This is a genomic window from Streptomyces sp. NPDC102360 (assembly GCF_044766085.1).
GTDB lineage: Bacteria > Actinomycetota > Actinomycetes > Streptomycetales > Streptomycetaceae > Streptomyces.
The window spans coordinates 57,672-173,014 of sequence record NZ_JBIWLG010000005.1; the positions used below are offsets into that span (position 1 = coordinate 57,672).

A 115,343-nucleotide genomic window follows, 5' to 3' on the forward strand; every position below is an offset into this window, starting at 1 on the left:
GCTCCTGAAGCTGAAGAAGAAGCACCCGGACCTCAAGGTCCTCTGGTCCTTCGGTGGTTGGACCTGGTCCGGCGGCTTCGGCGAGGCGGCCAAGGACCCGGCCGCGTTCGCCCAGTCCTGCTACGACCTGGTCGAGAACTCCAAGTGGGCCGATGTCTTCGACGGCATCGACATCGACTGGGAGTACCCGAACGCCTGCGGCCTCACCTGTGACACGAGTGGGCGCGACGCGTACAAGAACCTGATGTCGGCGCTGCGTTCGAAGTTCGGCGGCGACTACCTGGTCACCTCCGCCATCCCGGCCGACGCTTCGGAGGGCGGCAAGCTGGACGCCGCCGACTACGCGGGCGCCGCCCAGTACGTCGACTGGTACAACCCGATGACGTACGACTTCTTCGGCGCCTGGGACGCGAAGGGGCCCACCGCCCCGCACTCGCCCCTGACCTCGTACGACGGGATCCCGAAGACGGACTGGCACACCTCGGCCACCGTCGCGAAGCTCAAGGAGATGGGCGTGCCCGCCTCCAAACTGCTGCTAGGGATCGGGTTCTACGGGCGCGGCTGGACCGGCGTCACCCAGGACGCTCCCGGTGGCACGGCGACCGGCCCCGCGGCCGGCAAGTACGAGCAGGGCATCGACGACTACAAGGAGCTCAAGAGCAAGTGCCCGGCCACCGGCACGGTCGGCGGCACCGCGTACGCGCACTGCGGGAACGACTGGTGGAGCTACGACACCCCGGGGACCATCGCCGGAAAGATGGACTACAAGAACCAGCAGGGCCTGGGCGGCACCTTCTTCTGGGAGCTGTCCGGTGACACCTCGGACGGCGAGCTGATCAAGGCGATCAACTAGCCCTACAGGTAAGGCGATGCGCTCCCCTGGTCGTACGCGCGCGTGCAGTCGTACGCGCGCGTGCGGTCAGGGGAGCACCGGCGCGGGGTACGAGGGTTCGAACTCCTCGATCACCCGCAGGGTTTCGCCGAGCGTGCGCACCAACAGGGCGCGCACCGTGTCCCGTTCGAGCTCGTGGTGGCCGATCCAGTCGAGCGTGATGCCCTCGACGCTGCACAGCCAGCCGAGCAGCGCCGTCCGCGCGAGCCGCGGCACCCGCGGCGTCCCGTACGCGGCCCGGGCGATGGTGGCGATCAGCGCGTCGCGCACTTCGTCCCTGATGGCCTGCACCTGGGCGTCGAAGCCCACACCGCCCGTGACGATCGTGCGGTACGCCGCCTGGTTCCGCTCCGCGTAGCGCAGATACCCCTCGACCGTGCGGTGCACCCGCTCCACGGGGGCCAGGTCACCGACGCTGCTCGCACCGTCGACGAGTTCGCCGACGGACTCCTCGATGATCGCCAGGTAGTAGCCGCGCTTGGACTCGAAGTAGTAGTAGATCAACCCCTTGGCCACGCCCGCGTGCTGCGCTATGTCGTCCATGGACAACGCGTCGTAGGACGTGTCGGCGAACAACTTCCGTCCGATGGCGATGAGTTCGGCGCGGCGGGTGGCGGAGCGTTCGGTGCCGCGCACCCGCTGGTGGCTAGTCTTCAATTCCGGCCCTGGTCTCGGACTCCTTGCGAATGCCGCAGTATGGCACTTTCCGAGGCGCCCTCACGCCTGCGCGGCGGAGGCCGTGGCGGCGAACGTCACGTCGCACCGGGCGACGGACCGGTCACATCAGGCCGAGCTGTGTGACGAGCATCGCGAGGACCACGACGAAGGTCCAGCCCAGGACGTGTTCGAGGATCTTCGGCCCGTTGTCGTCGGGCCCGCCGGTGCGGGTGCGCGCGGCGGGCGTGGAAGCGGCGGCGGAATGTGCGGTCATGGGTGTCTCGCTCGGGTCGCGGTGATGGTCCTGACTCCCCCGGCTGCGCCCCAGGGTCCTGTGGCGCCTTCTCCACCTTGCCATCGGATCGCCGCCGCGCCGCAGAGAGCTTGGTCACGTACAACCGGGCCGCCGCGTCGTGCGTCCCACACAGCGACGCGTTCCGTCCGACCGGAAGGTTCCCGATGAGTGCGTACCGGACTTCACGCCGCAGAACCCGTCTCGTCCTCGCCGCGGCGATCACCGTCACCGCGGCGCTGACCGGCCCGGCGGCCGTCTCCCGGGCGGCCACCGACAGCCCGACGCCGGGCGCCGCGGGCCTCGGCGACCCGATGTTCCCGCTCGACGGGAACGGGGGCTACACCGTGCGCCACTACACGCTCGACTTCGACTGGCAGGCGCCGAGGACCCCCTTCGCCGCCACCACCACCGTCAAGGCCACGGCGACGCAGGCGCTGTCCCGCTTCGACCTCGACTTCGCCGGCAACGAGCTGCATTCGGTGACCGTGAACGGCCGCGCCGCCCAGACCCGGCGCGAGGGCGACGAGCTGATCATCACGCCCGCCTCACCGATCCCCAAGGGCAGCACCTTCACCGTCAGGGTCCGGTACACCGCCGACCCCACGCAGGTGCGCCACCGCGACGACGCGATCGAGGACTACGGCTGGATCCCGACGCCCGACGGGACGGTCCTGTACCCGCAACCCAACGGCGCCAAGATGATCTTCCCGTCCAACGACCACCCGAGCCGGCGCGCCCCCGTCACGTTCCGCGTGACGACACCGGCCGACCGTACGGCCGTCGCGAACGGTCGCCTCGTCGACCGCACCGAGCGGAGCGACGGGCGGGTCCGCTGGACGTACGACTCCGAGCAGCCGATCGCGGCGCAGCTGGTCCAACTGGCCATCGGGAAGTTCACGTTGATCGACAGCAAGGGCCCGGGCGGGCTGCCGCTGCGCGACGTCGTGCCGGACGCGCTCGTCGCGCCGACCAAGCAGTACCGCGATCTGACACCCGACCACCTGGCGTGGCTGCGCGAGAAGTTGGGCCCCTATCCCTTCAACCGGTACGGCGTCCTCGTCGGCGACACGGACCTCGGGGTGGCCCTGGAGACGCAGACGCTGTCCCTCGTCCCGAAGGCGGATCTGCTCGGTACGAAGGTCGACGCCGAGCGCAATCTCGTCCACGAGCTGACCCACCAGTGGCTCGGCGACAGCGTCGGGATCGCCACCTGGTCCGACCTGTGGCTGAGCGAGGGCCACGCCCGCTTCTACGAGCGCTGGTACTCCGAGGAGCACGGCGGCGACAGCTTCGAGGCCGCGATGAGGACGGCCTACGAGAACCACGACCAGTGGCGCCACGACTACGGCGCCCCCGCCGAACCCACGGAGCCGAACCTCTTCAAGCGGATGCGCTACGACGGCTCGGCGCTCGTCCTGTACGCGCTGCGCGAGCAGGTCGGCGCGGAGACCTTCGCGAGGATCGAGCAGGCGTGGGTCACCCAGTACCGGGGCAAGACGGCGTCGACGGCCGACTACATCAAGCTCGCCTCGAAGGTGGCGGGCCGCGACCTGACGGGCTTCCTGCGCCCGTGGCTGTTCGGCTCCAAGACCCCGCCGATGCCGGGCCACCCCGACTGGGTGGTGCTACCCGTCACGGGGTGACGCGGTCGGCGCCTTCCCGAAAGTCCTGCCGGACCCCGCTGCTCAATCGCCGCAGGGGCTATTTATAGCCCCTGCGGCGATTGAGCAGCGGGGTCCGGGGCGGAGCCCCGAGTTTTTAGCGGACCCCCACCGCGGCCAGCGCCTTGCGCTGCTTCTCGGTCGGGTGGGCCGGGAAGTACAGGTAGCAGACGCCACCGGTGCCGGAGACGACCTTGCCGGTGGCGTTGTAGCGCTTGGTCCGCAGCCAAATGTTCTCCCACTCACGCCTCTTGTAGACGCGGCGGACCGCGGCATCGCTGGGTGAGGCCGGGTCGTTGGCGATGATGTCGCCGTCAGCAGTGAAGCCGATGACCGTCATCAGGTGTCCCGAGGTGCCATAGCCCGCGCCGGTCAGCTCCTCCTTGAGGAACGACTGGGACGTTATGGCCGGGATACCGGCCGCGATCAGCTTCTCCAGGTCCGTGAGGGAGGAGAGGCGGGTGACGACGCCCTGTAGATCCTTGTACGTCGCCGCGTACGCCGCGTTGAACGGCCAGTTGCCACAGCCCTCGTACTGGTAGTCATACGTATAACGCGCCGCATGGCAGACCTGCGGATCGGCGTACGAGGGGTCCACCCAGGCGAGCTGTTCGGGCGTCGGCTTGCGGCCCCAGTACTCGATGATCATCTGCGAGGACGTGGGGCTGCACCAGGCCTCTCCCCCGTTGTCGTACTCGGGGTACTGGCCGACGTGGATGTTCTGCGAGTAGCGCGGGACCCTCAACTCCTTGGCGAGGCCCGGCGTGGACGCGGGGACCGTGAACCGGTCCGGGACGTCCGAGCCCATGGCGCCCAGGCGCCACACCGTCGGCGCCGCCTTCGAGCCGGGCGCGCGCAGCAGCCTCAGACGCAGCCGGTACGAGACCAGGCGCAGGCCCGAGGCCGCGTCGTCGATGGAGAACGTGTCCGTCCAGATGCTCGACTTCCCGTCCGACTGGTCGTCCACGGACGTGCGGCGGATGTCGGCGTCCTTGTCGTCGCCCGCCGTCCAGCGGCCCATCACGTACCAGGGGGTCGTGGCGCCGTCCGTGTAGGTGCCCTGGAGTTCGATCTGGATCCAGGTGGCCTTCGGGGTGTGCGCGTTCCAGGACGCGACGACCTCGGTGGCGGGGACCGAGAGCGCGTGGACCGGGGAGAGCCACTCGGCGTACTCCCACTCGGCCGTCTTGTTCAGGTGCGGATCCTTGTACGTCGTCGTGCCGGCGGGCGCGGCGATCGTCACGCCGGGGCGCGCGCCACCTACGACGCGCGTGCCGTGCGCGGTGCCGGAACGCCAGTCGACGGACGTCGTCCAGGTGCGGTTGTCCACGGGGCGGTTCACCGCCTTCCGTGCGGTCTGTGCGGACTGCTGCGCGGGCGCGGCGGCGCGCGCGGAGCCCGTCGCGGCCGTCGCGGCGAGCGCCGCGCCCGCGGCCGCCACGAGGACGGTTCTCCGGGAGAGCGGGGAGGGGGTTTCGGGTCGGGTCATCGGCTGATCCCTCGGTCGTCGGTTCTGAGGACGTGACGGAGACGGAGACTGACGTGACAGAGTGCGCCAACTATGGCCGCCGGGGCGGGATTTCCACCAGCGTTCCGCAACGGGTCACCGGCACGAATATTGGTCTTCACCACTGGCATGACCTGCGGCGGCGCGCGCGAAACCGATCCGGGCGGCGTCGTACCCTTGCGGCCGTGAGCTACCACCATGTGCCCCTCGCCGACTGCGCCGACCGGATCCGCCGACTGCCGCCGTCCTGCGGCCCCGTGCGGCTCGTCGGCATCGACGGGCACGCGGGTTCCGGCAAGTCGACCTTCGCGGTGCGGCTCGCGGAGGCGCTCGGCGGGGCGCCCGTCCTGCGGCTCGACGACCTCGCGAGCCACGACGCGCTCTTCGCGTGGACCGAGCGGCTGCGCGCCCAGGTCCTCGGCCCGCTCTCCCGCGGCGCGGCCGCGCACTACGAGACGTACGACTGGCACGCCCGCCGCTACACCGCCACGCGCGAACTCCCGGCGGCGGATGTCGTCCTGATCGAGGGCGTGGGGGCCGGGCGGAGCGAACTTCGGCCGGAACTCGCGATGTTGATGTGGCTCGACATGACCGGCGAGGCCGCGTGGGCGCGCGGACGGGCGCGGGACGGAGAGGCGCAGCGAGAGTTCTGGGACGGCTGGATCCCAGCGGAGCGGGAGCACTTTCAAGTGAACCCGTCCCTCCCCTTCGCGCACTTTTTGGTACGTGAGTGTTCAGAGGGATATGAGGTGCGCGAAGGGCCCGGTGGGATCCCACCCTTGAAGGGGATCGTCACTTACGGTGATGGACCGCCAGCGGTGCGGTGAACCTGTGGAAACGGCCTTCCGCCACTTTCCGCGAGAGCCTCAACTCTGCTTGACCGAGGGGCCGTACAGGACTTACGTTCTCAATGTGCGGCCTTTCGGGACCGCCTACAGACGCGAGGCCCCCGGTTGTTCCCCCGTGATCGGGGGCTTCGTTCTGCCCACAATTCCCCTTCCCGGCTGCACCGAGGCGCGCTTCGCTCACCCTGGGTCACCATCCGGCACCGCGCTCACCTGCGCCGAATCCCCCCGCTCGTGCCCCGATCCGACCGGGTCGCGCCCTACGGCCGAGCGCACCCCCGCAGGTACGATGCCCTCGGTGCGGTCTACGGACGGCTCGCTGTCCGCATCGTGACAACTCCCGTCCATGACAGAGCGGTTCATCGGGGGCACGGTTTGTGGGGGACGTGATGGACTTCGGCACCGGTGCACAGGCCGGCCCGGCCGACCTCGCCTGGCTGCGAGGCGTCGACGCCTACACCATGGGCGCCTATCCGCAGGCGGAGGACGAATTCCGCACCGCGGTACGGATGGACCCGGGGATGGCCGACGGCTGGCTCGGGCTGCACGCCCTGCGCGTCGACACGACGACGGCGCTGCTGCGCATGTTCCGGCACCGCGACCGGTTCGGGGAGCAGCGCGTGCGCCACCGGCGCACCCTCAACTCCTGGTACTGGCTGGGCTGGTGGGTGCAGCCGGTGCTCGAGCACCCGCGCGATCTGCTGCTCGCGCACGCCTCGCACTGGCTGGACGGGCGCCATGTCCCGGACCTGGACCGGGCGCTCGCCACCCTGCCGCCGTTCGACGCGGATCCACAGGTGCGGTTCCTGCATGCGTGCCGCTCGTACCTGGTGAAGGACTGGGATCAACTGGTCCGGCACACCGATCCGTTGACCGACGACCCGATGCTCGGCATCGAGGCCGGGCTCTTCGGCGGCATGGCCCGGGTGCGCCTGGAGATGTACGGGCAGGCGGAGCCGCTGCTCTCCTCGGCCCTGATGCGCTGTCGCAGCGAGCAGCCGCAGCGCAAGGAGCTGCGCTACTGGCTGGCCAGGGCCCATGAGGGCACCGGGCGTTCGGCGGCCGCGCTCCCCCTGTACAGGGCGGTGCACCGGGTCGACCCCGCCTTCATGGACACCTCCGCGCGGCTCGCGGCGATCGCCGAGGGGGACGGGTACGGGGACTTCGGCGACGGGTCCGATCCGATGCCGCTGTCCATGACGGGGTACCAGGACGGGCTCGACGGCGACACGGGCGATCCGCTGTACGAGAGCGACGGGCGCGACCTGAAGGTGACCGATCCCGATCTGCCGCCCCCCGGTGCCGCGGCCGCCGACGACGCCGACATGGTGCGGGAGAAGGTCGTGGTGCCGGTGCCCGCGCCGCCGCCGGTCAGCAGCACGGACCCGGTGCTCCTGGAGGAGGCGCTCACCGAGCTGGAGCGGATGGTCGGCCTGGAGCCGGTGAAGCGTCAAGTGAAGGCACTGTCCGCCCAGTTGAACATGGCGCGGCTCCGGTCCGGGCAGGGGCTTCCGGTCCAGCCTCCGAAGCGGCACTTCGTGTTCTCCGGGCCCTCGGGTACGGGCAAGACGACCGTGGCGCGGATTCTCGGACGGGTCTTCTACGCGCTCGGGCTGCTCGGCGGGGACCATCTCGTGGAGGCGCAGCGGGCGGACCTGGTGGGCGAGTATTTGGGGCAGACCGCCGTCAAGGCCAATGAGTTGATCGACTCGGCGCTCGGTGGGGTGCTGTTCGTCGACGAGGCGTACGCGCTGTCCAACTCCGGCTACGGGAAGGGCGACGCGTACGGCGACGAGGCGCTTCAGGTGCTGCTGAAGCGGGCCGAGGACAACCGGGATCACCTCGTGGTGATCCTCGCCGGGTATCCGGAGGGGATGGACCGGCTGCTCGCCGCCAACCCCGGGCTCTCGTCGAGGTTCACGTCGCGGGTCGACTTTCCGTCGTACCGGCCGCTGGAACTCACCTCGATCGGGGAGGTGTTGGCGGCGGAGAACGGGGATGTGTGGGACGAGGAGGCGTTGGACGAGTTGCGGTCCATCGCCGGGCATGTCGTCGATCAGGGGTGGATCGACGAGCTCGGGAACGGGAGGTTCCTGCGGACGCTGTACGAGAAGTCGTGCGCGTATCGGGACCTTCGGCTCACCGGATATGTGGTCGAGCCCACGCGGGATGATCTGGCGACGTTGCGGTTGCCGGATCTGATGCAGGCGTATGGCGAGGTGTTGTCGGGGAGGGGGCCGTCCGCCGGGTGACTCTCGGCACCGTGGTTGACGTCACGGGGCTCCGCCCCGGACCCCGCGCCTCAAACGCCGGCGGGGCTGGATCGCCTCAATCGCCGGCGGGGCTTGATATTTCAAGCCCCGCCGGCGATTGAGGCGCATCTTTCAAGCCTCTGCGGCGATTGAGCAGCGGGGTACGGGGCGGAGCCCCGGTCTTTTCGGGCCCGCAGGGGGCTTGGGGTGGGGTTACGCCAGGGCCTCCTCGCGGGTGCGGGCCAACGGGACGCGGGGCTGGGGCGACTCGCGGTGGGCCGGGTCTCTGACCTCGCCGACCAGGAGTTCCAGGACGTCCTCCAGGGCGGCCAGACCGAGTACACGGCCGGAGGCGTCCGCGACCTGGGCCAGGTGGGTGGCCGCGCGGCGCATCACCGTGAGGGCATCGTCCAGCGGGAGTTCCGAACGAAGCGTCGCCATGGGGCGCCAGAGCTGCTGCGGCACCGCGCGGTCCACGTCGGGGCCGTCGATCAGGTCGAGGACGTCCTTGACGTGGAGGTAGCCCATGAAGGCGCCGTCGTCGGAGCAGAGGGGGAAGCGGGAGTACCCCGTGCGCCCCGTCAGCTCGATGATCGCGGCCGGAGTGACCGCGGGGCCGACCGTCACCAGTGAGGCGCGGTCGATCAGGACGTCCGTCACCGGGCGGGAGCCCAGTTCCAGGGCGTCCCCCAGGCGCTCCTGCTCCTCCGGGGCCAGCAGGCCCGCCTGGCCCGAGTCCTCCACGAGACGGCCCAGCTGCACGCTGGTGAAAACCGCGTCCACCTCGTCCTTGGGCTCTACCCGGAACAGCCTGAGGATCAGACGGGCGCAGGCGCCGAGGGCGATCGTGACCGGCTTGCAGAGGCGGGCGAAGGCGACGAGGCCGGGGCTGAACCACAGCGCCGTCCTCTCCGGGGCCGCCATCGCGAGGTTCTTCGGGACCATCTCGCCGATGACGAGGTGGAAGAAGACCACGGCCACGAGCGCGATCGCGTACCCCAGGGGATGGATCATGCCGTGCGGGACGTGGACCGCTTCGAAGAGGGGCTCCAGGAGGTGGGCCACGGTCGGTTCGGCCACCGCCCCCAGGGTCAGCGAGCAGATGGTGATGCCGAACTGGGCCGCCGCCATCATCTGCGGCAGGTGCTCCAGGCCGTACAGGACCTGCTTGGCCCGCTTGCCGGGGATGGGTTCGATCTGGCTTCGGCGGACCGAGACCAAAGCGAATTCGGCTCCTACGAAGAAGCCGTTGGCGAGGACCAGCAGGGCCGCGAAGACGAGTTGCAGCGCGCTCATCGGGCCGCCTCCAGGAGCGCCGGCTTCGGGGTGTCCGACGTACGTACGATGCGGACGCGCTCGGCCCGGTAATGGTCGACGGCGCGTACGGAGAGGCGCCAGCCGGGAAGTTCGGCCTTGTCGCCGGGGGCCGGGATACGGCCCAGGAGATCGGCGACGAGCCCCGCCACCGTCTCGTACGGGCCCTCGGGGACGTCGAGGCCTATGCGGCGCAGGATGTCGACGCGGCAACCGCCGTCCGCGTCCCAGGCGGGCCGGCCGTCCTCGGGCGGGGCGACCGCCAGTTGGGGCAGGTCGAGCCCGTCGTGCTCGTCGCGGACCTCGCCGACGAGCTCCTCCACGATGTCCTCCAGGGTGACGACCCCGGCCGTGCCGCCGTACTCGTCGACGACGACGGCGATCGGCTGCTCGCTGCGCAGCCGGGCCAGCAAGGGCTGTACGGGGAGGGTCTCGGGGACGAGCAGCGGTGGTTGCGCGATGCGGCCGACCGGCGTGCGCAGCCGTTCGTGCGCGGGCATCGCGAGGGCGTCCTTGAGGTGGACCATGCCGATGATCTCGTCGATCCGCTCCCGGTAGACCGGGAAGCGGGACAGGCCCGTGGCACGGGTCAGGTTGACGACGTCCTCGGCGGTCGCGGACGCCTGCAGCGCGCTGACCTTCACGCGCGGCGTCATGACGTGCTGCGCGGTCAGTTCGGCGAGGGACAGGGTGCGGACGAACAGGTCGGCCGTGTCCTGTTCCAGTGCGCCCGCCTGGGCGGAGTGCCTGGCCAGGGAGACCAGTTCGCCGGGGGTGCGGGCAGAGGCGAGTTCGTCGGCGGGTTCGACGCCGAGTGCGCGCACGAGGCGGTTGGCGACGGTGTTCAACAGGGCGATGACCGGGCGGAACAGGCGGGCGAAGACCGTCTGGGGGCCGGCCACGAAGCGTGCCACCTGAAGGGGCTTCGACACCGCCCAGTTCTTCGGCACGAGTTCGCCGATCACCATCTGCACGGCGGACGCGAGCAGCATGCCGGCGACGACGGAGAGGCCGCCGACGGCGCCCTCGGGCAGGCCGATGGCCGTGAAGGGGCCGCGCAGCAGCTCGGCGAGGGCCGGTTCGGCGAGCATGCCGACGACCAGGGAGGTGATGGTGATGCCGAGCTGGGTGCCGGAGAGCTGGAAGGACAGCTGCTTGAGGCTGTTGACGACAGTGCGGGAGCGCTTGTCGCCGGCGGCCGCGGCCTTCTCGGCGTCGGGGCGCTCCACCGTGACGAGGCCGAATTCGGCCGCCACGAAGAAGCCGTTGGCGAGGATCAGGAGGAAGGCGGCCGCAAGGAGCAGCAACGGGATGGTCATGCCGCCGCCTCCGGGGACATCGGCGCGCGGGGCGCGCCTTGTCGGGAGGGGGCGGCGCAGGTACTACCGGACGATCCGTCCATCGCTGGAGGGAGTCACTCCTCGGTTCGCAGGGAGCCCTTGGCTCCGCCTGGTGGCGGGTCGAGGGCGGGGCGGCACTTGTGGCGTGCCCCGCCACCAGATTAATCAAGCCGGGGGCCGATGTGTCAGGGGCTGCGCCCGCTGGAGTCACCGGCGCCGTGGTCGACGTCCCGGGGCTCCGCCCCGGACCCCGCTGCTCAATCGCCGCAGGGGCTTGATCTATCAAGCCCCGCCGACGTTTGAGGCGATCAAACCTCGCCGGTGTTTGAGGCGCGGGGGCTTGAATGATGGGTCTCCGTCAGGGCGCGGAGCGCTTTCGCGTCGCGGATGGCGGAGGCCTTGGCCATGCCGGGCTGGATGCCCATCGCGGCCATGCTGGTGCCGTCGGTGAGGTCGAGGAAGACCCAGGGGTCGCCGGGGCGCAGGTTGACCTTGACGATCTCCGCCCAGGACAGGCGGCGGCTGCGCGCCACGTTGACCACCGTGACGCCCTCGGCGTCGGCGTCGATCCTGGGCCGGGCGAGCAGCCAGAGCACGCCCCAGAACAGCGCACCGGTGAAGACGAAGCTGGCCTTCTCCCCCGGGCTCAGGCCTCCGAGCAGGAGCGCGACGATCGTGATCACCACGAAGGACGCGGCACCGAGCGTGTGCAGGACGGCGCGAGTGCGGCCCGGCCGGAAGGTGACGGGCAGGCTGGGCTGGTCGGGCATGGTCGACGTCCTCAGAGGCGGCAGGCGTGGATGGCCGTGGTGAGGATGGCCCGCGCGCCGAGGGCGTACAGGTCGTCCATGATCCGCTGCGCGCCCTTCGCCGGGACCATGGCGCGCACCGCGACCCAGCCCTCATTGTGGAGAGGGGAGACCGTCGGGGACTCCAGGCCGGGGGTGAGCGCGACCGCCTTCTCCAGGTGCTCGGCGCGGCAGTCGTAGTCCATCATCACGTACGTCCGGGCGACGAGGACGCCCTGGAGGCGGCGCAGGAACTGCTCGACCTTCGAGTCGGACGACTCGTCCGCGGACTCGCCCTTGTGGCGGATCACGCAGGCCTCGGACCGCATGATCGGCTCGCCGAAGACCTCGAGGCCGGCGTTGCGCAGCGAGGTCCCCGTCTCGACGACGTCGGCGATCGCGTCGGCGACGCCGAGCTCGATGGCGGTCTCGACGGCGCCGTCGAGGTGCACGACGTTGGCCTCCACGCCGCGCTCGGCGAGGTACTTGGCGACGATGCCCTCGTACGACGTGGCGATCGTCCGGCCCGCCAGGTCCGCGAGGTCCTTCACGGCTCCCGGACGCGAGGCGAACCGGAAGGTCGAGCGGGCGAAGCCGAGCGGCAGGATCGTCTCGGCCTCGGCGCCGGAGTCGATCAGCAGGTCCTCGCCGGTGATGCCGATGTCGAGCTTGCCCGAGGACACGTAGATCGCGATGTCCTTGGGGCGCAGGTAGAAGAACTCGACCTCGTTGTCCGGGTCGACCGTGACGAGTTCCTTGGACTCCTTGCGCTGCCGGTACCCGGCCTCATGCAGCATGTCCGACGCAGGCCCTGAGAGTGAACCCTTGTTGGGGACGGCGATGCGCAGCATGAGGTCGGATTCCTTTGCGTAAGGGGTGAGTTGCGGATGGGGAGGCGGGTACGCGGGCCTAGAGGTGCGCGTACACGTCGTCGAGGGAGATGCCGCGGGCGACCATCATCACTTGGACGTGGTAGAGGAGCTGCGAGATCTCCTCCGCGGCGGCGTCATCGCTCTCGTACTCGGCGGCCATCCAGACTTCGGCGGCCTCCTCGACGACCTTCTTGCCGATGGCATGGACGCCCTTGCCGACCAGTTCAGCGGTGCGGGAAGTGGCGGGGTCGCCGGTGGCTGCCTTGTGCTGGAGCTCGGTGAAGAGCTCCTCGAACGTCTTATTGGACATGGTGGCGTCTACTTTACGCGTCCCGGGGCCGCGCTCAGCGCCAGGGCTCGGCGATGGTGCGCAGCGTGGTCGCGGTGGCGACGGCCGCGGTGACCGCCTCGTGCCCCTTGTCCTCGCGGGAGCCCTCGATGCCGGCGCGGTCGAGCGCCTGCTCCTCGGTGTCGCAGGTCAGCACGCCGAAGCCGACGGGGACGCCGGTGTCGATGGTGACCTGCGTGAGGCCGTTCGTCACGCCCTGGCAGACGTACTCGAAGTGCGGGGTGCCGCCGCGGATGACGACGCCGAGCGCGACGATCGCGTCGTAGCCGCGGCCCGCCAGGACCTTGGCGACGACCGGCAGCTCGAAGCTGCCGGGGACGCGCAGGACGGTGGGCTCGCTGATGCCCAGCTCGTTCAGGGCGCGCAGGGCGCCGTTCACGAGTCCGTCCATGACCTGCTCGTGCCACTGGGCCGCGATGACGGCCACGCGCAGGTCGCCACAGTTCTTCACGCTCAGTTCGGGTGCACCCTTGCCGCTCACGCGCTTCTCCTCGTACGTACGTAACTGAAAACAGATGGCTTACTGGTTGTTGCAGGCCGACGTCCGCGGGGCGTCCAGCCACGGGAGGTCGTGGCCCATGCGGTCCCGCTTGGTGCGCAGGTAGCGCAGGTTGTGCTCGCCCGCCGTGACGGGCATCGGCTCCCGCTCGGCGACCTTGAGGCCGTGGCGGGTGAGGGCCTCGGTCTTGTCGGGGTTGTTGGTCATCAGGCGCAGGCTGCGCACACCGAGGTCGCCGAGGATCTGGGCACCCGCCGCGTAGTCGCGGGCGTCGGCGGGCAGGCCGAGTTCCAGGTTGGCGTCGAGGGTGTCGCGGCCCTGCTCCTGGAGCTCGTACGCGCGCAGCTTGGAGACGAGGCCGATACCGCGGCCCTCGTGTCCGCGCAGGTAGACGACGACGCCGCGGCCCTCATCGACGATGCGGCGCATGGATTCCTCCAGCTGGGGGCCGCAGTCGCAGCGCAGCGAGTGGAACACGTCGCCGGTCAGGCACTCGGAGTGGATCCGGGCGAGGACCTCCTCGCCGTCGCCGAGCTCGCCGTGCACGAGGGCGACGTGCTCGACGCCGTCGACCGTGGAGCGGTAGCCGTAGGCCGTGAAGTCGCCGAAAGCGGTGGGGAGTTGGACGGTCGCCTCGCGCTTGACCGTGGGCTCGGAGGTGCGGCGGTAGTCGATCAGGTCCTTGATGGAGATGATCGTCAGGCCGTGCCTGCGGGCGAACGGGACGAGCTCGGGCAGGCGCAGCATCACGCCGTCCTCGCCCGCGATCTCCACGATGGCGCCGGCCGGGCGCAGGCCCGCGAGCCGGGCGAGGTCGACGGCGGCCTCGGTGTGGCCGTCGCGGACGAGCACGCCGCCTTCCTTGGCGCGCAGCGGGAAGATGTGGCCGGGGCGGACGAAGTCGCCGGGCTCGCTCGCGCCCGAGGCCAGGAGCCGGAGCGTGGCCGCGCGGTCGGCGGCCGAGATGCCGGTCGTCACGCCGTGCGCGCCGGAGGCGTCGACGGAGACGGTGAACGCGGTCTGCATCGACTCGGTGTTGTTGCCGACCATCTGCGGCAGTTCGAGCCGGTCGAGCTCGGTGCCCTCCATGGGGGCGCAGATCAGGCCGCGGCACTCGCTCATCATGAACGCGACGATCTCGGGCGTGATCTTCTCGGCGGCGACGACGAGGTCGCCCTCGTTCTCCCGGTCCTCGTCGTCGACGACCACGACGGGGCGTCCTGCGGCGATGTCGCGGACGGCCATCTCGACCGGGTCGAGGGACAGGTCCTCGACCTCGTAGAGGTTGGGTGCCGTGCTCATGCGCGGGCTCCTTCCAGGGCCGGGGCGGTGGAAGCGGCCGCGCGGGAGCGCAGCCACCAGTCGCGCATGCCCCACAGGACGAGCGCGCCGTAGATGACGTAGACGAAGCCGGAGAAGGCGAAGCCGTTGGCGAAGTTCAGGGGGACGCCGACGAGGTCGACGAGCAGCCAGGCGAACCAGAACTCGACCATGCCGCGGGCCTGGGCGTACATCGCGACGACGGTGCCGACGAAGATGTACGCGTCCGGCCACGGGTCCCAGGAAAGCGTCGGGAACGCGGTGAACAGGCCGCCCACGGCGAGCGTGCCGACGGCGGCGGCGCCAAGCAGGTAGCCGCGCTCGCGCCAGGTGGCGAAGCGGACGGCGATGGAGCCGTCCTGCGCCTGGCCCTTGCCGCGGTTCCACTGCCACCAGCCGTAGAGGGCGACGACGATGACGACGAGCTGCTTGCCCGCGCTGCCCGAGAGGTGGGCGGTGGCGAAGGCGGTGAGCAGGATCGCGCCGGATATCAGCTGGGCGGGCCAGGTCCATATGGAGCGGCGCCAGCCGAGCGCGAGGGCGATGAGGCCGATGGTGTTGCCGATCATGTCGGACCAGAGGATGTGCTGGCCGAAGATCGTGAACGCTTCGGTGTTGAGCCAGTTCACCGGGCACCGCCCTGGGTTCCGAGCATCCGCTCCACGTACTTCGCGATGATGTCGACCTCGAGGTTGACCGGGTCGCCTGCCTGCTTCACGCCGAGCGTGGTCAGGGCGAGGGTGGTGGGGATGAGGCTGATGGTGAAGTAGTCGTCGGCGGCCTCGACGACCGTCAGGCTCACGCCGTCGACGGTGATCGAGCCCTTCTCGACGACGTACTTCGACAGCTCGGCCGGGAGCGAGATCTTGACGATCTCCCAGTGCTCGGAGGGGGTGCGGTCGACGATCGTGCCGGTCCCGTCGACGTGGCCCTGCACGACGTGCCCGCCGAAGCGGCCGTCGGCGACCATCGGCCGTTCGAGGTTGACGCGGGAGCCCGTGGTGAGCGCGCCGAGGCTGGAGCGCTTGAGGGTCTCGGCCATGACGTCGGCGGTGAACTCGTCGCCCTCGTGCTCGACGACGGTCAGGCACACGCCGTTGACGGCGATGGAGTCCCCGTGCCCGGCGCCGTCGGTGACGACGGGGCCGCGGACGCGGAAGCGACAGGCGTCGTCAAGGTTCTCGACGGCGGTGATCTCGCCCAGCTCTTCGACGATTCCGGTGAACACTTCCCGGGTCCTCCCTTTTCGGGCCTGGACTCCGGGGCACTGTCGTACGACGACGACAGAACGTACGGACTGTGACACCTGGGGCGACGCCGCGGTCGACACCGGTCCCCTTGAGGGACCGCTGAAACAGCCGGCGACGCGCACTCACGTGCCCGCCCGCCGCGCACTGCCTCCCATCCGGACTTTAACCGTCGGTCCAGGAATTTCACCTGGTCAACCGGCCACAGGTTCGTGGCCGGGTCGCGGACTGTAACCGCCGGTTCGGACTTTCACCGACCCCGGAGTGCGCTGCTTCTGGTACAGGGCCAGTCTGCCACGTCTCCTCGACCTGCACGCATGCGAATGCTGTGGGCTGACTCACAGGCCGTGGCGCTGGTTTTCGCCCGTCCACGGGAATACGCCGCCGTTCTGGCAGTCTGAGGGCGTGACCAGCACGCAACCACCCACCGAACACGCGGACCGTGCCGCCGAGTTCGAGAGCCACAGGCCCCGGATGTTCGGTCTCGCCTACCGGATGCTCGGCTCCGCCGAGGAAGCCAAGGACGCGGTGCAGGACGCGTATCTGCGGTTCGGCGCCACCGAGCCGGGGGCCGTCGAGCACGTCGGCGCCTGGCTCGCCAAGGTCGTCACGAACCTCTGCCTGAACCGCCTCTCGTCGGCCCGCGTCCAGCGGGAGCGGTACGCGGGCCCCTGGCTGCCCGAACCCGTCCTCACCTCGGACGGCACCCTCGGCCCGCTGGAGTCGGCCGAGCAGCTCGACTCGGTGTCGTGCGCGCTTCTCGTCCTCCTGGAGCGGCTCACGCCGACGGAGCGGGCGGTGTACGTACTGCGGGAGGCCTTCGCGTACGGGTACCGGGAGATCGCCGGGGTGCTCGACCTCGGCGAGGCCAACTGCCGTCAGCTGTACCGGCGTGCGACGGCGCGCATCGCGGAGCCCGCCGCGCGGTTCGAGCCGTCCGAGCGGGTGCGGCGCGAGCTGGTCGATGCGTTCGTCGGGGCGGCGCGCGAGGGCGATCTTGCGGCGCTGGAGGAGATGCTCGCCACGGATGTGCAGTGGTGGGGCGACGGCGGCGGCAAGGTCACCGCGGCCCGCAAGGCCGTCACGGGCCGCGAGAAGGTGCTGCGGTTCCTGGAGGGCATCGCGGAGAAGTATCTGGTGGGCGTGGAGCTGTTCGTCGAGGAGATCAACGGGGAGCCGGGGATCGTCGCGCGGCAGCCGGACGGGGGCCTGTTCGCGGTCGTCTGCTTCGAGGTGCGGGAAGGGCGCGTTGCGGTCGGGCGCACGATCCTGAACCCGGACAAGCTGGGGTTCGTGACCCGTCAGCTCGACATGGCGGCGTAGGGCTGTCACAAAGACGCGGCGCCACCGGTTCTCAGCTGACGACGGGCGTTCCGCAGGGGGACGTCCGTGTGCGAAGGAGCTGAGAAGGCGATGACCACGATCCTGGTGACCGGCGGAACCGGAACGCTCGGCCGGCTCGTCACCGAGCGGCTGCGCGAGGCGGGGCACGAGGTGCGGGTGCTGAGCAGGCACAGCGAGCCGTACGCCGTGGACCTGCGCGAGGGCGGGCCCGCACTCGACCGGGCCGTGACCGGCGTGGACGTGATCGTGCACTGCGCGACGACGCAGACCGGCGGCGACGAGAAGGCTGCCGCCCAGCTGGTGGCGGCGGCGCGCCGGGCGGAGGTCCCGCACCTCGTCTACATCTCGATCGTCGGCGTGGACGAGGTCCCGTTCCCCTACTACAAGGCGAAGCTCGCGGTGGAGCGGCTGGTCGAGGGGTCGGGGCTCGGGTGGACGGTGCTGCGGGCGACGCAGTTCCACGATCTGGTGGCGGCGATCGTGCGGGCCGCGGCGAAGCTGCCGGTGGTGTTCCTGCCGGCAGGGGTCGCCGACCAGCCCATCGAGGTGGCCGAAGTCGCGGACCGGCTGGCCGAGTTGGCGGTTTCGCCTCCGGCGGGGCGGGTCGAGGACATGGGCGGGCCGGAGGTTCTCGCGTTCGCGGATCTTGCGCGTACGTATCTCGGGGCGGTGGGGAAGCGGCGGCCGGTGGTGTCGGTGCGGCTGGCCGGGAAGGCGTATCGGGCGTTTCGGGCGGGTGGGCATCTCGCTCCGCGGGAGGCCGTCGGGAAGGTGACCTTCGCGGAGTATCTGGCTCGGCGCTGAACGGTCCTGCGCCACGGGGCTCCGCCCCGGACCCCGCGCCTCAATCGCCGGCGGGGCTGGAAAGATCGGGGCTCCGCCCCGGACCCCGCTCCTCAAACGCCGGAGGGGCTAAAAGTACTCAGCCCCGTGGGTAGACCGCCTCCTGGGCCACCTCCCGCGCCATCAGGAGCGCGCCCCGCAGGACCGCCCCGCCGCCCAGTTCCCCTGCCCGTACCTCGGTCGGGAGGGGGGACATCGCGGCCAGTCGCGCGGCGACGCGCTCCGCCAGCGCGGTGCCGCCCGCGCGGCCGATCTCGCCCGCGAGGACGACGCAGCCCGGGTCGAGTACGGCCACCACCGCCGCCGCACCGAGTACCACCCGGTCCGCCAGCGCGTCGAGGAAGGGGGCGTCGGCGTCGCGCACCACGTCCGCCGCCCGTTCGACCGGCTCCCCGGGGCCCACGAGCCCGTGCGCGGCGGCCAGTTCGAGGATCGCGGCCGATCCCGCGAGGGAGTGGAAGCCGCCTTCGCAGCCCGTGGCCGACGGGAGGCCGCCCGTGCCGGGCACCGGTAGGAAGCCGACCTCACCCGTACCCCCGGAGGCGCCTCGGCGCAGTTTGCCGTCGAGGACGACCGCCGCGCCGATGCCGAGCCCGAGCCACAGGAGCGCGAACGTGTCGCGGTCGCGCGCGGCGCCGTCCTTGCGCTCGGCCACGGCGGCGAGGTTCGTCTCGTTCTCCACCAACACCCTTGCGGGCAACCGCTCCTGGAGCGCGGCGACCAGGCGCCGGTGCCAGCGGGGCAGCCCCGAGGAGTCCCTCAGCTCACCCGTCGCCGGGTCGATCAGTCCTGGCGCCCCCACGCCCACCGTGTGCAGCCGCTCGGCCCCGGCCTCCTTCGCCGTACGTTCGAGCAGCTCCACCGCGCGCTCGACGGCGACCCCGGTCCCGTCACCGGGCTCGACCGGCACGGACGCCTCCGCGAGCACCGTGCCCACCAGGTCGGCGACGACGAGCCGTACGCCCTCGGTGCGTACGTCGAGCGCGGCGAGGTGGGCCCGGTCGGCGACGATCCCGTAGAGCCGCGCGTTGGGGCCACGCCGCTCGGCGCCCGCTTCCCCCACGACCGCGATGAGATCCGCCGCGGCGAGCCGCTCGACGAGGTCGGCGACGGTGGGCCGCGACAGGCCCGTACGTTCCTTCAACTGCCCTGCGGTGAGCGGCCCTTCCTCCTGGAGGAGGCGCAGCGCGAGCCGGTCGTTGATGGCTCGGGCGGTTCTCGGCGATGCGGGCATGGCGGGATCCTACGCGGATATCACTGGCATTATCAGGCAGGGTTCCTGATAGTTTACGGCGGCACGCAAGGGAGACTTGGGGAGGGCCTGCGGGATGCCGGAACTGACGTACGCACCAGGGGAGTTGAAGCGGGCGCGGTACGCCGTCGCCACCGTCTTCTGCATCCATGGCTCCGTGACCGGGTCGTTCGCGACGCGGGTGCCCTGGATCCAGGAGCACGCGGGCGTGAGCGCGGGCCAGTTGGGCCTCGCGCTCGCCTTCCCCGCGATCGGCGCCTCGCTCTCGATGCCGCTGGCGGGCAGCGTCACCCACCGCTTCGGCGCCCGCGCCGGACTGCGCGGACTGCTCGCGCTGTGGACGCTGGCCTTGATCCTGCCCTCGCTCGCACCCAATGTGTTCACCCTGTGCGCCGCGCTGCTCGTGTACGGGGCGACCGCGGGCATGTCGGACGTCGCCATGAACGCGCTGGGCGTCGAGGTCGAGACCCGGCTCGACAAGTCGATCATGTCGGGGCTGCACGGGCTGTGGAGTGTGGGCGCCCTGATCGGTTCGCTGGGCGGCACCCTCGCCGCGCATCTGGGCTCGGACGCGCGGCTGCACCACGCGCTCGCCGCGGGCGTGCTGACCGTGGCGGGCCTGGTCGCCTGCCGCTGGGTGCTCGATCTGCGCCCGGCGGAGGAAGAGGAGCCGCCGCCGCGCTTCGCGCTGCCGCCCAGGTCGGCGCTCCTCATCGGGGCCGTCGGGTTCTGCGCGGTGTTCGCGGAGGGCGCGAGCCTGGACTGGTCGGCGGTGTATCTGCGGGACGTGCTCGGGACGTCGGCCGGGCTCGCGGCCGCCTGCACCACGGCGTTCACGCTCACGATGGCGGTGGCGCGGCTCGCGGGCGACGCGGTGGTGGACCGGTTCGGCGCGGTGCGCACCGTGCGGATCAGCGGCCTCGTGGCCACCCTCGGGGCGCTGCTCGTGGTGGTCGCGCCGAACCCGGGCGTCGCGATGGCCGGATTCGGCCTGGTGGGCCTCGGCATCGCGGTCGTGGTGCCGCTCTGTTTCGCCGCGGCCGGGCGCAGCGGTCCGAACCCGAGCCTGGCCATCGCGGGCGTCGCCACCATCACGTACACCTCGGGCCTGATCGCGCCCTCGGCGATCGGCACGATCGCCGACGCGACCAGCCTCGTCGTGTCGTTCGGCCTGGTGACGGTGCTGGCGACCGGTCTCGTGGTGTTCGCGAAGGTGCTGCGCGGCGGCGACCGTACGCGGACGAAGGCGGCGGAGCCGAACGCCGCGCGGGCGACGGACCACGCCTCGTAGGCCTGGCCAGGTGGGCGGCGGCTCGGTACGAACTCGCACTTACGTCGCATTAACATGAAGCGATCATTCCGAGCCGCACAGGCACCACCCACCTCACGGCCACCACAGAAGGCGGAAACTCTCATGGACCTCGGCGTGCGCTGGAAACTGCACGGCGACGGGCGCACGCCGGCTCCCGGCGCGGTCGTCCGCCCCGACGAGCGGCTCTCCTGGCCGCGCACGGTCGGGCTCGGCGCACAGCACGTGGTCGCGATGTTCGGCGCGTCCTTCGTGGCCCCCGTCCTGATGGGCCTCGACCCGAACCTCGCGATCATGATGTCCGGCGTCTCGACGGCCATCTTCCTGCTCGCCACGCGCGGCAGGGTGCCCAGCTACCTGGGCTGTTCGCTCGCCTTCGTGGGCGTCGCCGCCGTGATCCGGGCGCAGGGCGGCTCCAGCGCGACGGTCACGGGCGCGGTCTTCGTCGTGGGCGCCGCGGTGTTCCTGGTGGGCCTCGCGGTGCGGAAGTTCGGGGCGCGGATCATCCATGCGGCGATGCCGCCGGTGGTGACCGGCGCGGTCGTGATGCTGATCGGCTTCAACCTCGCTCCGGTCACGGCCTCCACGTACTGGCCGACCGACCAGTGGACGGCGCTGCTCGTCATGCTGTTCACCGGTTTGGCCGTGGTGTGCCTGCGCGGTTTCTGGTCGCGCATCGCGATCTTCCTGGGTCTGGTCTTCGGCTACGCGCTCTCCTGGGTCCTCGACCTGGTCTTCGGCAAGATCCACTCTCCGAACGGCGGCGGCAAGGCCGTCGACCACTGGCGGCTCGACCTGTCCGCCGTCGGCCAGGCGGACTGGATCGGCCTGCCGTCCTTCCACGCCCCGTCGTTCCAGTGGTCGGCGATCCTGGTGGCGCTTCCGGTCGTCATCGCGTTGATCGCGGAGAACGCGGGTCACGTCAAGGCGGTCGGCGAGATGACCGGCGAGAACCTCGACGGCAAGCTCGGCACGGCGATCTCGGCGGACGGCGTCGGCTCGATGCTCTCCACGGCCGTCGGCGGCCCGCCCAACACCACGTACTCCGAGAACATCGGCGTCATGGCCGCGACCCGCGTCTACTCGACGGCGGCGTACTGGGCGGCGGCCGGCTTCGCCCTGCTCTTCGGCCTGTGCCCGAAGTTCGGCGCGATCGTCGCGGCGATCCCGGGCGGCGTGCTCGGCGGCATCACGGTCATCCTCTACGGCATGATCGGCCTGCTCGGCGCGCAGATCTGGATCAACGCGGGCGTCGACCTGCGCAACCCGCTGAACCTCGTACCGACCGCCGCGGGCATCATCATCGGCATCGGCGACGTCTCCCTGAAGTTCACCGACACCTTCTCCTTGAGCGGCATCGCCCTCGGCACGGTCGTCGTGATCACCGGTTACCACGCGCTGCGGGCGATGGCTCCCGCCCACCTCAAGACACAGCAGCCGCTGCTGGACGAGGGGACGTCTTCGTACGACGAGGAGTCGGCCGACAAGAGCTGACCGCCTCCCCCGAAGAACGCTATCCGCCCGCCCACCGGTCCACCGCCGGTCCCGGCAGGGCGAGTTGATCGAGGACCCGGGCGACCGTGTGGTCGACCAGGTCCTCGATCGTTTTCGGACGCTGGTAGAAGGCCGGCATCGGCGGCACGATCCGCACGCCCATGCGCGCGAGGGCGAGCATGTTCTCCAGGTGGATCTCGTGCAGCGGACTCTCGCGCGGTACGAGGACCAGCGGGCGGCGTTCCTTGAGGACGACGTCGGCCGCCCGGCCGAGCAGCCCGTCCGCGTACCCGGCGCGGATCCCCGCGAGGGTCTTCATGCTGCACGGCGCGATCACCATGCCGTCGGTGCGGAACGAGCCGGAGGAGACGGGCGCCGCCTGGTCGCCGGGGCGGTGCACGACGTCGGCGAGCTTCTGTACGTCGCCTACGCTGCGGTCGGTCTCCAGCTCGATGGTGGTGCGGGCCCACCGGGTCAGGATCAGATGCGTCTCGACGTCGGGCACGGCGCGCAGGGCCTCCAGGAGGCGGATGCCGTAGACCGCGCCGGTCGCGCCCGTGATCCCGACGATCAGCCGCACGCCGGTCCCCGGTCCAGCAGTTCACGGGCGCGCGCGACGCGGGCCGGGTCCGTGCGGATGCGTACGGCGTCGAAGTGCGGGGCGCGGGTGGCGTCGAGGCCCATGCGGGACGTGGTGCCGTCCGGGGTGGACGAGGGGTCGAGGGGGCTGCCGGGCAGTCCGTCGACCGTGAACACGTCGGCGCCCGGCTGGAGATGGGTCGCGAGCGCCCACAGCACGTCCTCGTCCCGGGTGATGTCCACGTCCTCGTCGACCGCGACGACCGTCTTCACGTACGGGTCCCAGCCCAGCAGCGCGAGCATGATCTGCCGGGCCTGTCCGGGGCGGGCCTGACGCAGGGCGACGTATGCGTGGAAGTGCGTGCCGGATGTCGGGTAGTGCAGCGCCGTGACCTCGGGGAAGCGGGACGTGAGCTGTTCCGCCATCTCGGATTCGCGCGGGATGCGGGCCAGGTTGAGGTGTTCGGCGCTGTTGCCCCCGACGATGTCGAGGAGGACGGCGTCGCGGCGGCGCAGCACGCTGTGCACCGTGAGGACGTTGTTCGTGGAGCGGTCGGACGAGTAGCCGGAGAACTCGCCGAAGGGGCCCTCCGGCGCGGTCCGCGCCGGGTCGATGACGCCTTCGAGGACGAGTTCGGCGCAGGCGGGTACGCGGATACCGTGCCGTGGGGTGCGTACGACGTCCAGGGGCGCGCCCAACAGGCCGCCCGCCAGGGTGCGTTCGTCGACGTCGGGGCCCACGCGGGCCGAGGCGGCGAGCTGGAACAGCGGGTGGGCGCCGATGACCATCGCCACCGGCAGCGGTTCGCCGCGTTGCTCGGCGAGGCGCAGGAGCTGCCACAGGTGGCCGCGCGAGTGGAGGCTCGTGGCGAGTTCGGTGCGGTTGTGCACGAGGGCGCGGTGGTAGCTGAGGTTGCCGGAGCGGCCGGGTGTGTTGGGTGTGTTGGGTGCGTTGGGTGCGTTGGGTGCGTTGGGTGCGGCGGGTGTGTTGGGTGCGGCGGGTGTGTTGGGTGCGGCGGGGGGTGCTTCGGCCGTGATGACGCCGCTGGTGATGTACGGGCCGCGGTCCGAGTCGAAGTGCTTGAGGAGCGGGAGCGTGGTCAGGTCGACGTCCGGGCCCTCGGCGACCGTGTCGAGGACGGGGCCCGTGGGGACGAGGCGGGGTTCGGTGCGGCGGGCGGCGGCCCGCTGGTAGGCGCGGTGCAGGCCGGCCGGGTCCGAGCCGAGCAGTCGGGCGACGCGGGTGCGCGAGGCGAAGAGGTTGGTGACGAGGGGTGTGCCGTCGAGGCCCGACACCTGCGTGCACACCAGGAGTTCGGCGCGCCCGCGCGCGGCGAGTTCGGCGACAAGGGCGGCGACGTCCTCGCCTTCCAGCTTCTCGTCGACGGTGAGTACGTCGTCGGGGTGGGCGGCGCGGTAGGCGTCGAGGAAGGCGTGCAGGTCCTGGTGGCCCGTGCCGTGGGCGGCCCGCTCAGTGGCTGTCACAGCAGACTCCCGCGTGCACGCCTCCCGTGAACAGCGCACCCCACGCCGGGGAATCGACGCCGGTGCCGAGCAGGTCGAGCCCGGTACGGACGGCTACCCGCGCGCCGTCGTGCACCGGCTTGCCCAGTTCCCGTTCCACCATGGCCGCGACGGGTGCGACCGGGAGTTCGGTGCCGGCCACCACCAGGCACTCTGCGTCGGCGGAATCGGCGTCGAGGAGGATCCGGCGGACCTTCGACACGGGGAGCTCGGCCGCCGCTCGCGGGGTGGCCAGGTCGAGGGCCGTGAGGGAGGCGATGCGGAGGCCTGCGGCGAGGCAGGTGTCGGCGAGGCGGCCCGCCTGTTGTTCGGAGCCGGCCGTGACGAGGGCGATGGAGTGGGTCGCAGCGTGGGCCAGGAGTTCGAGCTGGCCGAGGGTGACGGTGGAGGCGCGGACGCCGGCCGTGCGCTCGATGACGCGGGCGACCGTGCGGGCGTGGGCGGCGCCGTCGAGGCCGCCCGATGTGCCGTGCCACACGATGGCGTCGGCGCCGGCCTGGGCCAACTGTTCGGCGCCGCGCTGGAGTTCGGCGGTGTGGGTGGGCGTCAGGGCCGGGCCGTACTGGAACTCGGGGAGGAGGGCGCGGGCGGTGGGGTGGGCGATGTCCACCTGGACCGGGGCGCAGATCTGGGCCACCCAGCGGTCGGCGCCGAGGGAGGTGGCGGGGAGGAGGTGACCTATACGTTGCATCGTGGCGGGTCCCTTCTGTTGCGGTGGGTCGTGGCGGGGGGCGTGGTGCGGGTCTTCGTGCCTGTTGCGCGGAGCCGGTGGGGGGTGCGCGCCGGGGTAGCGGCCGATGTCCCTGCCGCGCGGCACCGGCGGGGGCCGGGGTGGCGGCCGATGCACTTGCCGTGCGGCACCGGCGCGGCGCGGAGTGGCGCCCGATGCGACTGTCGCGCGGCACCGGCCGGGGGGCCGGAGTAGCGCCCGATGCGACTGTCACGCGGCACCGGCGGGGGGGGGCCGGAGTGGCGCCCGATGCGCCCAGCTCGCGGCACCGTCGCGCCCCGGAGCAGCGGCCGATGCCCCTGTCCCGCGGCACCGGGCCTCCTCCGGCTGCGCCGGTACCCGCCCATCTCCCACCCACCCGCCCCCTCCGGGGGCTTCGGCCCCCGTGGGTGGCTCGGCTCGGTGTCAACCGTGCCGGCTGCGCCGCACCGACGCTTGCCCACCGTGCGTGGGGCAGCACCGATGTTGCGCACCGGCGCCGGGGCCGGTGCCCTTTGCCCTCGTTACGCCGCACCGGGCGCCGCCTTGCCCACCCTGCCGCCCCAGGCGGCAGATTGCCCAAGCCGGGTGACGGTCGCCCGCCACGGGTGGGGAGACGTGATCGGCAGCCCCTCGCCCAAGCCGGTTGACGGTCGACCGCCACGGTTAGGGGGCCGCGCCCCTGGAGGAGGCGGGCGGGCGGGCGGGAGACGGGCGCGAACTCAAGCCCACAGCAAGCAGATTGTCCGAGACCGGTGGTGGCCGTGGCCCGAAGCCCAAAGGCCGAGCCGAAGGGCACGCCGGGACGAGCAAATCAAGCCCGTCCGGCGATTGAGGACAACGAGCCCGAAGGGCGACGAGACGCCACAACCCGAAGCGCAAAGGTGACGCCGAAGCGCACACCCGGACGGCCAAAACAAGCCCGTCCGGCGATTGAGGACAACGAGCCCGAAGGGCGACGGGGGGCGAGGGCCGGGGCCCAGCCCCAGGCCCCCCCCGGTCGCACCGGGGGGGGCGCCCCCAGACCTCACCCCCCGCGCGGCCAGGGCCGAGGCGCAACCCCGGCCCCGGCCCACCGTCACCTACGCGCAACCGTGTCCAACGACGCGTACGTATCCGTGAGGCGCAACCGCGCCTCCTCCTGGTTGCGCGGCGGAGGCGTCGGCTTGAGGTCGAGGAGCTTGGCCATGTTGTTGCCGAGGTAGCCCTCAAGGTGCTCCTCGGAGAGGTGCATGCCCTGCGGCGGAGGACCGCACAGCACCTCCAACTCCCTCGCCCACATACCCGGTTCATTCGGCGGCGAGTCCGTGCCGAAGACCAGCTGGTGCTTCTCCATCTGCTGCGCGAACTCCACGATCCGCGACTGCAGCAGCCAGCCGGACTCCCCGTACACATTCGGCGAGTCGAGGATCATGTAGAGCGCCTCGAAGCAGTACACGCCACCGGTCTGCACACCGAAGTGGGCGAGGATGAAGTTGACGTTCGTGAACTCCCGGATGATCGGGTAGAACTGCGTCGGGATCGAGTACGGCCCGTCGCCGGTGTGGATGAGGACGACGACACCCAGTTCGTCGCAGACCCGCAGCACGGGCCGCAGCCAGTCGAGGGCCCGGTCGGGCCGGTAAGCGTGCATGTTGGCATGCAGCTTCAGCATCTTGTAGCCGTACTCCTTGACGTGGAACTCCAGCTCCTTCGCCCCGTTCTCGGGCCCGAAGCGCGGGTTGTACATGAAGTTCCCGATGAACCGGTCGGGGTACGTGGTGACCAGTTCGGTGATGTACGACATGTAGTCGCGGATGCCCTCGCGCCCCGTGCGCATCCCGTCCTGCCAGACGGAGTTGCCGGGGGGCGGCATGATGCAGCCGTAGTCGATGCGGCGCGGCTTGCCGTTGATCATGTACGGGCCGTCCATCATCTCCAGCGTGCGCTCACCGGTGAACGGGGAGCCGTCGTGCCGCCACGCCTGGTCGACGATGTTGGTCGGGTGCATATGGGTGTCGATGATCAAGGTCTTGTTTCCTTCCCAGCTGGTGCCAACCGTGTTCTGTGGTGGACCGTTTGGGGACCCAGGGCAGGGCCCGCCTCACCTCCCTTCCATGTCGGTGATGTCCTCGGGCCGCACCGGCACCTTCGCCAACTCCAGCCCCGTCGCGGCACGCAGCGCGTTCGCGATGGCGGGAGTCGACGACAGGGTGGGCGGCTCACCGACGCCGTTGAGGCCGTACGGCGCATCCGGGTGCGGAAGTTCGAGCAGGTCGATGGGGACGTGCGGCATATCGGCGATGGTCGGAATCAGGTAGTCCGTGAACGACGGGTTGAGCACTCTCCCGCCCTCGACCCGCAGCTCCTCCATCACCGCGAGTCCGAGACCCTGCGCGCTGCCGCCCTCGATCTGACCTTGGACGGCAAGGGGATTCATCGCCTTGCCGACATCCTGCGCGGTGGCCAACTCGACCACCTTCACCAGGCCTAGCTCGGTGTCCACGTCCACGACGGCCCGGTGCGCGGCGAACGCGAACGCGATGTGGGCGTCCCCCTGCCCGCGTTCGTCGTCGACGGGGAACGTGCGGCGGTGCGCGTACTCGTACTCCGCCTCCAACGGTCCGCATTCGGCCAGGAGTTCGGCCAGCGGCCGCTCCCCCAGCGCCGTGATCCGCTCGCGCAGCGCCTTGCACGCGCCCTGGACCGCTCCCCCGCTCATCCACGTGATGCGGGAGGCGGAGGACGAGCCGGCGTCGCCGACCTGCGTGTCGGCAGGGAGCACGACCACACGCTCGACGCCGAGCTCTGTCCGTACGATCTGCGTCTGCACGGTGACGATGCCCTGGCCGCACTCGGCGGCGGTGTGCACCTCGGCGACGGGTTCGCCGCCGTTCAAGGCGAGCCGTACGCGGGCCACGGAACGGTCGTCGACGCCGCCGGAGAAGCCGATGGCCTTGACCCCGATCGCGTACCCGACGCCACGCCGGATGCCTTCGCCGTGGCTGGTGTTGTTGAGCCCGCCGGGGTTCCCGAACGGCCCCTCCCCCACCGGCGGCAGCGGCCGCGCGCGCAGCCGCTCCAACAGCTCGCCCGCCGGCGCAGGACCGTCCACCGCCTGTCCGGTCGGCAGCACGGTCCCGGTCGTCATGGCGTTGCGCACCCTCAACTCGACCGGTTCCATGCCGAGTTCACGCGCCAGCTTGTCGAGGTTGGACTCGACGCCGTAGCAGGACTGCACGGCGCCGAAGCCGCGCATCGCGCCGCAGGGCGGGTTGTTGGTGAAGACGGAGTAGCCGTCGATCTCGGCGTGCGGCACGTCGTAGGCGCCGGCCGCGAAGTAGGAGCCGTTGGCGATGACGACCTGCGAGGTGGAGGTGTAGGCGCCGCCGTCGAACAGGAGGCGCGCCCTGACGAAGACGAGTCGGCCCTCGCGCGTCGCCCCGTGCTCGAACCACATGCGCGCGGGGTGGCGGTGCACGTGTCCGTAGAAGGACTCCTCGCGGTTGTAGCTCATCTTCACCGGCCTGCCGGTGCGCAGGGCGAGCATCGCCGCGTGGATCTGCACGGAGACGTCCTCGCGGCCGCCGAACGCGCCGCCCACACCGGACAGCGTGAGCCGCACCTTCTCCGGCGGCAGGCCGAGCGCGGCGCACATCTGGTGCTGGTCGTCGTGCAGCCACTGCGTCGACACGTAGACGTCGACGCCCCCGTCCTCCGCGGGGATCGCGAGCCCGGACTCGGGGCCGAGGAAGGCCTGGTCCTGCATACCGACCTCGTACGTGCCGCTGACGATCACGTCGGCCTCGGCGCGGGCGGCCGCCACGTCGCCGTGGCGGATGCGGACGTGCCGGACGACGTTGCCGTGCCTGCCGTCGACGCGCGCTTCGTGGACGAGCGGACCCAGGCCCCGCACGGCGTCCTCGGGGTCGGTCAGCGCGGACCGCTCCTCGTACGCGATGTCGATCAGCGCCAGCGCTCTGCGGGCGGTCTCGGGGTGGTCGGCGGCGACGAGCGCCACCGGTTCCCCCTGGTAGCGGACGTGGTCGGCGGCGAGGACCGGCTGGTCGGAGACCTTCATGCCGTACGTCGCCTGCCCCGGAACGTCCTCGTGGGTGAGCACCGCCAGCACCCCGGGCAGCCGCAGCGCCGCGGTCGTGTCCAGTCGCACGATGCGGGCGCTCGGGTGCGGCGAGCGCAGGGTCGCGCCCCACACCATGCCCTCGGCCCGCAGGTCGGAGGAGTAGGCGAAGTCTCCCTTGACCTTCAGGCGGCCGTCGGGGCGGGCGGTGCTGGCGCCGACGCCGTCACGGACAGCGGTGGCGGTGCCGGTTGCGGTGCTCACGGTCGTTCACTTCCCTTCTGGCTTGCGCTGAACGGGAGTTGATCGTGCGAACGTGGTGCGTTGTCGCTTCGGTGCCGCTGTGCTGTGGCGCTATTCGACGGGGCGTACGCGGCCGGGCTCGGTGGACTCCGAGGGCCCCGGCGCGACCGCCTGCGAGAGGCGGATGCGGAGCTTGCGGATGTGGTCGCGGGCCGCGAGGTCGGCGGCGTCCGGGTCGCCCGATGTCATCGCCTCGAAGATGCGGCGGTGTTCGGCGACGGCGAGCCGCGGCGCCTCCCGGCCACGCCACAGCTGGTGCAGGGCGAGGTGGGCGCGGCCCTGGATCGTGTCGAGGGCCGCGGTGAGATGGGGGTTGTCGGCCACTTCGCGGATCGTCCGGTGGTAGGCCATGTCCATCTCGATGTGCGTGCGCTCATCGACTCCGGTGCCGACCTCGCGCTCGTGCCGCTCGAGCAGGTCACGCAGTTCGGCGACCCGCGAGGCGTCGAGCCGCTCGGTGGCGAGGCGGGCGGCGAGGCCCTCCATCACCTCACGGACGACGTACAGCTGCCGCACGTCCTCCACGTCCACGGTGGCGACCACGGCCCCCTTGTGCGGCACGTGTGTGGCGAGGCCGTCGTGGATGAGGCGCTGGACCGCCTCGCGCACCGGGCTGCGGCTGATGCTCAGCTGTGCGGCGAGGGCGGGCACGGAGAGCGCGTCACCGGGGCGCAGCCGGTTCGCCAGGACGGCGCCCTTCAGCTCCTCGTACGCCCGGTCCGCCAGGAGACTGCCGGCCGCGACCGGATTGACCGCCCGCTCTGCGCTCATGGCAACTCCCCTTTACTGCTTGCCTGTTGGAGATACATGTTGCATGTAATGTTCGGTCGCGTCAATGGATCCGACACCGTCCGAGGCCTCTTCCCGACGCTCCCGTCGCTCCCGCCGGCGCCCGGAGGGAAGGCGCAGGTGGTGGAAGAAGAGGTTCAGGAAGACCGCCGTGAGCGTGCCGAGGATGATGCCGCTCTCGAAGAGCGCGTGCAGTTGCCGCCCCGGCATCTGCTCGGCGAACTGCGGGAACGCGGTGGGCAGGAAGCCCACGCCCACGCTCGCGGCGACGAGGATGGTGTTGCGCTGGTCGGTCAGGTCGGCCTGGAAGAGGATCTGCACGCCGACGACGGCGATGGTGGAGAACAGCACGATCGTGGCGCCGCCGAGGACCGAGGCCGGCATCGCGGCGACGATCGCCCCCACCTTCGGTACGAGCCCGAGCACCATCATGATCACGCCGGAGGACGCGACGATCCACCGGGACTTGACCCTGGTCAGCCGGATCAGGCCGATGTTCTGCGAATACACGGTGCTGGGAAAGGAGTTGAGGACGCCCGCGACCGCGGTGGCGAGGCCGTCGGCGCGCAGGGCGCGGGTCACATGCCTGCCTTCGACCTTCCGGTCCACGATCTCGCCGACGGCGAAGAACTGCCCGATGGACTCGACCGCGATGATGACCATGACCAGGACGACCGAGAGCACCGCGACGACGTCGAACCGGGGCGCCCCGTAGTGCAGCGGCGCCGCCGTGCCCAGCCAGGGTGTGGAGGCGATCCCGGAGAAGTCGGCGAACCCGGCGAACGCGGCCACGACCGTGCCGATGAGCAGGCCGACCAGGACCGCCACCGTCGCGAGGAAGCCCCGCGACAGCTTGTGCAGCAGCAGGATGACGACGAGCGTGACGGCGGCGAGCCCCAGGTGCGCGGGTGAGCCGAACGAGCCCTGGCTCGGGTCTCCCCCGCCCACCTGCCGGGCGGCGACGGCGAGCAGCGTGATCCCCACGATGGTCACGATCGTGCCGGTGACCAGCGGCGGGAAGAAGCGCACCAGCCTGCTGAAGACGGGCGCCACCACGAACAGGGCGAGCCCCGCCGCGATCACCGCCCCGAACACGGTCGGCAGACCGGCCTTCGCCCCGCCCGCCGCGAGCCCCACCGACACCAGCGAGGGCACCGCGGTGGTGGACGTGCCCTGCACCACCGGCAGCCGGATACCGATGCCCGGCAGCCCGGCGGACTGCAGGAGCGTGGCGAGGCCGCAGGTCAGCAGCGAGGCGTTGACGAGCAGGGCGATGTCGTCGCCCTTCATCCCGATGCCCTCGGCGACGAGCAGCGGCATCACGACGGCGCCCGCGTAGAAGGCGAGCACGTGCTGGAACCCGTAGACGACGAGGCGCCACACGGAGGGCACGGAATCGACGGCATCCTTGCGCGCCGCCTCGATGCCGACCGCCTCCGCCGTCCCGCCCTGCGTACCGTCCTGAACTTCCTTCTCGGACATGTGCGTTACTCCCTCCACCCGGTGGTCCGGGTGTTGTCTCGTGCGCACTTACCGGGGCCGTGGACGGACGGCCGCTACCTGTGGCTGTCAGTGGCTCTCAGTGCTGCCAGGGGGTGGTCAGCGGGGCGAAGCCGGCCCGGTGGATGAGGCGTTCGGCCCGTTCCTGGGCCTCCTCCATCAGCGCCTCCTCGTCGACGAGGGTGCAGCGGCCCTCCTCGACGACGACGCGTCCGCCGACGACGGTCATCTGCACGTCGCCGCCGCGCGCGGAGTAGACGAGCGCGGCGACCGCACGGTGCAGCGGGCGCAGGTGGGGGCGGTCGAGCGCCACCACGGCGAGGTCGGCGGGCGCGCCGGGGGCGAGCACCCCGGCGCCGTTGCCCGCGTACCGGCCGCCTTCCCTGGTGGCCAGTTCCAGGGCCTCCTCGCAGCGCGCCACCGCCGGGTCGAGCGTGTCGAGGCGCTGGGCGAACAGCGTCTGCTTCATGACCTCGAACATGTCCTGACGGTGCCCGGCGCTCGGCCCGTCGGTGCCCAGCGCCACCACGGCCCCGGCGTCGCGCAGACGGCGCAGCGGCATCACTCCGGAGGCGAGGTACGCGTTGGAGGCCGGGTTGTGGGCGACGGCGGCGCCGTGTTCCCCGACCGCCTTGGCCTCGGCGTCGTCGAGCCAGACGGCGTGCGCGAGGGTGGCGTGCTCGTCGAGGATGCCTTCCGCGGCGAGCCAGCTCACGGGCCTGATCCCGTACGCGTCGAGGTAGCTCGCCGGGTCCTTGGCGCCCTCGCTGCAGTGCGTGTGCCAGCGGACGCCGAACTCGTGGGCCAACCCGGCGGCGCCGCGCACCAGTTCCTGGTCGCCGTAGCTGAGGTTGAGCGGGGCGGGCCAGATCTCGACGGCGGATCCGCGCGGCCGGCTCCGCATGCAGTCCCGTGTGATGTCGAGTTCTTCGGCGACCGAGTACCGGAAGAGCTCGTCGGGCAGTCCGCGCGCGGCGGCGACGGCGGTCTTGTGCCCGATCATTCCGCGCGCGACGACGCCCCGAAGCCCGGTCGCCTCGATCGCGCCGGCCACCGAGAGAACCGTTTCGGCGTCGGTCGGCGCGTAGTGGTTGTCGACGACCGTGGTGATGCCGGAGCGCAGCGCCTCCACCGCGCCGAGCGTCGCCGCGACCCGCGCGTCCTCGGCGTCCACCGCGATCGAGTACGGCCACATGAACTCGCACAGCCACGGCCAGATCGACTGCCCCTCGCCGAGCCCCCTGGCCAGCGCCTGGAACAGATGGCTGTGCCCGTCCACGAACCCCGGCAGCACGGCCCGGCCCCGGCAGTCCACCACCCGCGCGCCCCGCCACCCGGCCTCGATCTCCGCCGCCGGGCCCACCGCCACGATCCGGTCGCCCGCCACCGCGACGGCGCCGGGTTCGTACACGTTCCTGCCGTCGTCCACGGTGACCACATGGCCTCCGGTGAACAAAAGGTCGCACTGCCGCACGGAGTCCATTGAGCCTCCAGGGTCCGGGGATCTCGGGCATCGGCCATATTTCACATTGCATGCAACATATTCCGGCCACCGAAACTGTCAACCCCTCACGTACGTCAACCCCTCACGGACGTACGGGACTTACCCGGACCGCCGACCCGCTCGCGCGATCAGCGGCTCAGTCCGCCAGCTCATACGCATAGTCCGCCGTGAACGTCCCCGGCTCCCCCTTGCACCCGTCCGACTCCCCGGGCAGCTTCACCCACAGGTACGCGTCGATGCGGGGCTCACCGGTGCGCAGGGTCGGGGCCCGGCCCAGTTCGCGGCCTTCGGGGTCGCACCACGCGCCGTCGGCCGGGGCGCCGTTGCCGTTGCGGCTCGTGTCGATGACGGCGCCCAGGCCGCTCGGCCCGCCCATCGCGGCGAGCACCTTGCGGGCGTACGCGGCCTCGTCCGACGTTCGGTGGAAGTTGGAGACGTTGGTGAACACGCCGTCGGACGACGCGGCGGAGGCGGCGCCCGCCGCGCGAAGCCGTGCGGCCTGGGTGCCGGGCGGGTTCCAGGCGGAGTGTCCGGCGTCGTAGTAGACGCGGGCGCGCGGGTTCGCGGACTTCAGGGCCCGGCCGGCGTGCGCCAGCGCCGTGTAACGGTCGGCCTGCCGGCTCTTGGAGAGGCACTCGGTCTGGGAGAGGGCATCCGGCTCCAGGATCACGATGGCCTCGCGGGAGCCGAGCCCCCGCGCGAACCTCTCGATCCAGTCGCCGTACGCGTCCAGGTCGGGGGCACCGCCCTCGGAGTGCCCGCCACAGTCACGGTCGGGGACGGTGTACGGGACGAGCACCGGCACCTGCCCGGCGCGCGCCCCGGCCGAGGTGACCGCGCGCACCCGCGCGGTGATCGTGGCGGGCGCGTAGTCGGCGAACCAGACGGCGGCCGGGCGGCTCGCTATCCGGGACTCGATGAGCGGGCGGCGCGGGTCGGAGCGGTTGGCGCGCACCCAGTCGAGTACCTGGGAGTCGCCGTACCGGTACAGGCCGCTCGCGGCGGGCGCGGCGCTCGACGGCTTCGGCCGGGCGGGGGCCGTCCTCTTCGGTTTCGGCTCGGGCTTCGAACTGCCAGGCGGTGAGGGTGAGTTGCTCGTCACCGACGGGGTCGGGACCGCGGGCAGCGGGCGCAGGCTGGGGGTCGCGCTGACGGTCGGGCGCGCCTCGTCCGCCTCTCCCCGGCCACCGTCCAAAGCGGAGACGAGGCCCGCCACGGTGCCGACGGCCACCACGGCCGAGGCCGCCGCGGCGAGCGCTGCGCGCACCGTCCTGCGGCGCCGCTCCGTCCGCCGTTCGGCCAGCCGCCGCGCGCGTGAGCCCGCCACCGCACCCTCCCCCTCCAGGTCCGCCGTTCCCTCGTTCTGGGGAAGCCCCCGGCCAGCCGACGTCCGCGTAAGGCTACGGCTGCCACGCTGCGTGCATGGCGCAGTTGGAGCGGTTCGCACAGGCCCGGATCCCGGCTCTTGGGGTCGACATCGTGATCGCACGGATGCGCGCGCTCGGGGCGGATCTGCCACCGCGCGACGGCGTGGCCGTCTTCAACCGGGTCTATCTCTCCGTCACGGAGGAGGTCGACCGGGCCATCGACGGAGGGCCCGCGGGCGGCTTCCAGGACCGGGGAGCGGCGGTCACGCTGGACGTCCGGTTCGCCGAGCGCTATCTCGTGGCGGTCGACGCGGCGGCCCACGGCGCGCGCCCGCCCGCCTGCTGGCAGCCCCTGTTCCAGTTCCGCCGGCATCCCGGCGTACGCCCGTTGCAGTTCGCGCTCGCGGGCATCAATGCGCACATCGGGCACGATCTGGCGCTCGCCGTCGTGGACGCGTGTCGCACGCTGGGCTGCGAACCGGAGGAACTGGAGGATGAGTTCGAGCGCGTGGGCGACGTCCTCGTCTCGCTGGAGGAGCGCATCCGCGAAGAGCTGATGCCGGGCCCCGATCTGCTCCAGGTCGCCGATCCACTGACCCATCTGCTCGGCTCGTGGAGCCTGGAGCGCGCCCGCGACGGCGCGTGGGGAGCGGCGCGCGCCCTGTGGGCGCTGCGCGATCTGCCGTCCTTGGAGGCCGAGTTCGCGCACCGTCTCGACACCTCGGTGGGCCTGGTAGGACGGATGCTGCTCACCCCGCTGCCCGACTGAACCGGCCGGGGCGTCGGGAACATCCCTACCGCGCGGGGACGTTGACCCAGAGATCCGCGCTATCGAGCAAAGGAGCACGAACATGGCGACGACCCGACTCGGCCTCGGCCTGCCCCAGATGAAGCAGTACGACATCGGCAGGGACGTCCCGGACGTGGCACGCGCGGCGGAGTCCGTCGGCTACGACAGCCTGTGGGTGTTCGAGCGGATCCTGTACCCCGAGCCCGCCACCCAGGGTCTGTACGGGATCCCGGGCCTGCCCTGGCCGGATCAGTACCGCTCGGTCGCCGACCCGCTCGTCGCGCTCACCCTGGCGGCGTCCGCCACGTCCCGCGCCCGGCTCGGCACCAGCGTGCTCGTGGCGCCGCTGCACATCCCGTTCCAACTCGCCCGTTCCCTCGCCTCGTTGGACGCGGCGAGCGGGGGCCGCGTGGTCGCGGGGCTCGGCACGGGCTGGTCGCACGACGAGTACGCGGCGGCCGGCGTGGCGCCCTTCGAGCGACGCGGCAAGGTGCTCGACGAGCTGATCGACGTGTGCCGCGCGGTGTGGGGCCCGGACCCGGTGTCGTACAAGGGCGAGGTGACGACCATCGCCCCGTCCGTGGTCGGCCCCAAGCCGGCCGGGCCGCTGCCGATCCTGCTCCCGGCGAACAGCCCGAAGTCCGCCCGCCGCATGGTCGACAGTGCGGACGGCTGGATGCCCGGGGCGATGGGCGCGGAGGACCTCAGGCAGCAGTGGGACCGCCTCCAGGCGCTCGCCGATGAACGCGGCCGCACCGCTCCCCTGCAGACCGTGCTCCGCGCGAACACGGTCCACACCCGCGAGCCGTACACGGGCGACGACCGCAAGCCGTTCCAGGGCAGCGTCGACCAGATCGTGGAGGACGTGGTCGCGCACGACGAGGTGGGCCTGGACGAGATCCTGATCGACCTCCAGGGCCAGGCCCGCGACGCCGAGGAGCTGAAGGACGTCGCGGCGGAGGTGTACGAGAAGGCGCGGGCGGCGGGGGTCTAACCCCCACCCAGTCCCCAGCCCTCTAGTCCCCCCCCGCCCGATAGTCCCCGGCCCGCTAGTCCTCCGGAAGCTCCACCGGCGCGATCTCGTCGAAGACGTCACCCGGGCCGGGGTTCGACGCGTCCGTGCTGCCGCCGAGGTGGTGCATGACGCCCCACACCGCGTTCAGCGCGGTCTGCACGGCGCCCTCGGCCCACCCGGCCGTCCACGAGATGTCGTCACCGGCGAGGAAGATCCCTCGCCGGTCCTCGGGCAGGGTCTCCTGCACGAAGTGCGTGAACAGGCGGCGCTGGTAGCGGTAGTGGCCGGGCAGGTTCGCCTTGAACGCGCCCATGAAGTACGGCTCGTTCTCCCAGGACACGGTCACCGGGTTGCCGATGATGTGCTTGCGGATGTCGACCTTCGGATAGATCTCGCCGAGCGACTTCAGCATCACTTCGAGCCGCTCGTTCGCCGACAGCGGCAGCCACTTCAGGCTGTCGTCGCACCACGTGTAGGAGAGGCAGATCGTGGCGGGCTTGTCCGGCCCGTCGTCCAGCAGGTAGGTCCCGCGCGTCATCCGGTCCGTCAGCGTCATCGACATGACGTCACGGCCTGTGTCCTCGTCCTTGTCCAGCCAGAACGGACGGTCCACGGGCACGAACAGCTTGCTCGACTCCATGTAGTGCGTGCGCTCGATCGCCGTCCAGTGGTCGATCGGGAAGAGCGAGTCGTCGCAGTCCACCTTGGACAGCAGCATCCACGACTGCGCGGTGAAGATCGCCGCCTTGTACGTGCGGATGTCGCCGTCGGCGTCCGTGACGGTGATGTGGTTGCCGGCGGTGCGGGAGAGGCGGGTCACGGCCGGGCGCGGCTTGCCGTCCACGTGCAGGGTGGCCAGCGAGGTCCCCTGCGCCCAGTGCACGATCTTCTCCGGCGCGCGCTCCCACAGCCGCGTCGGCAGCTGCTGCGAGCCGCCCTCGATGCCGCGGTGGTGGTCGTCGGCCTCGGTGTAGACGACGCGCAGGATTTCGAGAATGGAGTTGGGGAAGTCCGTGTCCCAGCCACCCGTACCGAAGCCGACCTGGCCGAAGATCTCCCGGTGCCGGAAGGACTTGAACGCCTCCGACTCGCAGAGGAACCCGTAGAAGGTCTGGTTGTCGAGCTTCTCGACGAGCCTGCCCCAGATCTCGCGGATGCGCGGCACGTCGCGCTCGCGCATCGCCTGGTTCATGTCGGAGAAGTCGGCGCCCTCGTCGAGGCACTTGTTCCACGCCTCGGCGACGTCCCGGTAGACCTGCGGCAGATCGGCGATCGTCTCGGCGTAGTGGGACTCGCCCTTGAGGTCGACGACGGTCGAGGGCGTGGCCTCCGAGAGCGGGTTGGGGAACGCCCGCGTCTTCAGGTCCACCATGTCGATGTAGTGCTGCAGGGCCGTGGACGACGGCGGGAAGCGCATCGCGCCCATCTCCGCGGTCAGGTCGGAGGCCCCCGCCGGGGTGCCATCGAAGCCGACCGTACGCAGCCGGCCGCCGATCCGGTCCGCCTCGTACACGACGGGCTTGAGGCCCATCTTCATCAGCTCGTACGCGGCGACGATGCCGGACAGGCCGCCGCCGATGACGGCTACCTCGGTGCCGTGCTCGGTCGCGGGTATCTGGCCGAGGCCGGCCGGGTGGGCGAGGAAGTCGTCGTACGCGTACGGGAAGTCCGGCCCGAACATCGTGATGGGCGGCTGGCCCTCGGTGTGCTGGGCGGCGGTGGGCACCGTGGACGTCATGGGGTACGGACTCCTTGCGGGTACTGAAGTGCTGGGCAGGAAGCGGGAGTTGAGGTGGCCTCGCGGCCGGTGCCTCAGGAAGCGAGCGATCCGTAAAGCGCCGGACGGCGGTCGCTCAGATACGGGTTGGCCGCGCGGGAGGCGGCGAGGAAGCCGGGGTCGGCGTCGGCGAACACGAGCTCCTCGCCACGCCCGGCGCGGGCGCGGGCCACTCCGTCGGGGCCGGCGAGCGTGGAGAGCCCGACGAACTCGAACTCCCCCTCCGCGCCGACCCGGTTGACGTACGCGACGTACATCTGGTTCTCGAAGGCGCGCACCGGCACGACCGATTCGGCGACGAACTGGAAGGGGTGCATCTGCGCCGTCGGCACGAGCAGCAGGTCGGTGCCGGCGAGGGCGTGCGCCCGGACGTTCTCCGGGAACTCGACGTCGTAGCAGATCATCAGGCCGACCCGCAGACCGTTCACCTCGGCCTGGACGACCGGCTGCTCGCCGGGCGTGAACTGCTCGCGCTCGAAGCAGCCGAAGAGGTGCGTCTTGCGGTAGTTGGCGAGGCGGGCGCCGTCGGCGGAGATCAGCTGTACGGAGTTGAAGACGGCGTCGCCGGAGCGCTCCGGGTAGCCGTACGCGACGGCGATCCCGTGCCGGTGGGCCAGCTCGGCGACCGCGTCGGCCGCGTCCCCGTCGGCGGGCTCGGCGAGCCGGGCCACGTCGTCACCGATCGCGTACCCGGTCAGGAACATCTCCGAGGTCACCAGGACCCCGGCGCCCGCGGCGGCGGCCCGGCCCGCGGCCGCGTCGAGAACCTTGAGGTTCGCGGCGGTCGAGCCGGGGTGTCCTGAGCTCTGGAGCAGGGCGGTGCGCATGGGTGTCCTCAACCGGTACGGGGCGGGGTTCGGGGTCACCAAAAAGCTACGGGGGCCCGCCACCGCGTACAAGAAGCACCTGTTGCACGCTGCCGAGCTGTTCGTTGCGTGATTTTCGCGCCGAACGGCGATTCGTTGCGCGGGGCCCGTGGGCCTCACCACGCGGGGCCAACAGCGCTCGCTACGCGGGCGAACCCGAGGTGAAACGCCGCATCAGCGGCGACAGCACCAGCACGGATTTCGTCCGCTCGACGAACGGCTCCCCCGCGATCCGCTCCAGGACCCGCTCGAAGTGCCGCATGTCGGAGGCGAAGACCTGGACGAGCGCGTCCGCCTCACCGGTGACGGTGGAGGCGGACACGACCTCGGGATACCGCTCCAGGCCCCGCCGGATCGACTCCGGCGAGGTGTTGGAGCGGCAGTAGATCTCGATGAACCCCTCGGTCTCCCAGCCGAGCGCGGCCGGGTCGACGCGCACCGTGAACCCGGTGATCGCGCCGGTGGCCCGCAGCCGGTCCACGCGGCGCTTCACGGCGGGCGCGGACAGGCCGACCAGCTGGCCGATGTCCGCGTAGGAGCGGCGGGCGTCCTCGGCGAGGGCGTGCACGATGCGTTCGTCGAGATCGTTCAGCAAGGCAGGAGGTTCACTTTTCTGCGTCTACGAGACCCGTGTCCGGGCGGGCCATGCGGGAGCGGCGCATCCCGTAGCTGAAGTAGAACACGAGACCGACGGCCATCCAGACTCCGAAGACGATCCAGGTGATAGCGGACAGGCTGCCCATCATCCACACGCAGAGCCCGAAGCCGATGACCGGCAGGACCGGCGACAGCGGCACGCGGAAGGTGCGCTTCATGTCGGGGCGGGTCCGGCGCAGGATGATCACGGCGATGTTGACCAGGGCGAACGCGAAGAGCGTGCCGATGCTGGTGGCGTCGGCGAGCTGGCCGAGCGGGACGGCGGCCGCGAGGACACCGCAGAACAGGGACACGATGACCGTGTTGGCGCGCGGTGCCCCGGTCTTCGGGTGCACCTTCGAGAACACCTTGGGCACGAGGCCGTCGCGGGACATCGCGAACAGCACACGGGTCTGCCCGTAGAGCACGGTGAGCACGACGGACGCGATGGCGATGACGGCTCCGGCGGCGAGCACCGTGCCCCAGAAGGGCTGCCCCGTGACGTCCTTCATGATCGCGGCGAGCGTCGCCTCGGAGTCGGTGAAGTCCGTCCACTTGCGGGCGCCGACGGCGACGGCGGCCACGAGGACGTACAGCGCCGTGACGATGATCAGCGACAGCATGATGGCGCGCGGCAGGTCGCGCTGCGGGTTCTTCGCCTCCTCACCGGCGGTGGAGGCGGCGTCGAAGCCGATGTACGAGAAGAAGAGCGTGGCTCCCGCGGCACTGACGCCCGCCATGCCGAGCGGCATGAAGTCCTCGTAGTTGCCGGACTTGAAGCCCATGAAGCCGATGACGCAGAAGAGGATCAGGGCCGCGATCTTCACGGCGACCATGATGGTGTTGGCCCGCGCGGACTCCTTGGCGCCGCCCAGCAGGAACACCATGGCGAGCAGCACCACGATGAGCGCGGGCAGGTTGAAGATCCCGCCGTCACCGGGCGGCGCGGACAGCGCGGCCGGGATGGTGACGCCTATCGTCCCGTCGAGCAGCTCGTTGAGGTACTCGCCCCAGCCGACGGCGACCGCGGCGACCGAGACCCCGTACTCCAGGACCAGACACCAGCCGCAGACCCAGGCGAGAAGTTCGCCCATCGTTGCGTACGCATACGAGTAGGAGGAGCCGGCGACCGGGATGGTGCCGGCCAGTTCGGCGTACGAGAGCGCCGAGAAGAGCGCGGTGAGACCGGCGATCACGAAGGACAGCGTGACGGCGGGGCCGGCCTTCGGTACGGCCTCGCCGAGCACCACGAAGATGCCGGTGCCGAGCGTGGCGCCGATGCTGATCATCGTCAGCTGCCAGAGCCCGAGGGAGCGCCGCAGCGATCCGCCTTCACCCTGGCCGCCCTCCGCGACCAGCAGATCCACCGGTTTGCGCCGCATGAGGCGGGCGCCGAATCCCGCTGGCGCGGGTGCGGCTTGCGGGGTGCGCGGGGGTGCGCCGTGATCGAGCACGGACTGGCTCCTTGATCGCTGCCGGGTGGGGTTGACCGCAGCGAGGGGACGCGGCGGAGCACACCCGTCATACGGGTCCCGCCGAGCAGGCCGAACCCCCGCCACGCAACGTACAGCGGATGACTCTAGAGGAGTTCTCTTCTCAGGTGTAATGCAGCAACCTTGCGCAGTCGCGCATGATCGTTGCGCTACGTTCCGGGAGTCGAACGATCGTTGCGTGCGACCTTTCGTCCATTGCGCGCGGATTGGCCGAATACGACAAAACCCCGCGCCCCTCCGGAGAGGGACGCGGGGTTCGCGGTGGGGTGCGGGAGGGTCAGCTCCAGCTGGCGTGCAGCGGCTTGCCCTCGGCGTAACCGGCGGCGGACTGGATGCCGATGGTGGCGCGCTGCTCGAACTCGGCGAGCGAGTTGGCACCGGCGTACGTGCAGGAGGAACGGACGCCGGCGATGACCGAGTCGATCAGGTCCTCGACGCCCGGACGCTCCGGGTCGAGGAACATCCGCGAGGTGGAGATGCCCTCCTCGAAGAGCGCCTTGCGGGCGCGGTCGTAGGCGGACTCGTCGCTCGTCCGGTTCTTCACGGCGCGCGCGGAGGCCATGCCGAAGGACTCCTTGTAGGCACGGCCCTTGGCGTCGTGCTGCAGGTCGCCCGGGGACTCGTACGTGCCCGCGAACCAGGAACCGATCATCACGTTCGACGCACCGGCCGCGAGGGCCATGGCAACGTCACGCGGGTGCCGCACGCCGCCGTCGGCCCACACGTGCTTGCCGTACTTCTTGGCCTCGGCGGCGCACTCCAGGACGGCGGAGAACTGCGGCCGGCCGACGCCGGTCATCATGCGGGTCGTGCACATGGCACCCGGCCCGACCCCGACCTTGATGATGTCGGCGCCGGCCTCGATGAGGTCCTTCACACCTTCCGCGGCCACGATGTTGCCGGCCACGATCGGCACCTGCGGGTCGAGCGCACGGACCTTCCTGATCGCCTCGATCATCGACTCCTGGTGGCCGTGGGCCGTGTCGATGACGAGCGTGTCCGCACCGGCGTCGAGCAGCTGCTTGGCCTTGCCCGCCACGTCGCCGTTGATGCCGACGGCGGCGGCGATGCGCAGCTGTCCCTTGGCGTCGGTGGCCGGGGTGTAGAGGGTCGCGCGCAGGGCGCCGGTGCGCGTCAGGATGCCGGCGAGCCGGCCGTCCTTGTCCACGGCCGGGGCGTAGCGGCGGTTGGCGCCGTCCAGCTTGTTGAAGGCGTCGCGCGGGTCGATGTCCGCGTCGAGCAGCAGCAGGTCCTTCGCCATGACCTCGGACAGCTGCGTGAAGCGGTCGACGCCGGTCAGGTCCTGGTCGGTGACGACACCGACGGGCCGCCGCTCGTCGTCGACGACGACTCCGGCGTTGTGCGCGCGCTTGTTGAGCAGCGCGAGGGCGTCCGCGACGGTCTGCGTCGGCGCGAGGACGATCGGGGTGTCGAGCACCAGGTGGCGCGTCTTGACCCAGGAGATGACCTCGGTGACGACCTCGATCGGGATGTCCTGCGGAATGACGACGAGGCCACCGCGGCGGGCGACGGTCTCGGCCATCCGACGCCCGGCGATCGCCGTCATGTTGGCGACGACCAGCGGAATCGTGGTGCCCGTGCCGTCCGGCGACGAAAGATCCACGGCCTGCCGGGAGCCGACCGCGCTCCGGCTCGGCACCATGAAGACGTCGTCGTACGTCAGGTCGTACGCGGGCTTGATGTCATTGAGGAAACGCACGTGCGGACATCCCAGTCGGTAGAAGGGGGCCCCAGAAGTCTGCTCCCGGAGCACAAAGCACGTACTTCATTTTCCCATGCCGTCCGGAGGCGCGTCTTCGGGCCGAACGTCCCAAGGTCGGGGGCCGGGCTTGGATGATCATCCCAGTTCGAAGCGGATCCGCACGGCCGACGCCTGTGCGAACACCTCACGGGCGATCTCCCACTGCTCCGGCTGCCGGGCCTCGAACCCGGCCCACCCGGTCACGACAACGGCGAGCGCCTCGCCCTCGGGAGCCTCGGGCAGCTGCGCCGGGTCACCAAGGGCGTCGGCCAGGGCGTCCCAGTTCCGCCCGAACCACGACGGCAGCTCAAGCGCGGCGGCACACCGCTCCATGAACCCGCCCTTGTCGACCACACCCTGAAGATCCAGCCGCCGCACACCCACGGGTTCCTCCCCTTCGGACTTCAGCCACTTCAAGCCCCGCCGGCGATTGAGGCGCATCCTTTAAGCCCCTGCGGCGATTGAGCAGCGGGGTCCGGGGCAGAGCCCTGTGACCGCACCCCCGCCTCCGGCCTCACACCCCGTCCGGATCCGCCCGCTGCAGCGCCGGCTTCGGCGCCGACCCGGCCGCCAGCAAGAAGTCGGCCGCGGCGGTATCGGTGACCAGAGAGGTGACAAGCCCCGACCGCAGCACCGCGTCAATGGCGGCAGCCTTCCGCTGCCCACCCGCGATCGCGACGACTTCCGGTATCCGCCGGAGGCGATCCGCCTCGACGGTGATGCACCGCTCTCCCAGGTCCCGCCCGACCCGACGGCCCTGCGCGTCGAACAGGTGCGCGGACATCTCCGCGGCGACACCCAGCGACGCGTAGTGCGCACGCTCCTCGTCGCTCAGCATGTCGTGCACGGTGGAGATCCCCGGCTCCCAGGAGCCGATGGACACACACGCGACCGTGACCTTGTCGAAGTACTCGAAGGCGCGGGCGATCCCCGTCTGGTTGCGCAGCGCCGCCGCCGTCGCGGCGTCCGGCAGCAGCATCGGCGCGTAGATGGGGTGCGCGTCGCCGCCCGACACCTGCGCCGCACGCCGCACGGCCTCCACGGAGCCGCGCTCCGCGGTCCCCGCGTCGTACACGCCCGTCAACTGCACCACGGTGCACGGCGGCAGCTTGTCGAGAGCGGCCGCCATGTGGATGGTGGAGCGGCCCCACGCGAGACCGAGCACATCGCCCTCTGTGACCAGCTCGCCGAGCAGATCGGCGGCGACCTCCCCGAGGTTCTCCGGGTCGGGCGACTCGTCGATCTCCGCGGGCGACTCGACGACGACCGCGTGCCGCAGTCCGTAGCGGGCCCGCAGCGCGTCGGAGCGCTCGGCGTCCAGCTCGGCAGGGACTCGGATCTCGATACGTACGAGATCCCGCTCGAGGGCCGTCTCCAGGACCCGCGCCACCTTGAAGCGGCTCACGCCGAACTCCTCGGCGATCTGGATCTTGGACTTGTTCTCGAGGTAGAAGCGACGGGCCATGGCCGCCGCCTGCACCAGCTCCGCGGGTCCCATCCGCAGGGCCGCCCGTCCCGCCGATGATGCGGACACGGCGTTCTCCTCACTTCTCTTACGTCACGAAACTTCTCTTACGTCATGAAATCGACTACTGCTCATGAATCGACTCATGAGCCGACTCTCGAATCAACTGCTGTTCACAACCTGGATACGCCGTTCATCCTTGCAGATCCGACGCGGTTGATCCGCCCCGATGGGCGCCGTTCACGTGCCCGTGGCTCAGTGGTCGCACGCCCAGGCCGTGGACGCGGTAGCGCCTTCCGCCTGGGTGCGCAGTGCACGTACCGCCTCCGCCGGATCCTTCGCCCCGTAGACGGCCGAACCGGCGACGAAGACATCGGCGCCCGCCTCGGCGCACCGCTCGATCGTCGCGGCGGACACTCCGCCGTCGACCTGCAGCCACAGCTCCAGACCGTGCTTCCCGATCAGCTCACGGGTGCGGCGGATCTTGGGCAGCATGATGTCCAGGAACGCCTGCCCGCCGAATCCCGGCTCAACCGTCATGATCAACAGCATGTCGAGTTCGGGGAGCAGGTCCTCGTACGGCTCGATCGGCGTCGCCGGCTTCAGGGCCATCGAGGCGCGGGCGCCCTTGGCGCGGATCTCGCGCGCGAGGCGGACGGGGGCGGCGGCCGCCTCCGCGTGGAAGGTGACGGATCCGGCACCCGCTTCGACGTACTGAGGGGCCCAGCGATCGGGGTCCTCGATCATCAGATGGCAGTCCAACGGCGTGTCCGTCGCGCGCGCCAGCGACTCTACGACCGGAACCCCCAGGGTCAGGTTCGGGACGAAGTGGTTGTCCATGACGTCGACATGGAGCCAATCGGCGCCTTCGGCGGCCTTTGCCTCGTCGGCAAGGCGGGCGAAGTCCGCGGACAGGATGCTGGGGTTGATCTGCACGGCCATGCCCCAAGCGTGCCATGCCCGGGACCCCCGCTCCGCCTCGGTACGTCCCCCTGCCCGAGACCGATACCGAGCCGTGCCCGCCCGTGCCATTCTTGGCGGCTCGCAGCAGGGGCCGGCCTCCGGCCCCTGGGGAGCACCGCGCACGACGCAGCGGGGGACGCCATGGCGGACGAACAGGGCACGGTGAGTACCGAGGGCACAGGAAGCACGGCGGCGCCCGGACGCAACGGTGTCGCCTGGCTGGTGTGCGGGCGGCGCAGCAAGTGGCTGGTGCTGCTGCTGTGGCTGGTGGTCATCGTCGGCACGGCACCGCTCGCCCAGAAACTCACCGACGCCCAGGACAACGACGCGCAGTCCTGGCTGCCCGGCTCCGCGGAATCCACCCAAGTCCTCGATCTGTCCAAGGACTTCAGGCCGGAGACCATCCCCGCCGTGGTGATCTACGCGCGCGAGGGCGGGCTCACCGTCGCGGACCGGGCCCGGATCGCCAAGGACGTCGACCGGATCAAGCAGCTGAGCGCCCACGGCGTGCGGGGCACGGAGACCCGCGGCCCGGTCCTCGACAAGCGGCCGGGACCGTCGGCGGCCCAGATCTACGTCCCGATCACGATGGACTCGAAGGGCTGGGAGCGGATCGCGCCCGCCGTGGACTCCATTCGTGACCGGAGCGGCACGTCGGCGGACGGCCTCCAGATCCACATCACCGGCCCCGGCGGCACCTCCGCCGACTTCTCCAAAGCCTTCGAGGGCATCGACTCGACCCTCCTCCTCTCCGCGCTCGGCATCGTGATCGTGATCCTGCTGTTCACGTACCGCAGCCCGTCCCTGCTGCTCGTACCGGTACTGAGCGTGGTGGCGGCCCTGTTCACGGCGCAGGCGCTGGTCTATCTCCTCGCCCAGCACGCGGGCCTCACCGTGAACGGCCAGAGCGCGGGCATCCTCACGGTGCTCGTGTTCGGCGCCGGGACGGACTACGCCCTGCTCCTGGTCGCCCGCTACCGCGAGGAGCTGCGCCGGCACGACGACCGGCACGAGGCGATGGCGCTCGCCCTGCACCGGGCGGGCCCGGCGGTGCTCGCGTCGGGCGCGACGGTCGTCCTGAGCATGCTGGTCCTGCTGAGCGCCGACATGAACTCGACGCGGGGCCTCGGCCCCGTGGCCGCGATCGGCGTCGCCGTCGCCCTGCTCGCGATGCTGACGCTGTTCCCCGCCCTCCTGGTGATCTTCGGCCGCTGGCTGTTCTGGCCCGTGATCCCGCACGTCGGCTCGCCGGAACCCACTGAGCGGGGCGTGTGGGCGCGCACCGGGCGAAGGATCGCGCGCCGTCCGCGCCTGGTCTGGATCGTGACGGCGGCGGCACTCGCGCTGCTCTCGCTCGGCCTCATCCAGCTGAAGGCGGCGGGCATCAGCAACGCCGACTCCTTCACCGACAAACCCGACTCGATCGTGGGACAGGAGATCTCGGCGGAGTACTTCCCCGCGGGCACCGGCGACCCGCTGGTCATCGTCGCGAACCACACACAGGGCGAGCAGGTGAGGCGTGCGGTCGCCACGACGAAGGGCGTCGTACGCGGCAGCATCGGCGTGCCACCGAACACGAAGCCGGCGGCGGACGGCCGGATCCTCTTCGAGGCGACGACGACCGCGCCGTCCGACAGCCGGGCCGCCAAGGACACGGTGGACCGGGTGCGGGCCGCGCTGCACGACGTGCCCGGCGCGGAGGCGAAGGTGGGCGGCGGCGCGGCGGCGCTGCTCGACATGGACCGGGCGACCACGCACGACAACAAGCTGGTGATCCCGCTGGTGCTGGTGGTCGTCCTGTTGATCCTGGGGCTTCTCCTACGGGCCCTGGTGGCGCCCCTGTTGCTGATCGGGACGGTCGTCCTGTCCTTCGCGGCGGCCCTCGGCATCAGCGCGCTGGCCTTCCGCCACCTCTTCGACTACGCGGGCGAGTCGACGGACTTCCCGCTGTTCGTCTTCGTGTTCCTGGTGGCGCTCGGCATCGACTACAACATCTTCCTCACGACCCGCATCCGTGAGGAGGCCGCGCGCCAGGGCACACGCCAGGGCATCGTCACGGGCCTGGCCGCGACCGGCGCGGTGATCACGTCGGCGGGCCTGGTCCTCGCGGGCACCTTCGCGGCCCTCGGCACGCTCCCGATGGTCGCCTTCGCCGAAATCGGCTTCGCGGTGGCGGTCGGCATCCTCCTGGACACCTTCGTCGTCAGGTCAATCCTGGTGACGTCCCTGTTCCTGGACCTGGGCTCGCGTATCTGGTGGCCGGGCAAACCAAGCCCTGCCGAGCACAAATCAAGCCCCGCCGGCGATTGAGGCGCGGGGTCCGGGGCAGAGCCCCGATCTTTTCAACCCCGGACCACCCGCAACAACACCTACGCCGTACGCCGAATCAACGCCAAATACATCGCATCGGTCCCATGCAAATGCGGCCAAAGCTGCACATCCGGCCCCTCCCCAAGCCCCGGCACCCCCTCCAACAACGGCCGCGCATCGATGAGTTCGGCCCCACCGACCCCCTTGAGCACGTCATCCACGACCGCCCTCGTCTCCGCGAGATGCGGCGAGCACGTCGCATACCCCACGACGCCCCCCACCCGCACGGACTCGAGCGCCTTGCGCAGCAGGCCCCGTTGCAGCGGACCGAAGCCCTGCAGGTCCTCGGGACGCCGCCGCCACCGCGCCTCCGGGCGCCGCCGCAGTGCGCCAAGTCCCGTACAGGGCACGTCCATCAGGATCCGGTCGAACGTCTCGGGACCCCACGGCGGCCGCGTCCCGTCCGCGGCGATCACCTGGTAGGGCCCGGGGTTCCCGGCCAGCGACTTCGCGACGAGTGCGGCCCGGTGCGGCTGCTTCTCCGACGCGAGCAGCGTCGCCCCGCGCTCGGCGGCGAGCCCGGCGAGCATGGCCGCCTTGCCGCCCGGACCCGCGCACCCGTCGAGCCACTTCTCGTCGCGCCCCTCGACCGGAGCGTTCGCGAGCGCGATGGCAACCAGCTGGCTGCCCTCGTCCTGCACACCGGCCCGCCCCGACCGGACGACATCAAAGGACCCCGGCTCGCCGCCCTCGGCGAGCCGCACGGCGTACGGCGACCAGCGCCCCGGAAGCCCCGACTCCTCGCCCACCTCGGCGAGTACGGCCTCGGCCGTGGTCCGCCCGGGCCGCGCCACGAGCGTCACCTCGGGCCGTTCGTTGTCGGCCTCCAGCAGATCCTCGATCCCGGCACGCCCGCCGCCCAGCGAGTCCCACAGGGCGGATACGACCCATCGCGGATGCGAATGCACCACGGCCAGGTGGTCCTCGGGATCCTCGTCGTACGGCGGCGCGACCTTCTCCACCCAGGCGTCCAGCTCGTGCTGCGAGACCTTCCGCAGCACGGCGTTGACGAACTTGGCCCGCCCGTCACCGAGCACGACGCGCGCCAGCTCGACCGACGCGGACACGGCGGCGTGCAGCGGGATCCGCGTACCGAGCAGCTGATGCACACCGAGGTTGAGCACGTCGAGGACCGGCGGATCGACCTCTCGCAGCGGCCGGTCGATGCAGGCCGCCACAATCGCGTCGTACGTCCCCTGCCTGCGCAGCGTCCCGTACACGAGCTCGGTCGCGAGCGCGGCGTCCCGCCCGTCGAAGTCGCCCTTCTCGCGGGCCTTGCGCAGCAGCGGCGGCAGCACGAGGTTCGCGTACGCGTCCCGCTCGTCCACCGCGCGCAACGCCTCGAAGGCGAGGATGCGCACGGGGTCCTTCTTGGGACGACGGTGGGGCTTGCCGGGCTTACGAGGGGGCCGGCCGGGCTGGTCGCTCAAAGGTGCTCCGCTGCTGGGGTCGTACGGGCGCTACGCACGGGTCGTACGCCGGAATGGGCGCTGCGCACTGGCAGTACGCCGGGATGAACCCTCCCAGGGTACGTCCCGGCCCCGACAACGGTCTTCGTGGGCTCGTCGGCGCCGGGGGCGCGGACCGGGCGGTCCGGTGCCCGCAGGCCCGTCGGCCCAGGGTCGCGGACCTGGCGATCCGGGGCCCGCAGGCCCGTCAGCCCAGAGGCCGCGGACCCGCCGGCCCTCGTGCCCGCAGGCCCGTCAGCCCAGGGTCTCCCCCTCGGCGATCCGGGTGCCCCGCGCCCAGTCCGCCGCGGCCATCGGCTTCTTGCCCTGCGCCTGCACCCAGAGCAGCTCGACGGCGCACGAACCGGTGCCCACGTGGAGGTTCTTCTTGCCGGCGGAGATCTCGCCCGGCGCGAGGTCGGTCCGGTCGGGCGCGAGGACTGCCGTGCGCACCTTGAGCCGCTCGCCGCGGAACTCGGTCCAGGCACCAGGCGCAGGCGTGCAGCCACGGACGACCCGGTCGACCCGCAGGGCCGGCGCGCGCCAGTTGATACGGGCGTCCTCCACGGTGATCTTCGGCGCGAGGGTGACGCCGTCGGCGGGCTGCGGCACTGCCTCGATGGTGCCGTCCTCGATCCCGTCCATCGTCGCGACAAGCAGCCCGGAGCCCGCGAACGCGAGCCGGGTCAGCAGGTCGCCGCTGGTGTCGGTGGCACGGACCGCCTCGGTCACCGTCCCGTACACGGGCCCGGAGTCGAGCCCCTCCTCGATGAGGAACGTGGACGCGCCGGTGATCTCGTCACCCGCCATCACCGCGTGCTGCACGGGTGCGGCACCCCGCCACGCCGGCAGCAGCGAGAAGTGCAGATTGACCCAGCCGTGGGCGGGCACGTCGAGCGCGACCTTGGGGAGCAGCGCCCCGTACGCGACGACCGGGCAGCAGTCGGGACCGATCTCCCGCAGCCTCGCCAGGAAGTCCTCGTCGCGCGGCTTGGCCGGCTTGAGCACCTCGATGCCGGCCTCCTCGGCCCGCTGGCCGACCGGGCTCGCGACCAGGCGACGGCCGCGCCCCGCCGGTGCGTCGGGCCGGGTGACGACCGCGGCGACCTCGTGCCGGTCGGAAGCGATCAGGGCGTCCAAGGCGGGAACGGCGACCTCGGGGGTGCCTGCGAAGACGAGCTTCATCGGTGGTTGGGGCCCTTCTGACGGATCGGGCTGGATGCGGACGACCGCAACGGCCTCTCGGGGCAGGGTCACGGGCAGCGCACCAGTCTATGGGCGCCGTGCAGCGGGCGCGTACGGGGCGCACGTCGTGACGTGCGCCCCTCGCATATGCGGATGCGCCCGAACAGCGTGACCCCTCACCGGATGGCGCGTTGGTCAAGAAAGAGTTGACCAGTCATGGGCCGCAATCAGTCATCCGTCATCGCTCACTCGTCTTCGTCGGTGTCGCTTGACGCGAGCGTGGTCCGATCCTTATTTCATCGCCGGTTCGAGAGGCTTGTTCATGGCCGACCACGCAACCCACGACGCCCAGGCACGGGCCAGCCTGCATCTTCTTGTGCGGGACATCGAGCGGGTCCGCCGTCAGGTGGACGCGCTGCGCACCCTCACCGCACAGCTGGGCAACGTCTACCGCCCGCGCCGCTCAGGCCCCTCCGCGGGGTTCGTCGTCTACGGGAGGGCGCCCGCCCCCACCGTCCGTCTCGCCCAGGAACTGCGCGACAGCGTCGAGACGTTGGTCACCGCAGCCGTGGACTTCGACCGTTCGCTGGGGTTCTCGTGGGACGCGGTGGGCTCAGCGCTCGGCGTCACGAAGCAGGCGGTCCACCGCAGGTACGGGGCGCGCAGGGCGGTCACCCAGGCGGCCGCCGAGGCCGAGCGCGGGGCGGAGGTGCCGGCGTCGACGGCGGCCGCCGTGCCGTCCTCGGCGCAGGCCGTGCGTCCCCCCATGCCGATGGGAGCGGGCCCGCTGTCGTCGGTCCCCGCCGCCCGCGCGCTGCCCACCCAGCCGACCGTGGGTACCACGGGCCTGCGCGACGACCCGCGCCCCAGCGCCTTCCCTGGCCCGCGTCACGGCTGACCCGCCGCGCCGCACACTTCTGCCTCCCCGTACGCGGACATGACGTGCCGTACGGGGAGGCAGAAGTGTGCGGCACTGACCACCCGCCATGAGGCGGGGGTCCCGCGTCCGGCCACGCTCCTCCCTGAACCGACACGCCGCCGCCTTGGGCAATCTGCCGCCTTGGGCGGCAGGGTGGGCAAGGCGGCACCCCGGCGCCGCGCATCCCCACGGGCGGCCTCGGCCACGGCACCGGCCGGCCCACCGCGACCCACGGCCCCCGGCCCACCGCTCACCCGATGTCGAGCGGATCCACCCGCACCCGTACCGGCTCACCCGCCCCCCGGGCCATCCGCGCGGCCTGCGCCTGCTTCAAGGCACGCGCAAGCACCGCCCCACTCCCCGGCGGAACCCGCACGAGCACCCGCTCCCACTCCTCCCCGACCGGCGGCCCCCCGCCCCGCCGCCCCCCACCCGGTATCGCCGAAGGCACCGGCACGGGCCCCAACACCTCCGCGTCCCCCGGAAGTTCCACCGCCTCCATGAACCCGGCGACCGCCTCCGCCGTCCCCGCGACCGCCGCCATCCGCGACACCGGCGGAAACCCGAGCTCGGCCCGGTCCGCGAGCTCCCGCACCGCGTGTCCCACGGGATCCCACCGCACCAGCGCCTGCACGGGCCGCAACGTGGGCTCGGCGACCACGACCACCGCGCCGCCCACCTCCTGGGGCCGCACCAGCGCGGACGCCGCGATCCACCGCCGCAGCGCCTCCTCGCCGGCCCGCAGATCGGCCCGCCCCAGCATCGCCCACCCGTCGAGCAGCAGCGCCGCCGCGTACCCGCCCTCGGCGACCGGCTCGGCCCCCGGCGTACTCACGACGAGCGCGGGGGTCCCCGGAACCGTGTCGAGCACCTGCTCCCGCCCCGACGTCCGCACCGGCACCGTGGAGAACGCCCGCCCCAACTCCTCGGCGGTGCGCCGCGCCCCGACGACCTGGGCCCGCAACCGGGTCCCCCCGCACTCGCCGCACTGCCAGCGCCCTTCCTCGCGCCCGCACCACCCGCACGCGAGCACGCCGGTCGCCTCCCGCGCCTCCAACGGTCCCGCGCACTGCCGGCACCGGGCGGGCTCACGACACCGCTGACACGCGAGCCGCGGAACGTATCCCCGCCTCGGCACCTGCACCAGCACCGGCCCCTCGCGCAACGCGGTCCGCGCCACCTCCCACGCGAGACTCGGCAAGCGGGCGGCCCGCGCCGCCTCGTCGCGCGCCACGTCCCGGTCCCCCACGGTGCGTACGAGCGGAGCGACCCGCCGTACGACGTCCCGCGGCGCGCTCAGGGCCGCGGCCCACCCACTGCGCACCAGTTGAGCGGCCTCGACCGTGCAGCTCCAACTCCCGAGCAGGAAGGCGCACTTGTCGCGCGTGGCCCGCAGCTCCAGGACCTCCCGCACATGCGGGAAGGGTGCGTGATCATCGCTGTGGTGCTGGTCCCCGTCCTCCCAGACCACGACCAGGCCCAAGTCCCGTACGGGAGCGAACATGGCGGCCCGCGTCCCCACGACGGCCCGCACCGCCCCCCGCCGCACGGCAAGCCACTCGGAATAGCGCCGCTGCTGCCCGGCGTCAGCCGTCAGCAACGCATGCTGTCCCTCCCCCAACTCCTCCCTCAGCGCGGCGTCGACGCGCGCCGCGAGCCGTACGGTCGGCACGACGACCAGGGCCCCCCGCCCCGAAGCGTGCGTCGCCCGCACGGCCCGCGCGATCTCGTCGGCCCACTCGGGCCCGGGCAGCGCGGTCCACACGGCCCGCGGCGCACCCCCCGCGGCCAGCGAGCCCACGAAGTCGGCCCCCCGCTCATACCGAGCCCAGGACCCCGCCTCCGGAGCCCCCGGCGGCGCGGGCGGAGCGGCGAACTCCCGGGCCTCGGCCTTGGCATGGCGCGGCGGAATCGCGAGCTGCAGCACATCGGCGAGGCTCCCCGCGTACCGATCGGCGACGGCCCGGGTCAGCCCGAGCAACTCCGCGTCAAGCACGGGCTCGGGCGACACCACCTGCGCGAGCGCGGCCAGCGGCCCCTGATACTCGGCCTCGGCCACCCGCTCGACGAGAAATCCGTCAATCAGCCCACCCCCTTCACGCCGCCCGTCCCGTACGTTCCGATTCCCCGCGCCGAACCGCACCCGCACCCGCACGCCCGGCTGCGCGATGGCGTCCAGCTCCTTCGGCACGGCGTACTCGAAGTACCGGTCGAGATGCAGCACCCCCTTGTCCACGAGCACCCGCGCCACCGGCAGCTCCTCGGCCAACGGCGCCCCCCGCCACGTCCGCGGCTTCGCCTTCGGCGCCTTGGCAGCCCGCACGCTCTCCCGGATCAACGCAAGCTGCTCCGGCTCCCCGCCCTCGTCGCCCCTGTCGTTCTCGCTGCTCACACGTGCATTCCTACCAGAGGGCACTGACAGCGGGCCTGTCCCGAAGCGGCCCGGAAACGCCGAAGGGCCCGGCTCTCCCCAAGGAGAACCGGGCCCCACGGACCGATCTAGTGACTCAAGGTCTACACGCCCGCGGCCTTGCGCAGCGCGTCCACACGGTCCGTCTTCTCCCACGTGAATTCGGGCAGCGCGCGCCCGAAGTGGCCGTACGCGGCCGTCTGGGAGTAGATCGGGCGGAGCAGGTCGAGGTCGCGGATGATCGCGGCCGGGCGGAGGTCGAAGACCTCGGAGATCGCGGCCTCGATCTTGTCCGTGTCGACCGTCGCCGTGCCGAAGGTCTCCACGAAGAGACCGACCGGCTCGGCCTTGCCGATCGCGTACGCGACCTGGACCTCGCAGCGCGCGGCGAGACCGGCGGCCACGACGTTCTTGGCGACCCAGCGCATCGCGTACGCGGCCGAGCGGTCGACCTTGGACGGGTCCTTGCCGGAGAAGGCACCGCCGCCGTGGCGGGCGTAGCCGCCGTACGTGTCGATGATGATCTTGCGGCCGGTCAGACCGGCGTCGCCCATCGGGCCGCCGATCTCGAAGCGGCCGGTCGGGTTGACCAGCAGGCGGTAGTTCTCGGTCTCCAGCTTGATGCCGTCGTCGAGCAGCGCCTTCAGCTCCGGCTCCACCACGAACTCGCGGATGTCGGGAGCGAGAAGGGAGTCCAGGTCGATGTCGCTCGCATGCTGCGAGGAGACGACGACCGTGTCGAGGCGGACCGCCTTGTCGCCGTCGTACTCGATGGTGACCTGGGTCTTGCCGTCGGGGCGCAGGTAGGGGATCGTCCCGTTCTTGCGCACCTCGGAGAGGCGGCGCGAGAGGCGGTGCGCGAGGTGGATCGGGAGCGGCATGAGCTCCGGCGTCTCGTCGCACGCGTAGCCGAACATCAGGCCCTGGTCGCCCGCGCCCTGCTTGTCGAGCTCGTCCTCGTCACCCTCGACGCGCTTCTCGTACGCCGTGTCGACGCCCTGCGCGATGTCGGGCGACTGCGAGCCGATGGAGACCGAGACGCCGCAGGACGCGCCGTCGAAGCCCTTCTTCGACGAGTCGTAGCCGATCTCGAGGATCTTGTCGCGCACGAGCTGCGCGATCGGCGCGTAGGCCTTCGTGGTCACTTCGCCGGCCACGTGGACCTGGCCGGTGGTGATCAGCGTCTCGACGGCGACGCGGGACGAGGGGTCCTCGCGGAGCAGCGCGTCGAGAATGGTGTCGCTGATCTGGTCAGCGATCTTGTCGGGGTGACCCTCGGTCACGGACTCCGAGGTGAACAGGCGACGGGACACAACGCTCCCTGTGGTTGCAGCGGCTGCTGGCTGATCATTTACCGGATGGTGCGGGGGGCTGCGCCCGACACCGTCCGGGAACAGTTTATCGGTCGTACTCGGTCGCCGGGTCACGTGTCTCGCCCACTGGAAGTGCTGTGACCTGCGACACCGCATTGTGCGATACGACGATCGCTCTTCGGAAGGGTACCGCCCGCCCGAAAATGGCGTGTTTTCGGGGTTTCCCCGGGTCAGACGTGTCGAATGTGAATTTCACGCACCGATGCGGTTCCGCGCGTGTTCGACAAACATTCAGTCGGCCGTCGGGGGGACGAGGCGGCGCGCCGTCTCGTCCCAGATACGGTCGGCGAGCGCTTCCTTCGGGCCATACGGGACCGGTGTCTCCTGCCCGTCGGCGCCCAGGATCACGGCCTCGTTCTCCTCGGAGCCGAAGGTCCTGCGCTCCCCCACCTCGTTGACGACGAGCAGGTCACAACCCTTGCGGGCGAGCTTGGCGCGGCCGTTCGCGAGGACGTCGTCGGTCTCCGCGGCGAAGCCGACGACCACCTGTCCCGGACGGGCCCGGTCGGCGGAGAGCTCGGCGAGGATGTCCGGGTTGCGCACGAGGGCGATCGGCGCCGGCTCCTCGCCGTCCTTCTTCTTGATCTTCCCGGTGGCGTACGCCTCGGGACGGAAGTCGGCGACGGCCGCGGCCATGACGACCGCGTCCGCGTCGGCGGCCGCCTTGAGGGCCGCCTCGCGCAGCTGAACGGCCGTTCCTACGTGGACGACGTCGACGCCCGCCGGATCGGGGAGGCCCGCGTTCGCGGAGAGCAGCGTGACGCGGGCGCCGCGCACCGCCGCCGTACGGGCGAGCGCGTAGCCCTGCTTTCCGGAGGAGCGATTGCCGAGGAAGCGGACCGGGTCGAGGGGCTCGCGGGTGCCACCGGCGCTGACGACCACGTGGCGGCCGACAAGGTCCTGCGGGGCGTCGCCGCGCGCGAGCACCCGGCGGGCGTACTCGAAGATCTCCGCCGGGTCGGGGAAACGGCCCTTGCCGGTGTCGACGCCCGTGAGGCGGCCGACCGCGGGCTCGATGACGAGGGCGCCGCGGCGGCGCAGGGTGGCGACGTTCTCCTGGGTGGCCGGGTGCTCCCACATCTCGGTGTGCATCGCGGGGGCGAAGACGACCGGACACCGGGCGGTGAGCAGCGTGTTGGTGAGGAGGTCGTCGGCGAGCCCGTGGGCCGCCTTGGCGAGCATGTCGGCGGTGGCCGGCGCGACGATCACGAGGTCCGCGTGCTGGCCGATGCGCACGTGGGGCACCTCGTGGACCGCGTCCCAGACCTCCGTCGAGACCGGGTTGCCGGAGAGCGCCGACCAGGTCGCGGCGCCGACGAAGTGCAGCGCCGAGTCGGTCGGCACGACGCGCACGTCGTGGCCGGACTCCGTCAGTCGACGCAGCAGCTCACACGCCTTGTAGGCGGCGATTCCGCCGCTGACCCCCAGAACGACCTTCGGCTTCGACGACACCGGTTCTCCCCTGACTCGAACACGTACGAACGAAAAACGTACGACTCCATGACACACCACAGGCCCGACAGCTGCGCTGCCGGGCCTGAAGTACCGAAACTATGAGCGTTACTGAGCCGGGCCCTCGATGGCCTCGGACGTCAGCAGCCCCGCGTTGATCTCACGAAGAGCGATCGAGAGCGGCTTCTCGTGGACGTGCGTGTCCACCAGCGGGCCGACGTACTCGAGCAGGCCCTCACCGAGCTGCGAGTAGTACGCGTTGATCTGACGCGCGCGCTTGGCGGCGTAGATGACCAGGCTGTACTTCGAGTCGGTGGCCTCGAGGAGCTCATCAATCGGCGGGTTGATGATGCCCTCGGGCGCGGTGATGGTAGAGGACACTCTCTGCCTTCCGATGGGGTTAAAGATCAAAGAACTTTCATCAAGGCTAGCAGCTCAGCGGCCACGCCCTCGACGGAGGTGTTGACAAGAGTGGTGTCGAACTCCGATTCGGCGGCGAGCTCCACCTTGGCGGCCTCGAGGCGGCGCTCGATGACCTCCGGCGCCTCCGTACCGCGCCCGGTGAGCCGGCGGACCAGCTCTTCCCAGCTCGGCGGGGCCAGGAAGACCAGCTGCGCCTCGGGCATCGACTCCCGGACCAGGCGGGCACCCTGGAGGTCGATCTCGAGCAGCACCGGCTCCCCCGCCTCCAGGCGGTCGAGCACGGCTCGGCGCGGGGTGCCGTAACGGTTCCCCGCGAACTCGGCCCACTCGAGGAGCTCACCGTTGGCGATCAGCTTGTCCATTTCCTCGTCGGTGACGAAGAAGTACTGGACACCGTGCTGCTCGCCGGGGCGCGGCTTGCGGGTCGTGGCCGACACCGAGAGCCAGACCTCGGGGTGTTCCTTGCGCATATGGGCGACAACCGTGCTCTTGCCGACCCCCGAGGGGCCGGAGAGCACGGTCAGCCGCGGACGTTCGTCCGGGGGTACGGGGGTCGTCCCCCGGGGTGTTGCAGCCATGCAGCGATTATTCCAGTTGTTCCGGAGTGCCCGGACCAGCCCCGGGGGTCAGCCCGGGACGGTCGCGGCCACTCAGGCTCCGGTGCTGCCGAACTCGCGCTCCAGGGAGGCGATCTGGTTGGAACCGAGACCGCGCACCCGGCGGGATTCGGAGATCCCGAGCCGCTCCATGATCTGCTTGGCGCGGACCTTGCCCACGCCCGGCAGGGACTCGAGGAGGGCGGAGACCTTCATCTTGCCGATGACGTCGTTCTCCTGGCCCTGCTTGATGACCTCGTGGAGGGAGGCGCCGGAGTGCTTGAGTCGATTCTTGACCTCGGCCCGCTCCCGGCGAGCCGCGGCGGCCTTTTCGAGCGCGGCTGCGCGCTGTTCAGGGGTAAGGGGCGGAAGAGCCACGCCTACGTCACCTCGGATGTCGAACTGTCGGATACGGACCGGTGAGGAACCTAGTCGCCCCACACCTGGGGAGCAACGAACAACCCGCTGGCGTGCAGTTGACCGTTGACTCTCGACGGAGACTAGCGGGCATGGCCGCCAGAGTCAGCGAGAACAGACGAAAAGTCCTGGTCAGCCTCTGTCGAGCCATACATTTTGGACAAATCGACCACTAAATAGGACAGGATTCGGACGCGAAACCCAAGGTCGGCACGGAGTGCCACCCTCAAACCTCTCGCGTCAGGCCCTCGCGACGGCCTCGCGCACCTCGTCCGCGAACCGCACGGAGGCATCCCGCAGGGCGGCGACCGAAGGTCCCGCCTTGAGAACTCCACGGCTCACATTCGGTACGACATTGCGCACGGCGGAGCCGAACACCGACGGAAGATCGGCAGCCGTGGCACCCTGCGCCCCGATGCCGGGGGCGAGGAGCGGACCGTTGATGCCGAGCTCGTAGGAGGACAGATCGCCGAGCGTCGCGCCGACCACGGCTCCGAAGGAGCCCATGGGGTGCTCCCCCGCGTTCTCCTGCGCGAGGTGCCCGAGCATCGTCGCCCCCACATTGCGGCCGTCGGCGCGGACCGCGTGCTGGACCTCGCCGCCCTCGGGGTTCGAGGTGAGCGCGAGCACGAAGAGGCCGGCTCCGGATTCCCGGGCCAGGTCCACGGCGGGCTTCAGGGAGCCGTAGCCCAGGTACGGCGAGACGGTCAGGGCGTCCGAGAACAGCGGGGAGTCCTTGTGCAGGAAGGTCTCCGCGTACGCGGCCATAGTGGAGCCGATATCGCCGCGCTTGGCGTCCATGACGACAAGGGTCCCGGCGGCGCGCAGATCGGCGACGGCCGTCTCCAGGACGGCCACGCCGCGCGAGCCGAACCGCTCGAAGAACGCCATCTGCGGCTTGACCACAGCGACCGTGTCGGCCAGCGCCTCGACGCACGCGCGCGTGAAGGCCTCCAGGCCCGCGACGTCGTCGTTCAGGCCCCAGGAGGACAGCAGGGCGGCATGCGGGTCGATGCCGACGCAGAGCGGGCCGCGCTCGTCCATGACGCGGCGCAGGCGGGCGCCGAAGGGGTCCATCACTGTCATGCGGAAACCTTCTTCGTATCGGCGCCGATCGCGTCGGCGAGCGTGGCGTACGGGGAGTCGCGCAGGCGGGCGGCGAGACCCTTGTGGATCGCGCGGGCGTAGCAGGGGCCTTCGTAGATGAAGGCCGAGTAGCCCTGGATGAGCGTGGCACCGGCGAGGATGCGCTGCCAGGCGTCCTCGGCGTTCTCGATGCCCCCGACGCCCACGAGCGTGATCCGGTCGCCCACGCGCGCGTAGAGGCGCCTCAGGACCTCCAGGGAGCGCTCCTTGAGGGGCGCGCCGGACAGGCCGCCGGTCTCGTTGACGACGTCGCCCTTGGTGGCGAGGCCCTCGCGGCAGATCGTCGTGTTGGTGGCGATGATGCCGTCGAGGCCGAGTTCCACGGCCAGGTCGGCGACCGCGTCGACGTCCTCGTCGGCGAGGTCGGGCGCGATCTTCACGAGGAGCGGGACGCGGCGCGCCTTCGCCGTGCGGTCGGCGGCCTCGCGTACGGCGCTCAGGAGCGGCCGCAGCGCCTCGGTGGCCTGGAGGTTGCGCAGGCCCGGCGTGTTCGGCGAGGAGACGTTCACGACGAGGTAGTCGGCGAACGCGGCGAGCCGCTCGGTGGACTTCACGTAGTCGCCGACGGCCTCGGCCTCCGGCACCACCTTGGTCTTGCCGATGTTCACGCCGACCGTGGTCTTGAAGACCGGGTTGCGGGAGGCCAGGCGGGCCGCCACGGCCAGCGAGCCCTCGTTGTTGAAGCCCATGCGGTTGATGAGCGCGCGGTCCGGCACGAGGCGGAAGAGGCGCTTCTTGGGGTTGCCCGGCTGGGCCTCCCCGGTGACCGTGCCGATCTCGACGTGGTCGAAGCCGAGCATCGACATGCCGTCGATCGCGATGGCGTTCTTGTCGAAGCCGGCGGCGAGGCCGAAGGGGCCGTGCATACGCAGGCCCAGGGCCTCCGTACGCAGCTCCTTGTAGCGCGGCGCGAGATACGCGGCCACGAAGGTGCGCAGAACGGGCGTGCGGGCCGCGAGGCGGATCCAGCGGAAGGCCAGGTAGTGGGCCTTCTCGGGGTCCATGCGCTTGAAGACGAGGTTGAAGAACAGCTTGTACATGCCTGAAGTCCTATAGGTCCTCATGAGGCGGTGGCCTCATGAAGAGGGGGACACCGGTGTGGTGTCCCCCTCTTGGGCTGCCGGAGCCTGTGCCGGGTCCTTTAGTCGCGGGCCGCCGTCAGGTGTTCCGCGTGTTCCTGCAGTGAGCGCACGCCCACGTCGCCGTGGCCCAGCGCCTCGATGCCCTGGACGGCCGCGGCGAGCGCCTGGACCGTGGTCAGGCACGGCACGGAGCGGGAGACCGCCGCCGTACGGATGTCGTAGCCGTCGAGGCGGCCACCGGTGCCGTACGGGGTGTTGACGATCAGGTCGACGTCGCCGTCGTGGATCAGCTGGACGATCGTCTTCTCGCCGTTCGGGCCCTCGCCCTCGGACTGCTTGCGCACGACCGTGGCGTTGATGCCGTTGCGCTTGAGGACCTCGGCGGTGCCGGAGGTGGCGAGCAGCTCGAAGCCGTGGGCGACCAGCTCGCGCGCCGGGAAGATCATCGAGCGCTTGTCTCGGTTGGCGACGGAGATGAACGCCCGGCCCTTCGTCGGCAGCGGCCCGTACGCGCCCGCCTGCGACTTGGCGTACGCCGTGCCGAAGACGGAGTCGATGCCCATGACCTCGCCGGTGGAGCGCATCTCCGGGCCGAGGACCGTGTCGACGCCGCGGCCGTGGATGTCGCGGAAGCGCGACCACGGCATGACGGCCTCCTTGACGGAGATCGGCGCGTCCATCGGCAGCGTGCCGCCGTCGCCGGTCTTCGGGAGCAGTCCCTCGGCGCGCAGCTCGGCGACGGTCGCGCCCAGCGAGATGCGGGCGGCGGCCTTCGCGAGCGGCACCGCGGTCGCCTTCGAGGTGAAGGGGACCGTGCGCGACGCGCGCGGGTTGGCCTCCAGGACGTAGAGGATGTCACCCGCCATCGCGAACTGGATGTTGATCAGGCCGCGCACGCCGACACCCTTGGCGATGCCCTCCGTGGAGGCGCGCAGGCGCTTGATGTCGTAGCCGCCGAGCGTGATCGGGGGCAGGGCGCACGCCGAGTCACCGGAGTGGATGCCGGCCTCCTCGATGTGCTCCATGACGCCGCCGAGGTAGAGCTCCTCGCCGTCGTACAGGGCGTCGACGTCGATCTCGATGGCGTCGTCGAGGAAGCGGTCGACGAGGACCGGCCGCGAGGGGCTGATCTCGGTCGACTCCTCGATGTACGAGGAGAGGCGCTCCTCGTCGTAGACGATCTCCATGCCGCGGCCGCCGAGCACGTACGACGGGCGGACGAGGACCGGGTAGCCGATCTCGTCGGCGATCGTCTTCGCTTCCGCGAACGTGGTGGCGGTGCCGTGCTTCGGCGCGGGCAGGCCGGCCTCGGCGAGCACGCGGCCGAAGGCGCCGCGGTCCTCCGCGGCGTCAATCGCCTCCGGCGGGGTGCCGACGATCGGGACTCCGTTGTCCTTGAGCGCCTGCGCCAGGCCCAGCGGAGTCTGGCCGCCGAGCTGGACGATGACACCCGCGACCGGACCGGCCTGCTGCTCCGCGTGGACGATCTCCAGGACGTCCTCGAGGGTCAGCGGCTCGAAGTAGAGGCGGTCGGACGTGTCGTAGTCCGTGGAGACCGTCTCCGGGTTGCAGTTGACCATCACGGTCTCGTAGCCCGCGTCGCTGAGCGCGAAGGAGGCGTGGACGCAGGAGTAGTCGAACTCGATGCCCTGGCCGATGCGGTTCGGGCCGGAGCCGAGGATGATCACGGCGGGCTTCTCGCGCGGCGCGACCTCGCTCTCCTCGTCGTACGAGGAGTAGAAGTACGGCGTCTTGGCGGCGAACTCGGCGGCGCAGGTGTCGACCGTCTTGTAGACCGGGCGGACACCGAGGGCGTGCCTGACCTCGCGGACGACGTCCTGGCGCAGGCCCCGGATCTCGGCGATCTGGCGGTCGGAGAAGCCGTGCCGCTTGGCCTCGGCGATCAGCTCACGCGTCAGCTCGGGGGCGGCGGCCAGGTCGTCCGCGACCTCCTTGATAAGGAAGAGCTGGTCCACGAACCACGGGTCGATCTTCGTGTAGTCGAAGATCTCCTGCGGCGTGGCGCCGGCGCGGATCGCCTCCATGACGGTGTTGATACGCCCGTCGGTCGGGCGCACGGCCTCTTCGAGGAGCGCGGTCTTGTCGCCGGTCTCGCCCACGAAGGTGAACTGCGAGCCCGTCTTCTCCAGCGAGCGCAGCGCCTTCTGGAACGCCTCGGTGAAGTTGCGGCCGATGGCCATGGCCTCGCCGACCGACTTCATGGTCGTGGTCAGCGTGGAGTCGGCGGACGGGAACTTCTCGAAGGCGAAGCGCGGCGCCTTCACGACTACGTAGTCGAGCGTCGGCTCGAAGGAGGCCGGCGTCTTCTCGGTGATGTCGTTCGGGATCTCGTCCAGCGTGTAGCCGACGGCCAGCTTGGCAGCGATCTTCGCGATCGGGAAGCCGGTGGCCTTCGAGGCGAGAGCCGACGAGCGCGAGACGCGCGGGTTCATCTCGATGACGATGACGCGGCCGTCGTCGGGGTTGATCGCGAACTGGATGTTGCAGCCGCCGGTGTCGACGCCGACCTCGCGGATGATCGCGATGCCGACGTCACGCAGCCGCTGGTACTCGCGGTCGGTGAGGGTCATCGACGGGGCGACGGTGATCGAGTCACCGGTGTGCACGCCCATCGGGTCGAAGTTCTCGATGGAGCAGACGACCACGACGTTGTCGTTCTTGTCGCGCATCAGCTCCAGCTCGTACTCCTTCCAGCCGAGGATGGACTCCTCCAGGAGCACCTCGGTGGTCGGCGAGAGCGTGAGGCCCTGACCGGCGATGCGGCGCAGCTCCTCCTCGTCGTGCGCGAAGCCGGAACCGGCGCCGCCCATGGTGAAGGAGGGGCGGACGACCACGGGGTAGCCGCCGAGCTCGTCGACGCCCTTGAGGACGTCGTCCATGGAGTGGCAGATGTACGAGCGGGCGGACTCGCCGTGCCCGATCTTCTTGCGGACCTCTTCGACGACACCCTTGAAGAGGTCGCGGTCCTCGCCCTTGTTGATCGCCTCGACGTTGGCGCCGATCAGCTCGACGCCGTACTTCTCGAGGACGCCCTGCTCGTGCATCGAGATCGCGGTGTTGAGAGCGGTCTGGCCGCCGAGGGTGGGCAGGAGGGCGTCGGGGCGCTCCTTGGCGATGATCTTCTCGACGAACTCGGGGGTGATCGGCTCGACGTACGTGGCGTCGGCGATCTCCGGGTCGGTCATGATCGTCGCCGGGTTGGAGTTGACCAGGATGACCCGCAGGCCCTCCTGCTTCAGCACCCGGCAGGCCTGGGTGCCGGAGTAGTCGAACTCCGCGGCCTGGCCGATGACGATCGGGCCCGAGCCGATGACGAGTACGGACTTCAGGTCGTTGCGCTTAGGCACGGGCGGACTCCATCAGAGACACGAAGCGGTCGAACAGGTACGCGGCGTCGTGCGGACCGGCCGCCGCTTCGGGGTGGTACTGGACGGAGAAGCCCGGCTGGTCGAGCAGCTGGAGCCCCTCCACGACGTTGTCGTTGAGGCACACGTGGGAGACCTCGGCGCGGCCGAACCTGGTGTCGCTCACCTTGTCCAGCGGCGCCTCCACGGCGAAGCCGTGGTTGTGGGCGGTGACCTCGACCTTGCCGGTGGTGCGGTCCTGCACCGGCTGGTTGATGCCGCGGTGGCCGTACCTCAGCTTGAACGTGCCGAAGCCGAGGGCGCGACCGAGGATCTGGTTGCCGAAGCAGATGCCGAACAGCGGCGTCTTGCGCTCCAGGACGGCGGTCATCAGCGCGACCGGGCCCTCGGCGGTGGCCGGGTCGCCCGGGCCGTTCGAGAAGAACACGCCGTCGGGGTTGACGGCGTAGATGTCGTCCGCTGTGGCCGTGGCCGGCAGGACGTGCACCTCGATGCCGCGCTCGGCCATCCGGTGCGGGGTCATGCCCTTGATGCCGAGGTCGATCGCGGCGACGGTGAACTTCTTCTCGCCGACGGCCGGGACGACGTACGACTCCGCGGTGGTGACCTCCTCGTAGAGGGAGGCGCCCTTCATCTGGGGCTGCGCCTGGACCTTCGCGACCAGCTCGGCCTCGGTGACGAGCGTCTCGCCGGAGAAGATGCCGGAGCGCATGGAGCCGCTCTCGCGCAGGTGGCGGGTGAGGGCACGGGTGTCGATGCCGGAGATGCCGACGATGTCCTGTGCGACCAGCTCGTCGTCCAGGCTGCGCTTGGCGCGCCAGTTGGACGCCACGCGCGCGGGGTCGCGCACCACGTAGCCGGAGACCCAGATGCGCTTCGACTCGTCGTCCTCGTCGTTCCAGCCCGTGTTGCCGATCTGCGGGGCGGTCGCGACCACGATCTGACGGTCGTACGACGGGTCGGTGAGGGTCTCCTGGTAGCCGGTCATGCCGGTGGAGAACACGGCCTCGCCGAAGGTCTCCCCCACGGCCCCGTAGGCGCGGCCGCGGAACACCCGGCCGTCCTCCAGGACGAGTACGGCAGGAGCCTTCGTGGCTCCCCTGGTGGAGGTGGTCATCGTGCGGTGCCTTCCGTCGTGTTGATCATGTCGTTGATGGTGCTGACCCACTCCGCCTGCTCGGCGGCGTGGTCCGAGCGGAATCCGGAGTCGATCAGCTTGTCGCCGTGCGCCCAGGTGACGATGAGCAGGCCGCCCTCCGTGAGGACCTTGCCGGCGATGCCCTTGTCGAGCCGGGCCTCGCGCAGCGCCTCCACCGGGACGAAGAAGTCGCTCGCTCCGGGGCGTACGGCGTTCAGGCCCGCGTCGGTGAGCGTCAGCTCGACACGGCTGCGGGTGCCGAGGCCGTGCGCCACGATGCGGTCGAGCCACTGCCCGGCGGTGGTGGAGCCGTGGTAACGGCCGCTCAGCTCCAGTTTCACCGGAGCCTGCTCGGTCGGCGCGTCGGGCAGCGGCGGCAGGTCGCCCTGCAGGGTGCCGCGCCACTTCCAGCCCTGGCGCATCAGCCAGTAGACGAGCGCGATGAACAGCAGCAGACCGACGATCCAGCCGATGCGGTTCGGCCAGTCCGTCACCTCCGCCGACTTCTGTTCGGCAGCGAGGACAGCGAGTGGTTGCAGAGGTGTCACGCGAGCTTCCCGTCGGCGAGGGTGGCCTTGCCCCGCAGCCAGGTGTGGGTGACGCGCCCCGGCAGCTCACGGCCCTCGTAAGGGGTGTTGCGGCTGCGGGAGGCGAAGCCCGCGGGGTCCACGTCACCACGGTAGTCGGCGTCGACGAGAACCAGGTTCGCGGGCTCACCTGCCGAGACGGGACGTCCATGGCCGTGTGCCCGGCCGATCTCGGCGGGCTTCACGGACATCCGGTCGGCGACTCCGGCCCAGCTCAGCAGGCCCGTCTCGACCATGGTCTGCTGCACGACGCTGAGCGCGGTCTCCAGGCCCACCATGCCCATGGCGGCGGCGGCCCACTCGCAGTCCTTGTCCTCGTGCGGGTGCGGGGCGTGGTCCGTGGCGACGATGTCGATCGTGCCGTCGGCCAGCGCCTCGCGCAGCGACATGACGTCCTTCTCGGTGCGCAGCGGCGGGTTGACCTTGTAGACCGGGTTGTACGAGCGCACCATCTCGTCGGTCAGGAGCAGGTGGTGCGGGGTGACCTCGGCGGTGACGTCGATACCGCGGGACTTGGCCCAGCGGATGATCTCGACGGAGCCGGCCGTGGACAGATGGCAGATGTGCACGCGGGAGCCGACGTGCTCGGCGAGCAGCACATCGCGGGCGATGATCGACTCCTCGGCGACGGCGGGCCAGCCGCCGAGGCCCAGCTCGGCGGAGACGGTGCCCTCGTTCATCTGGGCGCCCTCGGTGAGGCGGGGCTCCTGCGCGTGCTGGGCGACGACGCCGCCGAAGGCCTTCACGTACTCCAGGGCGCGGCGCATGATCACGGCGTCGTGGACGCACTTGCCGTCGTCGGAGAAGACGGTGACGCCGGCGGCGGACTCGTGCATGGCGCCGAGCTCGGCGAGCTTGACGCCCTCCAGGCCGACGGTGACGGCGCCGATGGGCTGCACGTCGCAGTAGCCGTGCTCCTGGCCGAGCCGGTAGACCTGCTCGACGACGCCGGCGGTGTCGGCGACCGGGAAGGTGTTGGCCATGGCGAACACGTTCGTGTAGCCACCGGAGGCGGCGGCGCGGGTGCCGGTCAGGACGGTCTCGGAGTCCTCGCGGCCGGGCTCGCGCAGGTGGGTGTGCAGGTCGACGAGGCCCGGCAGGAGAACCTTGCCCTCGGCCTCGACGACGATCTCGACACCATCGGCGCTCAGTCCGGCACCGACCTCGGCGATCACGCCACCGTCGATCAGCACGTCCTGCGGCTCGCCGCCCAGCACCTTCGCACCACGGATCAGGGTCTTGCTCATGATTACTTGCTCTCCTCGGAACCGGTGGCGGTGGGGCGGGTGTGGCTGACGGCGGGCTCGTTGCCGCCGAGAAGCAGGTACAGGACGGCCATCCGCGTGTGCACGCCGTTGGCGACCTGCTCGATGACCGTGCAGCGGTCGGAGTCGGCGACCTCGGCGGTGATCTCCATGCCGCGGACCATCGGTCCTGGGTGCATCACGATGGAGTGCTCCGGCATCCGCGCCATGCGGTCGCCGTCGAGGCCGTAGCGGCGCGAGTACTCGCGCTCGGTCGGGAAGAACGCGGCGTTCATCCGCTCCCGCTGCACGCGCAGCATCATCACCGCGTCGGACTTGGTGAGGGTCGAATCGAGGTCGTACGAGACCTCGCAGGGCCAGCTCTCGACGCCGACCGGCACCAGGGTGGGCGGCGCGACGACGGTGACCTCGGCGCCGAGCGTGTGCAGCAGGTCGACGTTCGAGCGGGCGACGCGGCTGTGCAGCACGTCGCCGACGATCGTGACGCGCTTGCCGTCGAGGCCCTTGCCGATCCCGGCGTCGGGGCCGACGAGCCGGCGGCGCATCGTGAAGGCGTCGAGCAGCGCCTGCGTGGGGTGCTGGTGGGTGCCGTCACCGGCGTTGATGACGGGCGCGTCGATCCAGCCGGAGGTCGCGAGCCGGTACGGGGCGCCGGACGCACCGTGCCGGATGACGACGGCGTCGACGCCCATGGCCTCGAGGGTCTGGGCGGTGTCCTTCAGGGACTCGCCCTTGGAGACGCTCGACCCCTTGGCGGCGAAGTTGATGACGTCCGCGGACAGGCGCTTCTCGGCGGCCTCGAACGAGATCCGCGTACGCGTCGAGTCCTCGAAGAACAGGTTGCAGATGGTCCGGCCGCGCAGCGCGGGCAGCTTCTTGATGGGCCGGTCGGCGACGCGGGCCATCTCCTCGGCGGTGTCGAGGATGAGTACGGCGTCGTCGCGGGAGAGGTCGGCGGCCGAGATGAGGTGTCGCATCATCTGGGGTGCTCCGTAAGGAAGTTCAGGAGATTCAGGACATACAGGCGCGCGAGGGCACACCTTTCGGGCCGTACGCGGGCGCGCGCACAGCGGAGAAGGGGTGCTACTGCTCGGCCGCCTGGGCGTCCGGCTTGGCACCGAGCAGCACGGCGTCGCGGCCGTCCTCCTCGGCGAGCTGGACCTTGACCGTCTCCCGCAGCGACGTGGGGAGGTTCTTGCCGACATAGTCGGCACGGATGGGGAGTTCGCGGTGGCCGCGGTCGACGAGGACGGCGAGCTGCACGGCACGCGGGCGCCCGATGTCGTTCAGGGCGTCGAGGGCGGCGCGGATGGTGCGGCCGGAGAAGAGCACGTCGTCGACGAGGACGACGAGTCGGCCGTCGATGCCGTCACCCGGGATCTCGGTGCGGGCGAGCGCGCGCGGCGGGTGCATGCGCAGGTCGTCGCGGTACATCGTGATGTCGAGCGAGCCGACGGGGATGGCGCGGCCGGTGATCTCTTCGAGCTTCTCGGCCAGCCGACGGGCGAGGAAGACGCCTCGCGTCGGGATGCCCAGGAGGACCACGTCCTCGGCGCCCTTGGCGCGCTCGACGATCTCGTGGGCGATGCGGGTCAGTACCCGCGCGATGTCAGGGCCTTCGAGAACCGGCCGGGCATCGGACTGCTGCGTGTCCATACGAAACGGACCCCCTTCTCCGCCTCACGGGACGGACCTTAAAGGACGTCGGATTTGCGTCGTCAACAATACCAGCCTCCACAACATCCCTGATCACCCGCCTGGAGGTGCGGGACCGCCGAATTCACGAGAAGGTCGGTACGGACCATTCGGCTTGACGCGGCCAAGTAACGCTGCGTAACCTCACAGTGAGTTACAGCCACGCGGCGCAGCCGCTTAGTGATGCAGTGTCCGGGGAGCTATATGTCCAGCGAATACGCCAAACAGCTCGGGGCCAAACTCCGCGCGATCCGTACCCAGCAGGGCCTTTCCCTCCACGGTGTCGAGGAGAAGTCCCAGGGACGCTGGAAGGCGGTCGTGGTGGGGTCGTACGAGCGCGGTGACCGTGCCGTGACCGTGCAGCGCCTTGCCGAACTGGCGGACTTCTACGGCGTGCCGGTGCAGGAACTGCTGCCGGGCACCACCCCGGGTGGCGCCGCCGAGCCGCCGCCGAAGCTGCGCCTCGACCTGGAGCGCCTTGCCCACGTGCCGCCGGAGAAGGCGGGCCCGCTGCAGCGTTACGCCGCCACGATCCAGTCGCAGCGCGGTGACTACAACGGCAAGGTGCTCTCGATCCGCCAGGACGACCTGCGCACCCTCGCCGTCATTTACGACCAGTCGCCCTCGGTCCTGACCGAGCAGCTGATCAGCTGGGGCGTGCTCGACGCGGACGCGCGCCGCGCAGTGGCGCACGACGACGTCTGATCCGGCCACGACGCCGCAGAAACGTCACAGCCCTGAGGGGGCGGAGCGATTGGGCTCCGCCCCCTCAGGGGTTTCCGGGGTCCGGCCGCGCCCTCGGTGTTCCGGCCTCGCGCCCTCGGATCCGGGACACCGGCGCCCGGCCACGGGGCTCCGCCCCGGACCCCGCGCCTCAAACGCCGGCGGGGCTGAAGATGCCCCTCACGTCCGGAACAAGCGTCCGATCACCTCGGGCAGCAGGCGGGCGCTCAGTTTCGGCGGAAGTGCCTGGAGGACCGCGAGTACGGGGGCCATCCGCTCCGGCAGCCGGCCGCCCTCCCCCACCCCGGCGAGCGCCAGCGCGATCTCGACCTCCTGCGAGGTCAACGTGTCCGGATCCAGCGTGGCCGCGGCCTCGACGACCTCCGGATCCACCCGAACGGGCCCCAGCTCACGGGCCCGTCCCACCGCCTTCTCCAGCTCGTCGAGCAGAAGCCGCGCCGTCTCCGGTTGCGCCACCGCCGCGGTCACCGTCAGATGCAGGGTGGCCGGTGAGGCCCCGAAGGCCGGTTGCGGCTGCAGATACCAGCCGCTGCCCCGCAGCTCGTCCGCCACCACGAAGACATCGACGTCCGGGTCGTCGGAGGCCACGGCGATCAGGGACGCCTCGGGCCGCGCCGCGAGCCGCAGACCGCCGATCCGTTCGACACCGTCAGCGAGCGCGCTGGTCGTCCGGTGTACGCGCGTCGACAGCACCGCGTAACCTTCGGCCCCGACGCGCTCCGTCACCGCCCAGGCCGCCGCGAGGGGCCCGGCCGACTTGGTGCCCTGGAGCGTGGAGTTGACCACGGGGTAGCCGGGCCAGGCGGCGTGCGCGAACCAGCCGTGCCGGCGCAGCCCCGCGTCGCGGAACAGGAGCAGCGAGGCACCCTTCGCCGTGTACGCGTATTTGTGCAGGTCGACGGAGAGCGACGTCACGCCGGGGACGGACAGGTCGAACTCCGGGACGCCCGGTACGTCCTGCCCCTGCCGCGCCGCGTGCCGCAGATGACCGAGGTACCACCCGCCGATGCACGCGTCGACATGGCACAGCACTCCTCGCCGCTCCGCCTCCCGCGCCACCTCGGCGACCGGGTCGATGACTCCGTGTGCGTACGAGGGGGCGGAGACGACGGCCAGGGCGGTGCGCTCGGAGATCGCCGCGGCCACGTCGGCCGGGCGCACCTTGAAGGTGTCCGGGTCGACGGGGACGCTCACCACGCGCAGGCCGAACAGCTCGGCGGCCTTGTGGAAGGCGGCGTGCGCGGTCTCGGGCAGCACGAGTTCGGGCTCGGTCACCCCGCGTTCCTTGCGGGCGTACTGACGCGCGGTCAGGACGGCGAGGAGGCAGCTCTCGGTGCCGCCGCTGGTGAACGTGCCCGCGCTCCCGCCGAGCAGCGCGGTGGCGCGCCGCACCAGGTCGTTCTCCAGCTCCACGACGCTCGGGAACGCCGTCATGTCCAGCCCGTTGACCCCCGCGAACGCGGCCTGCGCGGCGTTCGCGAGTTCGTCGAGGCCTTCGAGTCCGGAGTCATAGACGTACGCCATGGTGCGCCCGCCGTGTACCGGCAGATCGCCCGCACGCAGGGCCTTCAGCCGCGCAAGGATCGGGTCGTCGGTCGTCATGCGGACTCCTCGTCTCGCTGGGTGGGCTCTTGGCGCTCGTCCGGCGCGCCGGCCTCGTCGAAGTCGGCGCGCAGGCGGATCAGTTCGGACTCGGTGAGGCGGTACCTGACCAGCAGCGGAAGGCTCAGCGCGAGCAGTACGGCGGGCAGCGCGCCGAAGCCGATGACGATCGCGGTCAGTGCCGAGCCGGGCTGCGCGACACGGTCGGTGGCATCGGAGGAGACGAACCCGCCCAGCGCGAGGACAAGGCCGAACAGGCCGGGCCCCAGGGCGAGTCCGAGCGTCTCACCGGCCGTCCACAGGCCGGTGAAGACTCCGGCCCTGCTCCGCCCGCTGGTGCAGGCATCGGCGGCGATCGCGTCACCGAGCATCGCGAGCGGCAGCATCTGCACGCCCGCGTACCCGATGCCGGCCACAGCCACGGCCACGTAGATCAGCGGCGTCGGCAGTTCACGTCCCGCGGCGGCGCCGAGCGCCCCCAGCAGGAAGCACACGGAGGCCCCGACTGCCGCGTTCCGCTTGCCCGTTCGGCGGCCCATGGCCAGCCACAGGGGCATCGCGAGCAGCGAGGGCACGATGAGACAGGCGAACAGCACGGTGGTGGCGCTCGGCCGGTCGAGGATGTACGTCGCGAAGTACTGGGTGCCGGCGAGCATCAGGCCCGACGCGGCGGCCTGCACGACGTACGCGCCGAACAGCCACACGAAGGGAGCGTTGCCCCGCGCCGCACGCAACTGTCCGCGCAGGCTCGACTCGCCCGTTGTACGTATGACGTCCACCGGTACGGAGGGGCCGTCGCGCGTTATACGTATGACGCTGCGCGCTCCGGCCGTGGCGATCACCGCGGCCAGCATTCCCGCCGCGAGCAGCCCGCCGATCACCACGCCCATCAGCCGGTACCCGCCCGCGCTCCCCCGCTCGTCGCCGGTGGCGCCCGCGAGGATCGGGGCGACGGAGCCGGACATCAGGATGGCCACGGCGAGGAAGGCCACGCGCCAGGCCATGACACGGGCCCGCTCGTCCGGATCCCCCGTGAGTTCCGCGGGCAGCGCGACGTACGGAACCTGGAAGCACGCGTACGCGGAGGCGCTGAGCAGGAACAGGGCGGCCACGTACGCGGCGGCGGGCCCGCCTTCGAGGCCGGCGGGGGCCGCGAACATCCCCGCGAAGCAGACCGGCAGGGTGAGCGCGCCCAGCAGCATCCAGGAGCGACGCGGGCCCAGGCGGGAGCGGGTGCTGCGGTCGGAGCGAGCGCCGACCCACGGGTTGAACAGCACGTCCCACGCCTTGGGCAGGAAGACGAGCAGCCCGGCCAGGCCCGCTCCGACGCCGAGCACATCGGTCAGGTAGTACAGCAGCAACAGGCCCGGGACCGTGCCGAAGGTTCCGGTGGCGAGGGAGCCGAGTCCGTAACCGATGCGCACGCGCGCGGGGAGGCCTGTCGGTGACATGACCAGAACCTAGTGAAGATCCCCGGAAACGCACCAGGCCCGGAGCAGAACATTGTTCATGTTCTGCTCCGGGCCCACGGAACGATGGTGCGCGCTGCGGCGGGGCTCAGGCCTCGTCGCGGCGCAGGGACGGCTTCAGGTCCTTGAAGCGACCCAACAGTCCGTTGATGAACGCCGGGGACTCGTCGGTGGAGAACTCCTTGGCCAGCGAAACGGCCTCGTCGAGCACCACGGCATCCGGGGTCCCGTCGACCCAGACCAGCTCGTAGGCGCCGAGCCGCACGATGTTGCGGTCGACGACCGGCATCCGGTCGAGGGTCCACCCGACGGCGTACTGCGAGATGAGCTCGTCGATCCGGGACGCCTTCTGGGCGTACCCCTCGACCAGCTCCATCGTGTACTCGCTGACGGGCGGCTGCCGCGTGTCGCTGCGGGAGTGCCGGATCCAGTCCGCGAGGACCGTCAGGGGATCGGCGCCGCGCTGGTCTGCCTCGAAGAGGATCTGAAAGGCGCGCTTGCGGGCCGTATTACGGGCAGCCACGGTTAGCTGTTCACCCGGCCGAGGTAGTCGCTCGTGCGGGTGTCGACCTTGATCTTCTCGCCCTGGGTGATGAAGAGCGGCACGCCGATCTGGTGGCCGGTCTCCAGGATGGCGGGCTTGGTACCGCCGGTGGAGCGGTCGCCCTGGACGCCCGGCTCGGTCTCCTTGATGACCAGCTCGACGGCGGCCGGCAGCTCGACGAAGAGCACCTCGCCCTCGTGCTGCGCGACGGAGGCCGTGAAGCCCTCGATCAGGAAGTTGGCGGCGTCACCGACGGCCTTGCGGTCGACGTGCAGCTGGTCGTACGTCTCCATGTCCATGAACACGAAGTAGTCCCCGTCCATGTACGAGAACTGCATGTCGCGCTTGTCAATGGTGGCCGTGTCGACCTTGACGCCGGCGTTGAACGTCTTGTCGACGACCTTGCCGGAGAGCACGTTCTTGAGCTTGGTGCGCACGAAGGCAGGGCCCTTGCCGGGCTTGACGTGCTGGAACTCGACGACGGACCAGAGCTGGCCCCCGTCGAGCTTGAGCACCAGGCCGTTCTTGAGGTCGTTCGTGGAAGCCACGGTTGCGGAATCTCCTGGACTGACGTGGACGACCCAGGGGCACGCGAGCAGCCTTTGCGGGCTAGAGCGCGAGCAGCTCCTTGGTCGTGATGGTGAGTAGCTCGGGTCCGCCGTCCGCCTCGGGGCGGACGACGAGCGTGTCATCGATCCGGACGCCGCCCCGACCCGGGAGGTGGACCCCCGGCTCGACGGTGACCGGCACACAAGTGTCCAGTTTACCCATGGCCGCGGGGGCCAACTGCGGGTCCTCGTCGATTTCGAGTCCCACACCGTGCCCGGTCAGCGGCGCGAGCCCGTCACCATACCCTGCCGCGTCCAGGACGTGGCGGGCGGCCCGGTCCGCTTCGCGGCACTCGACGCCGGGCGCCAGGCTCTCCCGGCCGGCCCGCTGAGCGGCGAAGACGAGGTCGTACAGCTCGATCTGCCAGTCCGCGGGCGAGGTGCCGATGACGAACGTACGGCCGATCTCGCAGCGGTAGCCGCGATACGTCGCGCCCAGGCACACGGAGAGGAAATCACCCTCCTCGACCCGGCGGTCGGTGGGCCGGTGGGCCACACGCCCCGAGTTCGGGCCCGTGCCCACGGAGGTGGGGAAGGCGGCGCCGTCGGCACCGTGGTCGACAAGTCGACGTTCCAGTTCGAGGGCGAGGTGCCGCTCGGTCCGCCCGACAAGGATGGATTCCAGCAGCTCACCGAGCGCCTGATCGGCGATCTCGGCGGCGATCCGCAGGCAGGAGATCTCCTCCTCGTCCTTGACGAGGCGCAGCTGCTCGACGCCGCTGTTGAGGTCCAGCAGACGGAGTCGGGGCGCCACGGAGCCGACCGCGCGGTGCCGGGCCACCGTCAGGTGGTGCTCCTCGACGGCGAGCGAATCGGCTCCGCGGGACGCGGCCACGTCCGCGGCGGCGACGGCCGGGTCTCCTGCGGGTACGTCCAGGACCTGGACCCGCAGCGACTCGTCGACCCGTCCGTCGGCGGGTTCGTCGCTCGGCGCTCGCGCGCACAGCAGGAGGTCGTCACCGCCGCCGGGATCCCGGCCCAGCAGGAGCACGGCGCCGTTCGGTGCCGTTCCCGCCAGGTAGCGGACGTTGGCTGGCCGCGAGACGAGGGCGGCCGCGCCGCCGCCCGCCGTCGCGCGCTCTCTGAGCCGGTCCCGTCGGGCCGCGTGCACCTCTGCCATGACGCCGAGCGTACGAGCGGGTGGGCGAGGCGGCCGTCCCAGCGCGTCCGGACGGGTCCCTCCGGGGGTCTACGGGTGGGCTGGCGCCGGGGCCGGGGATCTGGGGCGGCCACCTCCCTCCACCCACGCCCACCGGGGCCCCGCTCACCCGGGGCGCACAGCCGCCGTACCCGGGACCACGCAGCGTGACCGGCCCTGCGTGCCCAGGGACCGCGGCCTGTTCCGCGTCGACCCCCGCCGCCAAGAGCGCACGGCGCCGAAGTCGTGCCGTGCCGACGCCCGCTCGTCTCCCTCCGACCCGCCTCCTCCGGGGCTTCGGCCCGCCCCGGGGCCCGGACCGCTACGACGAGGTTGCTGCCTCCCCTGACGGGTGTGCCGGGTCGGGATGTGGGGCTTCCGTCGTGGTCGGGGCTTCGTTCTCGTTGCGCGGCAGGCAAGGGCGGAACCTGGCCGCCCCGGGGGGCGCAGCCCGCAGGGTTCAACCCAGTGCGGGCCGAAGTCCCCGGAGGGGGCTGGTGGGAGGGAGATGGGCGGAGGAAACCGGCACGGGGCACCGCATGCCCTCGTCTGCCGGAGCCCCCGGCCTCGCCCGGCGCAGCCCACCCGTGCCAAGCCCGGCCACCCCGTCGCCCCGGCCACGCCACCCCGCCCGGCCTACGGCAGCGTCACCACTTCGGGGGGCTGGTGATGGCGCGGGCCAGGACCTCGTCCAGGACCTGGGCCGTGCCGGGGACGTCCAGCTGGGAGTTGTCGATGATCGGGAGGCCCGAGCCGTACCAGCCGGCCATGCGGCCATGGATACGGGCGACCTCCTCGTCGGTGAGACGGCGGTTGCCGCTGCGCCGGGAGTTGCGGTCCAGGACGATCTCCAGGCCGGGCAGCAGGACGACGGGCAACAGGCCGGGGCCCACATGCCGCTTCCAGCCGCCCAGGCCGACCACGGGCCGGTCCGGGAACACCGCATCGTCGAGGATGCAGGAGATTCCGTTCGCCAGGAAGTTGCGCGCGGCGAAACCGCAGGTGCGGCGGGCCAGCCGGTACTGCGCCTCGCTGTTGTCGTTCCACCCCGACTGCGGGTCGGCGAAGCCCGAGCGCACCCATTCCCGTACGTCGTCGAGGCTGATGTGGGCCGTCGGGACCCGGCGGCTCTCCGCCCAGTACTTGGCGACGCTCGTCTTGCCCGCGCCCGCAGGGCCTATGAGCAGTACGGCGAGCGTGGTCGAGGTCGAGTCGGCGGGCGCCTGCGCGGGCGGCGGACTCGGCACGGCGACGGGAGCACCGGTCGGCAGCTGCACATGGCCGGTGGTCTCGCGCGGCGGCTGCTGCGGCGGATTCGCGGCATGCGGCGGTGGCGGGGCCGCGGCCGGGGCCTGCGGCGCCTGAATGTGCGGCGGCTGGGCGGGCGGATGGTGCGGCGGCGCTCCGCTGAAGCCCGGCATGCCGGGCGGCGGCTGCGGTGCGTGACTCGCCTGCGGCAGGGAACCGGCGAACGGGTCTCCCCCGCCCGAGCCGGGCCGAGCGCTTGGGGGAGCGTGCTCCGGCCGATGGGGCGGCGGCAGCGGAGACCCCCCTGCTTGCTGCATCCGGTGCCACTCCATCTCGTACGACGGTCACTAGGGTCTATCCGGCGGATCATGTCGCGGTCGCGGGCCCTGGCACGCACATCTGCGGCGTTGTCCTCAATCACCATCGCTCCGCGATGCCTCAATCGTCCGCCTTGCAGCTGCACGCACCAGCCCCCGCTCACCGGCACCGATCGATGACGGCCACCCGGAAGCGACCTGATCCGCCGGACAGACCCTAGGGCGCCGGCGAACGGGGCGCTACTGAACGGTACCGTCCCCGGCCGCCGTTGTGTGAACGGCCGGGGAGGTCACGACGTGCCCGAACGTGAACGGACCGCCCTATTCCGCCACTTCGCCGTACGCGGCGAGCAGCACGGCGGGGTCGGGCCCCTCCAGGACGGTGGGCCTGCCGAGGCCGTCGAGGACGATGAAGCGCAGCAGATCGCCGCGGGACTTCTTGTCGACCTTCATCGTCTCGAGCAGCTTGGGCCACTGGTCGTAACGGTACGTCAGGGGCAGGCCGACGGACTCCAGGACCGTGCGGTGGCGGTCCGCGGTCGCGTCGTCCAACCGGCCCGCCAGGCGGCCGAGTTCGGCGGCGAAGAGCATGCCAATGGAGACGGCCGCGCCGTGCCGCCACTTGTAGCGCTCGTTCTTCTCGATGGCGTGCGCGAGCGTGTGCCCGTAGTTGAGGATCTCGCGCAGGCCGGCCTCCTTGAGATCGGACGAGACGACCTCGGCCTTGACCCTGATGGCGCGCTCGATCAGCTCGGCGGTGTGCTTGCCCGTGGGCGTACGCGCCGACTCCGGGTCCTCCTCGACGAGTTCGAGGATCCGCTCGTCGGCGATGAACCCGGCCTTGATGACCTCGGCGAGGCCGGACACGAAGTCGTGCACCGGGAGCGAGTCGAGGGCGGCCAGGTCGCACAGCACACCGGCCGGCGGGTGGAAGGCGCCGACGAGGTTCTTGCCCTCGGCCGTGTTGATGCCGGTCTTGCCGCCGACGGCCGCGTCCACCATGGCGAGCACGGTCGTCGGGACGGCGATCCAGCGCACGCCGCGCAGCCAGGTCGCGGCCACGAACCCGGCGAGGTCCGTGGTCGCGCCGCCACCGACGCCGACGACGACGTCGGAGCGCGTGAAGTTGGACTGCCCCAGCGCCTTCCAGCAGTACGCGGCGACCTCGGCGGTCTTCGCCTCCTCGGCGTTCGGCACCTGGATGGCGATCGCCTCGAAGCCCTGGTCGGCCAGGTCGCCGCGGAGCGCCTCGCCGGTCTCGGCGAGCGCCTCCGGGTGCACGATGGCGACGCGCTTGACCTTGTCGCCGATCAACGAGCCCAGTTCACCCAGGAGTTGACGCCCCACCAGGACCTCGTACGGGTCCGTGCCGGCGGTGCCGCCGACGTGGATACGGGTGACCTGTTCCGGCTGCTCGCTCATGCCTGCTTCAACTCCAGTGCGTCGAGGACCGCTTCGGCGACCTCTTCGGGGGTGCGGCCGTCGGTGGCCACGACCACCTGGGCGACCTCGGTGTACAGATGCCGGCGCGCCTCCATCAACTCCCGCCACTGCTTACGGGGGTTGACGGCGAGCAGCGGCCGGGCCGTGTTCAGACCGGTCCGCTTGACCGCCTCCTCCACGTCCATCGACAGATAGACGATGGACGGCCGATCGGCGAGCAGTGCCCGGGTGTCGGCGTCGAGGATCGCGCCGCCGCCGAGCGAGAGCACGCCCTCGTGATCGGCGAGCGCGGTCGCCACGGATGCCTTCTCCAGCTCCCGGAAGCGCGCCTCGCCCTCGTCGACGAAGATCTCCGCGATGGCGCGGCCCTGTGCGGTGACGATGTCGTCGTCGGTGTCCCGGTAGGCGCAGCCGAGCCGCTCGGCGAGCAGCGCGCCCACCGTCGACTTGCCGACGCCCATCGGTCCGACGAGGACGATCTGCGGGCCGCTCACCGGATCTGGAGGTTGTCGAGGTACGAGGTGACGTTGCGCCGGGTCTCCGGCACGCTGTCGCCGCCGAACTTCTCGGCGACCGCGTCCGCGAGGACGAGCGCGACCATGGCCTCGGCGACGATGCCGGCGGCCGGCACGGCGGAGACGTCGGAACGCTGGTGGTGCGCCTGCGTGGCCTCGCCGGTGGCGACGTCCACGGTCCTCAGCGCGCGCGGCACGGTCGCGATCGGCTTCATCGCGGCGCGCACCCGCAGCAGCTCACCGGTGGTGAGGCCGCCCTCGGTGCCGCCCGCGTGTCCGGAGACGCGGCGGATGCCGTCGTCCGTCTTCACGATCTCGTCGTGCGCCTGCGAGCCGGGCACGCGCGCCAGCTCGAAGCCGTCGCCGATCTCGACGCCCTTGATGGCCTGGATGCCCATGAGCGCACCGGCCAGGCGGGCGTCGAGCTTGCGGTCCCAGTGCACGTGCGAGCCGAGGCCCACCGGCACGTCGTAGGCGAGGACCTCGACGACGCCGCCGAGCGTATCGCCGTCCTTGTGGGCCTGGTCGACCTCGGCCACCATCTGCTTCGACGCGTCGGCGTCCAGGCAGCGCAGCGGGTCGGCGTCCAGCTTCTCGACGTCGGCCGGCGTCGGGTAGACGCCCTGCGGCGCCTTGACCGAGCACAGCTCGACGACGTGGCTGACGATCTCGATGCCGGTCGTCTCCTTGAGGTACGACCGGGCGACCGCGCCGAGCGCCACGCGGGCGGCCGTCTCGCGGGCGGAGGCGCGCTCCAGGATCGGGCGGGCCTCGTCGAAGCCGTACTTCTGCATGCCCGCGAGGTCGGCGTGGCCGGGCCGGGGGCGGGTCAGCGGCGCGTTGCGCGCCATGTCCTTGAGGATCTCCGGGTCGACCGGGTCACCGGACATGACCTGCTCCCACTTGGGCCACTCGGTGTTGCCGACCATGATCGCGACCGGGGAGCCCATGGTCAGGCCGTGCCGCACACCGCCCAGGAACGTGACCTGGTCCTGCTCGAATTTCATCCGGGCGCCGCGGCCATAGCCGAGGCGGCGCCGTGCCAGGTGGTCCGCCACCATCTCCGTGGTGATCGGAACGCCGGCGGGAAGACCCTCCAGCGTCGCGACGAGTGCGGGGCCGTGCGACTCCCCCGCGGTCAGCCAGCGCAACCTGCTCAACGGTGCTCCTCATGCTCGCGCTCTGTGTATGGGAACGATCCTCCCATGCCCGCGGAGCCCGGTGTTTCCGGTGTCCGGGGTGCGGACGTCACATGAGACGCGAGCCACACGCGCGAGCCCGGCAGCGGGGTCAGCCGAGCGCCTTCACGCCCGCCGCGCGCATGGCGGCGAGCACCGGACGGGTGTCGCCGGTGAACTGCTCGAACTGGAACACGGCCTGGTGCACGAGCAGGTCGAGCCCGCTGAGCACCGCCCCGCCGCGCCGCTCCCAGGCGGCCGCCAGCGGCGTGGGCCACGGATCGTAGAGGACGTCGAAGAGCGTGCCGACGCTCTCCGGGACCGCCTCGACCAGGTGGTCCGTGCCGCCCTTCGGCGTCGTGGAGATCACCAGGGGCGCCTCGAAGGCGCGGTCCGCCTCGGCCCAGTCGGCGATGCGCACCGCAACGCCGAGCCGCTCGCCCCAGCCGCGCATCTCGTCGGCGCGCCCCGCGCTGCGCACATAGGCGGTGACGTCGCCCGTACAGATCCGGGAGAGGGCGGCGAGCGCGGAGGACGCGGTGGCGCCCGCGCCGAGGATCGCCGCCGACTCGGCCTTCTCCACGCCGCGCTCGTGCAGCGCCGCGATCAGCCCCGGGATGTCGGTGTTGTCGCCGACCTTCCGCCCGTCCTCCTTGAGGACAACGGTGTTCACGGCCTCCACGGAGCGCGCGGCCTCGGTGATCTCGTCGAGCAGCGGGATCACCGCCCGCTTCAGCGGCATCGTCAGGGAGAGGCCGGCCCACTCGGGCCCGAGCCCGGCGAGGAAGGCGGGCAGCGCCGCCTCGTCGGTCTCGAACCGGTCGTACCGCCACTCGTCCAGGCCCAGCTCCGCGAACGCCGCGTTGTGCAGCTGCGGCGAGAGCGAGTGGGCGATGGGCGAGCCCAGAACTGCCGCCCTGCGCACGTCAGTTGGCCTGGCTGGCATTGAACTTGTCCTTCAGCTTCTCGAACTCGGCCTTGTTCTTCGCGAACTCGGTCTTGTGCATGCCGTCCGTGGCCACGAAGTAGATCCAGCCATCGCTCGTGGGGGTGAGCGTCGCGGTGAGGGCCACGTCGCCGGGGTTGCCGATCGGGCCCGGCGGCAGGCCCTTGCGCGTGTAGGTGTTGTACGGGTCCTTGTTGCTGTTGATCTCGGACTCGCTGATGTTGATGTTGCTCTGCTTGTTCAGGTAGTTGAAGGTCGAGTCGAACTGGAGGAGCTGGTTGGTCTCCGTGTTCGTCGGCTTGAGGCGGTTGTAGACGACCTCGGACATCTTGCGGAAGTCGTCGTGCGTCTTGCCCTCGGCCTGCACGAGGCTCGCGACGGTGAGCACCTGCCAGGGATTGTCGAGCTTGAGCTTCTTGGCCTCGCCCTCGAGGTCGAGCCGCTCGTACTTGTCGTCGGCCCGCGCCACCATGTCCTTCAGGACCTCTTCGGGCTTCATGCCCTTGGCGGCCGCGTAGCTCGACGGGTAGAGGAAGCCCTCCAGCGGGTCCTTCACGCCGCGACGGTTCATCGCCCAGTCGGGCAGGCCGAGGTCCTTGTAGTCCTTCTTCGCGACCTTGGCCGTGGTGCCCTTGGAGACCTTGAGCTTCTTGTCGATCAGCCCGTAGACGGTGGCGTTGCGGGTGCCCTCGGGGATGGTCAGGTTGGCGTGGCTCGTCGGGCTCAGCAGCAGGTCGACGGCGCTCGACGCGGACATCTGCCGCTCCATGACGTACGCGCCGGCCTGGATCGTCTTGCCCTTCGGGTCCGCGGACTGGGCGGCGACGAACGCGTCGACGCTCTGTACGACGCCGGCGTCCTTGAGCTTCTGCCCGATGGTGTAGCCGCCGGAGCCCTTCGGGATGACGACGGTGATCTGCTCGCCGTTGCCCTCGCCCGCGTAGTCGGGGGCCGCGCCGAAACGGTCCTGGTAGAACTGGTAGCCGAAGTAGCCGACGCCGCCGACACCGGCCGCGAAGATCACCGTGAGCACCAGGCAGGCGCAGCCGCTGCGCCGCTTCTTCGGCTTCTTGCCGCCGCGGCCCCGACGGCCGCCGCGACCCTCGTCGTAGTCGTCCTCTTCGTCACCGCCGCCGTTGAAGAACGCTTCCTCGCCCTGGTCGGGGCCTGCGTCCCAGCCGGTTCCCGGGTCCTGCGGGCGGCGGTGGCCGGGCGGCTCCGGCGGCGGGTAGGCGCCGGGGGTGTTGTAGTAGTCCGGCTCCTCGCCGTTGTACGCGGCGTGCTGACCGGTGCCGTAGGGGTCCGCGGGGTCCACGCCGTAGGGCGGCTGGCCGCCCTGGCCGGTGTTGTCCCAGCCACCCTGGCCCTGCTGTCCGCCGTACGACTGCTGGCCGTAACCAGGGTCCTGACCGTAGCCGGGGTTCTGGCCGTAGCCGGGGTCCTGCCCGTAGCCGTAGCCCTGCTGACCGTTGGTGTCCCAGTCACCGCCGTAGGCCTGCTGCGGGTCGTAACCACCCTGGCCGCCGTAGGCAGCCTGGCCGTGCCCGGCCTGCTGCCCCCACCCCTGGTCCCCGTACAGCGGGTCCGCGGGATGCCACGGTTCGGAGCCCTGGCCCCGGCCATACTCAGTCATCGGTCCCCTACAAGCCGCGAGGCGGGGTGGGCCGCTGTCCGATCTGGAAGGTCAACCGTTCCGCCTCTTGATGCTGTGCGGCGGCTATTCGAACACCGCCGGTCGCGCGGAACGTTACCGTATCGCGATCAGACAACCACTTCGACGCCCTCGCCAGGAGCAGTTCCTGACGCCCGTTCGGACTCCAGTGCCTGCTGGAGGATGATGACGGCGGCCGCCTGGTCGATGACAGAGCGGCCCTTTTTGGACTTAACACCGCTGGCGCGCAGGCCCTGACTGGCCGTCACTGTGGTCATCCTCTCGTCGAGAAGTCTCACTGGAACGGGTGCCACACCTCGGGCGAGTTCCTGGGCGAAGCCGCGGACCTTGGCCGCCGCCGGGCCCTCGCCGCCCTTGAGGGAGCGAGGAAGTCCGACGACGATCTCGATCGGCTCGTACTCCTCGACGATCTGGCGCAGCCGCCGGTGGGCGGCCGGGACGTCGCGTCCCGGCACGGTCTCCACCGGAGTCGCGAGGATCCCGTCGGGGTCGCAGGACGCGACCCCGATCCGGGCGTCCCCGACGTCGATCGCCAGACGGCGGCCTCGGCGCATCAGTTCGCGGTCTCCGCGACGAGGCGCTCGACGGCGTCGATGGCGTCGCCGATCGCGGCCGGGTTCTGGCCGCCGCCCTGCGCGACGTCCGGCTTGCCGCCGCCACCGCCGCCGAGGGTCTTGGCGGCCGTACGGACCAGGTCGCCGGCCTTGAGGCCGCGGTCGCGCGCGGCGTCGTTGGTGGCGATGACCGTGAGCGGCTTGCCGTTCGCCGTGGTGAAGAGGGCGACGACCGCGGGGCGGCCGCCCTGGATGCGGCCGCGCACGTCGAGGACCAGCTTGCGCAGGTCGTCGGCGGACGTGCCGTCCGGGACCTGGCCGGTGGCGAGGGCGACACCGCGCACGTCCTTGGCGCCGTCGGCGAGACCGCCCGCGGCCTGGAGGACCTTCTCCGCGCGGAACTTCTCGATCTCCTTCTCGGCGTCCTTGAGCTTGCCGAGCATCGCGGAGATCTTGTCGGGCAGCTCCTCGGAGCGGCCCTTGATCAGCTCCTGGAGCTGGGCGACGACCGTGTGCTCCTTGGCGAGGAAGTTGTACGCGTCGACGCCGACGAGGGCCTCGATGCGGCGCACACCGGAGCCGATGGAGGACTCGCCGAGCAGCTTCACCAGACCCAGCTGGGCGGTGTTGTGCACGTGCGTGCCGCCGCACAGCTCCTTGGAGAAGTCGCCCATGGTGACGACGCGGACGCGCTCGCCGTACTTCTCGCCGAACTCGGCGATGGCGCCCTGCTTCTTGGCGTCGTCGATCGACATGACCTCGGCGTGCACGTCGAGCTCGCGGGCCAGGACCTCGTTGATCTTCTGCTCTACGTCGGTCATCACGGCCGTGGGCACGGCGGAGGGCGAACCGAAGTCGAAGCGGAAGCGGCCGGGCTGGTTCTCCGAACCGGCCTGCGCGGCCGTCGGGCCGAGCGCGTCGCGCAGCGCCTGGTGCGTGAGGTGTGTGGCGGAGTGAGCGCGCGCGATGGCGCGGCGGCGCGTCACGTCGATGATCGCCTGCGCCGGGGCGCCGACGGTCACCTCGCCGACCTGCACGACGCCCTTGTGGACGTACACGCCGGGGACCGGCTTCTGGCAGTCGCGGACCTCGACGACCGCGCCGTTGTCCAGCTTGATGCGGCCGGTGTCGCCGATCTGGCCACCGCCCTCGGCGTAGAACGGGGTGCGGTCGAGCACGACCTCCACCTCGTCGCCCTCGGTGGCGGCCGGCGAGGAGACGCCGTTCACCAGCAGGCCGACGACGCGGGACTCGCCCTCGGTCGACGCGTAGCCGATGAAGTCCGTGGCACCCGCGGCGTCGGCGATCTCGCGGTACGCGCCGACGTTGACGTGGCCCGTCTTCTTGGCCTGGGCGTCCGCCTTGGCGCGCTCCCGCTGCTCCTTCATCAGGCGCCGGAAGCCGTCCTCGTCCACGGACAGGCCCTGCTCGGCGGCCATTTCCAGGGTGAGGTCGATCGGGAAGCCCCACGTGTCGTGGAGCAGGAACGCCTTGTCGCCGGCGAGGACCGACTTGCCGGCGGCCTTCGTCTCGGTGACGGCGGTGTCCAGGATGTTCGTGCCGCCCTTGAGGGCCTTGAGGAACGCGGCCTCCTCGGCGAGCGCGACCTGCTCGATGCGCTTGCGGTCGGTGATCAGCTCCGGGTACTGCAGACCCATCGTGTCGATCACGACGTCGAGCAGCTCCTGCACGACCGGGCCGGTGGCGCCCATGAGGCGCATGTTGCGGATGGCGCGGCGCATGATGCGGCGCAGCACATAGCCGCGGCCCTCGTTTCCGGGCGTGACACCGTCGCCGATGAGCATCGTCGACGTACGCATGTGGTCGGCGACGACGCGCAGCGAGACGTCCGAGTCGTGCTTGGCGCCGTAGGCGACGCCGGTCAGCTCGGTGGCCTTGTCGATGACGACGCGCAGGGTGTCCGTCTCGTACATGTTCTGTACGCCCTGGAGGATCATCGCGAGGCGCTCGAGGCCGAGACCGGTGTCGATGTTCTGCGACGGCAGGTCGCCGAGGATCTCGAAGTCGTCCTTGCCGGTGCCCGGACCGCGCTCGTACTGCATGAAGACCAGGTTCCAGATCTCCACGTAGCGCTCGTCGTTGACCGCCGGGCCGCCCGCTTCGCCGAACTCGGGGCCGCGGTCGTAATTGATCTCGGAGCACGGGCCGCAGGGACCCGGGACGCCCATGGACCAGTAGTTGTCCGCCTTGCCCAGGCGCTGGATGCGCTCCTTCGGTACGCCGATGACCTCGTGCCAGATGCGCTCGGCCTCGTCGTCGTCGAGGTAGACCGTGACCCAGAGCTTCTCCGGCTCCAGGCCGTAACCACCGTCCGCCACGGAGCTGGTGAGCAGCTCCCAGGCGTACTTGATGGCGCCTTCCTTGAAGTAGTCGCCGAAGGAGAAGTTGCCGCACATCTGGAAGAACGTGCCGTGCCGCGTGGTCTTGCCGACCTCTTCGATGTCCGGCGTGCGCACGCACTTCTGGACCGAGGTGGCGCGCGGCGCGGGCGGCTTGACCTCACCCAGGAAATAGGGCTTGAACGGGACCATGCCTGCGGGAACGAGCAGCAGAGTCGGGTCGTCCGCGATGAGCGACGCCGAGGGCACGACCTTGTGGCCACGCTCCTCGAAGAAGCTCAGCCAGCGGCGACGGATTTCAGCCGACTCCATCAGTGGTCCTCATTCCGATTGTTGATCGAGTACCTGGTGTTCTCGAGGTACTTGGGTTGCTTGGTGTTCGGGTTGAACGTGTTCTGGATGACCGCGAAGCGGCTCTGCGGCAGCTTCGCGGGATCCGGCTGCTCGTTGATGCCGAGGGCGTCGCCCAGCTCGGCCTCGCGTTCGGCCATGTTGTCGCGGACGTCGAGAGCGAAGTCCTTGAGCTTGTGGCCCGCTTCGACCGCCTTGTTGGCCGCCTGGGCCGCGAGGCTCTCCGGCGTCAGCTGCTTGATCTTGCGGTTGACCTTGGTGGTGGCCCATACGCCGGCGGCTGCGCCCGCGGTGAACCAGAACGTACGGCGGAACATGTATGCGGTCAGTCCCTCTTGTTCCGGTTGGCCCGCTTGGCCCGCCGCGCCTCGGGGAGCGAACGCCCCACGATCACGGTACGGCGCGACTCCTTGGCGGGCGCGTCCTTGCCCCGGCCACCGATGGCCCGGCGCACTCCGTAGCCGAACGCGGCCACCTTGACCAGCGGGCCGCCGAAGGTGGAGGCCACGGTGGAGGAGAGCGCCGACGCGTTCGACGTGACTTCCTGGACGTCCGAGGCGATCGAGTCGACCCGGTCGATCTGGGTCTGCGCGGAGCGCACCGCGGCGGAGGCGTCGGCGAGCAGCGGGACGGCCTGCTCGGTCACGTCCGCGACCAGTTTGGTGGTCGCCCTGAGCGTCTGGGCCAGCCTCACGAGCGCCACCGCGAGGAAGGAGACCAGGATCGCCCAGAAGACAGCCACCAGAATCCCGGCAACCTCTCCACCGGACACGTGGCACCGCTCCCTAGCTCTGTGCGAATACGCAGCTGCTGAACATCAAAAAGTCGTCCCCCGAGCCTATCGCGCCCGACCCCGCGCTCCGTACCGCATTCCCGTCCCGAGCGGTGGACATTCGGCGGAGTGATTGTACGGAGGGCGCACGCCTGAGTACGCTCTGTGCCCCATGCGACGCACTTCGCGCCCCACAGATGTCCCCGCCGGTCCCCCACAACCCGGCAACCTCCCCCACGAACTCAATCGTTTCATCGGCCGTGCCGCCGAACTCGCGGCGCTGGCCGCGGCCCTGGAGTCGGGCCGCCTGGTCACGGTCACCGGAGTCGGCGGTGTCGGCAAGTCCCGCTTCGCCGCCCACGCCGCCGCCCGGGCCCCGCGCTCCCTGTGTCCCGACGGGGTGTGGCGGGTGGAGCTGGCGACCGTGCGGCTGCCGGAGCTCGTCGAGTACACGCTCGCCGAAGCCCTCGGCCTCACCGACCACACCACCCGCGCGCCCCGCCAGGTCCTTGTGGACCACCTCGCCGAGCGTCGGCTCGTGCTCGTGCTCGACGGGTTCGAACACCTCGTCGACGCGTGCGCCTCTCTCATACGCGACCTGCTGCGCGCCGCGCCGGGGCTCCGTGTGATCGCGGTGGGCCGCAGGCCGCTCGCCGTCGACGGCGAGCGGGTGTTCCCCCTGGCGCCGCTGACGCCGGCCGACGCGGCGGAGCTGTTCGCGGACCGGGCCGCGTCGCTGCTGCCGGGGTTCCGGCTCGACGGGCGCATGTTGATCGACGTACTGGAGGTGTGTCGGCACCTCGACTGTCTGCCGCTCGCGGTGGAGCTCGCGGCCGGGCGGCTCCGGGTGCTGTCGCCGGCGCAGCTGATGGAGCGGCTCGACGACCGGTTCCGGCTGCTCAGGGGCGGCGGCAGGGACGCGCTGCCGCGCCACCAGACGCTGCGCACCACGATCGGCTGGAGCCATGAACTGTGCGCGCCCCAGGAGCGGTTGCTGTGGGCGCGGCTTTCGGTGTTCTCCGGCTCGTTCGACCTGGAGGCGGCGGAGTACGTCTGCGGTGGCGAGGGCCTGCCCGCGGACGAGATCGTCGATGTCCTCGACGAGCTGCTCGCGCAGTCCGTGGTCGTCCGCGAGGAGGCACGGGGCGAGGTGCGCTACCGGATGCTCGACACGGTGCGCGCCTACGGGGCCGAGTGGCTGGACAGCATGGGCGACGGCCGCCGGATGCGGCGCAGGCACCGCGACTGGTACATGGGCCTGGCCACCTGGTGCGAGCTGGACTGGTTCTCGCCGCGGCAGGGCGAGGTGGCGTCCCGGATCGAGGCGGAACTGCCGAATCTACGGGCGGCCCTCGAACACTGCCTGACCGAACCGGGCGAGACACACCTGGGCCAGTACCTGGCGGGCACGCTCTGGTTCTACTGGGCGGGCTGCGGGCGGCTCTCCGAGGGGCGGCACTGGCTGGACCGCAGTGTCGGCCTGGATGTCGAGTACGACGACGGTGACGTCTGCTCCGGCTTCGTCGAGGAGGACTGGGAGCACGGGGAGTACGGGGCCTCGCGCCTCAAGGCGCTGTGGGTGCTCGGCTACGTGGCGATCCTGCAGGGCGACACGGTGCCCGCGCTCGCCGCGCTGCAGGAGTGCCGCGAGGAGGCGGATCACTCCGGCGACGCCACGGCGCTCGCGTACGCGGTGCACCGCACCGGGTGCCTGGCCCTGGTCACGGACGACTTGCCGCGCGCCGAGGACCTGCTGCGCACCGCGCTGGCCGGCTACCGGGAGATCGGCGAGCTCAACAGCAACGTACTGATGGGGCAGGTCGAGCTGGCGATGACGCTCGCCTTCCAGGGCGATCTGGCGGAGGCCGTGGCGCTGTGCACGGACGTACGGCAGGTGTGCGAGGACCACGGGGAACGCTGGACCCTCGCGTACGCGCTGTATGTCCTGGCGTACGCGCGGTGGGCGGAGGCCGATTACGCGCAGGCCCGCTACATGCTCGGCATGTGCCTGGCGATCGGGCACGAGTTCCACGATCTGCTGGGCACGGTGCTGTCGATGGAGCTACTCGCCCTGGTCACGCTCGAGGAGGGGGACGCCGCCGAGGCCGCGGTGCTGCAGGGGGCGGCGGCCCGGATGTGGTCCTCCGTGGGGCTGCCGCTGTTCGGCTCGGTCCACTACAACACGCCGCACGAGCTGTGCGAGACGCGGGCGCGGCAGGCGCTCGGCGACACCCCCTTCGCCGAACTCTCGCGTTCGGGCGAGCAGTTGGAGCACGACGAGGCGGTGACGCGCGCACTGAGTCGTGGCCGGGGGCAGCGTGCGGCGCCGGCGGTGCCGCATCCGGCGCGCCCCGCGGAACCGGTCCGGGGCAAACGCGAACCCGCCGCCTCCCGCACCTGGAAGGGCGGCGAGGCGGCGGGCTGAAACGCAGGTGAGACTACGTCCGCACTCCCGTGAGGGAGACTCCGGTGAGGGAGATCAGCGGGCGTAGTACTCGACGACGAGCTGCTCGTCGCAGATCACGGGGATCTCCTTGCGGTTCGGGTCACGGTCCAGGCGGAAGGCCAGGGCCTTCAGGTTCACCTGGAGGTATCGCGGGGTCTCGCCGTCGGGGGCGAAGCCACCCTCACGCGCGACCTGGAACAGCGGCTTGTTGCGGCTGCGCTCGCGGACCATCACGACGTCGTCGGGACGGACACGGAACGACGGCTTGTCGACCTTCTGGCCGTTGACCTCGATGTGGCCGTGGCCGACCATCTGACGGGCCTGGTAGATCGTGCGGGCGATGCCCGAACGGAGAACCAGGGCGTCGAGACGACGCTCCAGCTCGATGACCAGGGCCTCGCCGGTCTTGCCTTCGGCCTTCTTGGCGCGGTCGTAGGCGCGCGCCATCTGCTTCTCGCTCAGGTCGTACTGCGCGCGCAGACGCTGCTTCTCGAGCAGACGGACCTTGTAGTCCGAGTTCTGCTTGCGGCCACGGCCGTGCTCGCCCGGCGGGTAGGGGCGGGCCTCGAAGTACTTGACAGCCTTCGGGGTGAGCGCGATGCCGAGGGCACGCGACTTCTTGACCTTGGGGCGGGACTGGTTCGGCATGAACCAAACACCTCGTGTTTCTGATGCGAATACGGCTTCACCAGGGGTCGGGGAGGTCGCAATCCGCAGCCCGGGAAACCCACCGCTGTCCTTGCGGACGGTCGGCGGGCAGCCGCTCCCAGGTCTGGGCACATACGTGCAGCACGCGAGTGGCCCACCGACCGGGCTCCGGTCCCTTGCGGGCCGGGCTGGTGGTGGGCTGCCCGCGACACCTTCGACGGTGCGCGACGCTCCTGGATCTCCTGTGCCGCGCGGAGACCGCACGGTTCGGGGGATCCGGCTTGATGTCCCGCTCTGGTGGTGCCGGTCTCCCTTTCGGGATGCCGGACACGGGACACAGCACTTCGGGGCAGTCTACCGGATCAGTCGGACCCCTCGCCGCCAGGGCCTCCGAGCCGCTCGCGGACCCGCTCCACCACGTCCGCGTACCGGGCCTCCGCCCCGTAGCGCGTCGGCTGGTAGTAGCGGCGGCCCGCTATCGCGTCCGGCGCGTACTGCTGGGCGGCGATGCCGCCGGGCACATCGTGCGGGTACACATAGCCCTGTGCGTGGCCCAGCTTGGCGGCGCCCTTGTAGTGCCCGTCACGCAGATGCGGCGGCACGGGTCCTGCCAGGCCCTTGCGTACGTCCTCCATGGCGGCGCCGATCGCCGTCGTCGCCGCGTTCGACTTCGGGGCCAGGGCGAGGGCGATCGTCGCGTGGCTCAGGGTGAGCGCGGCCTCCGGGAAGCCGATCATCGCGACGGCCTGGGCGGCGGCGACGGCGGTCGGTAGGGCCGTCGGATCGGCGAGCCCGATGTCCTCGCTCGCGGAGATCATCAGGCGGCGGGCGATGAAGCGGGGGTCCTCGCCGGCCTCGATCATGCGAGCCAGATAGTGCAGCGCCGCGTCCACGTCCGAGCCGCGGATGGACTTGATGAGGGCGCTCGCCACGTCGTAGTGCTGGTCCCCGTCCCGGTCGTAGGTCACCGCCGCGCGGTTGACCGACTCCTCGACGCTTTCGAGGGTGATGCTCTCCTCGCCCTTGGCGATGGCCGCTCCGGCCGCCGCCTCCAGGGCGGTGAGCGCGCGCCGGGCGTCGCCGCCGGCCACCCGCAGGATGTGCTCCTCCGCGTCGTCGGCGAGCTTCACCGCCCCGGCGAGGCCGCGCTCCTCGGTCAGCGCCCGCGCGAGCAGCCCGCGCAGGTCGTCGTCGGTGAGCGATTCGAGGGTGAGCAGCAGGGAGCGGGACAACAGCGGGGAGATCACCGAGAAGTACGGGTTCTCCGTGGTCGCCGCGATCAGCGTCACCCAGCGGTTCTCGACGGCGGGCAGCAGGGAGTCCTGCTGGGCCTTGCTGAAGCGGTGGATCTCGTCGAGGAAGAGGACGGTGTCCTTGCCGTGAGCGCCCAGTGCGCGCCGGGCGCCCTCGATGACGGCGCGTACTTCCTTGACGCCCGCGGTGATGGCGGACAGCTCCACGAACCGCTTGTTCGTCGCCTTGGACACCACGTACGCGAGCGTCGTCTTGCCGATGCCGGGCGGGCCCCAGAGGATCACCGAGGAGGCGCCCGCGGGCCCTGAGCCGCCCTCCCCGACGAGGCGGCGCAGCGGCGAGCCCTGCTTGAGCAGGTGCTGCTGCCCGACGACCTCGTCGAGGGTGCGCGGGCGCATCCGGACGGCCAGGGGGCTCGCGGACGGGTCCTTCTCCTGGCGGTCTTCGGCTGCGGCGGTGAACAGATCGGGTTCCACGATCAGAACCCTAAGTCACGGCACTGACAACGCCGCGGGCGCCGGTCGGTGCCGGGCCGCTCAAGCCGCTCAGGCCCAGAGGCTGGAGCCCCAGCGCGTGAAGATCAGCACGGCGATGACGCCGATGTGCAGCACCGGCAGGGCCCAGGTGAAGTCCTCGAAGAACGTCTTGACCGGGCGCGGCGCGGGCAGGAAGCCATTGCGGATGTTGGACGACGTGACGTACCAGAACATGATGATCGTGGCGACCCAGGCGAGGCTGCACCACAGGCACAGCGCGTTGATCCGGTACAGGGACTGGAACTGCAGCCAGGTCACGAATCCGACGCCGAAGAGGCAGCCGAAGTTGAAGGTCAGCCAGTACCAGCGCGGGAACCGCGCGCGGGCCAGCAGGCTCATGCCGACGCCGATCACGATGGCGTAGGTGACGAGGCCGAGCCACGGGTTCGGGAAGCCGAAGGCCGTCGCCTGCTCGCTCTTCATGATGTTGCCGCAGGAGATGACCGGGTTCAGGGAGCAGCCCGGCGTGAAGTTCGGGTCCTCGGCCAGCTTGAGCTTGTCGAGCGTGATGATCCACGAGGCGAGCAGTCCGGCCGCCCCGGTGATCACCAGAAGCAGCCCGAAGGCCCGGCTGCCGCCGACGGATCGCAGTGCGGGCTCGGCACCGGTGTCACGGGAGACGGTGTCGCTTGCTGTCGTCGTCTTGCTCATCACGCCGATCCGTAGGTGAGTACGCGAGTGGGAGTGCTGCGGTCGTGCTCATTCTGCCGCACCCGCCCCGGGGTCCACCGTTCGTTGGACATAAGCGTGTACGCCCCAGGGGGCCAAATCGTTCGAGCCCCCGGAAGCCTGTTCCGGGGGCTCGAACATCAACTGTGTAAATCTGCCTACTTCAGCTTCGCGGTGAGCACGTTCACGAGCTCGTCGACCGCGACGGCGTCCTGCTCGCCCGATTCCATGTCCTTGAGCTGCACGACGCCCTCGGCCAGATCCCGTTCACCGGCGACGAGCGTGAAGCGCGCGCCCGACCGATTGGCGTTCTTCATGGCGCCCTTGAGGCCCTTGCCGCCGAAGGAGAAGTCCGCCGAGACCCCGGCCTTGCGCAGCTCGGTCACCTTGGCGAACAGCACGCGCCGCGCCTCCTCGCCGAGCGGCACCGCGAACACGCTGGTGGTGGCGGGCAGTTCGAGCGCGACGCCCTCCGCCTCCAGGGCCAGGACCGTACGGTCCACGCCGAGTGCCCAGCCGACCGAGGGCAGCGAGGGGCCGCCGATCATCTCGGACAGGCCGTCGTAGCGGCCGCCGCCGCCGACCGCGGACTGCGAGCCGAGTCCGTCGTGGACGAACTCGAAGGTCGTGCGGGTGTAGTAGTCCAGGCCGCGGACCAGCTTCTCGTCGTCCTCGAAGGCGACGCCCTCCGCGGTCAGCAGCTCGCGCACCTGCTCGTGGTACGCCTTGCACGCGTCGCACAGGTAGTCGCGCAGCAGCGGCGCGTCCGTGAGCTGCTTCTGCACGTCGGGCCGCTTGTCGTCGAGGACGCGCAGCGGGTTGATGTCGGCGCGGCGCAGCGTGTCCTCGTCGAGGTCGAGGCCGCGCAGGAAGTCCTGGAGCGCGGCCCGGTAAACGGGACGGCACTCCTTGTCGCCGAGCGAGTTGAGCAGGATGCGGAAGTTGCGCAGCCCGAGCGAGCGGTACGCCTGGTCGGCCAGGATGATCAACTCGGCGTCGAGGGCCGGGTCCTCCGCGCCGATCGCCTCGGCGCCCACCTGGGAGAAGTGCCGGTAACGGCCCTTCTGGGGGCGCTCGTAGCGGTAGTACGAGCCCGAGTACCAGAGCTTGACCGGGAGGTTGCCCGCCTTGTGGAGGTTGGCCTCCAGGGCGGCGCGCAGCACGGACGCGGTGCCCTCGGGGCGCAGCGCGAGCCTGTCGCCGCCCTTGGTCTCGAAGGCGTACATCTCCTTGGTGACGATGTCCGTGGACTCGCCGACACCGCGCGCGAAGAGCTCGACGTTCTCGAAGCCGGGCGTCTCGATGTAGCCGTAGCCGGAGTTCCGCAGCGGGGCGGAGATCGCCTCACGGACCGCGAGATACGTCGCGGAGTCCGGCGGAAGCAGGTCGTAGGTGCCCTTGGGGGCCTGGAAGGTACTCACGGGAGGTTCTCGTCACATTCCTCGTCGGGGAGCCTCGGTGGAGGGTCCCTGGCCGGCGGCCACCTGCCGCAGATACGGGTTGGTGGCACGCTCCTGGCCGATGGTCGTCTGGGAGCCGTGTCCTGACAGCACCACGGTCGAGTCGTCGAGCGGCAGGCACACACGGCCCAGCGATTCGAGCATGTCGTCCATGGAGCCACCGGGCATGTCGGTGCGTCCGATGGAGCCGGCGAAGAGCAGATCGCCCGAGAAGAAGACGGACGGGATGTCCGCCGCCTCGGGCATCTGGAAGGTCACCGACCCCTTGGTATGGCCCGGCGCGTGCGCGACGCCGAAGTCGAGCCCGGCGAGCTTCAGCCGCGCGCCGTCGGACAACTCCCGCACGTCGTCCGGCTCCCCCACGGTCAGCTCGCCCATCAGCGGCATGCCGATGGAGCGGCCGATGCCCTTCTCCGGGTCGCTCATCATGTAGCGGTCGTCCGGGTGGATCCAGGCCGGGACGTCGTGCGCCCCGCAGACCGGGACGACCGAGGCGACATGGTCGATGTGCCCGTGCGTGAGGACGACCGCCACCGGCTTGAGGCGGTGCTTCTTGAGCGCTTCCTCGACTCCCTGAGCGGCCTGGTGGCCGGGGTCGATGATCACGCACTCCTCACCCGCGGCGGGGGCAACCAGATAACAGTTGGTGCCCCAGGCTCCGGCGGGGAACCCGGCAATCAGCACAATCGTCCTTCGTGTGTCGTGGAAAGTCGTCCGAACAGAATGCGGCGGATCAGAGCCTACCGGCGCGGCCGAATCCACAGCGAACCCATATACGGTACGGGGCACTATCAGGTGCCCCTGAAGGTCACGAGACGTACGAGGAGAAGACCCGGTGGTCAGCAAGGATCAGCGGCAGCGTCAGCTCGCCCGGGAGAAGTTCCTGCGCCAGCAGCAGCGGCGCGAGTCCGCTCGACGCAAGGCGCGCACCCGCAACACCGTGATCGCCTCCGTGCTCGCGGTGGTCGTTCTGGGCACGGGCGGCGCGTACGCCGCCGGGGCCTTCAGCGGTGACGGCAAGAAGGACACCTCGGACGCTGCGGCCAGCCCGTCGCCCTCCCCGAGCAAGAAGGCGTCGGAGCCCAAGATGGCGATCGACAAGAAGGCCGCGTACGACATGGCCTTCAAGACGAGCGCCGGTGACATCACGGTCGCCATGGACGCGGCGAAGACCCCGCACACCGTGAACTCGTTCAAGCACCTCGCGGACAAGGGCTTCTTCGACGGGACGAAGTGCCACCGCCTCACCACCAAGGGCATCTACGTCCTGCAGTGCGGCGACCCCGAGGGCACCGGCGCGGGCGGTCCCGGCTACACGGTCCCCGACGAGAACCTGGGCGGGCTCGGCAAGCCGGCGAAGGACGGTTCGGTCACCTACAAGGCGGGCACGGTCGCGATGGCGAACACGGGGCAGCCCGACTCCGGCGGCAGCCAGTTCTTCCTCGTCTACAAGGACAGCAAGCTGACGCCTACGTACACGCCCGTCGGCACGATGGACGCGAAGGGCCTCAAGGTCGTCAAGGATGTCGCCGCGAAGGGCGTCACCGGCGGCTCGGAGGACGGGGCGCCGAAGCAGGCCGTCAAGATCAGCAAGGCGACGGTCACCAAGGAGTGAGGCCACAGGGCCGCCCCACGCGCGCGTAGGCACGGAATTGAGCCGCGCTGAGTGCGGACAGTGGGGCGGCCGGTCGCCTAGATTGGCTTCGAGCGGCGCGGATTCGAGCCGCGTTGTGGAGGGCGGGCCGGGCCCGCCAGGAAACTGTGGACGATGCCCAGGGGCGATGCGCCCCGCGCAGGCATCATGTGGAGGAGGCGCTGTGAGCAGCGACCCGTGGGGCCGCGTCGACGAGACGGGGACCGTGTACGTGCGTTCGGCCGACGGCAGCGAGCGAGAGGTCGGTTCGTGGAAGGCGGGGTCTCCTGACGAGGCCCTGGCCTACTTCAAGCGCAAGTACGACGGCCTGGTCGTCGAGATCGGGCTCCTCGAACGCCGGGTGAAGACGACCGACCTGTCGTCCAAGGACGCCATGACGGCGATCGAGCACCTGCGCGAGCAGGTCACGGACGCCCACGCGATCGGCGACCTGGAAGCGCTCGGCAAGCGGCTCGACAAGCTGGTGGAGAGCGTCGAGGCCCGCCGCGAGGAGCGCAAGGTCCAGAAGGCCAAGCAGTCCGACGAGGCGCGGCACTCCAAGGAGGCGCTGGTCGTCGAGGCGGAGGAGCTGGCCCAGTCCGAGCAGTGGCGGGCGGCCGGCGAGCGGCTGCGCGCCCTTGTGGACACCTGGAAGGGACTGCCGCGCCTGGACCGCAAGTCCGACGACGAGCTGTGGCACCGCTTCTCGCATGCCCGCTCGGCGTTCTCCAAGCGCCGCAAGGCCCACTTCGCGTCCCTCGACGCGCAGCGCGAGGAGGCCCGCAAGACCAAGGAGAAGCTGGTCGCGGAGGCCGAGTCGCTGTCGAACTCGACGGACTGGGGTGCCACGGCGGCCCGTTACCGCGACCTGATGACGGACTGGAAGGCCGCGGGCCGCGCGCAGCGTGAGCACGAGGACGACCTGTGGAACCGCTTCCGCGGCGCCCAGGACGTCTTCTTCGCGGCCCGCAGCGCGGTGTTCGCCGAGCGCGACGCCGAGCAGGGCGAGAACCTCAAGCTCAAGGAGGCGCTCGCCGACGAGGCCGAGAAGCTGCTGCCGATCGAGGACCTGAAGTCGGCGCGCGCCGCGTTCCGCTCGATCAACGAGCGGTGGGAGGCCATCGGTCACGTCCCGCGGGACGCCCGCCCGAAGGTCGAGGGCCGGATGCACACCGTGGAGCGGGCCCTCCAGGAGTCCGAGGAAGCGGAGTGGCGCCGCACGAACCCGGAGGCACGCGCACGTGCGGAGGGCCTCACCGGCCAGCTGCAGGCGGCGGTCGACAAGCTGAGCGGTCAGGTCGAGCAGGCCCGTGCGCAGGGCAACAACGCGAAGGCGGACAAGCTCCAGCGGGAGCTGGACGGGCGTCAGGCGCTTCTTGACCAGGCGGTGAAGGGGCTGCACGAGTTCGGCGGGTAGCGGCCCACCGAGCACGTTGTACGGCCCCCGAGCACCGTGCTCGGGGGCCGTTCTCATGCCTCGGGGCTCTGCCCCGGACCCCGCTGCTCAATCGCCGCAGGGGCTTGATTTACGGCCGGCGCGCCGACGTCACCCGGTACACGTCGTACACGCCCTCCACGCCGCGGACCGCCTTGAGGACGTGGCCCAGGTGCTTCGGGTCGCCCATCTCGAACGTGAAGCGGGACGTGGCCACCCGGTCGCGGGACGTCTGTACCGCCGCGGACAGGATGTTCACGTGCTGGTCCGACAGGACCCGCGTCACGTCGGACAGCAGCCGCGAGCGGTCGAGGGCCTCGACCTGTATGGCGACCAGGAAGACGGACGACTGCGTGGGCGCCCACTCGACCTCGAGGATGCGCTCCGGCTCACGGGACAGCGAGTCCACGTTGACGCAGTCGCTGCGGTGAACCGATACGCCGCTGCCGCGCGTGACGAAGCCGATGATCGGGTCGCCGGGCACCGGCGTGCAGCAGCGCGCCAGCTTCACCCAGACGTCGTCGACGCCCTTGACCACCACGCCCGGGTCGGCGTTCGAGCGGCGCTTGGAGCGGCCGCGCGAGGGCGGTGCGCTCTCGGCGATGTCCTCGTTGGCGGCCTCCTCGCCACCCAGTGCCTGCACGAGCTTCTGGACCACGGACTGCGCAGTGACGTGGCCTTCACCGATCGCCGCGTACAGGGACGAGATGTCCGGGTAGCGCATCTCGTGCGCGAGCGTGACGAGCGAGTCGCCGGTCAGGATCCGCTGGATCGGCAGGTTCTGCTTGCGCATGGCGCGCGCGATGGCGTCCTTGCCCTGCTCGATCGCCTCCTCGCGGCGCTCCTTGGAGAACCAGGCGCGGATCTTGTTGCGCGCACGCGGCGACTTCACGAAGCCGAGCCAGTCGCGGGACGGGCCCGCGCCCTGCGCCTTGGAGGTGAAGACCTCCACCAAGTCGCCGTTGTCCAGGGTCGATTCGAGGGGCACGAGGCGTCCGTTGACGCGTGCTCCTATGGTCCGGTGGCCGACCTCCGTGTGGACCGCGTACGAGAAGTCCACCGGGGTGGCGCCGGCCGGGAGCGCTATGACGTCGCCCTTCGGCGTGAACACGAAGACCTCGTTGCGTGACAGGTCGAAGCGCAGGGACTCCAGGAACTCGCCCGGGTCCTCGGTCTCCTTCTGCCAGTCGAGCAACTGGCGCAGCCACGCCATGTCGTTGAGGTGGTCGTCCTTGCCGCCCTTGCCGGAGGACTTGGGCGCGTCGGTGCGCACCTTGGAGGCGCCCGCGACGGCCTCCTGCTTGTACTTCCAGTGCGCGGCGATGCCGTACTCGGCGCGGCGGTGCATGTCGAACGTACGGATCTGGAGTTCAACAGGCTTGCCGTTGGGGCCGATCACCGTCGTGTGCAGCGACTGGTACATGTTGAACTTGGGCATCGCGATGTAGTCCTTGAACCGCCCCGGAACCGGGTTCCAGCGGGCGTGGACGGTGCCCAGTGCCGCGTAGCAGTCGCGGACCGTGTCGACGAGGACGCGGATGCCCACCAGGTCGTAGATCTCCGCGAAGTCACGGCCGCGGACGATCATCTTCTGGTAGACGCTGTAGTAGTGCTTCGGGCGCCCTGTGACGGTCGCCTTGATCCGGGCCGCGCGCAGGTCGGACTGCACCTCGTCGGTCACTATGGCCAGGTACTCGTCGCGCTTGGGCGCGCGCTCGGCCACGAGCCGCACGATCTCGTCGTACATCTTGGGGTAGAGGATCGCGAAGGCGAGGTCCTCCAGCTCCCACTTGATGGTGTTCATGCCCAGGCGGTGCGCCAGCGGAGCGTAGATCTCCAGCGTCTCGCGGGCCTTCTTCTCCTGCTTCTCGCGCTTGAGGTAGCGCATGGTGCGCATGTTGTGCAGGCGGTCGGCGAGCTTGATGACCAGGACGCGCGGGTCCTTGGCCATCGCGACGACCATCTTGCGCACGGTCTCGGCCTGCGCGGCCTCACCGAACTTGACCTTGTCCAGCTTGGTCACGCCGTCGACCAGGAGCGCCACCTGGTCGCCGAAGTCGCGCTTGAGGGTGTCCAGGCCGTACTCGGTGTCCTCGACCGTGTCGTGCAGCAGGCCCGCCATCAGCGTCGCCGGGTCCATGCCCAGCTCGGCGAGGATCGTCGTCACCGCGAGCGGGTGCGTGATGTACGGGTCGCCGCTCTTGCGCTTCTGGCCGCGGTGCCAGCGCTCGGCGACCTGGTAGGCGCGCTCGACCTGGCGCAGCGTGGACGTCTCGATCTTCGGGTCGTTGCTGCGCACTATCCGCAGCAGCGGCTCCAGGACCGGGTTGTACGGGTTCGAGCGCTGCACGCCGAGGCGGGCCAGGCGGGCGCGGACGCGGTTGGAGGAGCCGGAGCGCGCGGCCGGCTGGTTCGTGGCCGCGCGGATCGCGGGCGGCGGCGTGGGGCGCGGCTGGTTGGCCGGGGGTTTGGTGCGCGGCTGGTCGGCCGCCTTGGCGCTCGGCGGCGCAGGCCTCGCCGTCTTCGCGTCCTTCCCGGGCGTGCCGGAAGGAGCCGCGGCGCGAGTGGCCTGTTCGTCTTGCGTGGCGGCGGAGAGTGGCTTGGCCTCGTCTGGCAACGGCGCTCCTCGTGCGCGACGGGTCCCCCGTTCAGGTCCCGGAGAGCCCATGGTATCGATCCGGCGCCCGCCGCTCGCCCTGGGCGGCAGGGACGCCTTCGTACTGGTGAAACACGAGAGGCGGGCACCGGATTCCTCCGGGCCCGCCGCCAAGGCTGTGACCTGTGGTTTTACACCACGAGCAGGGCGTCGAGCGGCGCTCCCTGGAGGGCGGATTCGAGCCGTCCGCGGCCCGGGAGAAAGCCCAGTTCCATGAGGACGGCGCAGCCCGCGACCTCGGCGCCGGCCCGGCGGATCAGGTGCACCGCGGCCTCGGCGGTGCCGCCGGTGGCCAGCACGTCGTCGATCACCATGACCCGGTCGTCGGCGCCGAGGTCCTCGGCGTGCACCTCGATCTCGGCGGATCCGTACTCCAGGTCGTACGACTGCGCGAGCGTCGCACCGGGGAGCTTGCCCGCCTTGCGTACGGGGATGAAGCCGAGGCCCGCGCGGATCGCGACGGGGGCGCCCAGGATGAAGCCGCGCGCCTCCAGGCCGACGATCTTCGTGGCGCCGTTGCGGACGCAGAGTTCCGCGAGCGTGTCGGTGAGGGCCGTGAAGGCCGCCGGGTCCGCGAGCAGCGGGGTGATGTCCTTGAACAGGACGCCGGGCTCCGGATAGTCCTGCACATCGCGGATGCGGCTGAGGAGCAGCTCCTTGATATCGGTCATTTCTGCACCTCAGCGTGTGTGTCAGGCGATTTTCAACGCGCCAACCTTAGCAGTCGCCGCTGTCGACGAACGCCGAGGGCGCCAGGGCCTCGACGGCTCCTGGCGCCCTTGTGGCGACGGTGACGGTCCGCCTCAGCGGCGCTTGCCCGAGGGGCGGCCGCGGCCGCGGTTACGGGCCGGCTGGTTGCGCGGTCCCGCGCCCGCGGGAGCGGTGTCCTCCGGATCGTGCTCCGTCGGGCCGCTCTGCGTGCCGTCCGCCTGGTGCCCCACGACGGCGGGCTCCTCGGCCTTGGCCGCGGCGGCGGCCCGCTTGGCGAGCACCCGCTTCTTGAGCGCCTTCATCTTCGGGTCGCGCTCCTTGAGGTCGGCGACCAGCGGAGTGGCGATGAAGATCGACGAGTACGCACCGGCGGCGAGGCCCACGAAGAGCGACAGCGAGATGTCGTTCAGCATGCCCGCGCCGAGGAAGCCGCCGCCGATGAACAGCAGACCGCCGACCGGGAGGAGCGCCACGACCGTGGTGTTGATCGAGCGGACCAGGGTGCTGTTGATCGACCGGTTGGCGACCTCGCTGTACGTGAAGCGGGTCTGCTTCTCCAGGCCCTTCGTCTGCTCCTTGAGCGAGTCGAAGACGACGACCGTGTCGTAGAGCGAATAACCAAGGATGGTCAACAGACCGATCACCGTGCCCTGCGTGACCTCGAAGCCCACGAGGGCGTAGATCCCGACGGTGATGGTGATGTCGTGGATGAGCGCGACGAGTGCCGCGAGCGCCATGCGCCACTCGAAGGCGATCGCCAGATAGATCACGACGAGGACCATGAAGATGGCCAGGCCCTGCCATGCCTTGTTGGCGATCGAGGCGCCCCAACTGGGGCCCACCAGGTCGGCGTTGATGTCGTCGGCCTTGATGTCCATGTCCTTGGACAGCTCGGCCTTGATCTGGTCCGACTTGGCGGTGTCGACGCCCGCGACCTGGATGCGCAGACCGCCGGAGCCGAGCTCCTGGACGACGGCGTCGTGGCCCGAGGCCTCCGTCGCGTACTCCTCGGCCTTCTGGGCCGAGACGCTGGTCTTGGGCGTCGTGAAGACGGCGCCGCCCTCGAACTCGATGCCCATGTTCAGGCCGCGCACCCCGAGGCCGACGATGGCCGTGATGGTGATCAGGATCGAGACGCCGTACCAGATCTTGCGCTTGCCGATGAAGTCGTAACCGACCTCACCGCGGTACAGCCTGGCGCCGAGATTGCCGAGCTTCGACATCTCACGCCTCCTTCGGGTCGACAGGGCGGGTGGCACGGCGGGTGCGACGCAGCGGGGGCTGCACGCCGAGGCGCTTCGGGTCGAGGCCGGACCACTTGTGCCCGCCCGTGAAGAACTTGGTGCGAGCCAGGAGCGTCATCAGCGGCTTCGTGAAGAGGAAGACCACGACGACGTCGAGCAGGGTGGTCAGGCCGAGCGTGAACGCGAAGCCCTGCACCTTGCCGACGGTCACGATGTAGAGCACCGCGGCCGCGAGGAACGACACGAAGTCGGAGACCAGGATGGTGCGCCGGGCCCGCGGCCAGGCGCGCTCCACCGCGGGACGCACGGAGCGCCCCTCTCTGATCTCGTCCCGGATTCGCTCGAAGTACACGATGAACGAGTCCGCGGTGATACCGATCGCCACGATGGCACCACAGACGGCCGGCAGGTTCAGCGCGAAGCCGATGGCCGGGCCGAGCAACGTCATCAGGGTGTACGTGAGGATGCCGGAGGTGAGCAGCGAGGCGAGGGCGACGATCGACAGGCCCCGGTAGTAGACCACCAGGTAGATGATGACGAGCGCGAGGCCGATGGCGCCCGCGATCAGACCGGCGTCGAGCTGCTCACCGCCGAGCGCGGCGGTCACCGAGGTGACGCTCTGCTCGTGGAAGGTCAGCGGCAGGGCGCCGTAGGACAGCACGTTCGCGAGGTCCTGGGCGGACTCCTGGGTGAAGGAGCCGGAGATCTCGGCGTTCTGGCTCAGGGTGGAGCTGACGCTGGGGGCGGAGACCACGTCGCCGTCGAGCACGATGGCGAACTGGTTCATCGGCGACTGCTGGCTCTTGAGCTTGCTGGTCGTCGCGGCGAACTTCTTCGAGCCGTTGCTCGTGAACTCCATGTTCACGACCCACTGGCCGTTCTGCTGGTTGATGGTCGCCTGGGACTTCTTGACGTCCTTGCCGCCCACCTCGGACGGGCCGAGGACGTACTTCTGCCACTGCCCCTGGCTCTGACCGCAGGCAATGATCGGGTCGGTGGACTTCGCGCCCTCGTTGATCTTGGTGCGGGCGGCCTTGTCCGTGCAGTCGAGCTGCATGAACTTCTTCTGCAGCGCGGCGGTCGCCGGGTCCGTGCTGGCGCTCGGGGTCGCCTTGGGGTCCTCGCCGGTCTTCGCGGAGGCGCTCGGCGTCGCGTCGGCCTTGAGGCTGTCGGTGACGGCGCGGCCCTGCGTCGTGGCACTCGGGGACGGCGTGACCGTCGACTTGTCGGTCGCCTTGTCCGAGCCGGTGGACTTGTCGGTCGCCTTGTCGCCGGTCGAGGCGCTCGGGGACGGGGTGGCCGACTTGTCACCCTTGCCGGCGGGCTGGCCGGCGGCCATCGTGAGCACCGGACGGAAGTAGAGCTGCGCGGTCGTGCCGACCTGCTCGCGGGCCTGCTTCTCGTTCGTCCCTCGCGGGATGTTGACGATGATGTTGCTCTTGCCCTGCGTCTGGACCTCGGCCTCGGAGACACCCATGCCGTTGACGCGGCGGTTGATGATGTCCGCCGCCGTGTCCATGTTGGTCTTGTTGATCGCGTTGGGCTTGCCCGGCTCGTTCTTGGCCTCCAGCGTGATGCTGGTGCCGCCCGCGAGGTCGATGCCAAGGCGCGGGGTGAACGTGCCGGAGGCGAACATCCCCCCGACGAGCGCGACCATGATGATCACGATCAGGCCCAGGGCGCGGCCCGGCTTCGACTGGGCACCTGCCCCTCGGCTCTTCTTAGGTGTGGCCACCTTCTCGTACTCCCTCTCCATCCGTCCGGCATCGGGGTTGGGTGCCAGGACGGCCATGAAATGGTCGAGAGTCCGCGCGGGTCACGCACGAACAGGAACCGCGGGGCACATCGAGCGGACGCCCCACGGTTCCGGCCGTACTACTTCGCGTCGGACTCGCCGTCGGTCTTCTTCGCCTCGGCGTCGTCGGCCTTCTCGGCCTTCACGTCCTCGGCCTTGTCGACCTCCGCGTCCTCGGCAGGCTCGTCCTTCTTGCCGAGGTCGATGCGCGAGTCGTCAGCGGCGGCGGTCTCGCCGGTCTCGGTGAGGGAGGACGCGTCGTCCGGCACGACGGCGCCATTGGTCAGTTCGTCATCATCAACGACTTCCTCGCCGTGAACGATGCGGTTGTACTCGTCATCGGTGAGCACGGCGCCGATGGCGTTCTTCGCGAACATGAGGTGGACGCCGGGACCGGCGTCGAGAAGGACCGCGTCATCGTGGACCTCCTTGACCGTGGCGTACATGCCCCCGATCGTGCGGACGCCGGAACCGGGCTGCATCTCATTGCGCATGTCCGCGGCCTGCTTCTGCTTCTTCTTGGCAGACCGGGTCATCAGGAACATGGCCCCGATGAGCACGACGAACGGGAGGAGTGTCACAGGACTCACGGGTAGGAACTTCCTTCATACGACCGCGACAGGAGGCGGCCTTGTCGATGATGGGGTATACGCCGTCGTATAGGCGACGTCGGCGGAGTCTAAGCGAGTCCGCACTGTGGGAACAACGCTCAGCATGGCACCGGGGTTCCAGCCCCGGCGACCACCCGCGCCGTCATGCCCCGAAGAGGCCCGCTTGTCCGCCCGCCCCAGGTCTCCCTTGGGGTGCGGTGAGTCCCAGGTGGGCCCACGCGGCGGGAGTCGCCACGCGCCCCCTGGGGGTGCGCGCCAGGAGACCCTCTCTGACGAGGAAGGGCTCGGCGACCTCTTCCACCGTCTCACGCTCCTCCCCCACGGCGACGGCGAGTGTCGAAAGCCCCACAGGTCCGCCGCTGAACAGTTTGAGCAGGGCTTCAAGCACGGCGCGGTCCAGGCGGTCGAGGCCGCGGCCGTCCACTTCGTAGACGCCGAGCGCGGCGGACGCGATGTCCCTGGTGATCTGCCCGTCGGCCTTGACCTGCGCATAGTCGCGGACGCGGCGCAGCAGACGGTTGGCGATGCGGGGGGTGCCGCGGGCGCGTCCCGCGATCTCGGCGGCGCCCGCTGTGTCGATCTCCACATCGAGGAGGCTCGCCGAGCGGTGGATCACTCGCTCCAGCTCGGCGGGCTCGTAGAACTCCATGTGCGCGGTGAAGCCGAAGCGGTCGCGCAGCGGCGGCGGCAGCAGCCCCGCGCGCGTGGTCGCGCCGACGAGGGTGAAGGGCGGCAGCTCCAGCGGGATGGCGGTGGCGCCCGGACCCTTGCCGACGATGACGTCGACCCGGAAGTCCTCCATCGCCATGTAGAGCATCTCCTCGGCGGGCCGCGACATCCGGTGGATCTCGTCGAGGAAGAGGACCTCGCCCTCCTGGAGCGAGGAGAGGATCGCCGCGAGGTCGCCCGCGTGCTGGATCGCGGGGCCGCTGGTGATCCGGATCGGGGCGCCCATCTCGGCCGCGATGATCATGGAGAGGGTGGTCTTGCCGAGGCCGGGGGCGCCGGAGAGCAGAACGTGGTCGGCGGTGGCGCCGCGCGCGCGAGCGGCGCGCAGGACCAGGTCGAGCTGCTCCCTGACCTTCTCCTGGCCGATGAACTCGCCCAGATCCTTGGGGCGCAGGGCCGCCTCTACCGCCTGGTCCTCGCCGTCGGCGACGGAGTCCACAAGACGCTCCGCGGCGGGGCCGGCGGGCCGGTCGGCCTGCGGCATCGCGGCGTCGTCGGTGGTCTCGTCCCAGTTCATGTGTGGTGCCTCGCGTTACGGGTGGGTACGGGTGGTGGACCGGTCGGCTATCGGGTGCGGTTGAGCGTCTGCAGGGCCGCCTTCAGCAGCTGGCCCACCTGCGGCGTGCCCTGTGCGGCCTCGGCCTGCGGGGCGACCGCGTCGACCGCCTCGTCGGCCTCGCGGGTGGCGTAGCCGAGGCCGATCAGCGCGGCGTGCAGTTGCTCGCGCCAGCCGCCGCTGACGGCCGTGCCGATGGCCGGTCCGCCCGTGCCGACGGGTGCGCCGAGCCGGTCCTTCAGCTCGAGGAGCAGCTTCTGGGCGCCCTTCTTGCCGATGCCGGGGACGGCCGTGAGCGACTTCTCGTCACCCGTGGAGACGGCTCTGCGCAGCGCGTCCGGGCTGTGCACCGCGAGCATCGCCTGCGCGAGGCGCGGGCCGACGCCGCTCGCCGTCTGCAGCAGCTCGAACGTCTGCTTCTCGTCGTCGTCCGCGAAGCCGTACAGGGTGAGCGAGTCCTCGCGCACGACGAGGGAGGTGGAGAGCTTGGCCTGCTGGCCGATACGCAGCGTGGACAGCGTGTTCGGCGTGCACTGGAGGGCCATGCCGACACCGCCCACCTCGACCACCGCGGCGTCGGGGGCGAGGGCGGCGACGGGGCCGCTGACGAAGGCGATCATGCGGTACGGCCTTTCGATGCGTGAGGAGCGCGGGTGGCTCGGGGGGTCCTGGACACCTGCGCCGCGTGCTGTGCCACGGCCTGCTGGAGTCGGTTCTGCGCGGGGGCGCGCCAGATGTGGCAGATGGCGAGGGCGAGCGCGTCGGCGGCGTCGGCCGGCTTGGGCGGTGCGTCGAGCCTCAGCAGGCGCGTCACCATGGCGCCCACCTGCGCCTTGTCGGCGCGGCCCGAGCCGGTGACGGCGGCCTTGACCTCGCTGGGCGTGTGCAGGGCCACGGGGATGCCGCGGCGGGAGGCGCACAGCATGGCGACGGCGCTGGCCTGGGCGGTGCCCATCACCGTACTGACGTTGTGCTGGCTGAACACCCGCTCCACGGCGAGGACTTCGGGGCTGTGCTCGTCGAGCCACTGCTCGATGCCCTGCTCGATGGCGACGAGGCGGTGCCCCAACTCGGCGTCCGCGGGCGTCCGGACGACACCGACGCCGCGCATCGTCAGCGGCCGCCCCGCGATCCCCTCGACCACGCCGACACCGCAGCGGGTGAGCCCTGGGTCGACCCCCAGCACACGCATGCGCGCCCCCTCCCGACCGCGAGTGATCTTCGAACGCCCTCCAGGCTATCCGCTGCGACCGACAACGACGGCGGGCCGGGGAGACGTGTCTCCCCGGCCCGCCACAGTCGTGCTGTGCGCGCGGCAGCGCCTACGCGTCGACCTTCTCCATGACCTCGTCGGAGACGTCGAAGTTGGCGAAGACGTTCTGCACGTCGTCGCTGTCCTCGAGCGCGTCGATCAGCTTGAAGATCTTGCGCGCGCCGTCCTCGTCCAGCTCGACCTGCATGGTCGGGACGAAGTTGGCGTCCGCCGAGTCGTAGTCGATCCCGGCCTCCTGGAGCGCGGTGCGCACCGCGACCAGGTCGGTGGCCTCGGAGAGCACCTCGAAGGACTCGCCCAGGTCGTTGACCTCCTCGGCGCCCGCGTCGAGCACGGCGCCCAGGACGTCGTCCTCGGACAGCCCGGCCTTGGGGACCACCACGACGCCCTTGCGGTTGAACAGGTACGACACCGAGCCCGGGTCGGCCATGTTGCCGCCGTTGCGGGTCATGGCGACGCGTACGTCGGAGGCGGCGCGGTTGCGGTTGTCGGTGAGGCACTCGATGAGCACCGCGACCCCGTTCGGACCGTAGCCCTCGTACATGATCGTCTCGTAGTCGGCGCCGCCGGCCTCGAGGCCGCCGCCGCGCTTGACCGCGGAGTCGATGTTCTTGTTGGGGACCGAGCTCTTCTTCGCCTTCTGGATGGCGTCGACGAGCGTCGGGTTGCCATCGGGGTCGATGCCGCCGGAGCGGGCCGCGACCTCAATGTTCTTGATCAGCTTCGCGAAGAGCTTGCCGCGCTTGGCGTCTACCACGGCCTTCTTGTGCTTCGTCGTAGCCCATTTAGAGTGGCCGGACATCTGCCTGTCTCCTTCGCGTAACCAACCTCAATAACGAACGTCAGCGATCCTACAAGGATCCCGAAGCCGCCTTGGCCCGCACCATGTCCACGAACATGGCGTGGATCCTGTGGTCCCCCGTGAGCTCGGGGTGGAAGGACGTCGCGAGGGCGTCGCCCTGGCGCACGGCGACGATGTGCCCCTCGTACTCGGCGAGCACCTCCACCTCCGCGCCCACGGACTCCACCCAGGGAGCCCGGATGAAGACGCCCTCCACAGGATCGCCCTCGACGCCCCGCACATCGACGGCCGCCTCGAACGACTCGTTCTGCCGCCCGAAGGCGTTGCGCCGCACGATCATGTCGATGCCGCCGATGGTCTCCTGGCCCGAGCGCGGGTCGAGGATCTTGTCGGCGAGCATGATCAGTCCGGCACACGACCCGTAGACGGGCAGGCCTTCACGCACGCGCGCGCGGAGGGGCTCCATCAGGCCGAAGAGGTGGGCCAGCTTCGAGATGGTGGTCGACTCGCCGCCGGGGACGACGAGCCCGTCGATCTCCGCCAGTTCCTCGGGGCGCCGCACCGGTCTGGCGACCGCGTCCGCCGTGGCCAGGGCGACGAGGTGTTCCCGTACGTCGCCCTGGAGCGCGAGCACTCCGACCACAGGAGTGGTCATCACCAGCCTCGGTTCGCGTAGCGCTCGCCCTCGGGCAGGGTGTCGCAGTTGATGCCGACCATGGCCTCACCGAGGTTGCGGGACGCCTCCGCGATGATCTTCGGGTCGTCGAAGAAGGTGGTGGCCTTCACGATGGCGGCGGCGCGCTTGGCCGGGTCGCCGGACTTGAAGATGCCGGAGCCGACGAAGACGCCCTCGGCACCGAGCTGGCGCATCAGCGCGGCATCGGCGGGGGTGGCGACACCACCGGCGGAGAACAGCACGACGGGGAGCTTGCCGAGCTCGGCGACCTCCTTGACCAGCTCGTACGGGGCGCGCAGGTCCTTGGCGGCGGCGTACAGCTCGTTGTTGTCGTAGCCGCGCAGGCGGGCGATCTCACCCTTGATCTGGCGCATGTGGCGCACGGCCTCGACGACGTTGCCGGTGCCGGCCTCGCCCTTCGAGCGGATCATGGCGGCGCCCTCGGCGATGCGGCGCAGGGCCTCGCCCAGGTTGGTGGCGCCGCACACGAAGGGGGTCGTGAAGGCGAACTTGTCGCTGTGGTTGACCTCGTCCGCCGGGGTGAGCACCTCCGACTCGTCGATGTAGTCGACGCCGAGCGACTGCAGCACCTGGGCCTCGACGAAGTGGCCGATGCGGGACTTGGCCATGACCGGGATCGAGACGGCGCCGATGATGCCCTCGATCATGTCCGGGTCGGACATCCGGGCCACGCCGCCGTCCTTGCGGATGTCGGCCGGCACCCGCTCCAGGGCCATCACGGCGACGGCGCCGGCGTCCTCGGCGATCTTCGCCTGCTCGGGCGTGACGACGTCCATGATGACGCCACCCTTGAGCTGCTCGGCCATGCCTCGCTTGACGCGGGCGGTGCCGGTGGCGGTGTTTTCAGAAGTGGACACGGGTGACCTCACTCGGTGAAGAAGGCTCTTTCAGTACCGAGGAAACCTCTGGGGAACAGGCCACTACAAGGGCCAATGGGCAGCCGGTGGATCCTTTTGGCCTGGAAACTAGTTGGTGGCGCGGTCGGCCAGCGCCACTGGCGGCTCGTCGTCCATCTCGAAGGCCAGCGGGAACGGGGCGTGCCCGGCGAGCCGGAACCAGCGGACCGTCCGGTGCCGGCGCAGCGCGCGGGCTGCGCGTACGGCGTCGTTGTGGAAGCGGCGGGCCATGGGGACGCGGCGGACGGCCTGGGCGAGCTCCTCAGCGGCCTCCTCGCCGCCGGGGGCCCCGCGGACCTCCTCGACCTGGTCGGGCTCGTTGAAGACCGCCCTGAGCGCCTGGCTGAGCTCGCTCTCCGCCACCTCGCGCTGCTCCTCCTCGGCCTGGCGCGCGGCGTGCGCCGCCTCGTAGAGCACGATCGACGCGGCCGGGTCGAGCACACCCGACGTGGCCAACTCCTGGGCGACCGAGGCGCGGCGCAGGAGTTGGGCGTCCAGGGCGGCGCGGGCCGCGTCGATCCGGGCGTGCAGGCGGTCGAGGCGTCCTGCGGTCCAGCTCAGGTAGAGCCCGATCGCGAAGAGGCCTACGGCGATCCAGATGAGGGTGACGGTCACGGGCGGCAAGGCTACCGGGGTCGGGGCGGGCGTCAGTCCCGCGCCAGTCCGAAGCGCGCCCTGAGGCCCGTCCGCTCGTCCGCCGCCACCGCGGCCGCGCCCTGGGCCACCGTCTCGTAGACCGAGAGGATGTCCGCGGCGACCGTGGACCAGTCGAAGCGGCGGACGTGCTTGCTGCCACGCGCGCGTAGTTCGGCGCGGCGGTCCGGGTCGCCCAGGAGGCGCAGGGCCGCGACGGCGAGGGTGTCGGCGTCCTCATTGGTGAAGAGTTCGCCGGCCGCGCCCTGGTCGAGGACCTGGGCGAAGGCGTCCAGGTCGGAGGCGAGCACGGGCGCGCCCGCCGACATCGCCTCCACCAGGATGATGCCGAAACTCTCGCCTCCGGTGTTGGGCGCGACGTACACGTCGACACTCGTCAGGAGGCGCGCCTTGTCCTCGTCGCTGACCATGCCGAGGAACTCGACGCGGTCGCGCATCTCCTTGGGCAGGGAGGCCACCGCCTCGTCCTCGTCACCCCGCCCCGCGACCAGGAGCCGGGTCTGGGGGCGCTCCGCGAGGATCTTCGGCAGCGCCTTCATGAGCACCGGCAGGCCCTTACGGGGCTCGTCGATGCGGCCGATGAAGCCGATGGTGTCCCCTTGCCACTCGGCCTTGGGTTCGGCCCGGGCGAAGAAGTCGACGTCGACACCGTTGGGGATCACGACCGCGTCACCGCCCAGATGCTCGACCAGCGTGCGGCGCGCGTACTCGCTCACCGCGATGCGCGCGCTGATCTTCTCCAGGGCGGGCTGCAGGATCGGATACGCCGCGATCATGGCGCGGGAGCGCGGGTTGGACGTGTGGAAGGTCGCGACGATGGGCCCCTGCGCGGCCCAGCACGTCAGGAGGCCGAGCGAGGGCGACGCCGGTTCGTGGATGTGCACGACGTCGAACGTGCCGTCGCTCAGCCAGCGGCGTACCCGCGCGGCGCTCAGGAAGCCGAAGTTCAGGCGCGCCACCGAGCCGTTGTACGGCACGGGAACCGCGCGGCCCGCCGACACGACGTACGGCGGCAGCGGGGTCTCGTCGTCCGCAGGAGCGAGGACGGAGACCTCGTGCCCCAGGCCGATGAGGTGCTCCGCCAGATCGCGGATGTGGAACTGGACGCCGCCCGGCACGTCCCAGGAGTACGGGCAGACGATTCCGATCCTCACGCCGGCCTCTCTTCGAAGTGGTCAAGGTCGGCGAGCCACAAGCGCTGCAGCATGTGCCAGTCCTCCGGATGGTCCGCGATCCCTGTGGCGAAGGCATCGGCCAGCGCCTGCGTCATGACAGACGTCTTCTCGGCCCGCGTACCTGTCTCCGGTACATCGACGGGTGGGTGGACGCGACCACGCATTATGGCCGAGTCGTCGTACCAGAGGGTGACCGGGAGCAGCAGCGCGCCGGTCTGCTGGGCGAGCATCGCGGGCCCCGCGGGCATCCGCGTCGCCTCGCCGAAGAACTTGACCTCCACACCGGAGGACGACAGGTCACGGTCCGCGACCAGGCAGACCAGGCCGCCCGCGCGCAGCCGCCGTGCGAGCGTCCCGAAGGCGGCGCCGCCCGTGTGCGGCAGCACCTCCATGCCGAGGCTCTCCCTGTAGGCGACGAACCGGTCGTACAGGGTCTCCGGCTTGAGCCGCTCGGCGACGGTCGTGAACGGGGTGTCCAGCCTGGTGGTGACCCAGGCGCCCGCGAGGTCGTAATTGGCCATGTGGGGCAGCGCGAGGACGACGCCCTTGCCGGCGTCCAGGCCCTCGGTGAGGTAGTGGACGTCCTTGATCGAGACGCCCTCCTGGATGCGCTCCTTGCTCCACGCGGGGAGCCTGAAGGACTCCATCCAGTAGCGCAGGTAAGAGCGCATGCACGCCTTGGAGAGCTGTTGCAGGCGCTGTGGCGTGGCATCGGGCACCACGCGCGCGAGGTTGGCCTCCAGCCGCTGCACGCCCTTGCCGCGCTTCTTCCAGGCGGCGTCGGCGATCGTGCGGCCGAGGCGCTGCGCGACCGGCTCGGGGAGCTTCTTGACGGTCGCCCAGCCGAGCCCGTACAGCGCGTCGGTGATCCGCTCCTGCGTCCCGCTCACGAGGCGGCCCCCTCCTGGGCGGCCGCCGCGTCGGCCTCGGCGGACTCGCGGCGCACCGTGACGACGCGCTGGATCAGCGTGATCAGGCTGCCCACGGCGACGATCCACAGGGCGACCGGCAGCAGGTACTGGATGCCCGGCACGCCGAATGTGTGCAGCCCGGCGAAGCCCGCGGCGACGAGCGAGATGACGAGCCGCTCGGCGCGCTCGATGAGCCCGTTCACGGCGACCGGCAGGCCGATCGATTCGCCACGTGCCTTCGTGTAGGACACGACCTGGCCGCTGGCGAGGCAGAAGATCGACACGGCGCACAGGACGTTGTCGTTCCCCCCACCGGCGTACCAGAGCGCCAGGCCGCCGAAGATGGCGCTGTCGGCGACGCGGTCGAGCGTGGAGTCCAGGAAGGCGCCCCAGCGGCTGGACCGGCCCAGCTGACGCGCCATATTGCCGTCCACGAGGTCCGAGAAGACGAACAGCGTGATGACGACGGTTCCCCAGAAGAACTCACCGCGCGGATAGAAGACCAGCGCACCGGCCACGACTCCGGCGGTGCCCAGGAGCGTGACCGCGTCGGGGCTGATTCCGCGGCGGATGAGAAACGCGGCGAACGGTGTGAGGACACGCGTGAAGAATGCACGCGCGTACTTGTTCAGCATGGCCTTCCCGAGGGTCGGTGGCCGCGCGGCCCCTCTGGCCACCGGCTGGCCCATCGTAGCCACGCACACGTACGAATCGCCGACGGGCCACCACGCGCGCGTGCGATCCCGTACGACGTATGGACGCACAGTGACCCGAGTGGAAAGCTCGGAGACACCGCGGGCGTCGCCGAAGCCGCCTCCGCACGCGGATTCGCGTGTCCGCGCCCATAGGCCGACAGGACCTAGGACCTCACCGAGCAATTCAACCGGGAGGCAAGGCATGGGCGACAAGACAAACGGACACCCCGGAGCCGCCGGCAGGGCAGCGACGGCCGACCACCCCGCGTCCGTACGGAATGTGGTGCTGGTCGGCCACAGCGGCTCGGGCAAGACGACCCTGGTGGAGGCCCTCGCGCTGACCGCGGGGGCGGTGAACAGGGCGGGCCGCGTCGAGGACGGCACCAGCGTCTCCGACTACGACGAGATCGAGCATCGCCAGCAGCGCTCGGTCCAGCTCTCACTCGTCCCGCTGGAGTGGGACGGTTTCAAGATCAATCTCCTGGACACCCCCGGCTACGCGGATTTCGTCGGGGAGTTGAGGGCCGGTCTGCGGGCTGCGGACGCGGCCCTTTTCGTCGTCTCGGCGGCCGACGGGCCCGAGACGATGTCAGGGGCGACGCGCATGGTGTGGGAGGAGTGCGCGGCCGTCGGCATGCCGCGGGCCATCGTGATCACGCATCTGGAGGCGGCACGCGCCGACTTCGAGGACGTGACGCGGACCTGCGCGGAGATCTTCGGCGGCGACGACCCCGACGCCGTGCTCCCGCTGTACCTCCCGCTGCGCGGCGAACGGGCGCCGGACGGGCACGCGCCCGTGACGGGCCTGATCGGACTGCTCTCGCAGCGCCTCTTCGACTACGCGTCGGGCGAACGCAAGGAGTCGGAACCGGGGGCCGACCAGGCCTCGTTGATCGAGGAGGCCCGCAACCGGCTCATCGAGGGCATCATCTCGGAGAGCGAGGACGAGACCCTCATGGACCGCTATCTCGGCGGCGAGGACATCGACGTCAAGACGCTCATCGACGACCTGGAGCGGGCCGTCGCGCGCGGCGTCTTCCACCCGGTCCTCGCGGCGGCCCCGGCGGCGGAGGACGCACGGCAGGGCATCGGCACCGTCGAACTCCTCGAACTGATCACCGGCGGCTTCCCGACCCCCCTGGAGCGGGCCGCTCCCGATGTGCGCGGGCGCGACGGGAAGGAGCTCGACATCCACGCCTGCGACCCGGAGGGGCCACTGGTGGCGGAGGTCGTGAAGACCGCGTCCGACCCGTACGTGGGGCGGGTCTCGCTCGTCCGCGTCTTCTCCGGCACCCTGCGGCCCGACGAGACGGTGCACGTGTCGGGCCACGGGCTCTCCGACCACGGGCACGAGACCCGCGCCCTGCACGAGGCGGACGAACGGATCGGGGCGCTCTCGGCCCCCTTCGGGAAGCAGCAGCGCACGCTGACGCAGTGCGTCGCCGGCGATCTGGCGTGCGTCGCGAAGCTGAGCCGGGCGGAGACCGGGGACACGCTCTCGGCGAAGGAGGCGCCGCTGCTGATGTCGCCGTGGGAGATGCCCGATCCGCTGCTTCCGCTGGCCATCCAGGCGCACAGCAAGGCCGACGAGGACAAGCTCTCGCAAGGTCTTTCCCGCCTGGTCGCCGAGGATCCGACGATGCGTCTGGAACAGAACCAGGACACGCACCAGGTGGTGCTGTGGTGCCTCGGCGAGGCACACGCGGACGTCGCCCTGGAACGGCTGCGCAGCCGGTACGGGGTGCAGGTCGACGTCGTCCCGCACAGGGTCTCCCTTCGGGAGACGTTCGCGGGCAAGTCGGCGGGGCGCGGCCGGCACGTGAAGCAGTCCGGTGGCCACGGCCAGTACGCGATCTGCGAGATCGAGGTGGAGCCGCTCCCCGGCGGCTCGGGCATCGAGTTCGTGGACAAGGTCGTCGGCGGCGCGGTCCCCCGGCAGTTCATCCCGTCCGTGGAGAAGGGCGTGCGGGCGCAGGCGACGAAGGGCGTCGCGGCCGGCTATCCGCTCATCGACGTACGGGTGACGCTGCTCGACGGCAAGGCGCACTCGGTGGATTCGTCCGACGCGGCGTTCCAGACCGCGGGGGCGCTCGCGCTGCGCGAGGCGGCGGCCGATGTCCGCATCCATCTCCTGGAGCCGGTGGCGGAGGTCGAGGTCCTCGTCGGCGACGACTATGTGGGGACCGTGATGAGCGATCTGTCGGGGCGGCGCGGCCGCGTCGTCGGCACCGAACAGGCCGCGGGCGGGCGGACGTTGATCCGGGCCGAGGTGCCGGAGATCGAGATCGGCCGGTACGCCGTGGACCTGCGCTCACTGTCGCACGGCACGGCGCGTTTCAGCCGCGCGTACGCCCGGCACGAACCGATGCCGGCCCAGCTGAGCGAGCGGATCCGCGAACAGGCGCAGGACGTCCCCTAGTCGACCCAGGGCCGCACACCGGCCCCGGCTTCCCGTTCCTCGGGGCCGGTGTCGGTGGCGGCCGCTACGCTGGTCGAAGATCAGCCGGTTCCGGCCGACAGCGCGCCCAACAGGTGTGCGGGGCGGGCAAGTCGGGAAAAGCCGCAGCGACGGCGTGCGGTGATGGGGGTGGCAATGGCGGACACGATGAAGCCGGCTTCGGCCGACGGAGTATTCGACTTCCGACCGGGCGCGCAGATCCCGCTGCAGGGGTCCGCGGGCCAGACCGCCGCGACGTTCGCCATCGCCTCGGCCGCGTACCGGGACGACCCGGCGGTGAAGATCGAGGAGACCAACAACGAGTGGCACAAGTCCCAGGTGAAGAAGGGGATGTGGGCACTGTTCGCGCCGAACCTCGGTGAGGCCTTCGCGCGGGCGGTGCAGGTGCGGATGCTGGGCGGCGCCCGCAAACCGCTCATCCAGTCGTTCGGCACGGAACCGCAGGTCGTCGTGGAGCACTGCCTCGCGGCCAATCGGATCCGGCGCCAGCGCGACAGCCTGCTCACGCTGGTGACGGTGGTGTTCGGCTTCCTGTTCCTGCCCGGTTTCCTGCTCTGGGTGACCGCGTTCGAGATCCGCCGCAGGGACAACATCCGGGTGGCTCTGGCCGAGAAGGAGGTCAAGGAGGCCGAGGGCAAGAGCACCAAGGAGAAGCGCGAGGCCAAGAAGCACGAGCGCGCGGCGCGCGGCCGGGCCGCCCTCACCATGGCGGTGATCGCCGTGGTGTTCGTCGCCGTCGTGATCGTGCTCGTCAAGCTTCCGTCCAGCAACGGCTGGACCTGGTATCTGCGCGCCTCGTTCGTGGCGCCCCTGGTCGGTGGCTTCTGGGCGCGGCGGATCTGTGAACGCACCGCGCGGGACCTGCGGGACCGGTGGGGCGGGCTGCTTTCCGGCGGCGGGGTCGGCGCGAAGATCCCGGAGGCCGTCCCCGGCAGCCCCGGCGAGACCTCGGCCGAGCAACTGCGGCAGAACCTCGCCAAGTTGACCGCCGAGCAGGCGTCGAACTCCGTGTTCTACGCGGGACCCAAGGGCATCCTGGGCATGGGCACGCGCTGGGGCGGCTGGCAGCTGGCCGAGGACCTGGTGTCCAAGGAACCCGGCAAGGACATCCACCCGTTCCGCAGCTGGGACGTGATCCGCGCGATCCACGACCAGCTCCGCCTCCTGGAGCGCAAGCCCATCCACACAGGAGGCTTCCCCACGCCTTCGGTCAAGCACTGGATCGTCTCGCCGATCGGTGAGAACGCGAAGAGCGTGACCCGCCCCTCGGGCGTGAACGTGGAGGCGTTCGAGACCAGGACGCACGAGATAGAGCGGATCTGCAACGAGCAGCAGTTCGGTGGCGGCAGCCGCCACTACCTGGGCGTCCAGTTCACGCTCTGGGACGGCCAGTTGGTGATCACGATGCTGATCACGGTGACGGTGCTGCACCAGACGCTGCGGATAGAAGTGACCGGGCACGCGCTCGGTCCGGTGCACTCCCTGTTCACGTCGAAGCCCGAGCCGAAGAAGAAGGAGATCTCCAAGCCCATACGGTTCTGGGAGACCACGGAGAAGACGCTCCCGCTGATCACCTCGGACGAGGCGGTCCGGATCGCGGTCCGCGCCCCCTTCACCTGGTACCCGCCGCTCCTGGACCACCTCGGCGGCAAGCTGGTGCTGCCCGAGCCGTTCGGCCTGCGCCACGCCTGGGCGGACCAGCCGTGGCGGCACCGCTTCATGGCGGACGACGCGCTGCGCACGGCGACGCCCGTACTGCGTGTGGTGCACGCGGCGGCCATCAGGGTGCTCGATGAGAACGGCGTGGACACCGAGAAGTTCGGCAACCGCTCGGGCTTCCTCAGCGGCGCGGTCCAGGACCCGT

At 70.8% G+C, this 115,343-nt stretch carries 99 protein-coding genes and 1 riboswitch (2 of these 100 cut by a window edge); of the genes, 18 read left to right on the plus strand and 81 right to left on the minus strand.

Annotation, left to right across the window (positions count from 1 at the left end; translation table 11 throughout):
* Positions 1–853 carry the 3' portion of a glycoside hydrolase family 18 protein gene (locus ACIRHA_RS21140; RefSeq protein WP_403847835.1) on the plus strand. The gene continues 389 nt to the left of window position 1, outside the view, so 853 of the gene's 1,242 nt are visible here — the last part of the coding sequence; the start codon falls outside the window, past its left edge; the stop codon is at positions 851–853.
* A 66-nt stretch (positions 854–919) separates the two neighbouring features.
* On the opposite strand, the gene ACIRHA_RS21145 is transcribed toward ACIRHA_RS21140, so the two are convergent.
* Together ACIRHA_RS21145 and ACIRHA_RS21150 are read right to left on the minus strand one after the other, a co-directional pair.
* Positions 920–1,528 (minus strand): TetR/AcrR family transcriptional regulator, encoded by a 609-nt coding sequence (locus ACIRHA_RS21145; RefSeq protein ID WP_403847838.1) that lies wholly within the window; start codon positions 1,526–1,528, stop codon positions 920–922.
* 142 nt (positions 1,529–1,670) lie between these two features.
* The gene (locus tag ACIRHA_RS21150; protein WP_403847841.1) at positions 1,671–1,823 is read right to left on the minus strand and encodes an SCO1431 family membrane protein; all 153 of its coding nucleotides are present in this window, start codon (positions 1,821–1,823) and stop codon (positions 1,671–1,673) included.
* A 185-nt stretch (positions 1,824–2,008) separates the two neighbouring features.
* On the opposite strand from ACIRHA_RS21150, the gene ACIRHA_RS21155 reads away from it, so the two are divergent.
* Positions 2,009–3,487, plus strand: a complete 1,479-nt coding sequence (locus ACIRHA_RS21155; protein ID WP_403847844.1) for a M1 family metallopeptidase — start codon at positions 2,009–2,011, stop codon at positions 3,485–3,487.
* Positions 3,488–3,602: 115 nt separating this feature from the next.
* Here ACIRHA_RS21155 and ACIRHA_RS21160 read toward each other — a convergent pair whose 3' ends face one another.
* Positions 3,603–4,994: a peptidase C39 family protein gene (locus ACIRHA_RS21160; protein WP_403847847.1), complete on the minus strand. Its 1,392-nt coding sequence runs from the start codon at positions 4,992–4,994 to the stop codon at positions 3,603–3,605.
* 203 nt (positions 4,995–5,197) lie between these two features.
* Here ACIRHA_RS21160 and ACIRHA_RS21165 point away from each other — a divergent pair, with 203 nt between their 5' ends.
* Both ACIRHA_RS21165 and ACIRHA_RS21170 read left to right on the plus strand, forming a co-directional pair.
* Positions 5,198–5,839 carry a uridine kinase gene (locus ACIRHA_RS21165; protein WP_403847850.1) on the plus strand — a complete coding sequence of 214 codons (642 nt, stop codon included), beginning with the start codon at positions 5,198–5,200 and terminating at the stop codon, positions 5,837–5,839.
* Positions 5,840–6,246: 407 nt separating this feature from the next.
* A complete protein-coding gene (locus ACIRHA_RS21170; protein WP_403847854.1) occupies positions 6,247–8,109 on the plus strand; it encodes an AAA family ATPase in 1,863 nt (620 codons plus the stop codon).
* Between the two features lie 213 nt (positions 8,110–8,322).
* Here ACIRHA_RS21170 and ACIRHA_RS21175 read toward each other — a convergent pair whose 3' ends face one another.
* The 9 genes from ACIRHA_RS21175 to ACIRHA_RS21215 all read right to left on the minus strand — a co-directional run bounded on the left by ACIRHA_RS21175 (position 8,323) and on the right by ACIRHA_RS21215 (position 15,819).
* Positions 8,323–9,405, minus strand: coding sequence for a hemolysin family protein (locus ACIRHA_RS21175; RefSeq protein WP_403847857.1), 1,083 nt, complete (start codon positions 9,403–9,405; stop codon positions 8,323–8,325).
* Entirely contained in the window at positions 9,402–10,742 is a 1,341-nt protein-coding gene (locus ACIRHA_RS21180) for a hemolysin family protein (RefSeq protein WP_403847859.1), read from the minus strand. Before ACIRHA_RS21180 ends, ACIRHA_RS21175 begins: the two co-directional genes overlap by 4 nt.
* A gap of 329 nt (positions 10,743–11,071) precedes the next feature.
* Positions 11,072–11,533, minus strand: coding sequence for a PH domain-containing protein (locus ACIRHA_RS21185; RefSeq protein WP_403847861.1), 462 nt, complete (start codon positions 11,531–11,533; stop codon positions 11,072–11,074).
* An 11-nt stretch (positions 11,534–11,544) separates the two neighbouring features.
* Positions 11,545–12,402 carry an ATP phosphoribosyltransferase gene (gene hisG, locus ACIRHA_RS21190; RefSeq protein ID WP_403847864.1) on the minus strand — a complete coding sequence of 286 codons (858 nt, stop codon included), beginning with the start codon at positions 12,400–12,402 and terminating at the stop codon, positions 11,545–11,547.
* 58 nt (positions 12,403–12,460) lie between these two features.
* Entirely contained in the window at positions 12,461–12,733 is a 273-nt protein-coding gene (locus tag ACIRHA_RS21195; RefSeq protein ID WP_351345657.1) for a phosphoribosyl-ATP diphosphatase, read from the minus strand.
* A gap of 34 nt (positions 12,734–12,767) precedes the next feature.
* Complete coding sequence (gene ribH / locus ACIRHA_RS21200; RefSeq protein ID WP_403847866.1) at positions 12,768–13,253, minus strand: 6,7-dimethyl-8-ribityllumazine synthase; 486 nt, start codon at positions 13,251–13,253, stop codon at positions 12,768–12,770.
* 39 nt (positions 13,254–13,292) lie between these two features.
* Complete coding sequence (locus ACIRHA_RS21205) at positions 13,293–14,573, minus strand: bifunctional 3,4-dihydroxy-2-butanone-4-phosphate synthase/GTP cyclohydrolase II (protein ID WP_403847869.1); 1,281 nt, start codon at positions 14,571–14,573, stop codon at positions 13,293–13,295.
* Positions 14,570–15,220: a nicotinamide mononucleotide transporter family protein gene (locus tag ACIRHA_RS21210; protein ID WP_266721885.1), complete on the minus strand. Its 651-nt coding sequence runs from the start codon at positions 15,218–15,220 to the stop codon at positions 14,570–14,572. Before ACIRHA_RS21210 ends, ACIRHA_RS21205 begins: the two co-directional genes overlap by 4 nt.
* Entirely contained in the window at positions 15,217–15,819 is a 603-nt protein-coding gene (locus ACIRHA_RS21215) for a riboflavin synthase (protein WP_403847872.1), read from the minus strand. The genes ACIRHA_RS21210 and ACIRHA_RS21215 overlap by 4 nt, the downstream gene beginning before the upstream one ends.
* Positions 15,820–15,978: 159 nt before the next feature.
* Positions 15,979–16,110, minus strand: a riboswitch (FMN riboswitch).
* Between the two features lie 133 nt (positions 16,111–16,243).
* On the opposite strand from ACIRHA_RS21215, the gene ACIRHA_RS21220 reads away from it, so the two are divergent.
* Both ACIRHA_RS21220 and ACIRHA_RS21225 read left to right on the plus strand, forming a co-directional pair.
* Positions 16,244–17,161, plus strand: coding sequence for an RNA polymerase sigma-70 factor (locus tag ACIRHA_RS21220; RefSeq protein ID WP_403847875.1), 918 nt, complete (start codon positions 16,244–16,246; stop codon positions 17,159–17,161).
* Positions 17,162–17,251: 90 nt separating this feature from the next.
* A complete protein-coding gene (locus ACIRHA_RS21225) occupies positions 17,252–17,986 on the plus strand; it encodes an SDR family oxidoreductase (RefSeq protein WP_403847878.1) in 735 nt (244 codons plus the stop codon).
* Between the two features lie 118 nt (positions 17,987–18,104).
* Here the strand turns inward: ACIRHA_RS21225 and ACIRHA_RS21230 are convergent, their stop codons facing one another.
* Positions 18,105–19,259 carry an ROK family transcriptional regulator gene (locus ACIRHA_RS21230; protein ID WP_403847881.1) on the minus strand — a complete coding sequence of 385 codons (1,155 nt, stop codon included), beginning with the start codon at positions 19,257–19,259 and terminating at the stop codon, positions 18,105–18,107.
* 94 nt (positions 19,260–19,353) lie between these two features.
* On the opposite strand from ACIRHA_RS21230, the gene ACIRHA_RS21235 reads away from it, so the two are divergent.
* Together ACIRHA_RS21235 and ACIRHA_RS21240 are read left to right on the plus strand one after the other, a co-directional pair.
* The gene (locus tag ACIRHA_RS21235) at positions 19,354–20,568 is read left to right on the plus strand and encodes an MFS transporter (RefSeq protein ID WP_403847883.1); all 1,215 of its coding nucleotides are present in this window, start codon (positions 19,354–19,356) and stop codon (positions 20,566–20,568) included.
* 123 nt (positions 20,569–20,691) lie between these two features.
* Entirely contained in the window at positions 20,692–22,080 is a 1,389-nt protein-coding gene (locus ACIRHA_RS21240; RefSeq protein WP_403847885.1) for a uracil-xanthine permease family protein, read from the plus strand.
* 19 nt (positions 22,081–22,099) lie between these two features.
* On the opposite strand, the gene ACIRHA_RS21245 is transcribed toward ACIRHA_RS21240, so the two are convergent.
* The 9 genes from ACIRHA_RS21245 to ACIRHA_RS21285 form a co-directional block, all read right to left on the minus strand.
* On the minus strand, positions 22,100–22,660 hold the full coding sequence (locus tag ACIRHA_RS21245) for a UbiX family flavin prenyltransferase (protein ID WP_403847888.1): 561 nt from the start codon (positions 22,658–22,660) through the stop codon (positions 22,100–22,102).
* Entirely contained in the window at positions 22,651–24,144 is a 1,494-nt protein-coding gene (locus tag ACIRHA_RS21250; RefSeq protein ID WP_403847891.1) for a UbiD family decarboxylase, read from the minus strand. Before ACIRHA_RS21250 ends, ACIRHA_RS21245 begins: the two co-directional genes overlap by 10 nt.
* Positions 24,131–24,874 carry a hypothetical protein gene (locus ACIRHA_RS21255; protein ID WP_403847893.1) on the minus strand — a complete coding sequence of 248 codons (744 nt, stop codon included), beginning with the start codon at positions 24,872–24,874 and terminating at the stop codon, positions 24,131–24,133. The genes ACIRHA_RS21250 and ACIRHA_RS21255 overlap by 14 nt, the downstream gene beginning before the upstream one ends.
* Before the next feature lie 1,096 nt (positions 24,875–25,970).
* On the minus strand, positions 25,971–26,900 hold the full coding sequence (locus ACIRHA_RS21260) for an amidohydrolase family protein (protein ID WP_403847896.1): 930 nt from the start codon (positions 26,898–26,900) through the stop codon (positions 25,971–25,973).
* Between the two features lie 75 nt (positions 26,901–26,975).
* Entirely contained in the window at positions 26,976–29,216 is a 2,241-nt protein-coding gene (locus tag ACIRHA_RS21265) for a molybdopterin cofactor-binding domain-containing protein (RefSeq protein ID WP_403847898.1), read from the minus strand.
* A 90-nt stretch (positions 29,217–29,306) separates the two neighbouring features.
* Positions 29,307–30,026, minus strand: a complete 720-nt coding sequence (locus ACIRHA_RS21270; RefSeq protein WP_403847900.1) for a GntR family transcriptional regulator — start codon at positions 30,024–30,026, stop codon at positions 29,307–29,309.
* 12 nt (positions 30,027–30,038) lie between these two features.
* Positions 30,039–31,526 carry a nucleobase:cation symporter-2 family protein gene (locus tag ACIRHA_RS21275; protein ID WP_403847902.1) on the minus strand — a complete coding sequence of 496 codons (1,488 nt, stop codon included), beginning with the start codon at positions 31,524–31,526 and terminating at the stop codon, positions 30,039–30,041.
* Between the two features lie 97 nt (positions 31,527–31,623).
* Positions 31,624–33,027 carry an amidohydrolase family protein gene (locus ACIRHA_RS21280; RefSeq protein ID WP_403847905.1) on the minus strand — a complete coding sequence of 468 codons (1,404 nt, stop codon included), beginning with the start codon at positions 33,025–33,027 and terminating at the stop codon, positions 31,624–31,626.
* A gap of 157 nt (positions 33,028–33,184) precedes the next feature.
* Positions 33,185–34,315 (minus strand): glycoside hydrolase family 6 protein, encoded by a 1,131-nt coding sequence (locus tag ACIRHA_RS21285; protein ID WP_403848895.1) that lies wholly within the window; start codon positions 34,313–34,315, stop codon positions 33,185–33,187.
* A gap of 155 nt (positions 34,316–34,470) precedes the next feature.
* Here ACIRHA_RS21285 and ACIRHA_RS21290 point away from each other — a divergent pair, with 155 nt between their 5' ends.
* Positions 34,471–35,184, plus strand: coding sequence for a DUF5995 family protein (locus tag ACIRHA_RS21290; RefSeq protein WP_403847908.1), 714 nt, complete (start codon positions 34,471–34,473; stop codon positions 35,182–35,184).
* An 82-nt stretch (positions 35,185–35,266) separates the two neighbouring features.
* A complete protein-coding gene (locus ACIRHA_RS21295) occupies positions 35,267–36,199 on the plus strand; it encodes an LLM class F420-dependent oxidoreductase (protein WP_403847910.1) in 933 nt (310 codons plus the stop codon).
* A gap of 55 nt (positions 36,200–36,254) precedes the next feature.
* Here ACIRHA_RS21295 and ACIRHA_RS21300 read toward each other — a convergent pair whose 3' ends face one another.
* The 8 genes from ACIRHA_RS21300 to rpe all read right to left on the minus strand — a co-directional run bounded on the left by ACIRHA_RS21300 (position 36,255) and on the right by rpe (position 45,161).
* Entirely contained in the window at positions 36,255–37,958 is a 1,704-nt protein-coding gene (locus tag ACIRHA_RS21300; RefSeq protein ID WP_403847912.1) for a flavin monoamine oxidase family protein, read from the minus strand.
* Between the two features lie 74 nt (positions 37,959–38,032).
* On the minus strand, positions 38,033–38,824 hold the full coding sequence (locus ACIRHA_RS21305; RefSeq protein WP_403847914.1) for a carbon-nitrogen hydrolase family protein: 792 nt from the start codon (positions 38,822–38,824) through the stop codon (positions 38,033–38,035).
* A gap of 181 nt (positions 38,825–39,005) precedes the next feature.
* Complete coding sequence (locus tag ACIRHA_RS21310; RefSeq protein ID WP_403847916.1) at positions 39,006–39,458, minus strand: Lrp/AsnC family transcriptional regulator; 453 nt, start codon at positions 39,456–39,458, stop codon at positions 39,006–39,008.
* Positions 39,459–39,468: 10 nt separating this feature from the next.
* Positions 39,469–40,953, minus strand: coding sequence for an amino acid permease (locus ACIRHA_RS21315; protein ID WP_403847919.1), 1,485 nt, complete (start codon positions 40,951–40,953; stop codon positions 39,469–39,471).
* A 316-nt stretch (positions 40,954–41,269) separates the two neighbouring features.
* Entirely contained in the window at positions 41,270–42,712 is a 1,443-nt protein-coding gene (locus ACIRHA_RS21320; RefSeq protein ID WP_403847921.1) for a GuaB1 family IMP dehydrogenase-related protein, read from the minus strand.
* A 138-nt stretch (positions 42,713–42,850) separates the two neighbouring features.
* Positions 42,851–43,138 (minus strand): barstar family protein, encoded by a 288-nt coding sequence (locus tag ACIRHA_RS21325; RefSeq protein WP_403847924.1) that lies wholly within the window; start codon positions 43,136–43,138, stop codon positions 42,851–42,853.
* Positions 43,139–43,268: 130 nt separating this feature from the next.
* A complete protein-coding gene (locus tag ACIRHA_RS21330) occupies positions 43,269–44,252 on the minus strand; it encodes a sugar-binding transcriptional regulator (RefSeq protein ID WP_403848898.1) in 984 nt (327 codons plus the stop codon).
* A gap of 222 nt (positions 44,253–44,474) precedes the next feature.
* On the minus strand, positions 44,475–45,161 hold the full coding sequence (rpe, locus tag ACIRHA_RS21335; protein ID WP_403847928.1) for a ribulose-phosphate 3-epimerase: 687 nt from the start codon (positions 45,159–45,161) through the stop codon (positions 44,475–44,477).
* 162 nt (positions 45,162–45,323) lie between these two features.
* Here rpe and ACIRHA_RS21340 point away from each other — a divergent pair, with 162 nt between their 5' ends.
* A complete protein-coding gene (locus ACIRHA_RS21340; RefSeq protein ID WP_403847931.1) occupies positions 45,324–47,492 on the plus strand; it encodes an MMPL family transporter in 2,169 nt (722 codons plus the stop codon).
* 59 nt (positions 47,493–47,551) lie between these two features.
* Here the strand turns inward: ACIRHA_RS21340 and ACIRHA_RS21345 are convergent, their stop codons facing one another.
* Positions 47,552–48,982, minus strand: coding sequence for an RsmB/NOP family class I SAM-dependent RNA methyltransferase (locus ACIRHA_RS21345; protein ID WP_403847933.1), 1,431 nt, complete (start codon positions 48,980–48,982; stop codon positions 47,552–47,554).
* Between the two features lie 273 nt (positions 48,983–49,255).
* Entirely contained in the window at positions 49,256–50,185 is a 930-nt protein-coding gene (gene fmt / locus ACIRHA_RS21350; protein WP_403848901.1) for a methionyl-tRNA formyltransferase, read from the minus strand.
* 322 nt (positions 50,186–50,507) lie between these two features.
* Between fmt and ACIRHA_RS21355 the strand changes: the two genes are divergently transcribed.
* The gene (locus ACIRHA_RS21355; protein WP_403847936.1) at positions 50,508–51,083 is read left to right on the plus strand and encodes a hypothetical protein; all 576 of its coding nucleotides are present in this window, start codon (positions 50,508–50,510) and stop codon (positions 51,081–51,083) included.
* Between the two features lie 271 nt (positions 51,084–51,354).
* On the opposite strand, the gene ACIRHA_RS21360 is transcribed toward ACIRHA_RS21355, so the two are convergent.
* The 14 genes from ACIRHA_RS21360 to pyrR form a co-directional block, all read right to left on the minus strand.
* Positions 51,355–53,496, minus strand: a complete 2,142-nt coding sequence (locus ACIRHA_RS21360) for a primosomal protein N' (RefSeq protein WP_403847938.1) — start codon at positions 53,494–53,496, stop codon at positions 51,355–51,357.
* A gap of 122 nt (positions 53,497–53,618) precedes the next feature.
* Positions 53,619–54,827, minus strand: coding sequence for a methionine adenosyltransferase (gene metK, locus ACIRHA_RS21365; protein WP_403847941.1), 1,209 nt, complete (start codon positions 54,825–54,827; stop codon positions 53,619–53,621).
* A gap of 291 nt (positions 54,828–55,118) precedes the next feature.
* Entirely contained in the window at positions 55,119–56,339 is a 1,221-nt protein-coding gene (gene coaBC, locus ACIRHA_RS21370; RefSeq protein ID WP_403847944.1) for a bifunctional phosphopantothenoylcysteine decarboxylase/phosphopantothenate--cysteine ligase CoaBC, read from the minus strand.
* Between the two features lie 108 nt (positions 56,340–56,447).
* Positions 56,448–56,720 (minus strand): DNA-directed RNA polymerase subunit omega, encoded by a 273-nt coding sequence (gene rpoZ, locus ACIRHA_RS21375; RefSeq protein WP_326014223.1) that lies wholly within the window; start codon positions 56,718–56,720, stop codon positions 56,448–56,450.
* A 26-nt stretch (positions 56,721–56,746) separates the two neighbouring features.
* Positions 56,747–57,340, minus strand: a complete 594-nt coding sequence (gene gmk, locus ACIRHA_RS21380; RefSeq protein WP_403847947.1) for a guanylate kinase — start codon at positions 57,338–57,340, stop codon at positions 56,747–56,749.
* 72 nt (positions 57,341–57,412) lie between these two features.
* Positions 57,413–57,736, minus strand: coding sequence for an integration host factor (locus ACIRHA_RS21385; protein ID WP_026246651.1), 324 nt, complete (start codon positions 57,734–57,736; stop codon positions 57,413–57,415).
* A gap of 279 nt (positions 57,737–58,015) precedes the next feature.
* The gene (gene pyrF / locus ACIRHA_RS21390; RefSeq protein WP_403847950.1) at positions 58,016–58,861 is read right to left on the minus strand and encodes an orotidine-5'-phosphate decarboxylase; all 846 of its coding nucleotides are present in this window, start codon (positions 58,859–58,861) and stop codon (positions 58,016–58,018) included.
* A complete protein-coding gene (locus ACIRHA_RS21395) occupies positions 58,858–59,961 on the minus strand; it encodes a quinone-dependent dihydroorotate dehydrogenase (RefSeq protein WP_403847952.1) in 1,104 nt (367 codons plus the stop codon). Before ACIRHA_RS21395 ends, pyrF begins: the two co-directional genes overlap by 4 nt.
* A 101-nt stretch (positions 59,962–60,062) precedes the next feature.
* Entirely contained in the window at positions 60,063–63,371 is a 3,309-nt protein-coding gene (carB, locus tag ACIRHA_RS21400) for a carbamoyl-phosphate synthase large subunit (protein ID WP_403847955.1), read from the minus strand.
* Positions 63,364–64,506, minus strand: coding sequence for a glutamine-hydrolyzing carbamoyl-phosphate synthase small subunit (carA, locus tag ACIRHA_RS21405; protein WP_403847958.1), 1,143 nt, complete (start codon positions 64,504–64,506; stop codon positions 63,364–63,366). The genes carB and carA overlap by 8 nt, the downstream gene beginning before the upstream one ends.
* Positions 64,503–65,075 carry a hypothetical protein gene (locus ACIRHA_RS21410; RefSeq protein ID WP_403847961.1) on the minus strand — a complete coding sequence of 191 codons (573 nt, stop codon included), beginning with the start codon at positions 65,073–65,075 and terminating at the stop codon, positions 64,503–64,505. The genes carA and ACIRHA_RS21410 overlap by 4 nt, the downstream gene beginning before the upstream one ends.
* The gene (locus ACIRHA_RS21415) at positions 65,072–66,361 is read right to left on the minus strand and encodes a dihydroorotase (protein WP_403847963.1); all 1,290 of its coding nucleotides are present in this window, start codon (positions 66,359–66,361) and stop codon (positions 65,072–65,074) included. The genes ACIRHA_RS21410 and ACIRHA_RS21415 overlap by 4 nt, the downstream gene beginning before the upstream one ends.
* Positions 66,362–66,363: 2 nt before the next feature.
* Positions 66,364–67,359 carry an aspartate carbamoyltransferase catalytic subunit gene (locus ACIRHA_RS21420; RefSeq protein WP_403847966.1) on the minus strand — a complete coding sequence of 332 codons (996 nt, stop codon included), beginning with the start codon at positions 67,357–67,359 and terminating at the stop codon, positions 66,364–66,366.
* A gap of 103 nt (positions 67,360–67,462) precedes the next feature.
* Entirely contained in the window at positions 67,463–68,035 is a 573-nt protein-coding gene (pyrR, locus tag ACIRHA_RS21425) for a bifunctional pyr operon transcriptional regulator/uracil phosphoribosyltransferase PyrR (RefSeq protein WP_266721807.1), read from the minus strand.
* Positions 68,036–68,278: 243 nt separating this feature from the next.
* Between pyrR and bldD the strand changes: the two genes are divergently transcribed.
* A complete protein-coding gene (gene bldD, locus ACIRHA_RS21430) occupies positions 68,279–68,779 on the plus strand; it encodes a transcriptional regulator BldD (RefSeq protein WP_266721805.1) in 501 nt (166 codons plus the stop codon).
* A 198-nt stretch (positions 68,780–68,977) separates the two neighbouring features.
* Here the strand turns inward: bldD and ACIRHA_RS21435 are convergent, their stop codons facing one another.
* The 15 genes from ACIRHA_RS21435 to ACIRHA_RS21505 form a co-directional block, all read right to left on the minus strand.
* Entirely contained in the window at positions 68,978–70,420 is a 1,443-nt protein-coding gene (locus ACIRHA_RS21435; protein WP_403847969.1) for a pyridoxal phosphate-dependent decarboxylase family protein, read from the minus strand.
* Positions 70,417–71,871 (minus strand): MFS transporter, encoded by a 1,455-nt coding sequence (locus tag ACIRHA_RS21440; protein ID WP_403847972.1) that lies wholly within the window; start codon positions 71,869–71,871, stop codon positions 70,417–70,419. The genes ACIRHA_RS21435 and ACIRHA_RS21440 overlap by 4 nt, the downstream gene beginning before the upstream one ends.
* 106 nt (positions 71,872–71,977) lie before the next feature.
* Positions 71,978–72,412, minus strand: a complete 435-nt coding sequence (gene nusB / locus ACIRHA_RS21445) for a transcription antitermination factor NusB (RefSeq protein WP_403847974.1) — start codon at positions 72,410–72,412, stop codon at positions 71,978–71,980.
* Between the two features lie 2 nt (positions 72,413–72,414).
* On the minus strand, positions 72,415–72,981 hold the full coding sequence (efp, locus tag ACIRHA_RS21450) for an elongation factor P (protein ID WP_403847976.1): 567 nt from the start codon (positions 72,979–72,981) through the stop codon (positions 72,415–72,417).
* A 61-nt stretch (positions 72,982–73,042) separates the two neighbouring features.
* Positions 73,043–74,161 carry a M24 family metallopeptidase gene (locus tag ACIRHA_RS21455; protein WP_403847979.1) on the minus strand — a complete coding sequence of 373 codons (1,119 nt, stop codon included), beginning with the start codon at positions 74,159–74,161 and terminating at the stop codon, positions 73,043–73,045.
* Between the two features lie 665 nt (positions 74,162–74,826).
* Entirely contained in the window at positions 74,827–75,744 is a 918-nt protein-coding gene (locus ACIRHA_RS21460; protein WP_403847982.1) for a Pro-rich N-terminal domain-containing protein, read from the minus strand.
* Positions 75,745–76,065: 321 nt separating this feature from the next.
* On the minus strand, positions 76,066–77,166 hold the full coding sequence (gene aroB / locus ACIRHA_RS21465; RefSeq protein ID WP_403847984.1) for a 3-dehydroquinate synthase: 1,101 nt from the start codon (positions 77,164–77,166) through the stop codon (positions 76,066–76,068).
* Complete coding sequence (locus tag ACIRHA_RS21470; RefSeq protein WP_403847986.1) at positions 77,163–77,681, minus strand: shikimate kinase; 519 nt, start codon at positions 77,679–77,681, stop codon at positions 77,163–77,165. Before ACIRHA_RS21470 ends, aroB begins: the two co-directional genes overlap by 4 nt.
* On the minus strand, positions 77,678–78,862 hold the full coding sequence (gene aroC, locus ACIRHA_RS21475) for a chorismate synthase (RefSeq protein ID WP_403847988.1): 1,185 nt from the start codon (positions 78,860–78,862) through the stop codon (positions 77,678–77,680). The genes ACIRHA_RS21470 and aroC overlap by 4 nt, the downstream gene beginning before the upstream one ends.
* A 130-nt stretch (positions 78,863–78,992) precedes the next feature.
* Positions 78,993–79,826, minus strand: a complete 834-nt coding sequence (locus tag ACIRHA_RS21480) for a shikimate dehydrogenase (RefSeq protein ID WP_403847990.1) — start codon at positions 79,824–79,826, stop codon at positions 78,993–78,995.
* Positions 79,807–81,459, minus strand: a complete 1,653-nt coding sequence (gene mltG, locus ACIRHA_RS21485) for an endolytic transglycosylase MltG (RefSeq protein ID WP_403847993.1) — start codon at positions 81,457–81,459, stop codon at positions 79,807–79,809. The genes ACIRHA_RS21480 and mltG overlap by 20 nt, the downstream gene beginning before the upstream one ends.
* A gap of 128 nt (positions 81,460–81,587) precedes the next feature.
* A complete protein-coding gene (ruvX, locus tag ACIRHA_RS21490; RefSeq protein WP_403847995.1) occupies positions 81,588–82,052 on the minus strand; it encodes a Holliday junction resolvase RuvX in 465 nt (154 codons plus the stop codon).
* The gene (gene alaS, locus ACIRHA_RS21495; protein WP_403847997.1) at positions 82,052–84,724 is read right to left on the minus strand and encodes an alanine--tRNA ligase; all 2,673 of its coding nucleotides are present in this window, start codon (positions 84,722–84,724) and stop codon (positions 82,052–82,054) included. The genes ruvX and alaS overlap by 1 nt, the downstream gene beginning before the upstream one ends.
* On the minus strand, positions 84,724–85,080 hold the full coding sequence (locus ACIRHA_RS21500) for a DUF6167 family protein (protein ID WP_403848000.1): 357 nt from the start codon (positions 85,078–85,080) through the stop codon (positions 84,724–84,726). Before ACIRHA_RS21500 ends, alaS begins: the two co-directional genes overlap by 1 nt.
* Before the next feature lie 8 nt (positions 85,081–85,088).
* Complete coding sequence (locus ACIRHA_RS21505; RefSeq protein ID WP_403848002.1) at positions 85,089–85,535, minus strand: DUF948 domain-containing protein; 447 nt, start codon at positions 85,533–85,535, stop codon at positions 85,089–85,091.
* Positions 85,536–85,707: 172 nt separating this feature from the next.
* On the opposite strand from ACIRHA_RS21505, the gene ACIRHA_RS21510 reads away from it, so the two are divergent.
* Complete coding sequence (locus ACIRHA_RS21510; protein WP_403848005.1) at positions 85,708–87,960, plus strand: ATP-binding protein; 2,253 nt, start codon at positions 85,708–85,710, stop codon at positions 87,958–87,960.
* A 54-nt stretch (positions 87,961–88,014) separates the two neighbouring features.
* Here the strand turns inward: ACIRHA_RS21510 and rpsD are convergent, their stop codons facing one another.
* The 5 genes from rpsD to ACIRHA_RS21535 form a co-directional block, all read right to left on the minus strand.
* Positions 88,015–88,629, minus strand: a complete 615-nt coding sequence (rpsD, locus tag ACIRHA_RS21515) for a 30S ribosomal protein S4 (protein WP_351335503.1) — start codon at positions 88,627–88,629, stop codon at positions 88,015–88,017.
* Between the two features lie 362 nt (positions 88,630–88,991).
* On the minus strand, positions 88,992–90,359 hold the full coding sequence (locus tag ACIRHA_RS21520) for a replication-associated recombination protein A (RefSeq protein ID WP_403848009.1): 1,368 nt from the start codon (positions 90,357–90,359) through the stop codon (positions 88,992–88,994).
* 69 nt (positions 90,360–90,428) lie between these two features.
* Complete coding sequence (locus ACIRHA_RS21525) at positions 90,429–91,070, minus strand: vitamin K epoxide reductase family protein (RefSeq protein WP_403848011.1); 642 nt, start codon at positions 91,068–91,070, stop codon at positions 90,429–90,431.
* A 176-nt stretch (positions 91,071–91,246) separates the two neighbouring features.
* Positions 91,247–92,509, minus strand: a complete 1,263-nt coding sequence (gene hisS, locus ACIRHA_RS21530) for a histidine--tRNA ligase (RefSeq protein ID WP_403848013.1) — start codon at positions 92,507–92,509, stop codon at positions 91,247–91,249.
* A gap of 12 nt (positions 92,510–92,521) precedes the next feature.
* Positions 92,522–93,232: an MBL fold metallo-hydrolase gene (locus tag ACIRHA_RS21535; protein WP_403848015.1), complete on the minus strand. Its 711-nt coding sequence runs from the start codon at positions 93,230–93,232 to the stop codon at positions 92,522–92,524.
* A gap of 151 nt (positions 93,233–93,383) precedes the next feature.
* Here ACIRHA_RS21535 and ACIRHA_RS21540 point away from each other — a divergent pair, with 151 nt between their 5' ends.
* Both ACIRHA_RS21540 and ACIRHA_RS21545 read left to right on the plus strand, forming a co-directional pair.
* Positions 93,384–94,163, plus strand: a complete 780-nt coding sequence (locus ACIRHA_RS21540; RefSeq protein ID WP_403848018.1) for a peptidylprolyl isomerase — start codon at positions 93,384–93,386, stop codon at positions 94,161–94,163.
* Positions 94,164–94,365: 202 nt separating this feature from the next.
* The gene (locus ACIRHA_RS21545) at positions 94,366–95,598 is read left to right on the plus strand and encodes a DUF349 domain-containing protein (protein ID WP_403848020.1); all 1,233 of its coding nucleotides are present in this window, start codon (positions 94,366–94,368) and stop codon (positions 95,596–95,598) included.
* Positions 95,599–95,707: 109 nt separating this feature from the next.
* On the opposite strand, the gene ACIRHA_RS21550 is transcribed toward ACIRHA_RS21545, so the two are convergent.
* The 15 genes from ACIRHA_RS21550 to pgsA all read right to left on the minus strand — a co-directional run bounded on the left by ACIRHA_RS21550 (position 95,708) and on the right by pgsA (position 111,015).
* A complete protein-coding gene (locus tag ACIRHA_RS21550; RefSeq protein WP_403848023.1) occupies positions 95,708–98,233 on the minus strand; it encodes a RelA/SpoT family protein in 2,526 nt (841 codons plus the stop codon).
* A gap of 170 nt (positions 98,234–98,403) precedes the next feature.
* On the minus strand, positions 98,404–98,943 hold the full coding sequence (locus ACIRHA_RS21555; RefSeq protein ID WP_403848026.1) for an adenine phosphoribosyltransferase: 540 nt from the start codon (positions 98,941–98,943) through the stop codon (positions 98,404–98,406).
* A 132-nt stretch (positions 98,944–99,075) separates the two neighbouring features.
* Positions 99,076–100,206, minus strand: coding sequence for a protein translocase subunit SecF (gene secF / locus ACIRHA_RS21560; RefSeq protein ID WP_403848028.1), 1,131 nt, complete (start codon positions 100,204–100,206; stop codon positions 99,076–99,078).
* Between the two features lies 1 nt (position 100,207).
* Positions 100,208–101,962, minus strand: a complete 1,755-nt coding sequence (secD, locus tag ACIRHA_RS21565) for a protein translocase subunit SecD (RefSeq protein ID WP_403848904.1) — start codon at positions 101,960–101,962, stop codon at positions 100,208–100,210.
* 140 nt (positions 101,963–102,102) lie between these two features.
* Entirely contained in the window at positions 102,103–102,612 is a 510-nt protein-coding gene (gene yajC, locus ACIRHA_RS21570) for a preprotein translocase subunit YajC (protein WP_403848031.1), read from the minus strand.
* Positions 102,613–102,775: 163 nt separating this feature from the next.
* Entirely contained in the window at positions 102,776–103,879 is a 1,104-nt protein-coding gene (gene ruvB / locus ACIRHA_RS21575; RefSeq protein WP_403848033.1) for a Holliday junction branch migration DNA helicase RuvB, read from the minus strand.
* A gap of 47 nt (positions 103,880–103,926) precedes the next feature.
* A complete protein-coding gene (ruvA, locus tag ACIRHA_RS21580) occupies positions 103,927–104,538 on the minus strand; it encodes a Holliday junction branch migration protein RuvA (RefSeq protein ID WP_403848035.1) in 612 nt (203 codons plus the stop codon).
* Positions 104,535–105,110: a crossover junction endodeoxyribonuclease RuvC gene (ruvC, locus tag ACIRHA_RS21585; protein ID WP_403848037.1), complete on the minus strand. Its 576-nt coding sequence runs from the start codon at positions 105,108–105,110 to the stop codon at positions 104,535–104,537. The genes ruvA and ruvC overlap by 4 nt, the downstream gene beginning before the upstream one ends.
* A gap of 130 nt (positions 105,111–105,240) precedes the next feature.
* On the minus strand, positions 105,241–105,993 hold the full coding sequence (locus ACIRHA_RS21590; protein ID WP_403848039.1) for a YebC/PmpR family DNA-binding transcriptional regulator: 753 nt from the start codon (positions 105,991–105,993) through the stop codon (positions 105,241–105,243).
* A gap of 49 nt (positions 105,994–106,042) precedes the next feature.
* The gene (gene pdxT / locus ACIRHA_RS21595) at positions 106,043–106,648 is read right to left on the minus strand and encodes a pyridoxal 5'-phosphate synthase glutaminase subunit PdxT (RefSeq protein WP_403848041.1); all 606 of its coding nucleotides are present in this window, start codon (positions 106,646–106,648) and stop codon (positions 106,043–106,045) included.
* Positions 106,648–107,547, minus strand: coding sequence for a pyridoxal 5'-phosphate synthase lyase subunit PdxS (gene pdxS / locus ACIRHA_RS21600; protein ID WP_351341230.1), 900 nt, complete (start codon positions 107,545–107,547; stop codon positions 106,648–106,650). Before pdxS ends, pdxT begins: the two co-directional genes overlap by 1 nt.
* 108 nt (positions 107,548–107,655) lie before the next feature.
* A complete protein-coding gene (locus ACIRHA_RS21605) occupies positions 107,656–108,201 on the minus strand; it encodes a hypothetical protein (protein WP_403848044.1) in 546 nt (181 codons plus the stop codon).
* Between the two features lie 32 nt (positions 108,202–108,233).
* Positions 108,234–109,394 (minus strand): glycosyltransferase family 4 protein, encoded by a 1,161-nt coding sequence (locus ACIRHA_RS21610; RefSeq protein WP_403848046.1) that lies wholly within the window; start codon positions 109,392–109,394, stop codon positions 108,234–108,236.
* Positions 109,391–110,305 (minus strand): phosphatidylinositol mannoside acyltransferase, encoded by a 915-nt coding sequence (locus ACIRHA_RS21615; RefSeq protein WP_403848049.1) that lies wholly within the window; start codon positions 110,303–110,305, stop codon positions 109,391–109,393. The genes ACIRHA_RS21610 and ACIRHA_RS21615 overlap by 4 nt, the downstream gene beginning before the upstream one ends.
* Complete coding sequence (gene pgsA, locus ACIRHA_RS21620) at positions 110,302–111,015, minus strand: phosphatidylinositol phosphate synthase (RefSeq protein WP_403848907.1); 714 nt, start codon at positions 111,013–111,015, stop codon at positions 110,302–110,304. Before pgsA ends, ACIRHA_RS21615 begins: the two co-directional genes overlap by 4 nt.
* Positions 111,016–111,223: 208 nt before the next feature.
* Between pgsA and ACIRHA_RS21625 the strand changes: the two genes are divergently transcribed.
* Positions 111,224–113,440 (plus strand): elongation factor G-like protein EF-G2, encoded by a 2,217-nt coding sequence (locus ACIRHA_RS21625; RefSeq protein WP_403848051.1) that lies wholly within the window; start codon positions 111,224–111,226, stop codon positions 113,438–113,440.
* 186 nt (positions 113,441–113,626) lie between these two features.
* Positions 113,627–115,343 carry the 5' portion of a hypothetical protein gene (locus tag ACIRHA_RS21630; protein WP_403848910.1) on the plus strand. 32 nt of this gene lie beyond the right edge of the window, so only the first 1,717 of its 1,749 coding nucleotides appear in the window; it begins with the start codon at positions 113,627–113,629; the stop codon falls past the right edge of the window.

What these genes read in the sequence shown, in the direction of transcription:
- ACIRHA_RS21150 (WP_403847841.1), bottom strand. Translation starts at nt 1,823, where the DNA reads ATGACCGCACATTCCGCCGCCGCTTCCACGCCCGCCGCGCGCACCCGC.
- ACIRHA_RS21155 (WP_403847844.1), top strand. Translation starts at nt 2,009, where the DNA reads ATGAGTGCGTACCGGACTTCACGCCGCAGAACCCGTCTCGTCCTCGCC.
- ACIRHA_RS21160 (WP_403847847.1), bottom strand. Translation starts at nt 4,994, where the DNA reads ATGACCCGACCCGAAACCCCCTCCCCGCTCTCCCGGAGAACCGTCCTC.
- ACIRHA_RS21170 (WP_403847854.1), top strand. Translation starts at nt 6,247, where the DNA reads ATGGACTTCGGCACCGGTGCACAGGCCGGCCCGGCCGACCTCGCCTGG.
- ACIRHA_RS21175 (WP_403847857.1), bottom strand. Translation starts at nt 9,405, where the DNA reads ATGAGCGCGCTGCAACTCGTCTTCGCGGCCCTGCTGGTCCTCGCCAAC.
- ACIRHA_RS21180 (WP_403847859.1), bottom strand. Translation starts at nt 10,742, where the DNA reads ATGACCATCCCGTTGCTGCTCCTTGCGGCCGCCTTCCTCCTGATCCTC.
- ACIRHA_RS21185 (WP_403847861.1), bottom strand. Translation starts at nt 11,533, where the DNA reads ATGCCCGACCAGCCCAGCCTGCCCGTCACCTTCCGGCCGGGCCGCACT.
- hisG (WP_403847864.1), bottom strand. Translation starts at nt 12,402, where the DNA reads ATGCTGCGCATCGCCGTCCCCAACAAGGGTTCACTCTCAGGGCCTGCG.
- ACIRHA_RS21195 (WP_351345657.1), bottom strand. Translation starts at nt 12,733, where the DNA reads ATGTCCAATAAGACGTTCGAGGAGCTCTTCACCGAGCTCCAGCACAAG.
- ACIRHA_RS21205 (WP_403847869.1), bottom strand. Translation starts at nt 14,573, where the DNA reads ATGAGCACGGCACCCAACCTCTACGAGGTCGAGGACCTGTCCCTCGAC.
- ACIRHA_RS21225 (WP_403847878.1), top strand. Translation starts at nt 17,252, where the DNA reads ATGACCACGATCCTGGTGACCGGCGGAACCGGAACGCTCGGCCGGCTC.
- ACIRHA_RS21230 (WP_403847881.1), bottom strand. Translation starts at nt 19,259, where the DNA reads ATGCCCGCATCGCCGAGAACCGCCCGAGCCATCAACGACCGGCTCGCG.
- ACIRHA_RS21235 (WP_403847883.1), top strand. Translation starts at nt 19,354, where the DNA reads ATGCCGGAACTGACGTACGCACCAGGGGAGTTGAAGCGGGCGCGGTAC.
- ACIRHA_RS21240 (WP_403847885.1), top strand. Translation starts at nt 20,692, where the DNA reads ATGGACCTCGGCGTGCGCTGGAAACTGCACGGCGACGGGCGCACGCCG.
- ACIRHA_RS21255 (WP_403847893.1), bottom strand. Translation starts at nt 24,874, where the DNA reads ATGCAACGTATAGGTCACCTCCTCCCCGCCACCTCCCTCGGCGCCGAC.
- ACIRHA_RS21270 (WP_403847900.1), bottom strand. Translation starts at nt 30,026, where the DNA reads ATGAGCGCAGAGCGGGCGGTCAATCCGGTCGCGGCCGGCAGTCTCCTG.
- ACIRHA_RS21275 (WP_403847902.1), bottom strand. Translation starts at nt 31,526, where the DNA reads ATGTCCGAGAAGGAAGTTCAGGACGGTACGCAGGGCGGGACGGCGGAG.
- ACIRHA_RS21280 (WP_403847905.1), bottom strand. Translation starts at nt 33,027, where the DNA reads ATGGACTCCGTGCGGCAGTGCGACCTTTTGTTCACCGGAGGCCATGTG.
- ACIRHA_RS21290 (WP_403847908.1), top strand. Translation starts at nt 34,471, where the DNA reads ATGGCGCAGTTGGAGCGGTTCGCACAGGCCCGGATCCCGGCTCTTGGG.
- ACIRHA_RS21295 (WP_403847910.1), top strand. Translation starts at nt 35,267, where the DNA reads ATGGCGACGACCCGACTCGGCCTCGGCCTGCCCCAGATGAAGCAGTAC.
- ACIRHA_RS21300 (WP_403847912.1), bottom strand. Translation starts at nt 37,958, where the DNA reads ATGACGTCCACGGTGCCCACCGCCGCCCAGCACACCGAGGGCCAGCCG.
- ACIRHA_RS21305 (WP_403847914.1), bottom strand. Translation starts at nt 38,824, where the DNA reads ATGCGCACCGCCCTGCTCCAGAGCTCAGGACACCCCGGCTCGACCGCC.
- ACIRHA_RS21330 (WP_403848898.1), bottom strand. Translation starts at nt 44,252, where the DNA reads ATGGGACCCGCGGAGCTGGTGCAGGCGGCGGCCATGGCCCGTCGCTTC.
- rpe (WP_403847928.1), bottom strand. Translation starts at nt 45,161, where the DNA reads ATGGCCGTGCAGATCAACCCCAGCATCCTGTCCGCGGACTTCGCCCGC.
- ACIRHA_RS21340 (WP_403847931.1), top strand. Translation starts at nt 45,324, where the DNA reads ATGGCGGACGAACAGGGCACGGTGAGTACCGAGGGCACAGGAAGCACG.
- fmt (WP_403848901.1), bottom strand. Translation starts at nt 50,185, where the DNA reads ATGAAGCTCGTCTTCGCAGGCACCCCCGAGGTCGCCGTTCCCGCCTTG.
- ACIRHA_RS21355 (WP_403847936.1), top strand. Translation starts at nt 50,508, where the DNA reads ATGGCCGACCACGCAACCCACGACGCCCAGGCACGGGCCAGCCTGCAT.
- gmk (WP_403847947.1), bottom strand. Translation starts at nt 57,340, where the DNA reads ATGGCTGCAACACCCCGGGGGACGACCCCCGTACCCCCGGACGAACGT.
- pyrF (WP_403847950.1), bottom strand. Translation starts at nt 58,861, where the DNA reads ATGACAGTGATGGACCCCTTCGGCGCCCGCCTGCGCCGCGTCATGGAC.
- ACIRHA_RS21395 (WP_403847952.1), bottom strand. Translation starts at nt 59,961, where the DNA reads ATGTACAAGCTGTTCTTCAACCTCGTCTTCAAGCGCATGGACCCCGAG.
- carA (WP_403847958.1), bottom strand. Translation starts at nt 64,506, where the DNA reads ATGACCACCTCCACCAGGGGAGCCACGAAGGCTCCTGCCGTACTCGTC.
- ACIRHA_RS21415 (WP_403847963.1), bottom strand. Translation starts at nt 66,361, where the DNA reads ATGAGCAAGACCCTGATCCGTGGTGCGAAGGTGCTGGGCGGCGAGCCG.
- ACIRHA_RS21420 (WP_403847966.1), bottom strand. Translation starts at nt 67,359, where the DNA reads ATGATGCGACACCTCATCTCGGCCGCCGACCTCTCCCGCGACGACGCC.
- pyrR (WP_266721807.1), bottom strand. Translation starts at nt 68,035, where the DNA reads ATGGACACGCAGCAGTCCGATGCCCGGCCGGTTCTCGAAGGCCCTGAC.
- bldD (WP_266721805.1), top strand. Translation starts at nt 68,279, where the DNA reads ATGTCCAGCGAATACGCCAAACAGCTCGGGGCCAAACTCCGCGCGATC.
- ACIRHA_RS21435 (WP_403847969.1), bottom strand. Translation starts at nt 70,420, where the DNA reads ATGACGACCGACGACCCGATCCTTGCGCGGCTGAAGGCCCTGCGTGCG.
- ACIRHA_RS21440 (WP_403847972.1), bottom strand. Translation starts at nt 71,871, where the DNA reads ATGTCACCGACAGGCCTCCCCGCGCGCGTGCGCATCGGTTACGGACTC.
- ACIRHA_RS21455 (WP_403847979.1), bottom strand. Translation starts at nt 74,161, where the DNA reads ATGGCAGAGGTGCACGCGGCCCGACGGGACCGGCTCAGAGAGCGCGCG.
- ACIRHA_RS21460 (WP_403847982.1), bottom strand. Translation starts at nt 75,744, where the DNA reads ATGCAGCAAGCAGGGGGGTCTCCGCTGCCGCCGCCCCATCGGCCGGAG.
- aroB (WP_403847984.1), bottom strand. Translation starts at nt 77,166, where the DNA reads ATGAGCGAGCAGCCGGAACAGGTCACCCGTATCCACGTCGGCGGCACC.
- ACIRHA_RS21480 (WP_403847990.1), bottom strand. Translation starts at nt 79,826, where the DNA reads ATGCCAGCCAGGCCAACTGACGTGCGCAGGGCGGCAGTTCTGGGCTCG.
- mltG (WP_403847993.1), bottom strand. Translation starts at nt 81,459, where the DNA reads ATGACTGAGTATGGCCGGGGCCAGGGCTCCGAACCGTGGCATCCCGCG.
- ruvX (WP_403847995.1), bottom strand. Translation starts at nt 82,052, where the DNA reads ATGCGCCGAGGCCGCCGTCTGGCGATCGACGTCGGGGACGCCCGGATC.
- alaS (WP_403847997.1), bottom strand. Translation starts at nt 84,724, where the DNA reads ATGGAGTCGGCTGAAATCCGTCGCCGCTGGCTGAGCTTCTTCGAGGAG.
- ACIRHA_RS21500 (WP_403848000.1), bottom strand. Translation starts at nt 85,080, where the DNA reads ATGTTCCGCCGTACGTTCTGGTTCACCGCGGGCGCAGCCGCCGGCGTA.
- ACIRHA_RS21510 (WP_403848005.1), top strand. Translation starts at nt 85,708, where the DNA reads ATGCGACGCACTTCGCGCCCCACAGATGTCCCCGCCGGTCCCCCACAA.
- rpsD (WP_351335503.1), bottom strand. Translation starts at nt 88,629, where the DNA reads ATGCCGAACCAGTCCCGCCCCAAGGTCAAGAAGTCGCGTGCCCTCGGC.
- ACIRHA_RS21525 (WP_403848011.1), bottom strand. Translation starts at nt 91,070, where the DNA reads ATGAGCAAGACGACGACAGCAAGCGACACCGTCTCCCGTGACACCGGT.
- ACIRHA_RS21555 (WP_403848026.1), bottom strand. Translation starts at nt 98,943, where the DNA reads ATGACCGATATCAAGGAGCTGCTCCTCAGCCGCATCCGCGATGTGCAG.
- secF (WP_403848028.1), bottom strand. Translation starts at nt 100,206, where the DNA reads ATGTCGAAGCTCGGCAATCTCGGCGCCAGGCTGTACCGCGGTGAGGTC.
- ruvB (WP_403848033.1), bottom strand. Translation starts at nt 103,879, where the DNA reads ATGAACTGGGACGAGACCACCGACGACGCCGCGATGCCGCAGGCCGAC.
- ruvA (WP_403848035.1), bottom strand. Translation starts at nt 104,538, where the DNA reads ATGATCGCCTTCGTCAGCGGCCCCGTCGCCGCCCTCGCCCCCGACGCC.
- ruvC (WP_403848037.1), bottom strand. Translation starts at nt 105,110, where the DNA reads ATGCGTGTGCTGGGGGTCGACCCAGGGCTCACCCGCTGCGGTGTCGGC.
- ACIRHA_RS21590 (WP_403848039.1), bottom strand. Translation starts at nt 105,993, where the DNA reads ATGTCCGGCCACTCTAAATGGGCTACGACGAAGCACAAGAAGGCCGTG.
- pdxT (WP_403848041.1), bottom strand. Translation starts at nt 106,648, where the DNA reads ATGACCACTCCTGTGGTCGGAGTGCTCGCGCTCCAGGGCGACGTACGG.
- pgsA (WP_403848907.1), bottom strand. Translation starts at nt 111,015, where the DNA reads ATGGGCCAGCCGGTGGCCAGAGGGGCCGCGCGGCCACCGACCCTCGGG.
- ACIRHA_RS21625 (WP_403848051.1), top strand. Translation starts at nt 111,224, where the DNA reads ATGGGCGACAAGACAAACGGACACCCCGGAGCCGCCGGCAGGGCAGCG.